Here is a 115,343-nt window from a genome sequence, read left to right on the forward strand (position 1 = left end):
CGGGACGCGACCGAGTCGCTGACCCAGGACGGACCCGGGGCCGCCGGCCCGGACGGGCCTGCCCTGGACCACGCGGCGGCGGTCGGTCCCGACGGCCCGGACGCCCTGGGAGAACCGGTTCGCCCGGCGCCTCTGGACACCGGGGACGGCCCCGGGGAGGCGGCCGGAGGCGGTGAGTCCTTCCGGGAACTGCGCCCGCCGCGCCGGCTGCGCATCTGGCAGCTCGCGCCGATCGTGGGCCTGGCCATCCTCGGCTCGCTGATGTTCGCCTTCCCGCTGGCCTTCGAGTTCGGCGGCGACGGCGGCGCGGTGATCTCCATGCTCGGTCTGCTGCTCTTCGGCTGCGCCGCGGGCTGGGGCATGATGGCCGCCCGCCGGGTCGGCCACACCTGGCCGGGTCTGCCCGCCCGCGGCTCCGGTCGCCGCCCGGACTGGCGCGTCGTCCTGGCGTACGCCGCGGTCGTGGCCGTCCTGGCCCTGCTCGCCGTGTGGCGCGTCGCCCGGTTGCACTGATCGCAGCACGCCGGGGCCGGAGGCGGCACCGAGCACAGGACACGCCTGGGGCGGCGTCGGGACATCCGCCGGGGCCGGAGCCGGAACATCCGTCGGCCGGGGCGGGGCCACCGACTGTCACTGCCGCGCCGTACGATGCAGGCATGACCAACGCACAGGGGACCGCAGAGGCCACGGAGGCCGCAGTGAGCGCCGCCACGACCGCCGCGGGCGGCCCCGGCCGGGGCATCGCCTTCCTCAAGGGGCACGGCACGGAGAACGACTTCGTGATCGTCCCCGACCCGGACGGCGTCCTGGAGCTGTCCGCCGGCGCCGTCGCCCGGATCTGTGACCGCCGGGCCGGTATCGGCGGCGACGGCCTGCTGCGCGTGGTGCGCTCCGCCGCCGATCCCGCGGCCCGCGCCATGGCCGGCGAGGCCGAGTGGTTCATGGACTACCGCAACGGCGACGGCTCCGTCGCCGAGATGTGCGGCAACGGCGTCCGCGTCTTCGCCCGCTACCTCCAGCACGCCGGTCTGGCCGGCGAGGGCGAGCTGGCCATCGCCACCCGCGCCGGTGTGCGTACGGCACGCCTGACCGCGACCGGCGAGGTCACGGTCTCCATGGGCCGTGCCGAGCTGCTCCCGGACGGCGTGACGGTCACCGTGGGCGACCGTAGCTGGCCCGCCCGCAACGTCAGCATGGGCAACCCGCACGCCGTCGCCTTCGTCGAGGACCTCGGCCACGCCGGTGATCTGCGCGAGATCCCGCCGTTCAGCCCAGCCGCCGTCTACCCGGACGGTGTGAACATCGAGTTCGTCGCCGACCGCGGCCCGCGTCATGTGGCGATGCGCGTCCACGAGCGCGGCGCCAGCGAGACCCGCTCCTGCGGCACGGGCGCCTGCGCCGTCGCCGTCGCCACCGCCCGCCGGGACGGCGTCGACCCCGCGGTCACCGGCAGCCCCGTCACCTACACGGTCGACGTGCTGGGCGGCAGCCTGACGATCACCGAGCTGCCGGACGGCACGGTCGAGATGACCGGCCCCGCGGTCATCGTCGGCGAGGGAGCACTGGACCCCGCCTGGCTGGTCACGGCCCTGGGCTGAGCCGTGGGCCCGGGGCGTGACCCCGGCCGGGCGCCCGCCCGGGGCACGACCCAGGGTGCTTACCTCGAATGGGTGATCCGGTTCACGCTGGGCGAGAGCGGGACAGCGCTGCGTGATGGGCTCGGTAGCATCAAGCACCGGCCCGGGCGACTGACTGCGGACGCCCAACCGCCGGTCGACGCCGCCGGAGGTGCCCATGAGCGCAGAGGCCACGAACCCTGGTAACCCCGTCGCGCCTGCCCAGGCCGGTCCGTCCGCTGCCCAGGCCGGTCCGTCCGACCTGGGGGAAGCCTCCCATCGCAGACGCGGCCGCCCCCGCCTGGAACTGCGCGGTCTGCGGCGCATCGGCCGGGCCGCGCTGCTCGGGCCGGCCCCCCGCGACGGCCTGCCGGACGCCCTGGAGCACGTCGCGAAGGTCCACCGGGCCCACCATCCGGACGCCGACCTGGACACCCTGAGCCGGGCCTACGCGCTCGCGGAGTCCTCGCACCGCGGGCAGATGCGCAAGAGCGGTGAGCCGTACATCACCCACCCGCTCGCGGTGACCCTGATCCTGGCCGAACTGGGCGCCGAGACCACGACCTTGACCGCCTCCCTCCTCCACGACACCGTCGAGGACACGGAAGTGACGCTCGATCAGGTGAGCCGGGAGTTCGGCAAGGAGGTCTGCTACCTGGTCGACGGCGTGACCAAGCTGGAGAAGGTCGACTACGGTGCCGCCGCCGAGCCCGAGACCTTCCGCAAGATGCTGGTCGCCACCGGCAACGACGTCCGCGTGATGTCCATCAAGCTGGCCGACCGGCTGCACAACATGCGCACCCTCGGCGTGATGCGCCCCGAGAAGCAGACCAGGATCGCCAAGGTGACGCGGGACGTGCTGATCCCGCTCGCCGAACGGCTGGGCGTGCAGGCGCTCAAGAGTGAGCTGGAGGACCTGGTCTTCGCGATCCTGCACCCGGAGGAGTACGCCACCACCCGGGCTCTCGTCCTCGGCCACGCCGGCCGCCCGGGCCCGCTCGACACCATCGCGGAGCGGGTGCGCACCGTCCTGGACGAGGCCGACATCGACGCCGAAGTCCTCATCCGGCCAAGGCACTTCGTCTCCGTGCACCGGGTGCGCCTGGCACGCGGCGCGGTCACCGGCGCGGACCTCGGCCGGCTGCTCGTGCTCGTCGCCGAGGACGCCGACTGCTACGCGGTCCTCGGTGAGCTGCACACCTGCTTCACCCCGGTGGTCTCGGAGTTCAAGGACTTCATCGCCGTACCGAAGTTCAACCTCTACCAGTCGCTGCACACCGCCGTCTCGGACGAGGACGGCGCCATTGCCGAAACGCTCATCCGGACCCACCGGATGCACCGGGTGGCGGAAGCCGGGGTGATCGCGCTGGGCAACCCGTACGCCCCCGCGGACGGCTCCGACCCGTCCGGGGCGGCGGGCGGCGCGGCGGGAGGGCCGTCGGCCGAGGACGGCGAGCGCGTCGACCCGACCCAGCCCGGATGGCTGTGCCGCCTCCTGGAGTGGCAGCGCGCCACCCCCGACCCGGACACGTTCTGGACCTCGCTGCGCGACGATCTCGCGCAGGACCGGGAAATCACGGTCTTCTGCGCGGAGGGCGGCTTCGACGACGGGAGCGGCACGGTCGTGACGGACCGCGCGGGCACCGGCACCGTCGGCCTGCCCGCCGGTGCGAGCTGCGTGGACGCCGCGTACGCGCTGTACGGCGAGGGGGCACACCACTGCATCGGCGCGCGCGTCAACGGCCGCCTGGCGACACTGTCCACGGTCCTGTGCGACGGCGACAGCCTGCACCTGCTCATGGCCCCCGACTCCGCCGCCGGACCCTCCCCGGACTGGCTCGACCACACCCGTACCCCGGCGGCCCGGCTCGCCATCTCGCGCTGGCTGGCCGCTCATCCCGGCGCGGAGGCGGGGGAGGGCCCGGTGGGGGCGGGCGCACCGAGCGGAACCGGCGAGACGCGGGGCCCCGGGGCCGCCGCGGCGTCCGGGCGTCACGGCGGTGACACCGCCGGGCTGTCCACCGATCTGCCCGGCGCGACCGTACGCCTGGCGGGCTGCTGCACCCCCGTACCGCCGGACCACGTCACCGGCTTCGCCGTCCGGGGCGGCATCGTCACCGTGCACCGGGCGCTGTGTCCCGTGGTGGCCCGAATGGCCGCGTCCGGCCGGCAGCCGGTCGGCGCACGCTGGCGCGGCGCGGGAAACCGCGTACAGGGCTGCCGGGTCACCCTCCTCGCGGAGGCGTTCACCAGGCCGCACCTGCTCGCCGACCTCACGGAGGCCATCGCCGCCGAAGGCGCCGCCGTGGTCGCCGCCGCCGTCGAACCGCCCCGTGAGCAGCGCGTACGGCACACCTACACCCTCCACCTCCCGGACGCGGCCAAACTTCCGTCCCTGATGCGGGCGATGCGGCAGGTGCCGGGCGTCTTCGACGTGCTGCGGGCGGGGCGGGCGCAGTCGACGGTGGCGGCGCGTTCTTGAGGTGAGGCGCGCGGTCAGGGCGCGCGGGGGCATGGCGCGCGGGGGCGTGGCGGCGCACGCCGGAGCGGCCCCGGGCGCGCGGGGGCCGGGGCGCCACATGGCCCGGTATCCGAGGCGGCCGGGAGACCCAGGTGGTCCGTGGCTCCTGTGACCCGGTACCCGTGCGGTCCGGTTCTCGTGCGGTCCGGTTCTCGTGCGGTCCGGTTTTCCTGCGGTCCGGTTTCCTGCGGTTCGATCGTGGTGCGGTTCGGTCTTGGCGCGGCCCGGCATCCGCACGCGCCCCTCCAGCCTCGACGGGCGCACGGATCCCCCCGTTCGGGTGCCGTACTGTCGCGTCGGCCACGGGCGGGCGCACCGCGCTGATAGCGGTTTGTCATGCCGCTTTCCTCGTCCCACCCCGCCACCGGCCCCGGCTCCGCCCCCGGCCGGGACCCCGAAGGCGCCACGCCCGGCCCGCGTCCGCGCCGCCGCTCCGGGGCCGCCGCCCGCCGCCGGAGCGTCCTCGGTCTGCTCGCCGCCGCCGCGCTGGTCGCCGCCGCTCTGCCGGACGCCACGCCGCTCGGCGTCGGCGACCGGCTCTACCCGCACCTCGGCAACCCGGGGTACGACGTCCGCGCGTACGACATCGCCCTGACGTACTCCGGCCGCAACGACCGGCCGCTGGACGCCGTCACGAAGATCACCGCCCGCGCCACCACCCGCCTGCGGCGCATCAACCTCGACTTCGCCCACGGCACCGTCCGGTCCGTCGAGGTCGACGGCCGGCCCGCGGCCCACGTCAGCCGCGGCGAGGACCTGATCGTCACGCCGCACCGCACCGTGCGGGCCGGTACCCCGGTACGGATCGTCGTCCGGCACACCAGCGACCCGCGTCCCCCCAAGGGCGGCAAGGACAAGGAGATCGGCTGGCTGCGCACGAAGGACGGGCTGGTGATGGCCAACCAGGTCGACGCCGCACACCGCGTCTTCCCGGGCAACGACCACCCCTCGGACAAGGCCCTCTACACCTTCCGCGTCACCGCGCCCGAAGGACTGACGGTCGTCGCCAACGGAACGCGCGTGGCACGCCACCCGGGCGCCCCGCCGAGGCCGGCGAGGAGCGCGATCCGTACCGGGCCGGACGTACGGCAGGAGCGGGCGGCCCCCGCCATGACCACCTGGGTCTACCGCACCGCCCACCCCATGGCCACCGAAGTGGCGCAGGTGTCCATCGGGCGCTCCGCCGTCGTCCGGCGCACCGGGCCGCGCGGCCTGCCGCTCCGCGACGTCGTACCGGCCGCCGACCGCAAGCGTCTGGAACCCTGGCTGGCCAAGACGCCCGGCCAGCTCGCCTGGATGGAGCGCAAGGTCGGCCGCTACCCCTTCGAGACGTACGGCATGCTGCTCGCCCAGGCCGAGACCGGCTTCGAGCTGGAGACCCAGACGCTGTCCCTCTTCGAGGAGCGGCTGTTCACCACGCGGCAGTACCCCCGCTGGTACGTCGAAGCGATCATGATCCACGAGCTGTCGCACCAGTGGTTCGGCAACAGCGTCACCCCGCGCACCTGGTCGGACGCCTGGCTCAACGAGTCGCACGCCACCTGGTACGAGGAGCTCTACGCGCACGAGCACTCCAAGATGTCCATGGACGAGCGGACCCGGCGCGCCTACAGCGTCTCGGACCGGATGCGCGCCGAAGGCGGCCCGCCCGGGGCACCGAAGGCCCCCACGCCCGGCAACAAGACCGGCATCTTCCGCCCGGTCATGTACGACGGCAGCGCCCTCGTGCTGTACGCGCTGCGCGCCAAGATCGGACACGCCGCCTTCGACCGGCTGGAGCGCACCTGGGTGACCCGGTACCGCGACGGCGTCGCGGGCACCGCCGACTTCGTCGCGCTGGCCTCCCGCATCTCGGGCCAGGACCTCGGCGGCTTCTTCCGCAGCTGGCTGTACGACGCGAAGACACCGCCGATGCCGGGCCACCCGGACTGGAAGAGCCACCATCGGACCCCGCAGCCCCCGGCACGGAAGCCGGGCGCGAAGCCTGCGGGCAAGCCGGGCGCGAAGCCTTCGGGGCAGGCGGCCGGGAAACCGGCGGCGAAGCCTGCGAACGGGCCTGGTGCGAAGCCTGCCGGGAAGCCTGCGGGCAGCCCGGGCGGCGCGAAGCCGCGCGGATGAGCCCGCCGCCCGGTCCGGGAAGACCCGGCCCGCCGCCCCCACGCTCCTCCCGTCCCCCTCGCCCGGAAAACCCGTGTGACGGCGACCAGCGGTCGTGCGACCATCGTCTGGCCGATGACGGGGCCGGCACCGGGAATCTCCCGGGCGGGCCGGACGTTGTCACGATCGAGAGTCCCGGGGCCACGCGGCCCCGTACGGGACGTCCCAACGACGCAAAGGATCAAATGACCTCCTCTTCTTCCCTTCCACAGGACCGACAGCGCCTCCCCGAGAGCCGCCGGGCCGACGCCCTGATGGAAGAGGACGTCGCCTGGAGTTACGAGATCGACGGGGACCGTGACGGCGCGCAGTACGACCGCACGGAGCGGGCCGCCCTGCGCCGCGTGGCCGGGCTGTCCACCGAGCTCGAAGACGTCACCGAGGTCGAGTACCGCCAGCTGCGCCTGGAGCGCGTGGTACTGGTCGGTGTCTGGACCACGGGCACGGCGCAGGACGCGGAGAACTCCCTCGCCGAGCTGGCCGCGCTGGCGGAGACCGCCGGCGCGCTGGTGCTCGACGGCGTGGTCCAGCGCCGCGACAAGCCCGATCCGGCCACCTACATCGGCTCCGGCAAGGCCCTGGAGCTGCGCGACATCGTCCTGGAGTCCGGCGCCGACACGGTGGTCTGCGACGGTGAGCTGAGCCCCGGCCAGCTGATCCACCTGGAGGACGTCGTCAAGGTCAAGGTCGTCGACCGTACGGCCCTGATCCTCGACATCTTCGCCCAGCACGCCAAGTCCCGAGAGGGCAAGGCGCAGGTCTCGCTGGCGCAGATGCAGTACATGCTGCCCAGGCTGCGCGGCTGGGGCCAGTCGCTGTCCCGGCAGATGGGTGGCGGTGGCTCCGGCTCCGCGGGCGGCGGTATGGCCACACGTGGTCCCGGTGAGACCAAGATCGAGACGGACCGTCGGCGGATCCGCGAGAAGATGGCGAAAATGCGCCGGGAGATCGCGGAGATGAAGACCGGCCGCGACATCAAGCGGCAGGAACGCCGTCGCCACAAGGTCCCCTCGGTGGCCATCGCCGGCTACACCAACGCGGGCAAGTCCTCCCTGCTCAACCGCCTGACCGGGGCCGGCGTCCTGGTGGAGAACGCGCTGTTCGCCACCCTGGACCCGACCGTGCGCCGGGCCGAGACGCCCAGCGGGCGGCTCTACACCCTCGCCGACACCGTCGGCTTCGTCCGCCACCTGCCGCACCACCTCGTCGAGGCGTTCCGTTCCACGATGGAGGAGGTCGGCGACTCCGACCTCATCCTGCACGTGGTCGACGGTTCGCACCCGGTGCCGGAGGAGCAGCTGGCCGCCGTGCGCGAGGTGATCCGTGATGTGGGCGCCACCCACGTACCGGAGATCGTCGTCGTCAACAAGGCGGACGCCGCCGACCCGCTGGTCCTCCAGCGGCTGCTGCGCAACGAGAAGCACGCGCTGCTGGTCTCGGCCCGTACGGGCCAGGGCATCGACGAGCTGCTCGCCCTGATCGACGAGGAGCTGCCGCGCCCGCAGGTCGAGATCGAGGCGCTGGTGCCGTACACCCAGGGCGCGCTGGTCTCGCGGGCACACGCCGAAGGCGAGGTGATCTCCGAGGAGCACGTCGCGGAGGGCACCGTCCTCAAGGCGCGGGTGCACGAGGAGCTGGCCGCCGAGTTCCGGCCGTACGCCCCCGCCGCGTGATCCGGCAGCCGTAGGCGCCGTGCGCGTCGCACCGCGGGCAACTGCTTACGCTGCACGCAGGTAGTACGGCGAAGGCCCGCCCCCTGAATGGATCGGGGCGGGCCTTCGCCGTGTCCGCGCCGCGGGCTCCCCGCAAGGGTGCCCGCAGACGAAGTCGTCGGGCGGTTCGCGGAGGTCTCGCGACGGCCGCGTATCCGGTACCGGTCGTACCCGGTCGTAACCGGGCGTACCTGGTCGCACGGGTACGCGGCCGTCGCGCTCGCTCACCCGGCGCGTACCGGGTGCCCGCCGCTCGGGTCGCCCGCGTCTACTTCTACTTCGACGCGAACTTCTTGCTCATCGCGTTGTAGAGGCTCTTGGCCTCCGGGCCGAGGTGCGGGCCCGCCAGCCAGCCGGCCGGACGCGGGCCGATCGAGGTGTTGGACACCAGCGCCGGCTTGCCGTCCGAGCCCTTGGCGAACCAGGGGCCGCCGGAGGAGCCGGCGGTCATCAGGCAGCCGATGCGGTACATGGTCGGCTTCTTGGCGTCCATCGAGAGCCGGCCCGGCTTGTCGGTGCACTGCTGCAGCGTCGCACCGTCGAACGGCGCCTCGGCCGGGTACCCCTGGGCGGTGATGCTGTTGATGTCCGGGATCGCCGAAGCGTTGAAGTCGACCGAGTAGGCGCCACCGGCGACCTCTTCGAGGGACTTGCTGCCCGCGCCCTTCTCCGGCGTGACGTGCATGATGGCGAAGTCGTACGGCGCCATCGGCACGCTGTTGCCCTGCGCGCCGCCCTGGCCGATCCACTGGCTGGAGGTCGACGCGCCGTCGGCCCACCACACGCCCTTGGGGAACATCTGCTCACGCGAGGCGTTCTCCAGTTGGGCCGCGCTCTTGCCGGTGTCGTTGAACGACGGGGCGAAGATCATGTTGCGGTACCAGCCACCGGTCTTGCCGGCGTGCACGCAGTGGCCCGCGGTCCACACCAGGTTCGACTTGCCCGGGTGCGCCGGGTCCTTGACCACCGCGCCGGAGCAGACCGCGTGGCCCTCGGGCGTGTCGAAGAAGATCTTGCCGAGGCCGGGCGCGTTCTGGCCGAACGGCGGCTTGACGGCCTTGGCCTGGACCGGACGCGGGTCCGGGTCGGTACGCCCCTGGTCACCCGAGATGTCCTTGGGCGTGGGCTCCTTCGGCGGCTTGGCCTTGCTCGCCCGGTCCGGGTCCCACAGCCCCTTGATGATCGGGTTGATGAACTCACTGGCCTCGCGGAGCCACTTGTCCTTGTCCCAGTTCTTCCACTCGCCGTTCTTCCACTTGTCCAGGTCGACGCCGTGTTCCTTGAGCTTGTCCTGGATGTCCCTGGGGATCGTGAAGCCACCCCCGCCCGCGCTGCCCTGTTCCGCGGACTGGCCGGGCTTGCCGTCCGCCTGGTTGCCCTCGGGCCCGCAGCCGGTGGCGGTCAGCGCCACCACGGCGGTGAGGGCGGCCGCGGCCAGGACCGGCCGACGTATGGATCGCATGGGTGAACTCCCCCTGGTCTGTTCAGGCTTGCCACAGGCCCCCGTCCGGCCCCGGGCGGCCGTACCGCGCCGTGGGTGATCGTGCCGGTCTTGCCCCGGACGTGCCCGCATCTGCTGTTTTGTCATGCACCGGAAAGCTGGGCGCAGGTCCCCACTATGCCGGTGCCGTTGGGGACGGCGGTGGGCGGGTCCCCGGTTCCGGTTCGGTGCGGATCTTTCCGCGGGGTGGGGCGGGGCGGCGTGGCTGGGGGTGCGGGATGGCGGGGGACGTCGGGCCGGGATGGCGCGGGGTGTCGGGCAGGGACGGTGCGGGGCGTCGGGCCGAGGTGGTGCGGTGCGTTGGGCCGGGACGGCGCCGGGGTGGTGCGGGAGTGCGCGCGGGGCGCTGAACGGGGCGGGGTGCGCGGGTGGTGCGGCGGTGGGTGCCCCTCGCCGTGTCGCCCGGTCGCCGCGTTGCCCGGCTGCCCCGTTATCGCGTCGCCCCGTCGCCCCGTCGCCCCGCGGCGTCCGGGTACGGCAAGGATCTTGCGGCAGGCCGTGTTCTCCCGCGTACGCCGTCGTTGATACGTACGGGGGACGGCTGAGTCGTGTCCGGCGGCAGGGAATGAGGCCCGTCCACCGGCCAGGCCCGGCGCCCGCTGACAGCGGACCAGGCCCGGTGCGCGACGGAAGCGGCCCGACGGGGCGCGGCCGGCGCGCGGCGGGGCCGCCCGCAGGGCACCCGAAGCGCCCCGCGCCGCATCCGCCGGTGCATCGCATCCGCAGTTCAACAGAAGAGTCCAGCAGCAGGAGGACCGAACCGCCGTGGCCTTGACCCAGCCTCTGCCGATGGCACCCCCTCCCGCCCACGAGGGCATCCTGCGGCGGCAGTCGCTCCGCGAGTCCGCCGCCCGTACCTACGCGCGCTCGCTCCCCATCGTCCCGGTGCGTGCCCGCGGGCTCACCATCGAAGGCGCCGACGGCCGCCGCTACCTGGACTGCCTCTCCGGAGCGGGCACCCTGGCGCTCGGCCACAACCACCCCGTCGTCCTGGAGGCGATCCGTTCCGTCCTGGACTCCGGCGCCCCGTTGCACGTCCTCGACCTGGCCACCCCGGTCAAGGACGCCTTCGTCACCGAACTTTTCGCCACCCTGCCGCCCGAACTGGCCGACCACGGCCGCATCCAGTTCTGCGGACCGGCCGGCACGGACGCCGTCGAGGCCGCCTTCAAACTGGTGCGGACCGCGACCGGCCGGAACGGACTCGCGGCCTTCACCGGCGCGTACCACGGCATGACGGCGGGGGCGCTCGCGGCGTCGGGAGGCGCGCACGACACCTCCGTGACCCGCCTCCCGTATCCGTACGCCTACCGCTGCCCCTTCGGCACCGGTGGCGAACAGGGCGCCGAACTGGCGGCGCGCTGGACCGCGAACGTGCTCGACGACGACAAGAGCGGCGTCGCCAGACCGGCCGGAATGATCCTCGAACCGGTCCAGGGCGAGGGCGGGGTGATCCCCGCCCCCGACAGTTGGATGCGCCGGATGCGCGAGATCACCGCCACGCGCGGCATCCCCCTCATCGTGGACGAGGTGCAGACCGGCGTCGGCCGCACCGGCGCGTTCTGGGCCGTCGGACACAGCGGCGTGGTGCCCGACGTCCTCGTCCTCTCCAAGGCGATCGGCGGCAGCCTGCCGCTCGCGGTCATCGTCTACCGCGAGGAACTGGACGCCTGGCGGCCCGGCGCGCACGCGGGCACCTTCCGCGGCAATCAGCTCGCGATGGCGGCCGGCGCGGCCACCCTCGCGTATGTCAGGGAGAACGACCTGGCGCGGCGCGCGGGTGAACTGGGCGCCCGTATGACGTCCCGGCTGGACGCGCTGGCCGCCGAACACGGCTGCGTCGGTGACGTACGGGGCCGGGGCCTGATGCTCGGCCTGGAACTGGTCGACCCGGACGCCGCCCCGGACCCGTCCGGAGCCCGCCCGGCCGCTCCCGCACTGGCTGCGGCCGTCCAGCGGGAGTGCCTCGACCGGGGCCTGATCGTCGAACTGGGCGGCCGCCACGGCTCGGTGGTCCGGCTCCTGCCCCCGCTCACCATCACCGACGAACAGGCGGACGCGGTCCTCGACCGCCTCGCCGACGCGCTGGCGGCTGGGTCGCGTTCCGGGGCGGGTGGGGTGTCTGCGGGGGCGTGTGCGGTGGGTGGGGTGGGGGTGTCCGGGAGCGCCGAGGTGTCCGGGGGTGCCGGGGTGTCCGGGAGCGCCGGGGCGTCTGGTTCTGTCAGGGCGCCTGGGGACGCTGGGGTGTACGGGGCTGTCGGGGCCACCGGGGTGGAAGTGAGTTCCGCGCCGGATGGACCGGACGGGGAGGATCGTGCGGCACCGCGACAGGAGTCGTCCTCCGGGATGGCCCCGTGAGCGGGGGCCCACACCGCTCCGGACGCACGAGAGCCCGGTGCTCGGCGCCCCTCCGCGCACCTGCGCCCCGCCGTGCACCTGCGCCCCGCCGTGCACCTGCGCCCCGCCGTGCACCTGCGCCCCGCCGTGCACCTGCGCCCCGCCGTGCACCTGCGCTCCGGCCCGTACGCCTCCACCGTGCCCCACCTCTGCGCGACGGCCCCTACGGGCGCACCGCTTCTCGTGAGCGCCCGGCCGCTCCCGGGCCCACGCCCGCCCCCTGCCCGACGTCCTCCCACCGCCCCATCCCCGTCCAGACCGCGCCGACCCTGCGAGGCACACCCCGATGAACGAACGCCCCGGCCCCGACGGGACTCCGGCCGACGAGCGACGTCTGCCCCGTGAACCCCTGGCCCGGCTGCGGGAACCCGCCGTGCCGCGGCAGAACCGGCGCGCCGGCGCCCACGACAGCGGCGAGAACGGTGAACACGGCGGCCACACCGGCTGTGCCGTACGGCTCGGACACCACGAGCGGCACGGCCTCGACGACTGCCACGGCCTCGGAGCCACCCGGGTCGTCACGGTGTACGAGGACGACGAGACCGACGCCGAACCGCCGGCCGAGGGCGACCGTGAGAGCCCCGACCACCAGGAAGGCGCGCAGGCCGCGGTACCGGACCTGGCCGAGGACGTCGAGGAGGTCGAGGAGGTCGAGGACCCGGAATCGGCGCGGGCCCCCGCGCAGGACCGGCTGGAGCATCAGGACCCGGCCGTCGCCGCCGACGCCGCCGGGGCCGAGAGCCTGCTCCGCTGCTGGATCCGCGAGAGCGGTACGCCCCGCCCGCCCGGCGACCGGCTGCGCATCCCTCTCGACGCCAGCGCGACGGCCCTGCACGTACCCGTCCTGTACTGGTCGGAGACCGGCTGGCACCGCCTCGGCGCACCCGTACTGGAAGGCACCCCCGCCGACGCCGCGGCACTGGACGCCGTGACCCTCGCCGCCCTGTTGCGCCGGGAGGCCGTACGCGTCGGCGGCGCGGGCGACAGCCCTGGCAGCACGGGCAACACCGGCAGCGCTCGCGGCCGTACCGACGACGTCAGCAGCGTCCGGCCCGGTACGGGCACCATCGGCACCACCCCGACCAGCACGGACGGTACCGATGCCGCATCGCTGCCCACCCCGCTGCCCGCTCCGCCCCGGAGGACCGCCCCCGATCACCCCTCCGGAGCGCCGGACAGCGAGAGCGCCGACCTCGTCGGCCGTGTCGCCGACTCCGTACGGCACACCGCGGTGTTCCTCGCCGACCGACGCGCCGCCCCGGCCGACGACCTCGGCACCTCTCGCTTTCTCGCCGCCGAACAGGCGCTGCTCTTCGGCCACCCCATGCATCCGACCCCCAAGAGCCGGGAGGGCCTGACCGACGCCGAGACGCGCGTCTACTCCCCGGAACTGCGCGGCGCGTTCCGCCTCCACTGGGCGGCCGTCCACCAGGACGTGTTCGCCGCCGCCTCGGCCTGGACCGAGCGCGGCCGGACCGTCCCCGCCGAGCAACTGGCCGCCCGCCTCGCCGAAGGAGCGCCCCAGGCGCCCGCCGGCACCCTGCCGCTGCCGATGCACCCGTGGCAGGCCCACCAGCTCGGCCACCGTCCGGACATCGCCGCACTGTACGAGACGGGCCACCTCCACGACTTGGGCCCCGGCGGCCCGGACTGGCACCCCACCTCCTCCGTACGCACCGTCTTCCGGCCCGGCTGCGACGCCATGCTCAAGCTCTCCCTGGGCGTACGCATCACCAACTCCCGCCGCGACAACCTCCGCAAGGAACTGGAACGCGGCGTCGAGGTGCACCGGCTGCTCCGCACCGGCCTGGCCGCGCAGTGGCGGGCGGCCTTCCCCGGCTCACCGGGCTTCGACATCGTCCGCGACCCGGCCTGGTTCGGCGTCACCGGAGCCGACGGCGAGCCGGTGCACGGCCTGGACGTGGTCGTCCGGCACAACCCCTTCGACGCCACCGATGACGCCGTGTGCATCGCCGCCCTCACCTCGCCCCGTCCCTGGCCCGGTCACACCGGCCTGCGGTCCCGCCTGGCCGACGTCATCGGCAGGCTCACCGCCCGCACCGGGCGGCCCGCGGGCGCCGTCGCCACCGAGTGGTTCCTGCGCTACCTCGAAGCGGTGGTGCGGCCCGTCCTCTGGCTCGACGGCACGGCGGGCGTCGCGCTCGAAGCGCACCAGCAGAACACCCTGGTCCTGCTGGACCGGGACGGCTGGCCCGTCGGCGGCCGCTACCGGGACAACCAGGGCTACTACTTCCGCGCGTCGCGCCGTACGGAGCTGGAACGGCGACTCCCCGGCATCGGCTCCACCAGCGACACCTTCGTCACCGACGAGGTCACCGACGAACGCTTCGCCTACTACCTCGGCATCAACAACGTCCTCGGCCTCATCGGCGCTTTCGGTTCCCAGCGCTTGGCCGCCGAGAAGGTGCTCCTCGCGGCCTTCCGGCGGTTCCTCACCGACGCCGCCACCGGACCGGCGGAACACCGTTCGCCGCTGCCCGGCCGACTCCTCGAAGCCCGCACCCTACGTTGCAAGGCCAACCTGCTGACCCGGCTGCGCGGCCTCGACGAACTCGTCGGCCCCGTCGACACCCAGTCCGTCTACGTCACCATTCCCAACCCCCTTCACTCCTGAACCCCAGCACTCCTGCCCCCCTCTACCCCTGGCGCCCGTCCAGTCCCAGCTTTTCCCCGGCCCCGGCCCTTGCCCCTGCTCCATGTCCCCGCTGTCCCGCTGGTCCCCCGATTCCCTGCCCGCCCACCCCGTGACCTCGTGAGGAGGCCCGGAAAGGAGAGAGCGCCATCGTGCCCCCCACCGAATCCGGCATCGACCCAGGATCCGAAGCAGCCTTCGACCACCCCCTCGAAGCCCCTCCGGACGACGCGCTCGACGACACCCTCGACCTGCACCTGCCGCCCGACATCACGGCGCTGTTCAGCGCAGCACCGCTCTCCGCCGCCACCGACCCGGCCGACAGCCCGGGCGGCGGAGTCCTGCTCGACCGCCTCGCCGAGTGGGGGCCCACGGCCACCGCCGCCGGGCCGTTCCAACTCGTGCCGGTACGCCTCGAACGCGACCTGCCGCTGATCTCCGCCTGGATGAACGACCCGGCCGTCGCGGCGTTCTGGGAACTGGCCGGGCCCCAGGCGACCACCGCCGCCCACCTGCGCGCCCAACTCGACGGTGACGGACGCAGCGTGCCCTGCCTCGGCGTACTGAGCGGTGTCCCCATGAGCTACTGGGAGGTCTACCGCGCCGACCTGGACCCGATCGCCCGCTACTACCCGGCCCGTCCGCACGACACGGGACTGCACCTGCTGATCGGGGGCGTCGCCGACCGGGGCCGCGGCATCGGGACCACACTGCTGCGGGCCGCCGCCGACCTCGTACTGGACCACCGTCCGCGATGCGGCCGGGTCATCGCCGAGCCCGACCTGCGCAACGTCCCCTCCGTCGCCGCCTTCCTCGGCGCCGGATTCCGCTACGGCGACGAGCTCGACCTGCCCGACAAACGCGCGGCCCTCATGGTCCGCGACCGTGCCCACCGCCACCTCCTGTGACCGTCCCCGACCCTCGCACCCGCCGCCGACGCCCCCACGCCGGCAGTTCCCCCCTGCCTTCACACGGCCTCTCGACCTCCGGCCGCCTGCTCTCCTTGTACGGCCTGCCGACCTGGCGCCGTCTCCCGACTTCCGGCCGTCCGCCCGTCCCGTACGGCCTACCGTCCTGGCGCCGTCGTCCGACCTCCGGCCGTTCGCTGTCCCTGTACGGTTCGCCGTCTTGGCGCCGTCTTGCGACCTCCGGCCGTCCGTTGCCCCTGTACGTCTCCCCGTCTTGGCGCCGTCTTGCGACCTCCGGCCGTTCGCTGTCCCTGTACGTCTCCCCGTCCTGGCGCCGTGCTTCGACTTCCGGCCGCTCGTTGATCCCCTACGGTCGGCCGACCCCATGCCGTCTCCCAGCCTCTCTCTCCGGCGGCAGCCCACTCGGCCGCCCCACCCACAGCCCGCACGTCCACTCGTCCCCCTTCAGTCCCTCCAACCCCTCGACTCCCTCCACCCGCACCCTTCGCACTGCCCGCGTCTCCACACCTGACCCCATTTCTCCGCGCACTGTCCGTGTCGCTCAGGTCTCGTCCCCAGGAGTCCCGCCTTGCGTCCTTCTTCCGAACCTCTCCATAGCCCCGCCTCCGGTGCCGGTGACTCCGGCAGCGACAGCCCGGACCCCCTCGACCGTGGCGCCGGCAGCCCCGAGGTCACCGCTCCCGGCGACAGCCACCTCAGCCGCCCCGGCGTAGGCGATTTCGCCCCCGCCCCCGGTCCCGCCTCCGAGCCCGCCCAAGCCTCCGGCACTCCGGACGCCGTCGACCCCACGGCTGTCGCCCTCACCGTCCCCGGCCACGCCTTCCCCGCCCCCGGAGCTCCCGAAGCGTCCGAAGTCCCCCGGGACGAGCCGCCCGGCGGCGGGACGGACAGCCACCGTGTGTGGCAGGGAGCCGCTCGCCGGCTGCTCGCCAAGATCCTGGCGGAGTTCGCGTACGAGGAGGTCATCACCCCGGAACCCGACCTGAGTGCCACCCCCGTCCCCGGACCGCGCGACGGACACGGCGATCCCGGCAGCACCCCCGGCGGTGCCCCTGACGGCACCGCCGACAGCCTCCCGGACCTCACTCCGGAAACCCTGGATCTCACTCCGGACCCTCCGGACCGCAACCCAGGCACCCCGGACCGCACCCCGGACCTCCCCCCAGGCGGCAGCCCGGACGGCGCCCCACCGGACCCACCCCGCACCGGCACCCGCACCGGCACCCGCACCGGCCCCTGTAGCGCCGACGGTTCCCCCTCCCGCCTCTACCGTCTGCGGCTGAGCGACGACGTCACCTACCGCTTCCGGGCCCGGCGCGGCGCGTACGGACACTGGCGTGTCGACCCCGACTCCATCACCCCCACAGGCGACCCCCTTCACTTCCTCTTCCACGCCCACGACAACGTCCTGGGCCTGTCCGGTGACACGACCGGCCACCTCATCCGCGAGCTGACGGCCACGCTCGCCGCCGACACCCGCCTGGACGCCACGGCCCTCAGCGCGGCGGAGCTCGCCGACCTCGACTACGCCGCCCTGGAAGGGCACCAGACCGGCCACCCCTGGCTCGTCGCCAACAAGGGGCGGCTGGGCTTCTCGGCGACCGACGCCGCCGTCTGGTCACCCGAGGCCCGCACCCCGCAGCGGCTGCCCTGGATCGCCGCGCACCGCCGGCTGGCCGTCTACCGGGGCGTCCCGGCCCTGGCCACGCCCGATCGTCTCTACGCCGATGAACTCACCCCCGCAACCCGTGCCACCTTCGCCCGCACCCTCTCCTCGCAGGGCCTCGACCCCGCCGACTATCTCTACCTCCCCGTCCACCCCTGGCAGTGGGACGAGACCGTCGCGCCCCTCTTCGCCCCCCAACTCGCCGACAAATCCATCGTCCCACTCACCACTGACAACGACCTGCGACTGCCCCAGCAGTCCATCCGCACCTTCCTCAACACCAGCCGCCCCGGAGCCCGTACGGTCAAGCTCCCGCTCTCCGTCCTCAACACCCTGGTCTGGCGCGGCCTGCCGACCGAACGCACCATCGCCGCCCCCGCCGTCACCGCCTGGGTCCAGGGCCTGCGCGACGCCGACCCGTACCTGCGCGACGAGACCCGGGTGATCCTGCTCGGCGAGACCGCGTCCGTCACCGTCGAACACCCCCTGTACGACCGGCTGCCCGGCGTCCCGTACCAGTACAAGGAACTGCTGGGCTGTATCTGGCGGGAGCCGATCAGCCGTTGTCTGGACCCGGGGGAGCGGGCCCGCACCCTGGCCGCGCTCCTGCAGACCGACCCGCACGGGCGGGCTTTAACGGCAGAGCTGGTGCACCGTTCCGGCCTGGCACCCCGCGTCTGGCTGCGCCGTCTCTTCGCCGCCCTCCTACCGCCCCTGCTGCACTTCCTCTACCAGTACGGCACGGTCTTCTCCCCGCACGGCGAGAACGCCATCGTCGTCTTCGACCAGCGGGACGTCCCCACCCGCCTCGCGGTCAAGGACTTCGTCGACGACGTCAACACCAGTGCCGAGCCGCTGCCGGAGCACGCCACCATGCCCGCCGACGTCCGCGCGGTGCTGCTCACCGAACCGCCGGAGTTCCTCACCCAGTTCCTCCATTCCGGACTCTTCGTCGGGGTCTTCCGCTACCTCGCCCCGCTGTGCGAGCAGCAACTCGCGGTCCCGGAGGCTGAGTTCTGGTCGCTCGTACGGGCGGAGATCCTGCGCCACCAGGGGCGCTTCCCACACCTGAAGAAGCGCCACGAAACCTTCGACCTGCTCACCCCCCGCATCGCCCGGCTCTGCCTGAACCGCAACCGGCTCCACCTCGACGGATACCGCGACCGTGCCCAGCGCCCGCACGCCGCCGTCCACGGCACCGTGCCGAACCCCCTCCACCACCCGTGACCGAGCAGATTGTCAGTGGGCCCGCGTAGGGTGGCAACGCTATGACGAAGCCCTCCCTCCCCGATCTGCTGCACGCCGCCGTCACCGCTGTCGGCGGCACCGAGCGCCCCGGCCAGGTCGCCATGGCCGAAGCCGTCGCCGAAGCGGTCGAAGACAGCTCCCACCTGCTCGTACAGGCCGGCACCGGCACCGGGAAGTCGCTCGGCTACCTGGTGCCGGCGCTGGCCCACGGCGATCGTGTGGTGGTGGCCACAGCCACCCTCGCGCTCCAGCGCCAGCTGGTCGAGCGCGACCTGCCGCGCACGGTCGAGGCCCTGCATCCGCAGCTGCGCCGCCGTCCGCAGTTCGCCATGCTCAAGGGCCGCTCCAACTATGTCTGCCTGCACCGTCTGCACGAGGGCGTCCCGCAGGAGGAGGAAGAGGGCCTTTTCGACCCCTTCGAGCACGCGACGCCCACCAGCAAGCTGGGGAAGGACCTGCTGCGGCTGCGCGACTGGGCGGACGAGACCGAGACCGGCGACCGCGACGACCTCACCCCCGGTGTCTCCGACCGCGCCTGGGGGCAGGTCTCGGTCTCCTCCCGGGAGTGCCTGGGCGCCTCGAAGTGCGCGTACGGCGCGGAGTGCTTCGCCGAGGCGGCCCGTGAGCGCGCCAAGCTCGCCGACGTGATCGTCACCAACCACGCCCTGCTGGCCATCGACGCCATCGAGGGCGCCCCGGTGCTGCCCCAGCACGACGTACTGATCGTCGACGAGGCCCACGAGCTGGTCTCCCGGGTCACCGGCGTGGCCACCGGGGAGCTCACCCCCGGCCAGGTCAACCGGGCCGTCAAGCGGGCCGCGAAGCTGGTCAACGAGAAGGCCGCCGACCAGCTCCAGACCGCCTCGGAGACGTTCGAGCGCCTGATGGAGCTGGCGCTGCCCGGCCGCCTGGAGGAGATCCCCGAGGATCTCGGGTACTGCCTGATGGCGCTGCGGGACGCGGCCCGTACGGTGATCTCGGCCCTCGGCTCGACCCGCGACAAGTCCGTCCAGGACGAGGACGCCGTGCGCAAGCAGGCCCTGGCCTCCGTCGAGAACGTCCACGCGGTCGCCGAGCGCATCGCCAACGGCTCCGAGTACGACGTCGTCTGGTACGAGCGCCACGACCGCTTCGGCGCCTCGCTGCGCGTCGCGCCCCTGTCGGTCTCCGGCCTGCTGCGCGAGAAGCTCTTCGCCGACCGTTCCGTCGTGCTCACGTCAGCCACCCTCAAGCTGGGCGGGGACTTCAACGGCGTCGGCGCCTCCCTGGGGCTGGCCCCGGAGGGCACGGAGGGCGAGGACGTCCCGCAGTGGAAGGGCCTGGACGTCGGCTCCCCGTTCGACTACGGCAAGCAGGGCATTCTGTACGTCGCCAAGCACCTGGCCCAGCCGGGCCGTGAGGGCAGCCGTACGGACATGCTCGACGAGCTGGCCGAACTGATCGAGGCCGCCGGCGGCCGTACGCTCGGCCTCTTCTCCTCCATGCGCGCCGCCCAGGCCGCCGCCGAGAACCTCCGCGGGCGGCTGGACATGCCGATCCTCCTCCAGGGCGAGGAGACCCTCGGCGAACTGATCCGCACCTTCGCCGCGGACGCCCGTACGTGTTTGTTCGGCACTCTCTCACTGTGGCAGGGCGTCGACGTGCCGGGCCCGAACTGCCAGCTCGTGGTCATGGACCGGGTGCCGTTCCCGCGCCCCGACGATCCCCTGATGAGCGCCCGGCAGAAGGCCGTGGAGGAGGCCGGAGGCAACGGCTTCATGGCGGTCGCGGCGACCCACGCCGCCCTGCTCATGGCCCAGGGAGCAGGCCGTCTCGTACGCGCCACGGGCGACCGCGGCGTCGTCGCCGTACTGGACCCCCGCGTCGAGCGTGCCCGTTACGGTTCGTTCCTGCGCCGGTCCATGCCCGAGTTCTGGTACACCACCGACCGCAACCAGGTCCGCCGCTCCCTGGCCGCCATCGACGCGGCAGCCAAAGCCGCAGAGGAGGCGTGAACGGCCCTGCGGCCGGCAACCGGAGCCCTAGGCTCCGGCCGCCCCACTCGGGGGCGTAGCGGCATCACAGGCGCCTCCAGCAGCCGCCTCCCGCCCCCGGCGCCGCTCCTCACGGGACCTGCGCCGGGTGCACGTCGGCCATTCCGCGTTCGGTCGGCCGCCACGCAGCTCGTACGGACGGGCAGCGGGCATTCACCGCCCCAGCGAAGCCCATTCCGGTCGCGCCGAACACACCTCGACGGAACGAGCAGCCGCCCACACCCCACGCACCTTCCGCTCCCGCCCCAGCCCACCCCCGCCCCCTCCGTGACCCCACCATCAATTGAGCAACCCCCACGAAGCCCAACCCCTCCGCGAAAGCGGCGCCGGTCTAGGCGCAAAACCAAGCCCCGGGACCGGCGCAGTGGTCCCGGGGCTCGGTCGAGGGGAGGGGTCAGACCCGCCGCAGCACCGCTACCACCTTGCCGAGGATGGTGGCCTCGTCACCGGGGATGGGCTGATAGGCGGCGTTGTGCGGGAGCAGCCAGACGTGGCCGTCCTCGCGCTTGAAGCGTTTGACCGTGGCCTCGCCGTCCAGCATGGCGGCGACGATGTCGCCGTTCTCCGCCACGGGCTGGCGACGCACGGTGACCCAGTCGCCGTCGCAGATCGCGGCCTCGATCATCGAGTCACCGACGACCTTCAGGACGAACAGTTCGCCGTCGCCGACGAGCTGCCGGGGCAGCGGGAAGACGTCCTCGACCGACTCCTCGGCGAGGATGGGACCGCCCGCGGCGATCCGGCCGACGAGCGGGACGTAGGACGCGGCGGGCTTGCCGGCCGTGTCGGTGGGCGCGCTGCTCGGCTGGTCGGAGCCGCGGACCTCGTACGCCCGGGGGCGGTGCGGGTCGCGGCGCAGGAAACCCTTGCGCTCCAGAGCCATGAGCTGGTGGGCGACGGACGAGGTGCTGGACAGCCCGACCGCCTGGCCGATCTCGCGCATGGACGGCGGGTAGCCGCGGCGCTGGACGGAATCCCGGATGACCTCGATGACCCTGCGCTGTCGGTCGGTGAGTCCCGAACTGTCGGCGCGGATGCCTGGAGGACGGCCGGGCAGTGAGCGGGCTGGCTTCTGCCCCTCGGGGTTCATGGCGTCGTCCATCGGCGGTTTCCGGGTCGGATCGAATCGGCTCTGGGAGTGGCTCTGGGCGGTGATGGTGGCGCTGTCTGCGGTGGTGGTCACGTCGGCCCCTCTCGGAATGTGCTCCCTAGTTAGCCAACGGTAGTTGCTTTCGAAAGGTTGCGCCAAACACACGTTCGAGTGAAAATTTCCGGATTAGCTGACCTGATCACGGGCTTAGGTGTATAGCCGAAAGGCAATTCGGGTCATTGCGGTACTCTTCGCCCCGATCTGACGGTCGGGAGTACGCGCCGTCCCGCCGGGTCCGATCCGGGTGCCGCGACGTACCGATTCTGTCATCCCCGCCCCGCCGGAGCCGCGCCCGGGGTCTGTCCCGTACCCTCGTCGGCGGCCCTCCGAGCGGCCCCCGACGGCCCGCCCCGCCACGACACGCTGGGGGCGCGGATGACCTCCCGACACCACATGTAGTGCTTTGATGACTACAGCCGCCCAGAAGTTGTGGTGCTGATGTCTCTCGGGGCTCCGGGGATCGCCTATGCTTGGGGTCGCTCCGAGGGGCCCGTGAGGGCGGCCCGGAGGTCATCAGCCGTACGCCGGGACCATGGGCGTACGACCGTAATTTTTCGAGGGTGAGGAGGGTGAATTCATGCATTGCCCCTTCTGCAGGCACCCCGACAGCCGGGTGGTCGACAGCCGCACCACCGATGACGGCACCTCGATCCGCCGGCGCCGTCAGTGCCCGGACTGCTCCCGCCGTTTCACCACCATCGAGACGGCGTCACTGATGGTGATCAAGCGGAGCGGGGTCACCGAGGCCTTCAGCCGTAACAAGGTGATCGCCGGCGTGCGCAAGGCGTGCCAGGGCCGGCCGGTCACCGAGGACGCCCTCGCCAAGCTGGGGCAGCGGGTCGAGGAGGCCGTGCGCGCCACCGGCAGCGCCGAGCTGTCCACTCACGACGTCGGGCTGGCCATACTGGGCCCGCTGCAGGAACTCGACCTCGTCGCGTACCTGCGCTTCGCCAGCGTGTACCGCGCCTTCGACTCGTTGGAAGACTTCGAGGCGGCCATCGCCGAGCTGCGGGAGCAGAGCGAGCGGGCGGCGCCCGCGCGGGAGTGCGGGTGCGAAGGGAGCGCCGGACAGCCGGCGGTCCCGGTGCCTGCCACCGCCGCCGACTGAGATCGGCACACCACAGACCTGACCAGGGCAAATGCAGGCGCCCTGGTGCCAGACAGACACACACCGTGCCACGGAACAAGTGCGCACATATGGGCGTTTGCCCGTACAGGGAGGCGGAATGACAGAGACGACGAGCGGCCCGGCACGAGGCTCCCGCGCCAAGGGCAGCAAGGCGAGCAAGGGTCTGCGTATCGAGCGCATCCACACCACTCCCGGCGTGCATCCGTACGACGAGGTGGCGTGGGAGCGCCGTGACGTCGTCATGACCAACTGGCGCGACGGCTCGATCAACTTCGAGCAGCGTGGCGTCGAGTTCCCCGAGTTCTGGTCGGTGAACGCGGTCAACATCGTCACGAGCAAGTACTTCCGCGGCGCGGTGGGCTCCGACACCCGGGAGTCGAGCCTCAAGCAGCTCATCGACCGGGTCGTGAAGACGTACACCAAGGCCGGCGAGGCCAACGGCTACTTCGCCTCCCCGGCGGACGCCGAGATCTTCGAGCACGAGCTGGCGTACGCCCTGCTCCACCAGGTCTTCAGCTTCAACTCCCCGGTGTGGTTCAACGTCGGCACGAAGCAGCCGCAGCAGGTCAGCGCGTGCTTCATCCTCTCCGTCGACGACTCCATGGACTCGATCCTGGACTGGTACAAGGAAGAGGGGATGATCTTCAAGGGTGGCTCCGGTGCCGGCCTGAACCTTTCCCGCATCCGCTCCTCCAAGGAGCTCCTGTCCTCCGGCGGCAACGCCTCGGGCCCGGTCTCCTTCATGCGCGGCGCCGACGCGTCCGCCGGAACGATCAAGTCGGGCGGCGCCACCCGCCGCGCGGCCAAGATGGTCGTCCTGGACGTGGACCACCCGGACGTCGAGGCCTTCATCGACACCAAGGTGAAGGAGGAGGAGAAGGTCCGCGCCCTGCGGGACGCGGGCTTCGACATGGACCTGGGCGGCGACGACATCACGTCCGTCCAGTACCAGAACGCCAACAACTCGGTCCGCGTGAACGACGAGTTCATGAAGGCCGTGGAGACCGGCTCGAAGTTCGGCCTGCGCGGCCGGATGAACGGCGAGGTCATCGAGGAGATCGACGCCAAGGGTCTGTTCCGCAAGATGGCGGAGGCCGCCTGGGCGTGCGCCGACCCCGGCATCCAGTACGACGACACGATCAACCACTGGCACACCTCGCCGGAGTCGGGCCGGATCACCGCCTCGAACCCGTGCAGCGAGTACATGCACCTGGACAACTCCTCGTGCAACCTGGCCTCGCTGAACCTGATGAAGTTCCTGCGCGACGACGACAAGGGCAACCAGTCGTTCGACGCCGAGCGCTTCGCGAAGGTCGTCGAGCTGGTCATCACCGCGATGGACATCTCCATCTGCTTCGCGGACTTCCCCACCGAGAAGATCGGTGAGACCACCCGCGCCTTCCGCCAGCTGGGCATCGGCTACGCCAACCTCGGCGCCCTGCTGATGGCCACCGGCCACGCGTACGACTCGGACGGCGGCCGCGCCCTGGCCGGTGCCATCACCTCCCTGATGACCGGCACCTCCTACAAGCGCTCCGCCGAGCTGGCCGCGGTCGTCGGCCCGTACGACGGCTACGCCCGCAACGCCGACGCCCACAAGCGCGTCATGAAGCAGCACTCGGACGCCAACGGCACCGCCAAGCGCATGGACGACCTGGACACCCCGGTCTGGGCCGCGGCCACCGAGGCGTGGCAGGACGTCATCCGCCTCGGCGAGAAGAACGGCTTCCGCAACGCGCAGGCGTCGGTGCTCGCGCCGACCGGCACCATCGGCCTGATGATGGACTGCGACACCACGGGCGTCGAGCCGGACCTGGCCCTGGTCAAGTTCAAGAAGCTGGTCGGCGGCGGCTCCATGCAGATCGTGAACAACACGGTCCCCAAGGCGCTCAAGCGGCTCGGCTACCAGCCGGAGCAGGTCGAGGCGATCGTCGCCCACATCGCCGACAACGGCAATGTGATCGACGCCCCCGGCCTAGACCCCGCCCACTACGAGGTCTTCGACTGCGCCATGGGCGAGCGCTCCATCTCGGCCATGGGCCACGTACGCATGATGGCGGCGGCCCAGCCGTTCCTGTCCGGCGCGATCTCCAAGACCGTCAACCTCCCCGAGTCGGCCACCGTCGAAGAGGTCGAGGAGGTCTACTTCGAGGGCTGGAAGCTCGGCCTGAAGGCCCTGGCGATCTACCGCGACAACTGCAAGGTCGGCCAGCCGCTCTCCGCCAAGAAGAAGGAGGAGGAGAAGAAGACCGAGGAGAAGCCGGCCGAGAAGGTCGTCGAGTACCGTCCGGTCCGCAAGCGTCTGCCCAAGGGCCGTCCCGGCATCACCACCTCCTTCACCGTCGGCGGCGCCGAGGGCTACATGACCGCCAACTCCTACCCGGACGACGGTCTGGGCGAGGTCTTCCTGAAGATGTCCAAGCAGGGCTCGACCCTCGCGGGCATGATGGACGCCTTCTCCATCGCCGTCTCGGTGGGCCTCCAGTACGGCGTGCCGCTGGAGACGTACGTCTCGAAGTTCACCAACATGCGCTTCGAGCCGGCCGGTATGACGGACGACCCGGACGTGCGGATGGCGCAGTCGATCGTCGACTACATCTTCCGCCGCCTGGCGCTGGACTTCCTGCCCTTCGAGACCCGCTCCGCGCTCGGCATCCACTCCGTCGAGGAGCGTCAGCGCCACCTGGAGACCGGTTCGTACGAGCCGGTCGACGAGGAGGAGCTCGACGTCGAGAGCCTGGCCCAGTCCGCGCCGCGCCACCTGGAGTCGGCCACGGGGCCCTCGACGGCAGAGATCGTCGAGGAGACCGCGGCCCCGGCCCCCAAGCAGGCGCACACCAACGCGGAACTGGTGGAGATGCAGCTCGGCATCAACGCCGACGCTCCGCTGTGCTTCTCCTGCGGCACCAAGATGCAGCGCGCCGGCAGCTGCTACCTGTGCGAGGGCTGCGGCTCGACCAGCGGGTGCAGCTGACATCGGCACCCTCGGGTGACTGATTGACCAGGGTGGGGAGCCGGAATGCCGGTTCCCCACCCTGCGTCTTTGTATCCGGACCATGTGGGTCCGCCCGCAGGATTCAGCGAAATGCCGACGCCTTTCCGACGCCCGACGACGTTTTCACCGATACCTCGGCGTGTGCCGTCCGTCAGCCGCCCATGACGGTGACGAACGTTTCCGGGTCGGTGTCGAAGCCCCGCACGGACGAAAGGAACCGCCACTCGCCCGACTCGTCCCGTGCGAATTCCGCTATCACCGCCGCGGTGGCTCCGGCGGTCACCGAGAAGTCGCCCGCCGCCAGTTCGTCGTATCCCTCGTTGATGCGGAAGGCGGTATTGGCTATATCCCCGAACGTCTTGTGTCCGCCGCGCTGCTGAATGGCCACGCCGACGACCACGCGTGCATAGGTGTTCGCCAGTCGGTTCAGTTCCAGCACCATGGCCTCGTCGGTGCCGAAGCCCAGGCCGGTCCGGCTGTCACGGCTGAGGACGATGGTGCCGTCGGGTGAGCGGCTGTCGAAGTGCACGAGGTAGTCGGGTGCCCCGCGCGGGTCGTCCTTGGTGTAGGTCGCGGCGATGAGGTCCAGGTCGTGGGCCGGAGTGCCCGCGGGGCTGGGGTCCCACTTGAGGGTCACTTCGACTTTGCCGATCCCTTTGTTGAGGCTGCTCACAGAGATCCCTTCCGGTGTTGCAACTCCCGGGCTGTGCAAGGCGTTCCACCAATGGTGTCACGCTCCGCAAGCCCTGCCCCGGCGGTCGGGGTGACGCCGTCCGGTCGGCAGGACTGGTACGCGTACTGCTACTCCGACGTATCGAGTAGGACTGAAGTTCCACCAGTGACCCGTACGGGATATGCGTGTTGGAGCGGGCGAAGGCTGGGGCCCTGGTCAGGGCCATTGTGCGGCGGCGCCGCGATGTTGGCGTCGAGGGCGGCGAGTTGACGCCAGGTCGAAGGTCGCGAGGCGCGGTCCGTTGGGCGCGGGCGGGAATCGCTCAGACAGCCACGTCTCCCCAGAGGCGCGCCAGGTGGCTGTCCAGCGCGTCGAGCGCTGCCTCCGGTGTGAGGTGGCCGATCAGGACGTGAGTGGTCAGGCCGTCGGTCAGGGCGAGCAGTGTGCGCGCCTCGCGTTCCGCGTCGGGTGTCGCGGTGGCTTCGGAGATGAGGCGCGTGAACAGGCTGTGCAGGCCGGTGTAGTTGTCGCGCAGGATCCCGGCCAGCGCGGGGCTGACCGCGGCCTGGGCGACGAAGGCGAGCCAGACGCGCGCCTCGGCCCGGTGCTCGGGGCGCAGCAGGGAGATCTCGGTGGTCGCGTGCCCGAGTGCCGTACGGGCCGACTGTGCGGGGGACTCGGCGAGCCGCGCCGCCACCCGGGCGGAGATCCGTGCCCCGATGTGGCCGAGCGCAAAGACCAGCATCTCCTCCTTGGTGCGGAAACAGCGCTGGACCGCGCCCATGGACACGTCGGCGCGCGCCGCCACGTCCCTGAGGGTGACGCCCTCCAGGCCGTGCTCGTCGGCGAGGCGGCAGACGGCCTCGGCGATCTGCCGGCGGCGGCTCTCGTGGTCCACCTGCTTGGGCATGGGGCGCTCCCGTAATCCGATGCGTGTGTATCGATGTCAAGGGTACGATGTGATGCACTTGCATCGGAACGCGTGTGCGGCGGCCTGCCCGTCGTGGACGTCCAAGGACGAGGGAGCGCGAAGTGGGAGCGCAGCAGGCTCTGTGGGAGCTGCCGGCCGGGGCCCAGGCGGCCGCCGTACGAAGCGGCGAGGTCACCGCTGTCGAGGTGGTCGAACACCATCTGGAACGGATCGCAGAGGTCAACCCGGCCGTCAACGCCGTCACGCAGCTCCTCGCCGACCGGGCGCGTGCGGACGCGGCCGCGGTGGACCGGCGGCGCGCCGCGGGGGAGGACCCGGGGCCGCTCGCCGGGGTGCCCTTCACGGTCAAGGAGACCACCGCGATCGAAGGGGTGCCGACCACGTACGGCGCGGAACGCTTCCGCCACAATGTCGCGCACTCCGATGCGCCCCCGGTGGCGCGGCTGCGCGCCGCGGGCGCCGTACCGATCGGGCACAGCAACATGCCCACACTCATCCTGGCGGGCGTCCACACGCGCAGCGAGCTGTACGGGGACACCGCCAACCCCTGGGCGCCCGGTGTCACGCCGGGTGGGACCAGTGGAGGCGACGCCGCCGCCGTGGCCAGCGGCATGGCCGCTATCGGGCTGGGCAACGACTCCGGCGGATCGGTGCGACTGCCGGCGTCCTTCTGCGGTGTGGCGGGCCTGAAGCCCACATACGGGCGCTTTCCCGCCGACCACCGCATCGGCGCGGAGGATCCCGCGTTCGCCACACAGGTGCTGGTGGTCGACGGGCCGCTGGCCCGTACGGTCGGCGATCTGCGCCTGGCCTACGAAGCGCTCGCGGGTACCGATCCACGGGACCCGAGGGCGGTGCCGGTGCCCCTGTACGGTGCGGAGCTCCCGCGCCCGACGAAGGTCGCGATGGTCACCGACCCGGGCGGCGCGGGGGTGCACCCCTCGGTCCGCAAGGCCGTCGAGGACGCGGCGGACGCGCTGCGCGACGCCGGGTACGAGGTGTGCGAGGTCCCGGACGTACCGCGTCTGGATGAAGCGCTTGAGGTGTACGGCCGTATGACATTGGCCGAATTCGCCCCTACCTGGCCCATGGTGCGGAACCTCCTGGGCAAGGAAGGACATCGCTACATCGAGATGTCGATGGAGGCAGCACGGGACGCCCTCCCGATGGACGTGCCGGAATACCTCCGCCTGACCGGCGCGCGGCTCGGCATCCAGAGGGCGTGGGCCGAATTCCTGGACACCTACCCGCTGTTGCTGGCGCCCGTTTTCACCGAGCCGCCCTTCGAGCCGGGGCTGGAGATGCGCGACCAGGAGGGGCATGCGCGCGTCCAGCGGGCGATGCGCCTGTGTACGGCCACGAGCTTCGTGGGCGTACCGGCGGTGGCCGTGCCGACCGGGGTGGAGGCGGGGCTCCCGTACGGCGTGCAGCTCGTCGGCCGTGCCTACCGGGAGGACCTGTGTCTGGAAGCCGCCGAGGCCGTGGAGCGGAGGCTCGGAGTGATCACTCCCATCGACCCGCGCCCGTAGGGGAGTTCGGTGTGGCGGGAGCGTGACGCGCGGTGATGCCGGGCCCCGCCGGGCCGTACGATGGCGCGGTGCTGGTCAAGTGGATTAGATGCACGGTCGTGGACCGCCGGGGGTTCGAGAGAGGGCAGCGGAAATGGGCGGGGCTGCTCGGCGAGCCGGGCTTCCGTGGGCAGGGCGGCGGGTGGAGCCGGACGCGGCCGTCGGTCGCGCATCTGGTCGCCTTCTGGGAGAGCAGGGCGTTCTACGACTCCTTCATGGCGCGCTCGCACGACCGGCTGGCGGCGGCCCAGGTGGGCACGTTCAAGGACTCCCGGGTGCGCCTGTTCGAGTACGAACTCGACGTGAAGGTGGGCTTCCGGCCGGTGTTCGCCGACGCCGACGTGCTGCGGATGGCGCACTGTCAGGTGCGCGCCGACCGGGTCGACCACTTCATGCTGATGCAGGAGAAGGTATGGAATCCGGCCATGGCCGGCTCCCCGGGGATGCTGCGCGGGTTGCTGGGGCGCGCGCCCGGGGAGGAGTTCCTGATCCTGTCGATGTGGGAGTCGGCGGCCGAGCGGGGGAAGTACCGGCCGGAACGGGTGGAGCGGCTCGGCCTCCGCGCGCAGACGGAGGCCGACGTACGTGCCGTGACCGGCGATGTCGCCGACCTCGAACCTGCGTGGACGGTGTGAGGGACGATGCCCCGATGGTGTCCGCATTCACGCTCACGACGGTGCGGACGTCCCCTCACACGGCGACGTGAGCATTCTTACCCGCGTGGATGCGGGCAGTCGTTTCACGGCTGGGCGGACGCTCGGCTCACGGCTGCGTGTGCGTGCCGGTCTCCTTCGCCCCGCTGGCTGAGGCGACGCGCTCCTCGTCCCTCGCCGGGGTGAAAACTCCGGCGTGCGCGGCTGCCACCGCCGCCGCGGCAGCCTGGTCGGCGGTGCGCTCGTCGACCGGTTCGCGGGTGATGAAGAGGCGGAAGAAGAGCGGTGCGCATGCGGCGCGCGATAGCGCTCCGGCGTCGATACCGCCCTCCCGGGCGGCCGGGAGTTCGCCGCGTTCGACCGCGCGCTGCACCAAGGGCTCGCAGCGCTTGAAGCGTTCCTCGTAGTAGGCGCTCAGTGCGTCGGCGGCCTGCCGCGACTGGAAGGCGGCTGCGATGATCGCGGAGCCGGAGACCGACGTGACCGGATCGGTGAACGACGCCACCACTTCGCGGGCGAGCGCCCGCAGATCACCTTCCAGCGACCCGGTGTCGGGCGGCGTCCAGTTGTCTTCGCCGGCCAGGTCGAGGGCGTCGGCCAGCAGCCCTTCGAGACTGCCCCAGCGGCGGTAGAGCGTCGTCTTGTGCACGCCCGAATGCTCCGCGACGTACTCGACGGTCAGGCCGGGGTAGCCGTGTTCGACCAGGCCGGCCAGTACGGCGTCGCGGACGGCGGCGCGGGTGCGGGCGGTGCGCCCGCCCGGGCGGCGGGTGCCGGGGCCGGGGGCGGGAGACTCCGGGGCTTCGGGCAACTGCAACTCCTGTTGTGTTAGCGCGGCGACTGTGCCATCATCGACGTAATGCTACAAGCGTAGCGTTTGAGTTCGTGGTGCAGTGCGCACCGACGAGTCGGGGGGGGCGCATGACCACACAGATCTCGCTTCACGAGGTGAGCAAGTCCTACGGCGACCGGCTTCTGCTGGACGGCGTCTCCCTCTCGGTGCGCCCCGGAGACCGGGTCGGCATCGTGGGGGAGAACGGTGCGGGCAAGTCGACCTTGCTGCGGATCGTGGCCGGCCTGGAGCGGCCGGACGAAGGCCGGGTCGTACTGACCGCCGACGGCGGTACGGGCTGTCTCGGTCAGGTCCCCGACCTGCCGGCGCACTGCACGGTCGGTCAGGCGGTGGATGCGGCCCTGGCGGAGTTCCGCGACATGGAAAGCCGGCTGCGGGCGCTGGAGGCGCGCCTGGGCGCCGGGAGACCGGAAGACCTGGAGGAATACGGCCGACTGCTGGGCATCTTCGAACTGCGCGGTGGTTACGAGGCCGACGCGCGGGTCGACAAGGCGCTCCACGGCCTCGGCGTCGGGCACGTGGAGCGGGACCGGCCGTTCGGCAGTCTCTCCGGCGGCGAACAGGCCAGGCTGGGCATCGCCTGCCTGATCGCCGCGTCACCCGAGGTGATGCTGCTCGACGAGCCGACCAACCACCTCGACGCGGAGGCGCTGGACTGGCTGGAGGGCGCGCTGACGGCCCACCGCGGCACGGTCCTCGCCGTCTCGCACGACCGTCTCTTCCTGCAGCGCGTGGCGGACACGATCGTCGAGGTGGACGCGGACCGCCGCACCGTCGTCCGGTACGGCGGCGGATACGGCACCTTCACCGCCGCCAAGGCCGCGGCCCGCCGCCGCTGGGAGCAGGAGTACGAGCAGTGGCGCGCCGAGACCGCGCGGCTGGCGGAGTTCGCGGCGGGCGCCGCGCACGACGTCGCCCAGGGGCGGGCGATCAAGGACAACAACAAGATGGCGTACGACCGGGCCGGCGGACGGGTCCAGGCATCGGTGGCCGGACGGGTGCGTAACGCTCAGGAACGGCTCCGCCGGCTGCACGCGGCTCCGGTCCCCAAGCCGCCGGAGCCCCTCCGCTTCCGTGCGGCACCGGCGACCGGAGACACCGAGGGCGCGCTGGTCGAGCTGGACGGCGTACGGGTGGGAAACAGGCTGACGGTGGACACGCTGACCGTCGCTGCTGGGGAGCGGCTGCTGATCCGCGGGGCCAACGGGGCGGGGAAGAGCACGCTGCTGCGGGTGTTGGCGGGGGTGCAGCAGCCCGATGCGGGCACCGTCGCGCGGCGGGGGCGTATCGGCTACCTGGCACAGGAAATACCGGTGGCCCGGCCGCGGGAGCGGCTGCTGTCCGCCTTCGGCCACGGCCTTTCCGGTGACCCGGAAGAGCTCGCCGAACTTCTTCTGTCGTTCGGCCTTTTCCGGAAGGGCGATCTGCAGGTGCCGGTGGGGGCTCTCTCGGCGGGGCAGCGGCGCCGGCTGGCCTTGGCGCGTCTGCTGGCTCGCCCCGCAGACCTCCTGCTTCTGGACGAGCCGACCAACCATCTCGCGCTCGGTCTGGTGGAGGAGCTGGACGCGGCGCTCGCCGTCTGGCCGGGTGCCTTGGTCGTCGTCTCGCACGACCGGCTGCTCGGCCGCCGATTCGGCGGCCGCCGGTGCGAGATACGGGCCGGGCGGGTGGTGTGCGGCGACCGGTGACCGAAGGGGAGGGCGGGTGAACGGATGGCGACGGTGCGGCTGGCCCGGCGACAGCGGGGTACCGGGGCATGAGGCATGTACAGAGCAACCGTTTTAGGGTGGCGGCATGGCACGGCCCCGACGCATCGTCCTCATCCGCCACGGAGAATCGGAGGGGAACACCGACGACACGGTCTACGAACGGGAGCCCGACCACGCGCTGAGCCTGACGAAGGACGGGCTGCGGCAGGCCGAGGAGGCCGGCGGCCCGCTGCGTGCGATGTTCGGCGACGAGGGGGTCTCCGCGTACGTGTCGCCGTACCGCCGCACGCACCAGACCTTCCAGGCGCTCGGCCTCGACATGGACCGGGTCCGGGTCCGCGAGGAGCCGCGGCTGCGCGAGCAGGACTGGGGGAACTGGCAGGACCGCGAGGACGTACGCCTGCAGAAGGTCTACCGCGACGCCTACGGCCACTTCTTCTACCGCTTCGCGCAGGGGGAGTCCGGCGCCGATGTGTACGACCGCGTGGGCGCGTTCCTGGAGAGTCTGTGGCGCAGCTTCGAGCAACCGGACCATCCGCCCAACGTCCTGATCGTCACGCACGGGCTGACCATGCGGCTCTTCTGCATGCGGTGGTTCCACTGGACCGTGGCGGAGTTCGAATCCCTGTCCAATCCGGGGAACGCGGAGTGGCGCTCACTGCTCCTGGGCCCGAACGGCCGGTACACGCTGGACCGACCGTTCGAGCGCTGGTGTGAACCGGAGTCGTACGGCATCACCGGTTAGAGTGCACACCGATGAGCGCCGACCACCGTGACGCAGACCGCTTCGAGCGGGCCCTCAGCAGCCTGCGCGGACTTTCCCTGGGCGATGCCCTCGGCTCCCAGTTCTTCGTTCCCGCCAACTACCCCAACCTCAAACGCCGTGAGCTGCCGCCGTCCCCGTGGCAGTGGACCGACGACACGGAGATGGCCTGTTCGGTCGTCGCCGTGCTCGCGGACCACGGTCGTATCGACCAGGACGCCCTCGCCCGGTCCTTCGCCGACCACCACGACTTCGACCGCGGTTACGGCCCGGCCGTGAACCGCATGCTCCGGCTGATCCGGGAGGGCGGCGACTGGCGCGAGCTGGCCTCGGCGCTCTTCAACGGCCAGGGCTCCTGGGGCAACGGCGCGGCCATGCGCATCGCCCCGCTCGGTGCCTGGTACGCGGACGACCCCGAGCAGGCGACGCACCAGGCCGAGATCTCCGCGTACACCACCCACCAGCACCGGGAAGCGGTGGTCGGCGCGATGGCGGTGGCCGCCGCGGCCGCGCTGGCCGCGGCCCCCGGCCGTACACCCGCCCCCGAGGCACTGCTGGACGGCGTCCTGGCGCTGATCCCGCGCAGCGCCGTACAGGCCGGTCTGCGGCGGGCCCGGGACATGCTCGACTACGGCAACGCCGGCACGGTCGCCGCGGTGCTGGGCTGTGGGCGCCGGACCAGCGCCCACGACACCGTTCCGTTCACGCTGTGGGCCGCCGCGCGCCACCTCGGCGACTTCGAGCAGGCGCTGTGGGCCACCGCACAGGCGGGGGGAGACGTGGACACGACCTGCGCCATCGTGGGCGGGATCGTCGCGGCGGGTGGTGCCGCACCGCCCCAGGACTGGACGGACCGCACGGAACCGCTGCCGAGCTGGATGCCGACGCTTTCCGGCTGATCTGCGGCTCTCCGGCGGAGCCGTGACGGGGGAGGCCCGGGCGTCGGCCGGGCCGTGGCTCTCCGACTGGGCCCGTGGCCCGGGAGGCCGGGGGCGAAGCCGCGGCCGGAGAGCAAGGATGCCCGTCAGACGCATAGTTGATCAACTTTCCCGCCGGGCGGGCCGCCCATGTACCGAGGTGCTGCCTCCCGGCCGGGCCTGATCGAAAAGTCGCTGGTCAGCCCCCGCGCCACCGTCTCCCGGGGTTGTCACCGATGATCGGCAGCGGAAGCGGGGCGGTCAGGTGGCACCCGGTGCGCACGGCCGCCACGATTAGGCGTACGCTTGCTGGCGCCATGCCGTACGAGCCCCCAACCCACACCGTCGAGCGATCGCTTCGCGCCACCACGGGCGCCAAGATCATCGCTGGGGTGGACGAAGTCGGGCGCGGCGCCTGGGCCGGCCCGGTCAGCGTCTGCGCAGCCGTCACCGGACTGCGCCGCCCGCCGGACGGACTCACCGATTCCAAGCTGCTGACACCCAAGCGACGCAACGAACTCGCGGAAGTGCTCGACGGCTGGGTCACGGCGCACGCCCTGGGCCACGCCTCCCCGGAGGAGATCGACGACCTGGGCATGACCGCGGCACTGCGGCTCGCGGCCGTCCGCGCCCTCGAAGCGCTGCCGGTCCGTCCGGACGCGGTCATCCTCGACGGCAAGCACGACTACCTCGGCGGCCCCTGGCAGGTCCGGACGGTCATCAAGGGTGACCAGTCCTGCATCGCGGTGGCTGCGGCCTCCGTGCTCGCCAAGGTCCGTCGCGACACGATGATGGGTGAACTGGTGGGCGTACACGCCGCCTTCGCCTTCGCGGACAACGCCGGCTACCCGTCGCCGGCGCACCGTGCGGCGTTGGAGGAGTACGGCCCCACGGCCCACCACCGGGTGTCGTGGTCCTACATGGACGCCCTGCCCCGCTGGCGCCACCTGAAGAAGGTGCGCAGCACCCCCGAAGCAGCCGCTCTGGAGGCCGGTGGCCAACTCGGCTTCGACTTCTGAGCGGTGCGGGCATGAATTCGGTACCCGATGACATGTTCCGCACCTACGTTTGATAGACATCCTTTTATGCCTCTCATCCCCGAGGAGCCTCAGATTCACGAGAGTGTCCCGGGTCCCCGCGCAACTCCGGCCGCCGGCCGCACCGCGTCGACCCCCCGTCCTGTTCCTGGTCCCGGCCCCCGCCCCGCGCCTCCGCGCGGCGCCCCCGCGGCCAGCGCCCGCCCCGGCAAGCCCGGACCCGCCACGCCGTCCCGCGGGCCGGCCGGCGCCCCTCCGGCGCAGCGCCCGGGCCCCAAGCAGCCCACTGCGACCGCCGGTGCCGCCGGCGCCGCTTCCGGAGCGCAGATCCAGCTCATCCCGGCCCCGGAGAACGGCGCGCTCGACGCCGCCGAAGAGGCCGTCGATCTGCTGCTGGACTCCGGACGTGCGCCGAGCGACATCCTGGTGCTCACCACCGGTGAGCCGCACCCGTGGGCCGCGCACGAACTGTCCTTCGGCGAAGCGGCCTACTGGGCGCAGCAGGATGCCGCGGACGACGTGTTCTACGCGGACGCCACCGCCGAGCGTGCGACCGGACGGCCCGTCGTGGTCGTCGCGGTCAACGGTGGCGCCGAGCAGACCGTCGCCCGGGCTCTGCCCGCCGCGATGTCCCGGGCCGGAGCGCTCCTGGTCGTCTGCGGCGACCCGGAGCGGATCAACGCCCTCCTGGGCGTGCACGCCTGACCGGCGCTGTCAGGGGGAAGCCCGGCGGCCACGAGCCGTCCGGGCGTCTCGTGCCGGGTGCGCGCGGGCCGTCAGCGGGCCGCGGCGCGCCGTCTCGCCTCCAGTGCGCCGGCCGTGCCGCGTCGTGGCGTGCGCCGTCCGTCGTTGTGCGGCGGTTCCGCAGGGGGCCGCGGTTCTCCGGCGTGCGGCTGCGGCCCTGGCGTGCGCGTCCGTTCCGCGGAACGGGACCGCTCCACCGGAGCGCTTCGTTCCGGTGAACCGGGCGGCGACGGTGGTCCGGACCGCCGTGTTCCGCCGGTGCGTCCGGACGCTTCCGGCAGCGCGGCGCTTCCGGCCTGCTCCGAACCTTCCGGCGGGTCCTGTTCCGGCATCGTGCGCCGCTCGGCCGGACCGTGCGATTCGGCTACGTTCGGATGCTGCGGCTGCCCCGCACCGCGCAGGTGGGCGGGGCGTGTGACGGAGCGCGGTCGCCGGCCGCCGCGCCCTTCGCCCAGTACTTGCCAGCCGCCGCGGGTCAGCGTGATGTACGCGCCGCAGCGAAGTCCGTGCAACGTGCACGCGTCGCGCAGTCCCCACATCCAGGCACCGTCCGCCTCCGTCCAACGCGGGTCGCCCTCCCGGCAGTAGAGCAGGACGGCCGTACGGACCGGCGCCCGTAACCGCAGGTCGTGCGGGACGACCTGGCGCAGCTGGGCCAGCAGCGCGTTGCGGAACTCCCAGCCGTCCGGGGCCGCGGCGTGCTGGACGAACGACGCGCTGGCGACGACACGTTCCTCAGGCCCGAGCACCGCCACGACGGCCGTCGAAAGGCCCGGCAGATGCCGGTCGTGCAAGCCGGTGACGACCTCACGCGGGTTGCGCAGTAAGGGAATTCCGGCCGACGCCCACTCGGACGGCTCCAGCATGCGGCTCAGCCGGGCGGCGGAATCGGCGGACGTGGGCAGGGAAACATCCGGGGGCTGGGCGAAGCCGAAAGTCACGGTCCTCCCTTCGTCTACGCGTCCGCACACCGGGCGGCGGCGAGCCGTGCGGGCACGGCTGCGGACCGCCGTACCGGGCCGCGGACGGCGGGTACGGGGAAGCGGGTCCAATTCTTACGTTCGTACAGACATGCGGCAATGAACTCGTCGCGCGCAGGGCCGGAATCGGGCGCCGCGTCTGCTCCATTCATGCCCGCCGCACGGGCCTCTGACGCCCGACGCCCCCCTTCACCTCACCCTTGCACGGCAAGGACCAGCGGAAACACTCCGGCGGCTCCCGCCTGGCGCAACAGGCGAGCGCCCACGGCCAAGGTCCAGCCGGTGTCCGCGTAGTCGTCCACCAGCAGCACCGGGCCGCCCGCCGACGCCAGGGCCTGCGCCAACTCGGGCGGGACACTCAACGATCCGTGCAGCGCCCGCAGTCGCTGCGCGCTGTTGCTGCGCGGAATCCGGGTGTCCGGTCCGTCCTCTCCGTACACCACCGTCCCCAGGAACGGCATCCGCCCGACGGCGGCGATGCGCTCCCCGAGGGAACGCACCAGCTGCGGCCTGGTACGGGAGTCGAGCGTCACGACCCCCACCGGTCGCGCCGGGGCGTCCGGGGCCCCCGAGGCCCAGCCTCCGGGGCCCTTCGCCCAGTCGGCGAGCACCGTCACCACCGCGGACGCCACATCGTCCGGAATCGGTCCGTCGGGGGCCTGCGCCGCGAGCATCGGCCGCAGCCGGTTGCCCCACCCGATGTCGGAGAGCCGGCCCAGCGCACGCCCGGTGGCACTCTGCTCACCTGCCGGAATGCGTCCCTTGAGGTCGACACCGACGGCGGGCAGCCCGGTCGGCCACATCCGCCGCGGCTCGACCTCGGCCCCCGGCCGCCCCAGCTCGCCACGTGCCGCGTCCAGCGAGGCGGCGGACACCTCGGCGGTGAAGCGGGCTCCCGCGCAGTTGTCGCAGCGGCCGCACGGCACCGCGGCCTCGTCGTCCAGCTGCCGCCGCAGGAACTCCATCCGGCAGCCCGTGGTCGTGGCGTAGTCCCGCATGGCCTGCTGCTCGGCCTCACGCTGCCGCGCCACCCAGGCGTAGCGTTCGGCGTCGTACGTCCACGGGCGGCCGGTCGCGGTCCAGCCGCCCTTGACCCGGTGGACCGCGCCGTCCACGTCGAGCACCTTCAGCATGGTCTCCAGACGTGAGCGGCGCAGCTCCACCAGCGGTTCCAGGGCCGGCAGCGACAGCGGACGGTCCGATCCCGCCAGGACGTCCAGCGTCCGGCGCACCTGCTCCTCGGGAGGAAACGCCAGCGAAGCGAAGTACTTCCAGATCGCCTCGTCCTCGCGGCCGGGCAGCAGCAGCACCTCGGCGTGCTCGACACCGCGCCCGGCACGCCCGACCTGCTGGTAGTAGGCGATGGGGGAGGACGGCGAACCGAGGTGCACCACGAACCCGAGGTCGGGCTTGTCGAAGCCCATGCCCAGCGCGGAGGTGGCGACCAGGGCCTTGACACGGTTGCCGAGCAGGTCGTCCTCGGCCTGCTGGCGGTCCGCGTTCTCCGTCTTGCCCGTGTACGGGGCGACCGTGTGGCCGCGCTGCCGCAGGAAGGCGGTGACCTCCTCGGCCGCGGCGACCGTGAGGGTGTAGATGATCCCCGAGCCCGGCAGCTCGTGCAGATGATCGGCGAGCCAGGCCAGCCGGTGCGCGGCGTCCGGCAGCGGGAGCACTCCCAGACTCAGGCTCTCCCGGTCCAGCGGGCCCCGCAGGACGAGCGCCTCGGCCGCCCCCTCGCCGGTGCCCAGTTGCTCGGCCACGTCGGCGGTGACCCGTGCGTTGGCCGTCGCCGTGGTGGCGAGCACGGGCACACCGGGCGGGAGGTCGGCGAGCATCGTACGCAGCCGCCGGTAGTCGGGCCGGAAGTCGTGGCCCCAGTCGGAGATGCAGTGCGCCTCGTCGACCACCAGCAGGCCGGTGGCGGCGGCCAGCTTGGGGAGCACCTGGTCGCGGAAGTCGGGGTTGTTGAGGCGCTCGGGCGACACGAGCAGAACGTCGACCTCGCCCGCCGCCACCTCGGCCTGGATCGTGTCCCAGTCCTCGGTGTTGGACGAGTTGATCGTGCGCGCGCGGATCCCGGCCCGGGCCGCCGCCTCGACCTGGTTGCGCATCAGCGCGAGCAGCGGCGAGACGATCACCGTAGGGCCGCTGCCCCGCTCGCGCAGCAGCGCGGTCGCGACGAAGTAGACCGCCGACTTGCCCCAGCCCGTCCGCTGCACCACGAGCGCGCGGCGGTGCTCGGCGACCAGCGCCTCGATCGCCCGCCACTGGTCCTCGCGCAGCCTGGCCGTACCGCCGGGATCCCCGACGAGGCGGGAGAGGACGGCATCGGCCGAGGCGCGCAGGTCTTCGTTGCTCATGGCTCCATGCAACCCGATGCCACTGACAACGCGCGAACCGCCGCCCGATGCTGTGGACAACTTCCGTCACCCGCGAGTTATCCACAGGGGTCGCGGCGGTGCGGCGGATCGCGGGACCTTCGAGCCATGAACCAGCACAGCGAATCATCCAGCCAGCCCGAGCGGTCCGAGCAGTCCGAGCAGCTCGGTCGGTACAAGCGGTCCGGCCAGCCCGAGCGTCCCGGTCAGTCCGGTCAGTCCGGTCAGCCCGCGAAGTCCGATCGACTCGGCCGCTCCGACCAGCCCCGCCCGTCCGTACCGACCCGCCCGTCCGCCTCGGCCGTCCCTTACCGGCCGACCTCGCCTTCCCACCCGGCCCTGACCGCTGCCACGACCGCCGCCGCGGCCAAGGACACCGAGGACGGCGACGAGACCGAAGAGGCCAGGGTCACCCTGCGCGGCCCGGCCGAGCTGGCCGACGCGCTGCCGTACCTCCTCGGCTTCTTCCCGGACGACAGCATCGTCCTCGTCGGCCTGCACGGTGAGCGGGGGCGGTTCGGCAGCCGGGCCCGCCTCGGCATCCCGACCGACCGGACCCAGTGGGGGTACGTGTCCGAGCAGCTCGCGGGCTCGCTCGTGACGCTCGGCGAGGAGCGTCGCTCCCGCCCCGAAGGGATCATCGTCTACCTCTGTCAGGAACCGGCGCAGGGAGAGAGCGGCTGGGACGTGAAGGAGCGCCTCAGCCCGCTCGCGCAGATGCTGCGCGTCGCCTGCGGGACGCTGGACGTCCCGGTGCTCGACGCGCTGTGCATCTCCGACGGCCGCTTCTGGTCCTACTGCTGCCCCGACTTCCGCTGCTGTCCCGCCGCAGGCACGCCGCTGACCCCCGCGGGTACGTCGGTGATGGCCGCCGCCGCTGCCTACGCGGGCATCCGAGTACGCGGGTCGCTGCGCGAGATGGAGGCCCGGCTGACCGCCTGGACCGGGCCGCGCGCGGCGGGGCAGACCAGCGCGTTGGACGCCGAGGCCCAGGCGCTCGTCCCGCGCATGATCCAAGAGGACGCGGCGGCACCCGTACGGGCGGAGACCCTGGCCCGGGCGAGCGACCTGCTCCGCCGGTTCCGTGAGGACCCGCCCACGGGCAGCCGCCGGGCCAGGGACGCCTGCGACGACGCACTCCTGACGGACGCCGAGGCCGCCCGTCTCATCCTCGGACTCCAGGACCGCGTCGCCCGGGACCGCGCGGCGGAGTGGACGGAGGGGCCCGACGCCGAACCCTCGCTGCGCCTGTGGCAGGCGCTCTCCCGCCGCTGCGTCGGCGGCTACGCCGAATACGCCGTGGCACCGCTCTCCCTGGCAGGCTGGGTCGCCTGGGCGACGGGTGACCAGCCGTCCGCCCGCGTCGCGCTCGGCCGCGCGCTGACCCTGGATCCCGAGTACCTCTTCGCCCAACTGCTGCACCGCGGCATCAACCAAGGGCTGGACCCGGAAACACTGCGCCGCTGCCTGCGGGAAGAGCGGGAAGAGCGGGACGAACGAGCCGATGGCGCACCGGCGAGCGGAGTCGCACTGGCGTCCGGGCATGACTCCGTACCGGTGCTCGTGGACGGCCCGGCGGCTGCGCCCGGCGCCTCTCCGGGGACGACCCGGCCGGACGGGAGCGGCCGCGGTGACGGAGCGGAGCGGCCCGCCGAGTCGGGCGGCCCCGGCAGGGCGGGGCGCCCCGGTGGCAGCGGACGTTGCGGTGGCTCCGACCGCCCTGGCGGCCCGCGCGGGAGCACCCGCCCCGCCGCGCGGACGAGCACCGGCCGGGGCGGGCGGCGCTCCGCCCGCAACGCCGACCGGAGCCGACCGTGAGCCCGCCGGTGCGGGAGCGCCGGCGTGACCTGGGCGCCGGCCCTGGCGTTCACCTCTGTGGCGCAGTCCGTTTGGAGCCCAGACCCCAGCAGGGAGCGCAGAGAGTGTCAGGCATGGTCCCCACCACTCAGCCGGCCCGCCGGGCACCCGGAGATCACCGTTCCGGGGTGCCCCGGCCGCCGGAACCACAGCCTGTCCACCGGACCTTGATCTGCGTGGCTCTGCCGGCGCTGGCCATCTCCTCCGAACAGGGCCAGCTCACCGGTCGGGGGACGGACGGCTTCTACCGTGCCGGGCGGCGCGTCCTGTCCCGTTGCCAGCTGAGCGCGGGCGGCGCCGAGCCCGTGATCGTGCAGGGCCGGCTGATCGCCTCCGACCGCGCACGGTTCGTCGGGACGGTCCGTACGGCCGTCGACCGCGGCCCGGACCCCGAGATGCGCGTGGAACGGCTGCGGTCCGCCGACGGGGTCGAACGCATCACGTTCCACAGCAGCGCACCGCGCCGGGTGCGGTTGCCGGTGGAACTGCGGCTGGGCACCGACCTCGCCGATCTCGGCGCGATCGCCGTCGGTGTCGCCGGACCCGAACTGCCCGCCAGCGTGCACGGGTCGGGGCTGCGCTGGTCCGCCGCGGGGGCCCACGCCGTGATCGCCGCGACCCCGGCCCCCACCGACGTCATGGCCTCGGCCGGACTGTTGTGCTGGGAGCTGGACCTGCCGCCCGGCGGCCAGCACACCATCGAGGTGCGGGTCCGGCTGGAGCACGCGACGTCGGGAGCCTTCGCCGGCCGGCCGGGGCCGCCGCTCCCGGCCTCGCGCGGCGGCGAGCAACCGCCCCGCCCGTGGTCGGCGGCACGGCTCCAGTGCGACGACCCCCGGGCCGACGCACTGCTGGCGGCCGGACTCGACGATCTCCACGGTCTGCTGATGCGAGGCCCTGGTGCACCCACGGACACGTACATCGCGGGTGGGGTTCCCTGGCGTTGCGGCCTTTCACCGGCCGAGGCCCTCTGGGCGGCGCGCATGTTGCTGCCCCTGGGCACCCGCCTCGCGGCCAACACCCTGCGCACCCTCGCGCATGTCCAACTGACCGGAGCGGGGGCGGATTCCGGCCGAATTCCTGGCGCGCTGCGGGACGCGGGCCCGTACGCCCCACCCAGCTGTACGGGCGTCGAGGCGACGCTGCTGTTCCCCGCGGTTCTCGCCGAAGCCCGCCGCTGGGGCCTGCCCGACCGCGAGACAGAGCAGCTGCTCCCGGCAGCGGAGGGCTGCCTGAGATGGCTGCGTACGGCGGTGAGCGACGAAAGCGTGCCCGGTGACGGAGCCCTGAGCGGAGGCAGCGGCTACGTCCCCGATCCGGCCCCCGGGGGACCGTACCGCTGCGCGACCCAGGCACACGCGCACCGCGCCGCGCTGCTCGGCGCCGACCTCCTCGACGCCTGCGGCAGACCGGGAGCGCCCGCGCTGCGGGAGTGGGCGGCGGGACTGCGGACCCGGTTCCGTGAGGAGTTCTGGGTGGAGAGCCGCAGCGGTGGCAGCCCGGCCGTACTGCGCACGCCGGGCGGCCGGCTGCTGCCGCACCTCGGTTCCGCGGCCGTCCACCTCCTGGACACCGGCCTGCTCGGCGGCGGACGCACAGCCGTCGGCCTGCTCGACGCGGTACGCACGGAGCGCCTCGCCCGCCTCCTGGGAAGCCCGGCCATGGACTCGGGCTGGGGACTGCGGGGGCTCGGAGCCAAGGAGAGCGGTTACAACCCCTTCGGTCACCGCAGCGGTGCCGTACGGGTCCACGAGACGGCGGTGGCCGTCGCCGGCCTGGCTGCCGCCGGCCATGAGAAGGAGGCCGCCTCCCTGGTCCGCGGGCTCCTCGACGCGGCACAGAGCTTCGGCTACCGGCTGCCGGAGATGTACGCGGGTGAGCAGCGCACCCGTGACGGCGCCCCGGTGCCGCACCCCGCTGCCTGCCGGCCGGCCGCCGTGGCCGCCGCGGGCGCGGTGCACGCCCTGACCGCTCTGGCCGGGGTGCGCCCAGACGTCCCGGCGGGGACCGTGGCGGTCCGCCCGGTCGGCAGCGCGCCGCTCGGCGCCATGCAGTTCACCGGGCTCAGCATCGCCGGGCAGCCGTTCGCCGTACGGATCAGCAGACTCGGCCTCGGTCTGGTCGAGGAGGCCGCGAATGGCTTGCAACTGGGGGCGTGAGATGCGTCAGGGCCTGATTATCGTCAGGCGGACGACTATGATCGCGCCATGTCTCCCTACGACCCGTCGGCCTTCCCCCCGTTCGCCGTTACCGTCGACCTGGTCGTGCTCACCGTGCGCAGGCACGCGCTGTGCGCGCTGGCCGTGCGGCGTGGTGAGCCGCCGTTCCAGGGGCGCTGGGCCCTGCCGGGCGGGTTCGTGCGGAGCGACGAGGACCTGGAGGGCGCCGCTGCCCGGGAGCTGGCCGAGGAGACCGGGCTGCACGCCCACTGCCCGGCGGGCCCGCCGCCGCCCTACGGCGCGCACCTGGAACAGCTCGCCACGTACGGCGATCCCAAGCGTGATCCCCGTATGCGGGTGGTCAGCGTCGCCCACCTGGTGCTCGCGCCGGACCTGCCCGCGCCGACGGCGGGCGGCGACGCCCACAGTGCGCGCTGGGCCCCGGTCGACACACTCCTCGACCAGGACGGCGGCCTGGGCCGCGAGGGCGAGCAGTCCGCACCTCTCGCTTTCGATCATGCCCGGATCCTTGCGGACGGGGTGGAGCGGGCCCGCTCGAAGATCGAGTACTCCTCGCTCGCCACCGCGTTCTGCCCGCAGGAGTTCACCGTCGGGGAGCTGCGCAGGGTGTACGAGGCGGTGTGGGGCGTGGCCCTGGACCCCCGGAACTTCCACCGCAAGGTCACCGGCACACCAGGCTTCCTCGTGCCGACCGGAGGGACGACGACCCGTCAGGGAGGCCGCCCGGCACAGCTGTTCCGAGCCGGCGGTGCGACCCTGCTCAACCCGCCGATGCTGCGTCCGGAGGTCTGAGCGACGGGGCGGGTGACGGCCGTTCGGTGGCGGGAAGGACGGGTGGCCCTGCCACGCGGCGCCGTTGGCGGCAGAACGTGACACGCGTGGGCACCAATTGGGGGGCATTACCGACAAAACGGACAGGCGGGGTTACCGTGGCCGGGTGAGTCCCCACCTCCTCCCCGCCGCTCCCGTGAGGTCCCGCACCCCGTGGGGGGCACGATGATCCAGGCCATCGGGCTGACCGGCGGCTCCCGCCAGGGGCGGCGCCCCGCCGTCGACGACCTCAGCTTCGAGGCCCCCGCCGGCCGGATCACCGTCCTGCTCGGCGACGAGGGAGCCGGCAAGACCACCGCGCTGCGCCTCATGCTCCAGTTGGAGAGCGGCCGTGGCGTCGCGCTCTTCCGCGGCCGTCCGCTGCACCGCGTGCCGAACCCGGCCCGCGAGATCGGCGTGGTCCTCGGGGACGTCCCCGGTCATCCCGGCCGTACGGCACGAGGGCACCTGCGGATGCTCAGCGCCGCCGCGGGAGTTCCGGCATCCCGGGCCGACGACGTCCTGGACGTCGTCGGCCTCAGCGGCCTGGCCGACGAAAAACTCGGCGCCTTCTCGCGGGGCATGGACCGCAGGCTCGGCCTGGCCGCCGCGCTCCTCGGCGACCCGCACACCCTCCTCCTCGACGAGCCCTCCCGAGACGTGTCCCCGCGCGAGGCGGCGTGGCTGCACGGCTTGCTGCAGGGCTATGCGGCACAGGGCGGTGCCGTACTGGTCACCTCCAGCGACGCACGGGCGGCCGCCCGGCTCGGCCACCGGGTGGTCACCGTCGAGGAGGGCAGGCTGGTCGCGGACCAGACGGTCACCGACTTCGCCCGGACCCGGCTGCGTCCGCGTGTCGTGGTCCGTTCTCCGCACGCCGACCGGCTCGCGTCACTGCTCGTCGACGAGGCGCAGCGTGCGCGCCCGGGGGCGGAGCCGCAGGCGGGCCGCGCGGTCGAAGTCGTACGGGAGAGCGGGAGCCGTATCGCCGTCTACGGCAGTAGCTGCGCCGCTGTGGGCGACACGGCGTTCCGGCACGGCATTCTCGTGCACCGGCTCGCCGACGAGGTGGGAGACACCGGACCCGTCACCCCGCTCCATCGCGCCGACGGCCGCGCCCGGAACCGCGCCGTACCGGCGGCCACGAGTCCCGCCGCAGAGAATGCGGGTGCGCAGAACCCGGCCGCGCAGCGCCCTGCCGCACAGTCTCCGGCTGCTCCTGCCGCTGCGGCCCCGGGAGGAGCAGCCCCCGATGTCGCTGAGGCGCATGGTGCCGCTGGACCTGCGGAGGCTACCGCGACTCTCAGGGCTCCCGCCGGCTCCACAGCCCCCGGGCACCCCGGGACGCGCGCGGCGCCAGCCGCATGCACCGTCGCTGCCGCCCCTGCCCCTGCCCCTGCCCCCGCCTCTGTCTCGACCTCCGCCCCCGCCCCGCCATCCGGCTCGGACGACGCGACGCCCTCCACGTACGTACTTCCGTCACCCGCCCTGCCCCACCCGAACGCCTCGCCCCTCCCCGCCTCACCACCATCTCGCACCTCTTCCACCTCAGCCTCCACCTCCACCTCCACCTTCAAACCCCTCAAACCCCTCCGCGCCTCCCTTGCCCCAGGCTCTCCCGGCCCCGCCCCGGCTTCGCCGGAAGGCGCGGCCCGGAAGCTCGTCAGCCTGCGGCTGTCGGGCCGTGGCCCGGAATGGCCGTTGCGGTACGAACTCCGCCGCGCCGCGACCGACCCCGCCGGTCCCCTGGTGATCGTGTTGGCGCTGGCGGTGGCTTTGATCTTCGCGTTGGTGCTGGCCCGTGCCGGGGACGCTTCCCGGGTGCATGTGCTCACCGGTTGGCCGCGTCAACTTCCGTTCCCTCCGGTGGCGCTCGCGGCCGGGCTGATCGGGGCGCTCTCCTTCGGCCAGGAGTTCCGCTATCCGGCGCTCGCTCCCGAACAGGGCACGGTGCCCCGCCGCCTCGGCCTGCTCGCGGCCAAGCTGCTGGTCAGCGGTGGCGCGGCGGCGTTGCTCGCGATGGGTACGCTGCTGCTCGACGGCCTGGCGGTGTACGGCCTGTTCGGTTCCGCGGGCCTGCCGCCCGGGAACGATGTGAAGGTGCTGGCCGCCAGTTGGACGGCCCTCCTGGTCGGTTGCGCCTGGGCGGGTGTGCTGGCGGCCGGTGTCTTCCGGTCCACCGCGACGGGGCTGGCCGTGGTCCTGGCCGTACCGGTGCTCGTGCTGCCGCTCGTACAGCATGCGTTGGCCGCACCGGCGGCCCGGTCCCTGGTGGGAGTCCCCGCTCGGCTGCGCTCGGCGGCGCTGGTGCAGTGGCCGTCCGGGTTCGACCAGGCCGTCGAGGTGGCGCTGCGACTGGCGGCCCAACCAGTGGGCGGAGCGCTGTCGTTGTCGCTCGCCGCGCTGGCCCTCGCTTACGCCCTGACCGCGCTGCGGAGGAGGGCCCGCTGACCTTCACGGGCCGCTTTCGTGCGCTGTTGGCGCGACAGTGGCCGGGCCGTCCCGTGGGGAGCACCTTTCTTTCCGATAAAGCGTCAATTGGGGAATGATGGGCGATCACCCTTTCGTGTGCTTTTCACCAAAGACCTCAAGGGGTCCGGGGGCGTCGCCGACAAATGATGCGTGAGTACCCTTGCGCACACCATGATGACCGCGGCTCGCCCCGCCGACGCCGGCCTCACCGGCCCGGGCGAGCTTGACCGCTACTCCTACGCCGCCGCGGGAGCACCCGGCGCCGGCGGTGTCGCCCACGCTCCGGGCGCCGAGCGGGCCGACCGCGTGCCGCCCGTCTGGGACGGGCCCGAGGCGGACATGGCCCGGGCCGGCCGCCGCGCGGCGGGCAACCGCGGACGCGGGCTGCACGGCCAACTCGTCCAGCAGCTCGGCCAGATGATCGTCTCCGGCGATCTCGGGGCGGACCGCCCGCTCGTCCCCGAGGAGATCGGCCAGCGCTTCGAGGTCTCCCGCACCGTGGTCCGTGAGTCGCTGCGCGTCCTGGAGGCCAAGGGCCTGGTCAGCGCCCGCCCGAACGTGGGCACCCGGGTGCGTCCGGTCAGCGACTGGAACCTGCTCGACCCGGACATCATCGAGTGGCGGGCGTACGGCCCGCAGCGCGACGACCAGCGTCGTGAACTGTCCGAGCTGCGCTGGACCATCGAACCCCTCGCCGCCCGGCTCGCCGCCGGCCACGGTCGCGACGACATCCAGCAGCGCCTCGCCGACATGGGCGAGATCATGGGCCACGCCGCTGCCCAGGGTGACGCGCTGACCTTCGGCCGCGCCGACGCCGAGTTCCACACCCTGCTGCTCCAGCTCGCCGGGAACCGGATGCTGGAGCACCTCTCCGGCATCGTCTCCTCCGCCCTGCACGTCTCGGGCGGCCCGTCCGGTGGCTGTGAGCGGCCCGCGGAGAAGACCGTGGGCCAGCACATGCGGATCGTCGACGCGATCGGCGCCGGTGACGCGGCGGGCGCCGAGTCCGCGATGCGCGCCCTGCTGACCACCCACGGCGAGACCGGCGGCCAGGGCGCCGGCGGTGCCGGGGATCACACCGTCCCGCCGCCCCGCGAGCACTGAGGGGCCGGCGCCGCCGAAGATCCCCGCTCACCCGGGGAGGCCCGTACCGACCGGGTAGCCCGGCCGAGAGGCGCGTACCCGTACGCGAGCGGGAGGCGCGTCCGTACGGGACGGACCGCCGGAGCGCGGGACGGCCCGCCGGGGAACGTGCGGGCCACCCGGGGCGCGAGGGGCGGACGCCAGGCGCACGGAGTGCATGGGGGCGCACAGGGCGTGCGGACGCCGGCGGAGCGCACGGACGTGGGCGTGGGACCCACGACAGCGCGCCGCCGCCAGCGAGCGGCCGGCGCGGGCCGCTGTACGTCAGGCCGCCGGGCCCGGGAGCATCATCCGGGCCCGGCGTTTGCTTGGGAGGATTGCGCACCGTAGAGGGGGGAATGTCTCGTTATGCGGTGTGACTCGGGCCACGCAGATTGGGCGTAACGCTCGCCGGGGAGGCGCGATGACTTAAGAGGTGATAGCCGAGGAGGGAATGCGAGCGGCGTTTTCGGCGCTGTTCAACTCCCCGGCTTCCCCTGCGCCGTCGGTCCATCCCCGCCGACGGTCGTCGGCTCCGATCCACCGTGGACGGGGTCGGAAGCCGTTTCCATCGTTCCGAGAGGTTGTTCGTGTCGGCCAGCACATCCCGTACGCTCCCGCCGGAGATCGCCGAGTCCGAGTCAGTGATGGCGCTCATCGAGCGGGGAAAGGCTGATGGGCAGATCGCCGGCGATGACGTGCGTCGGGCCTTCGAGGCTGACCAGATTCCGCCAACCCAGTGGAAGAACGTTCTGCGCAGCCTCAACCAGATCCTCGACGAGGAGGGTGTGACGCTGATGGTCAGTGCCGCAGAGGCGCCCAAGCGCACCCGCAAGAGCGTCGCAGCGAAGAGTCCGGCGAAGCGCACCGCCACCAAGACCGTCGCGGCCAAGACGGCCACGGCTAAGAAGGCCACCACCGCGGCCGCCCCGATGGGTGACGTGTCGTACGGCGAGGCCGAGGGCGGGCCCGAGAAGAAGGCGGTGGCCAAGAAGGCCGCCGCGAAGAAGACGGTCGCGAAGAAGACCGCCGCCAAGAAGACCGTGGCGAAGAAGACCGCCGCCAAGAAGGACGTCGACGAGCTCCTCGACGACGAGCCGATCGAGGAGGCGGCGCCGGCCGGCAAGGGCGAGGCCGCGGCCGAGGTGCCCGAGGGCGCCGAGAACGCCGGGTTCGTGCTGTCCGACGACGACGAGGACGACGCCCCCGCACAGCAGGTCGCCGCGGCCGGCGCCACCGCCGACCCGGTCAAGGACTACCTCAAGCAGATCGGCAAGGTCCCGCTGCTCAACGCCGAGCAGGAGGTCGAACTCGCCAAGCGCATCGAGGCGGGCCTGTTCGCCGAGGACAAGCTGGCCAACTCCGACAAGCTGGCGCCGAAGCTCAAGCGCGAGCTGGAGATCATCGCCGAGGACGGCCGCCGCGCCAAGAACCACCTGCTGGAGGCCAACCTCCGTCTGGTGGTCTCGCTGGCCAAGCGCTACACCGGCCGCGGCATGCTCTTCCTGGACCTGATCCAGGAGGGCAACCTCGGTCTGATCCGTGCGGTCGAGAAGTTCGACTACACGAAGGGTTACAAGTTCTCCACGTACGCGACGTGGTGGATCCGCCAGGCGATCACCCGCGCCATGGCTGACCAGGCCCGGACGATCCGTATCCCCGTCCACATGGTCGAGGTCATCAACAAGCTGGCCCGTGTGCAGCGCCAGATGCTCCAGGACCTGGGCCGCGAGCCCACCCCGGAGGAGCTGGCCAAGGAACTGGACATGACCCCCGAGAAGGTCATCGAGGTCCAGAAGTACGGCCGTGAGCCGATCTCGCTGCACACCCCGCTGGGCGAGGACGGCGACAGCGAGTTCGGTGACCTGATCGAGGACTCCGAGGCGGTCGTGCCGGCCGACGCGGTCAGCTTCACGCTGCTGCAGGAGCAGCTGCACTCGGTCCTGGACACGCTCAGCGAGCGTGAGGCGGGCGTGGTCTCCATGCGCTTCGGTCTCACCGACGGCCAGCCCAAGACGCTGGACGAGATCGGCAAGGTCTACGGCGTCACGCGTGAGCGGATCCGTCAGATCGAGTCCAAGACGATGTCGAAGCTGCGTCACCCGTCGCGCTCGCAGGTGCTCCGCGACTACCTGGACTGATCCGGAAACGGTCACTCCGGACGGCCGTACGAGTGCATTGCGGGCCCGGTCCCCCTCGGTGGGGGCCGGGCCCGCGGTGTGTCCGGGTGCGTGATGCGCCCAACTGACTCACCCTGGGTGTGCGAACACTTCCGCACAGTCAGGAGAGCGTGTATGCGTGGCTATGTCCGGGCCGCCCTCGGGGCCCTCGTCCTGGTTCTCGCCGTACCGGTCACCGCGCAGGCGGACGCGGCGGTCGTGGGCGGCCGGCAGGTGAAGGTCTCCGACAACCCGTGGATGGTCGCCATCGCTTCCCGCTCCCGGTTCGGCGCCGACCGGTCGGGGCAGTTCTGCGGCGGTGTGCTGGTCGGCCGCGCGACGGTGGTCACGGCGGCGCACTGCCTGAGCCGCGCGGTACTGGGCGTGGAGTGGCAGCAGGTCAGGGACCTGCGGATCATCGTGGGGCGCGAGGACATGCGGGGCAGGGGCGGGGAGGAGCTGGTGCCGCGGCGGGTCTGGGTAAACCCGACGTACGACAGCTACAGCAACGCCGGTGACATCGCCGTCCTCACGCTCGGAAAGCAGATGCCGAAGGGGCGGGCGCTCCCGATGGCCAAGGCCGGTGACCCCGCGTACAAGGCGGGCACGAAGGCGAACGTGTACGGCTGGGGCGACACCACCGGCAACGGCTCGTACGCGTCCACGCTCCGCTCGGCGCAGGTCCAAATGTTTTCGAACGCGGCCTGTAGCAGAGCGTATCCGGGCAATGCGGACGGTAGGTATCTGTCCGGTTCCATGCTGTGCGCGGGGGTGCCGAGCGGCGGCCGGGACGCCTGCCAGGGCGACAGCGGGGGGCCGCTGGTGGCGCGGGGGCGTCTGGTGGGGCTGGTGTCCTGGGGGACGGGCTGCGGGAAGGTGGGCAAGCCGGGCGTCTATACCCGCATCTCAGCAATGATCAAGCACGTGACCGCCCACGGGGCCGGCTGAGGGCCGTGGAGCGGGCATCCCGGCCACGGTGCCACGCGTGTGGCGGCAGGGCCTCAGGGCGCCGCGAGGGGCGCTTGACGGCGCAGCCGTCGTGGCCGCGTCGGCACTGCGGGCCGACGGCGGTCTCGGTGCGGGAGCTGACGAGTGCGGGCGGCCCCCCGGTGGTGCCGGGGGGCCGCCCGCCGCACGGCCCTAGGCCGCTGCTCGCTCGTCGTCGGATGCGATGTGTCAGCGTTCCTCATCGGAAGCAGACGCGGGAGGGGCGGTCAGCCGCTCCGTCTCGTCCTGTATTTCCGCGGCGATCTTCTTGAGTTCTGGCTCGAACTTGCGGCCATGGTGGGCGCAGAAGAGCAGTTCGCCGCCGGACATCAGGACGACGCGCAGGTATGCCTGGGCGCCGCAGCGGTCGCAGCGGTCAGCGGCCGTCAGCGGGCTCGCGGGGGTCAGAACAGTAGTCACGTCGCCTCTTCTCTAGCTCGACGAGCTGTCGTACCAGGGTCAACATCCAACCAGGCCGAAAACGTTCCCGCTCGTGCCTATTCCCTGAAAATTTTTTTCCAAGGGGGCCGGGTGTTGCCGGGTGGCGGCGAATGAGCCGTATTGCGTGGTGGTCTGATTCACGTTGGTTGCTGGGCTTTTGTCCTCCCGGCTGGCTTGCCGGTTGTTCAAGAGGACGTGCCCGGAGCCTAAATGGTTCATGCCTCGAAGGGAACGTGATGTGCGCGGCACCGCGCTCTCACTCCAACGAGGGATCGAACACCTGAACGAAAGTCTACTACCATGGACACCGTCACGGGTGGCGTCACATCGGCTCTACCGGGCCTCGGTACGCTCTCACCGGCGACACCGCCACGACCGGGTCCGCGGAATGCGGACCGCCAGTAATTCAGCGAGGAGCGAACCGCGTGACCGCCGAGATGTCCGTGCCGTCCACCGCCGTGCTGACCGGGGCTGACCGGGACGGGTCCAACTACACCGCGCGGCATCTGCTCGTCCTGGAGGGACTGGAGGCCGTCCGCAAGCGTCCGGGCATGTACATCGGCTCGACGGACAGCCGCGGCCTGATGCACTGCCTCTGGGAGATCATCGACAACTCCGTCGACGAGGCACTGGGCGGCTACTGCGATCGTATCGACGTCGTCCTCCACGGCGACGGCTCGGTGGAGGTCCGGGACAACGGCCGCGGCATCCCGGTCGACGTGGAGCCCAAGACCGGCCTGAGCGGCGTCGAGGTCGTGATGACCAAGCTGCACGCCGGCGGCAAGTTCGGCGGCGGCTCGTACGCGGCCTCCGGCGGTCTGCACGGCGTCGGCGCCTCGGTCGTCAACGCGCTCTCCGCCCGGCTGGACGTCGAGGTGGACCGCAACAGCAAGACCCACTCGATCAGCTTCCGCCGCGGCGTGCCCGGCATCTTCACCGAGTCCGGCCCCGACGCCCCCTTCGATCCGGCCAACGGCCTGCTCAAGGGCAAGCGCATCCCCAAGACCCGGACCGGTACGCGAGTGCGCTACTGGGCCGACCGGCAGATCTTCCTCAAGGACGCCAAGCTCTCCCTGGAGACGCTGCACGCGCGGGCGCGCCAGACGGCCTTCCTGGTGCCCGGCCTGACCCTCGTCGTACGGGACGAGCGCGGCGTCGAGAGCGAGGGCCCGACGGAGGAAACCTTCCGGTACGACGGCGGTATCAGCGAGTTCTGCGAGTACCTGGCGCAGGACAAGGCCGTCTGTGACGTGTTGCGGCTGTCCGGGCAGGGCACGTTCAAGGAGACCGTGCCGGTCCTGGACGACCGCGGCCACATGACCCCCACCGAGGTGACCCGGGAGCTGGGCGTCGATGTGGCGCTGCGCTGGGGCACCGGCTACGACGCCACCGTCCGGTCCTTCGTCAACATCATCGCCACCCCCAAGGGCGGCACGCACGTGTCCGGTTTTGAACGGTCCGTGGCCAAGACCGTCAACGAGGTGCTGCGGTCGGCCAAGCTCCTGCGCGTCGCCGAGGACGACGTCGTCAAGGACGACGCCATGGAGGGGCTCACCGCGGTCGTCACCGTACGGCTCGCGGAGCCCCAGTTCGAGGGCCAGACCAAGGAGGTGCTGGGCACCTCGGCCGCCTCCCGGATCGTCGCGCAGGTCGTCGCCAAGGAGCTCAAGGCGTTCCTGACCTCCACGAAGCGGGACGCCAAGCAGCAGGCCCGAGCCGTCCTCGACAAGATCGTCGCGGCGGCCCGTACCCGCATCGCGGCCCGCCAGCACAAGGAGGCACAGCGCCGCAAGACGGCTCTGGAGTCCTCCTCGCTGCCCGCGAAGCTGGCCGACTGCCGCAGTGACGACGTCGAGCGCAGCGAGCTGTTCATCGTCGAGGGCGACTCGGCACTGGGCACCGCCAAGCTGGCGCGCAACTCCGAGTTCCAGGCGCTGCTGCCGATCCGCGGCAAGATTCTCAATGTCCAGAAGTCGTCGGTCTCGGACATGCTCAAGAACGCCGAGTGCGGCGCGATCATCCAGGTCATAGGAGCGGGTTCCGGCCGTACCTTCGACATCGACGCGGCCCGTTACGGCAAGGTCATCTTCCTCGCGGACGCCGATGTCGACGGCGCGCACATCCGGTGCCTGCTGCTGACGCTCTTCCAGCGCTACATGCGTCCGATGGTCGAGCAGGGGCGGGTCTTCTCGGCCGTGCCGCCGCTGCACCGGGTCGAGCTGACCCAGCCCAAGAAGGGCCAGGACAAGTACATCTACACGTATTCGGACAACGAGCTGCGCCAGACCTTGCTGGAACTGCAGCGCAAGAACGTCCGTTACAAGGACAGCATCCAGCGCTACAAGGGACTGGGCGAGATGGACGCCGACCAGCTCGCGGAGACCACCATGGACCCCCGCCACCGCACCCTGCGCCGGATCAACATCAGCGACCTGGAGGCCGCCGAGAAGGCCTTCGACCTGCTCATGGGCAACGAGGTCGCCCCGCGCCGGGAATTCATCACCAGCTCCGCCGCCACGCTGGACCTCTCGCGCATCGACACGTGACGAGCCGCCGTGGGGGCGCGTGAAGCCCCTGCACGCGCCGGTACGGGCGCCTCTCCACCCACGGGTGGAGAGGCGCCCGCCGCGTTTTCCACCCGGAGCCCACCCGCACGCCGATCCGGTCGGCGGGGTCCGCTCCGTAGCGTCGGGGCGGTTGTTGTTCCCGTACCCCGGAGGCCCAGGTCATGAGCGACTTGCTCAACGTTCTCGTCATCGTCGCGGTCATCACGCTGGTGGTCGTGCGGCAGTTCAAGCCGCAGCGGCTGACGTCGGAGGGCAGGAGCTGGTGGCTGCTGCCCGCCGTCCTCGGCTTCCTGGCGGTCCGCGAACCGGGCCTGATCGACAGCGCGCACCCCACCGGATCGGCCGCCCTCCTGGCCGTCGGCGTGGTCCTCGGCCTGCTCACCGGCGCCGCCTGGGCCTGGACCACGCGGATCTGGACGGACGCGGACGGGCAGGTCTGGTCCGCCGGCCGCGTGGTCACCGCCGTGGCCTGGGTCCTCGGGGCGGGGCTGCGGTTCGGCCTGTACGGGGTCGCGGTGCTGGTGGGGGTCCACCTGGGCACTCAGGCCACGATGCTGTCCGTGGCCGCCACGCTGCTCGCCCGTACAGGCACCCTGATGTGGCGTGCCCAGCAGCTCCGGCCGACGTACCGTGTTGCTGCCGGTGGCTGAGACCGCGGTCCCGCGTCCCGGCCGTACGTGCCGGCGGCCCAGCCCCGGGAGCACCGTGCCGGAAGGATCGTTTGTGCCGCTGAGTTTCTGGACGGGCTGGCCCTCGCGGGAAGCGCTCTCCCGCCAGGCTTCGAGCCGGACCCGGGTGTGGATCGGCAGGGCCATCCGCACCGTGATCATGGCCGGTCTGCTGTGGAGCGCCCTGGCGGACCAGGCGTTCCGCGACACGGGAGCGGTGCTGGGGCTGGCCGCGGTCGCGGTCTGCCTCCTGCTCCTGTGGGGGTTCTTCCGTACGACGCTGGAGCACCGGCTGTGGCCGGCGCTCGGGCTGCTGGCGCTTCTGGAGACCGGCGCGTTCTGGTTCCACATGGAAGGCGCGAGGGTGCCGGCCACCGTGGTGTGGGGCGCGAGCGCCATCGTCTCGATGGGGCGGCTGCCGCTGGCGGCGGCGGTGCCGTGCATGGTCGCCTCCCTGGCGGCGTACGCCTCGCGCAGCCCGGACGGCTGGCTGTCGATCACGGCGACCGTCATCGGGCTCGGACTGGCCGGGTACGTCGTACGGCTGGACTCCGAGGCGCGGGGCAACGCGCAGCGGCTGCTGACCCAGGAGCGAGCCGCCCGTAAGGCCGAGGCGGAGACGGCCGCGCTGGCCGAGCGCGGACGCATCGCCCGTGAAGTCCACGACGTACTCGCGCACAGTCTGAGCGCGCAACTTGTGCACTTGGAGGCGGCGCGGCTGCTGATCCAGCGCAGCGGTGACCTGGAGGCGGACCGGCAGCAGATCCTGGAGCGGGTCGTGGCGGCGCGCGGCATGGCCAGGGAGGGCCTGGACGGCACGCGTCAGGCCCTGTCGGCGCTGCGCGGTGAGATGGCGCCGGTGGAGGACTTCCTGCGCCACCTGACCGCCGCTGAGAACGCCCGCCTGGAGGTGACGGGGGAGCGGCGAGAGCTGTCGCCCGAAGCCGGCCTCGCGCTGCGCAGGGTGGCGCAGGAGGCGCTCACGAACGTACGGAAGCACGCTCCGGGCGCGCGGGTGACCGTACGGCTCACCTATGCGGAGGCCGAAGTGGAACTGGAGGTGCGGAATTCCGCCGCGCGCAGGGAACTCCGCGGTGGCGGACCGGGGACCCTCGACGATCTCGGTTCGTCCGGTTCCGGGTACGGTCTGCTGGGGATGCGGGAGCGCGCCGAACTCCTCGGTGGAACGCTGGACTCCGGTCCCGCCGAGGAGGGTTACGTGGTGCGGTTGAGGGTGCCGGTATGACGGCGCGGGTCGTGGTCGCCGACGACCAGACGGTGGTGCGTGAGGGCATCGTGATGCTGCTGGGGCTGCTGCCGGGCATTGAAGTCGTGGGCTCGGCCGGAGACGGTGAGGAGGCGGTACGGCTCACCGCCGAACTGGCCCCGGACGTCGTGCTGATGGACCTTCGGATGCCCCGCTGCGACGGTGTCGAGGCCACCCGGAGGATCCGGACGGAGCACCCGGGCACCGAAGTCGTCGTCCTGACGACCTACGCGGACGACGACCACCTCTTCCCCGCGCTGGAGGCCGGCGCCCGGGGCTACCTGACGAAGGACGCGGACGGTGACGAGATCGTCCGGGCCGTCGAGGATGTGCTGTCGGGTGCGGCCGGGTTGTCGCCGAAGGTGCAGCGGCGGCTGCTGGAGCGGTTCGCGGAGGCCGTACGGACGGCCGTCCCGGCAGCGTCGGCCGAGCCGCCGGACGGACTGACCGCGCGTGAGACGGAGGTGCTGAGGCTGGTCGCCGAGGGACTCTCCAACCCGGAGATCGCCCGGTCGCTGCACGTCTCGAATGCGACCGTGAAGACCCACATCAACAACCTCTTCGCCAAGGCCGGGCTGCGGGACCGGGCCCAGGCGATCCACTACGCCTACCGGCACGGTCTCGCACAACCGCCCGGCTCGTCCATCACCTGATGGGGTGAAGCGAGCTTCTGGAGAACGGTGCCTGGCCGTCAGACCCAGACGTAACGGTGTTCGGGGCGGCCGGTCTCCCCGTACCGGAGACTGAGGCGGACCCGTCCGGCCCGTTCGAGAAGCTTGAGGTACCGCTGCGCGGTCTGCCGGCTCAGGCCCGCCTGCCGGGCCACTTCCTGGGCGGACAGCGGCGCGTCCGCCGTGCGCAGGACGGACCGGACGCGGTCGGCGGTGGCCGTCGAATGCCCCTTGGGCAGCTCCGCGGAACCGGCGTTCACGGAACCCAGCGCCCCGAAGAGCCGGTCGACTTCGGACTGTTCGGCCTGGCCACCGCCCTCGAAGGTGCGGTGCAGGGCCGCGTAACCCTCCAGCTTGGACCGGAGCCCGGCGAACGTGAACGGCTTGACCAGGTACTGCAGCGCCCCGTGACGCATGGCCGCCTGGACGGTAACGATGTCACGCGCCGCGGTCACCATGATCACGTCGGTCTGCAGACCGCGCTGCCGCAGCCGCGCGACGAGCTGGAGGCCGGTCCCGTCGGGCAGGTAGTGGTCCAGCAGGACGAGATCGACGGAGGCGGTCTCCAGGGCGTCCAGGGCTTCGGTGGCGGAGTGGGCGAGGCGGCTGACGCGGAAACCCGGAACCTTCGCGACATACGCGGCGTTGATCTGGGCGACCCGTATGTCGTCGTCCACGACCAGTACGTCGATCACCGCGCGCCTCCTGAGCCGCCATCGGCGCCGCTGCCCTCGGGTGTGCGGCCCTCCGGGGCTCGCGCATCCCTCTCGTCCGCTTCCACCGCGGTGCCACCGTCCGGCGCCTCCTCCGAGAGCGCGTCGGACAGCGCGTCGGGGAGCGTGACGCTGAACTCCGCGCCCCCGCCGGGACTCTCGGCCACCCTGGCGGTCCCCCCGTACCGTTCGGCCAGGCGGCGTACGAGCGGGAGGCCGATACCGCGCTGTCCGTGTGCAGGAGGTTCCTTGGTCGTCCAGCCCTCGGTGAAGATTTCCGTGCGCCGGGCCTCCGGCACTCCGGGACCGTTGTCACGGACCCGGACGACCGCGGTACGGCCCTCGGCGCGCACTTCGGCCTCGACGCATGCCCCGGGAGCTCCGGCCGTGGCGTCCAGGGCGTTGTCGATCAGGTTGCCCAGGACAGTGACCAGGCTGTGCGGGTCCACCACGCGGTCCGGCAGGTGGCTGCCGGGCGCGATGCTCAATGAGACGCCGCGTTCGGTGGCGACCGTCGCCTTGCCGACCAGAAGGGACGCCAGCAACGGATCGTGCACCCGCTCGGTGACCTGCTCGGCCGTCGCCCGGTGCACGCCCACCGCCTGGGTCACGAACTCCACGGCCTCCTCGTGCAGCCCCAGTTCGAGGAGGCCCAGCAGTGTGTGGAGGCGGTTGGCGTGCTCGTGGTCCTGGGCGCGCAGCGCGTCGATCAGCCCACGGGTGCCGTCCAGTTCACGGCCCAGCCGCTCCAGCTCGGTGCGGTCGCGCAAGGTCACCACGGCCCCTCCGTCGTCGGTCGGCATCCGGTTGGCCACCAGGACACGCTGTCCGCTGACGGTCAGCAGGTCGGCGCCGCTCACCCGGCCGGAGAGCACTTCCGCGGTACGGCCGGGTGGCAGCGCCTCCGCCAAGGGCCGACCGGTGTCCTCGGAACGCAGGTCCAGCAGGCGCTGCGCCTCGTCGTTCAGCAGGCGGATGCGACCGTGCGCGTCCAGCGCGACGAAGCCCTCCCGGATGCCGTGCAGCATCGCCTCGCGCTCCGTGAGCAGGGCGGAGATGTCGGAGAAGGCCAGGTCATGGGTACGGCGCTGGAGGCGTCGGGCGACCAGGTAGGCGGCCAGCGCGCCGACGGCGAGTGCCCCGCCCGCATAGGCGAGCAGTTGCGGCACGGTACTCAGCAGCCGCTGCTGCACGCTCTCGTACGCGATGCCGACCGAGACGGCGCCGACGATCTTTCCCTCCTCGTCCCGCAGCGGCACCTTCCCGCGCGCGGAGCGGCCCAGGGTGCCCTCGTCGATCTGCATGACCTCGCGGCCCGCCAGAACGCCACTGGGGTCGGTGGAGACATGCCGCCCGATCTCGTCCGGATCGGTGTGCGACCAGCGCACCCCGTGCGTATCCATGACCACGACGTACTCCGCCCCGGTGGCACGGCGGATGCGCTCCGCCTCGTTCTGGACGGGGCCGCGGCGGCCGGGACGGGAGCTTTCCAGCGCGTCGTCGAGACGCGATTCGGCGGCGGTGGTCTGGGCAATGGCCAAGGCCCGGCGCATCGCCTGGTCGTCGAGCTGCGCGCCGAGCGGAGCGAGGAAGAGACCGGTGGCGAGCGCCGTGACACCGGCGGCGATGGCCAACTGCATCAGCAGCACCTGCGCGAAGACGCGGCGTGGCCAGCCGACGCGCAGACGCAGCGCCGACCGCACGGTACGCAGCATCGACGGCACGACACGCAGCCCGCTGCCGGCGGGCCGGTCCGTATGCGGCTGCGCGCTGCCCTCGGCCTGTTCGCTCATACGAACGAACAGTAAGTGGGGTGGGGAGCGGATCGGTAGTCAGGTCGAGGCTGGGCGGCTGCGGGGCCTGTGGGCAAGTGAACAAGCGGCGAGGGGGGTTATCCACAGGGCTTTCGCGAGATTCCCGCGCGTGGTTATCTCAAGGAGTCACAGAGAGTTACTGCCGCCCTGCAGTGGCGGAGGGGCAGGGGCGGCCGGAAGAGGTTCAACAGATTCAAGAGGTTCGAAGGACTCACAGGATTCAGGGGGCGTCATGAGTGTCTTGAAGGCGAAGATGGCAGGTGCTGTCGGCAGGCGCCGCGGAAGATGCGATAGGTGCGGAGGAAGTGGGGGACGCGAAGGGTGCCAAGGGGGCGAAGGGCGCGGGGGACGCGGTCCAGCGGCTGGATCAGCTGAGAGGGCGTACGGAGAGTACGGCCATGCGGGCGGGCCTGCCGAGCGGAGAGCCGCAGCTGACCGGTGCGAGGGTGCCGTCGGCGCGCTGTTGGACGGTGACCAGCCAGGACCGGCCGTCGCGGTGCGCGACGGTGACGACCCAGGTGGGGGCAGGGGAGTCGTGGCGGGCGGTCGTCGGCGATGCCGGGGCCGTGGCGGTGAGGTCCCTGTCGCTACGGCTTTCCGTCGTCTCGTTCGTGCCATTCCCGCCGCCGACAGGAGGCGGCGCAGACTCACTGCGCACGATGTCGATCGCGTCCGCCCGGTCCTCGCGTATCAGCTCGCGCACGGCGAGGTCGGCGGCCTGTGCCGGGCGCTCCCAAGCCGAGCGGCCACGGCAGTGGTCCAGCAGGATCCGACCGTCCCGGGCCGACGCCACGGCCTCCTTGACCAGCGGAGCGGAAGCCCGCCCGTAGGCGTAGCCGTAGGGGAGCACGAAGAGGGTGGGGGAGAAGCGGTGACCGCCGATGTGGGTGACTTCCCACGCCTCGGCGCCGCTGTCGGCGAGTTCGGAGGCCAGCGGACGCCCGAGGAGGGCGCAACAGCGGTCACGCTTGCCGTTGGTGCAGACGAAGACCAGCGGTTCACCGTCATACGGCTCCCAGAGCCCACCGTGCTCACCCGCACCCAACCGGGCGAAGTCGAGGTGCAGCAGGGTTTCCGGGTCGGTGACGGAGGTGGTCCGGATCCAGGGGCGGCTGGGTGCGGTGTGGGCGAGGAAAGCCCTGCGGGCGGGAGTTCCGTGACAGTCCGCGTGCCGGCCCGGTCGGCGGACGAGGGCCACGCGTACACCTGTGGTGTCCGCCGCCGCTTCCAAGGCCCGGCCGATGCGGGGATCGAGGTGGCTCTCGGACAGTGCCTCGGTGCCCCAGGGGCCGGTCTGCTCGACGAGCAGCCAGGTCCGGGCGGTGGCGGAAGTGCCCGCGACAGGCTCGGCGGCATCGCGGGAAGCGGTTGCGCACGTGCTCACATAGGTAACCCTAACCTGCTGCGGCGCGACCGGAATCCCGAACCGAAACCGCAGGCATCGGGGACCGACAACGCATGGATTCAGAGGCGAATGTGGAGGGTGACGGGCCGCATTGGGGAAGGGGATGTGGGCGACTTCGCCGAGGGGGCGTCTGTGGGGACGACCGTGCGGTCGTTCGCGTTGGGCCGCCGTCGATGTTCAGGGCACGGGCGATTGGGGGCTCGGAACTTGATACTTGGGCTCGGAGGACAGGAGGACAGGAGGACAGGAGGACTGGTGGGTGCGGGGATCGGCAGTTCAGAGAGTTGGGGGATGGAGGTTCGACTGTGAGGGAGTGGGCGGCGTGACATGAGCGAGGTGACGCGAGCGGTTCGGTGAAAGCGGTGCGACGTGGTGTGAACGGTGAGGTTGGGGTGGCGCGATGAGAGCAGCGCGTGAGGTGAGTGGCGTGGGCGTGGAGCGGGTGCTGCGTGTTGGGTTGCGTAAGCGGTGCGAGAGGCGGGTGGTGCGAGTAGTGCGTAAAGCGAACGAGGCGGTGCGTAGGGCTGAGTAGTGGGTCGCGCGGGCAGTGCGTGGGGCGTGTGAAGCGTGACGTAAGCGGTGCGAATCGTGTGGTGCGTGACATGGGCGACGTGTGTGTGAGAAGTGGCGTTGCGAGCGGTGCAGGGTGCGAGTGGTGCGGAGTACGAGCGATGTGAGGTGCGAGGCGTGGTGTGGGGTGCGTGGCGTGAGGTACGTGGTGTGGGGTGCGTGGAAGGGGGGTGGTGGGGGTGCGAGTGCTGCATCACGTGTGTGGGGTGGCGCTTGGTGTGTGGTGGGGGTGGTGAGGGGCGGGAGGGGGAGGGGAGGGGAGGCCCCCGTGAGGGGTGGGGTGGTGGCCTAGGGCTAGGGGGGCGGGGGCGGCATATCTGGGGGCGGGCTTGGGGGTTGGGGTGCTGTGTTCCCGGGGGGGCGGTTTGGATCACGGTAGGGGCTGGGGTGGGCGTGGGCCGGTGTAGTGGCCACTGGGGCGCAGGCGCATGGGGGGTTCCTCGTACTCCTCCAGGGCGTGGGCGATCCAGCCGGCGGTCCGGGCCACCGCGAAGACAGTTTCGCCGGCTTCGGGGGTCATGTTGGCCGTGACGGTCAGTACGCCCAGGGCGAGGTCGACGTTGGCGTGCAGGGCGGTGTGGCGGGCGGTCGTGGCGGCCACCTCGCGTGCGGCCCGCAGCGCCGGGGCGGCCTGGGGTACGTCCTCCAGGAGGCGGAACAGGGTACGTGCGCGCGGGTCTTCGCCCTGGTAGATGCGGTGGCCGAGGCCAGGTACCCGGCGTCCGGCGCGCAGGTGGTCCGCCACCACGGCCGCCGCGCTGCCCCGTTCCAGCACCTCTTGGAGCATGCGGTGGGTGAGGCTGCTCGCGGCGCCGTGCAGCGGGCCGTCCAGGGCGCCGAAGCCGGCCGAGACGACGGTGTACGGGTGGGCCCGCGCGGAGGCGGCCACGCGTGCAGCCAACGTGGAGGCGGCGAGGTCGTGGTCGATGAGGAGGACGAGTGCCGCTGCCAGGACGCGCAGTGACGCCTCGTCGGGCCGCTGTGCGGTGAGGCGTGACCACAGGCGGCGGACGATCGGGGAGGAGGTGCGGTCCGTTCCACTTTGCAGGCGGGGCAGTGCGTCGACGAGTACGGGAATGAGGGCGCGCGCCGTGCCCAGGACGGCGTCCTTGGACAGGTCGAATCGCAGCGGGTCGGCGGAGGCAGCCGCCACCACTGCGACGCGCAGCCGGTCCATCGAGCTGCTGTGGGCGGGCAGTGCGTCGACGGCCCGCCGGGCGGCCGAGAGGGCTTCCTCCGGGGCGGTGAAGTGAACACCGGGGCGCAGTACGCCGGTCCAGAGCCACTCGGCGACCTCTTCGTAGCCGTAGCGGTCGGCCAGTTCCGTCGTGTCCACGCCGCGGAAGTAGCAGCGGTCCGCGTCGATGAGGGTGATGCCGGTACGGAGTGCCAAGTCGCCGCTGCCGGCGGACGGCTCGCGGCGCCCGCCGCGGCGGGCGAGGGCGTCCACTTCCCCGATGTCGAAGGTGCTCCCCCGGCCGCCGGGTGCGCGTCGGCTGGTCAGCTGGCCGCGGCTGACGTAGGCGTAGATCGTCTCCGGCTTCACGCCGAGCCGGTCGGCCGCTTCCCTGGTGGTCAGCCGCCGCTCGTCATCGATATCTCCGGTGCTGCCGACACCGCCATCGGGACCGTCTACGTCCCCTCCGCTGCCGAAACCACCGCCGGCTGCGCAGATACCTTTACTGGCTCCATCGGCTCCATCGGGTCCGCTGTCGCCGTTGCCACGCCCGGTGCCGGTGTCGTCGCCGAAGCCTCCGTTGTCACCGCCGACCCCGCCGACCCCGCCATCACGTGCACCGAGTTCGCGCCCGTCGCCGTCGCCGTCGGCACCGCCCCCGCCGGTCTGACCGCCATCGCCTGCACCGAGTTCGCGCCCGTCGCCGTCGCCGTCGGCACTGCCCCCGCTGGTCTGGCGGCCGCCATCGCCTGCACCCAGTTCGCGCCCGCCGTCGTCGGCATCGCCCCCGCCGACCTTGCCACCACCACCGCCGACACCGAGTTCGCCCCCGTCGCCCCCGCCGCCATGGACCCCGCCGAGATCGTCTCCGTCGATCCCGCCACCGCAGGCACCGAGATCGACCCCGCCGGTCTTGCCACTACCGCCGACATCGAGATCGCCCTCATTGGTCCGGCCGCCACCCCCGTCACCCACAACGTCCCGCCCCTCATCCGTTCCCTGGTCCGCCATGTACTCCACCATAGCGATTGATCATGGGCATGTGTTGATTCAATCAATATTGACAGCCATCCAGTCCAGAATGGACAGTCAAGTCAATGGGGAACGCCCAGGAGAGACAGGGAGGACCGTCATGCCGATTGCCGAGGCCGATGCGACGTTCGACGCGCCCCGCGGGCTTGCGGGAGTGATCGTCACCGAGACCGAGCTGGGGGACGTACGGGGCGGGGAAGGCTTTTACCACTACCGCCAGTACTCCGCCGTGGAGCTCGTGCAGAGCCGCACCTTCGAGGACGTCTGGCACCTGATGCTCCGCGGGTACCTGCCGGACGCGGAGCAGCGCGCCGCCTTCGAGGCGGAGACCGTGGCGCTGCGTCACCTGCCCGACGCCGTACGGGACGCACTGCCCGGCATCGCCCGTGCCAGCGCCCGCAGCGGCCCGCTTGCCGGACTGCGTACCGCGCTCTCCCTGCTCGGTGCGGCAGCGGACTTCCAGCCTCTCTACGACATCGACGCCCGGCAGCGTGGTGCTGACGCGCTCGCCGCATGCGCCGCGGTGCCCACCGTGCTCACCGCGCTGCACCGTATCGGCCGCGGCCTGGAACCGGTCGAGCCGCGGGACGACCTCCCGTACGCCGCCAACTACCTGTACATGCTCACCGGCGAGGAGCCCGACCCCGCGCGTACCGGTGCCATCGAGCGGTATCTGATCTCCACCGTCGACCACGGGTTCAACGCGTCGACGTTCACCGCCCGGGTCATCGCCTCCACGGGTGCGGATCTCGCGGCCTGCCTGGCGGGCGCGGTCGGCGCGCTCTCCGGGCCGCTGCACGGCGGCGCACCCAGCCGGGCGCTGGACTCTCTCGATGCCATCGGCAGTCCTGACCGTATCGACGCCTGGATCCGCGAACGGGTCCGCTCGGGGGAGCGGATCATGGGATTCGGGCACCCGGTCTACCGCACCGAGGACCCGCGTTCGCGGATGCTGCGCGAGGTCGCCCGGGGGTTCGGCGGGCCGCTCGTGGACTTCGCGGTGCAGGTGGAGGAGCGGGTCGAGGCGCTGCTCGCCGAGCTCAAGCCCGGCCGGGAACTGCACACCAACGTCGAGTTCTACGCGGGTGTGGTGATGGAGCTGTGCGGTCTGCCGCGTGAGATGTTCACTCCCACCTTCTGTGCGGCCCGGGTGGTCGGGTGGAGCGCCAATATCCTGGAGCAGGCGGACGACTCGAAGATCATCCGCCCGGCGGCCCGCTATGTCGGTCCGCCCCCGCCGCAGCCGGTGCCCGCCGCGCTGAACTGACGGCGTGCCGGACCGACGGCGCGCCGCCGCACCGATGTACGACGATGGAGGCGCCCCCTTGGCCCCGCAGGCCCCGCGACAGATCCCGGTCATCGTGCTCGCCGGATTCCTCGGTTCCGGCAAGACCACCCTGCTCAACCATCTGCTGGGCCGCAGCGGCGGCAGCCGCGTCGGAGCGGTCGTCAACGACTTCGGCAGCATCGAGATCGACGCCATGACGGTGGCCGGGCAGGTCGACTCGATGGTTTCGCTGGGCAACGGCTGTCTGTGCTGCGCCGTCGACACCAGTGAGCTGGACGAGTACCTGGAACGCCTGGCCCGGCCGTCGGCCCGTATCGACGTCATCGTCATCGAGGCGAGCGGTCTGGCCGAGCCGCAGGAACTCATCCGCATGGTCCTGGCCAGCGAGAACGACCGGATCGTCTACGGCGGGCTGGCCGAGGTCGTCGACGCGGCGGAGTTCGACGCCACCCGGGCCCGGCACCCGGAGATCGACCGGCATGTGGCCATCGCCGACCTGGTGGTCCTGAACAAGGCCGACCGGATCGGAGAGGCGGAGCAACGCTCGCTGCTGGCGACCCTCGCCGAGCTGAGCCCGGGGACACCGGTCGTGCCCGCCACGTACGGACGGATCGACCCGGAGCTGTTCTTCGACCGCAAGCCGCGGGACGCGGACGACGAGGCGGTCCGTCAGCTTTCCTTCGAGGACCTGTTCCGAGAGGAAGCGGAGGCGGAGGCGGAGGCCGAAGCGGGCGGGGAAGGGGCCTTCGAGGAGGATGCGTGCGGTGAGCACGGGCCGGGGTGCCGCGGCCACGGGCACCGGCAGCACCTGCACGCCGCGTACGAGAGTGTCGCGTTCGAGTCGGACCAGCCGATGAACCCGCGCCGGCTCATGGCCTTCCTGGACAGCAGGCCCGCAGGTCTCTACCGGATCAAGGGGTTCGTCCACTTCGACGTACCGGAGAACCGCCAGAAGTTCGCCGTGCACGCGGTCGGTGACTTTCTGCGCTTCTATCCGTCGCCGTGGCAGCCGGACGAGGAGCGTCGCACCCAGCTCGTCCTGATCGGCAGCGGGATCGACACGGCGGCGGTGCGCAAGGAGCTGACCGACTGCCGGGAGACGGGTCCGGGACGCGCCGATGTGAACAGCATGTGGGGCGTGCTCCGGTACGTACCGTCCAACGGTGAGCCCGGTCAGCCCGACGACTTCGCCGGTCCGCAGGAGTGGGAGCGACAGGAGTCGGAGCGGCTGGACCCGGAGCAGCAGGAGCCAGGTCAGCCGGGGGAGCCCGGCGACCGGTAGCCGGCCGCCCGGGCCCCTTCCGGACACCGAGCCCCTTAAACGGCCCCGACGGGCACGAGGGCCCGACGGATACAGCAACGCCCCCGGCCCGGCCGCAGCCGCCCCGGGGGCGTCGTCATCCGTCGTCACCGTTCTCGACGCGGAACCGCGCCCGTCGCTACACCGGTCCGGCCAGCGCGCTGACCGGCTTCGTCAGCGGTACGCCCGAGCCGTCCCGGCGCGGGTCCGGCTCCGGCAGGTCGACCGGGACGCCCTTGGCGTTGGCCGCCCGCACCGGCGCGGCGCCGGCCCAGGCCAGGGAGAGGCAGTCCTCGCCCTTCAGGAACCGCTGGCAGCGCACACCGCCGGTCGCCCGGCCCTTGCGCGGGTACTGGTCGAAGGGGGTGAGCTTGGCCGTGGACACCGAGTCGTCGAGCGTGCCGTGCGAGCCGGAGACGGTGAAGACCATGGCGTCGGCGGCCGGGTCGACGGCCGAGAAGAAGATGACCTTCGCGTCCGGGCCCAGCTTGACGCCTGCCATGCCGCCCGCGGGCCGCCCCTGCGGCCGTACCTGCCCCGCCGGATAGCGCAGCAGCTGTGCCTCGTCGGTGATGAAGACCAGGTCCTCCTCGCCCGTGCGCAGCTCGGCGGCGCCCACGACGCGGTCGCCCTCCTTGAGGGTGATGACCTCCAACTCCTCCTTGTGGGACGGATAGTCCGGCACCACGCGCTTGACGATGCCCTGCTGGGTGCCGAGGGCCAGGCCCGGCGAGGACTCGTCCAGCGTCATCAGGCAGATCAGTTCCTCACCGTCCTGGAGGCTGAGGAATTCCGCGACCGGCGCGCCTCCTGACAGGGTCGGTGCCGCGATCGTGTCGGGGAGCTGCGGCAGGTCGACCACCTGGAGCCGCAGCAGCCGGCCGGTGGACGTCACCGCGCCCACCTCGCCGCGCGTGGTGGCCGGCACCGCGGAGACGATGACGTCGTGCTTGACGCGCTTGGCCTCCGCGTCGAAATTGACCTCGCCGTTGGCCGTACGGGCCAGCAGGCCCGTGGAGGACAGCAGTACCCGGCACGGGTCGTCGGCGACCTCCAGCGGCATCGCGGCCACCGGGGCGCCCGCCGACTCCAGCAGGACGGTGCGCCGCTCCGTGCCGTACTTCTTGGCCACCGCGGCCAGCTCGCCGGAGACCAGCTTGCGCAGCTCGGCGTCCGATTCGAGGATCTTGGTCAGCTCCTCGATCTCCGCCTTGAGCTTGTCGCGCTCCGACTCCAGCTCGATCCGGTCGAACTTGGTCAGGCGGCGCAGCGGGGTGTCGAGGATGTACTGCGTCTGGATGTCGCTCAGCGCGAAGCGGTCCATCAGCCGCTCCTTGGCCTGTGCGCTGTTCTCGCTGGAGCGGATGAGGCGGATCACCTCGTCGATGTCGATCAAAGCCGTGAGCAGGCCCTCGACCAGATGGAGGCGGTCGCGCTTCTTGGTGCGGCGGAATTCGCTGCGCCGGCGCACCACGTCGAAGCGGTGGTCGACGTAGACCTCCAGCAGCTCCTTGAGGCCCAGCGTCAGCGGCTGGCCGTCCACCAGCGCGACGTTGTTGATGCCGAAGGACTCCTCCATGGCCGTGAGCTTGTAGAGCTGCTCCAGGACGGCTTCCGGGTTGAAGCCGTTCTTGATCTCGATGACCAGGCGCAGGCCGTGCTCGCGGTCGGTGAGGTCCTTGACGTCCGCGATGCCCTGGAGCTTCTTCGCGCCCACCAGGTCCTTGATCTTGGAGATGACCTTCTCGGGGCCGACCGCGAACGGCAGTTCGGTGACGACCAGACCCTTGCGGCGGGCGGTGACGTTCTCCACCGCTACCGTGGCGCGGATCTTGAAGGTGCCGCGTCCCGACTCGTACGCGTCGCGGATGCCGCCCAGGCCCACGATCCGGCCGCCGGTCGGCAGGTCGGGGCCCGGCACGTACTTCATCAGCGTGTCGAGGTCGGCGTTCGGGTGCTTGATGAGGTGGCGGGCGGCGGCGATGACCTCGCCGAGGTTGTGCGGCGGCATGTTCGTCGCCATGCCGACCGCGATGCCGGACGCGCCGTTGACGAGGAGGTTCGGGTAGGCGGCCGGCAGGGCGACCGGCTCCTGCTCCTGGCCGTCGTAGTTCGGTGCGAAGTCGACCGTGTCCTCGTCGATGGACTCCGTCATCAGGGAGGTCGCCGAGGCCATCTTGCACTCGGTGTACCGCATGGCGGCGGGCGGGTCGTCGTTGCCGAGCGAGCCGAAGTTGCCGTGGCCGTCCACCAGCGGCAGCCGCATGGAGAAGGGCTGCGCCATCCGCACCAGGGCGTCGTAGATGGAGGCGTCGCCGTGCGGGTGGAGCTTACCCATCACCTCGCCGACGACGCGGGCGCACTTGACGTAGCTGCGCTCGGGGCGCAGCCCCATCTCGTTCATCTGGTAGAGAATGCGGCGGTGTACGGGCTTGAGGCCGTCGCGGGCGTCCGGGAGGGCGCGGGAGTAGATGACCGAGTACGCGTACTCAAGGAAGGAGCCCTGCATCTCGTCGACGACGTCGATGTCGAGGATCCTCTCCTCGAAGTCGTCCGGCGGCGGGGTCTTCGTGCTACGGCGGGCCATCGCGGCTGCGGCTCCTTCGCTTGCGTCCTGCTGCTTGCCGATGCGGGATCAACGTTCGGGTCTTTCGCGGACCATTGTGGCCCGCCCCACTGACAACGCCGACCGCGACCCTCCCCAGGGCCCCGGACGAGGTCACCGCGAAGTCCGCTCGTACGAGGCAGCCCGGCCGGGAACTTCGCCATAGCTCGGCACGCTTGCATACAGTGACAGAACTTTCTCGCAAGCGGATCGAAGGGACGTACATGCCCATGGGTCACACGGCCACAGAACAAGCCGGCTCCGGCGGCCTGACAGCGACCGAGCACCGGCTGGCCAACGGCCTGCGTGTGGTGCTCTCCGAAGACCACCTGACCCCGGTCGCCGCGGTCTGCCTCTGGTACGACGTCGGCTCGCGCCACGAGGTCAAGGGGCGTACGGGCCTGGCCCACCTCTTCGAGCACCTCATGTTCCAGGGCTCCGCCCAGGTCTCGGGCAACGGTCACTTCGAACTGGTCCAGGGCGCCGGCGGCTCCCTCAACGGCACCACCAGCTTCGAGCGCACCAACTACTTCGAGACCATGCCCGCCCACCAGCTGGAGCTCGCGCTGTGGCTGGAGGCCGACCGCATGGGCTCCCTGCTGACGGCGCTCGACGAGGAGTCCCTGGAGAACCAGCGCGACGTCGTCAAGAACGAGCGCCGGCAGCGCTACGACAACGTCCCCTACGGCACGGCCTTCGAGAAGCTGACGGCCATGGCCTATCCGGAGGGACACCCGTACCACCACACGCCCATCGGTTCGATGGCCGACCTGGACGCCGCCTCCCTGGAGGACGCGCGGGCCTTCTTCCGTACGTACTACGCGCCCAACAACGCGGTGCTGTCGATCGTCGGCGACATCGACCCCGAGCAGACCCTCGCCTGGGTGGAGAAGTACTTCGGCTCCATCCCCGGCCACGAGGGCAAGCAGCCGCCGCGTGACGGCTCCCTCCCGGAGGTCATCGGCAAGGAGCTGCGCGAGGTCGTCGAGGAGGACGTGCCCTCCCGTGCCCTGATGGCCGCCTACCGCCTGCCGCACGACGGCACCCGTGAGGCCGACGCGGCCGACCTGGCGCTGACGGTGCTCGGCGGCGGCGAGTCCTCGCGGCTGTACAACCGCCTGGTGCGCCGTGACCGTACGGCCGTGGCGGCGGGCTTCGGCCTGCTCCGGCTGGCCGGCGCCCCCTCGCTGGGCTGGCTGGACGTGAAGACCTCCGGCGGCGTCGAGGTGCCGGAGATCGAGAGGGCCGTGGACGAGGAGCTGGCCCGCTTCGCGGACGAGGGGCCGAGCCCCGAGGAGATGGAGCGCGCGCAGGCCCAGCTGGAGCGTGAGTGGCTGGACCGCCTCGCCACGGCCGCCGGGCGCGCCGACGAACTGTGCCGGTTCGCGGTCCTGTTCGGCGACCCGCAGCTCGCCCTGACCGCCGTGCGGCGCGTCCTGGAGATCACCCCGCAGGAGGTGCAGGAGGTCGCCAAGGCCCGGCTGCGCCCCGACAACCGCGCGGTGCTCGTGTACGAGCCGACCGAGCCGACCGCCGCCGAGGACAACGACGAGGAGGCGGCCCAGTGAGTGACGCCGTCAGCAGCACGATGACCTTCCACCCGCAGCCGGCCGGCGGCGACCCCAAGCCGTGGGCCTTCCCGGCCCCCGAGCGCGGACAGCTCCCCAACGGCCTCACGGTCCTGCGCAGCCACCGCCCCGGCCAGCAGGTCGTCGCCGTCGAGGTCGACATCGTCGCGCCCCTGGAGGCCGAGCCGGCGGGCCTGGACGGCGTCGCCACGATCATGGCGCGCGCCCTGTCCGAGGGCACCGACAAACACGACGCCGAGGAGTTCGCCGCCGAGCTGGAGCGCTGCGGCGCCACTCTGGACGCGCACGCCGACCACCCCGGCGTCCGGGTGTCCCTGGAGGTCCCGGCCTCCCGGCTGGACAAGGCCCTCGGCCTGCTCGCCGACGCCCTGCGCGCCCCCGCCTTCCCGGACGGCGAGGTCGAGCGCCTGGTGCACAACCGCCTCGACGAGATCCCGCACGAGCTGGCCAACCCGGCCCGGCGCGCCGCGATGGCCCTGTCCAAGGAGCTGTTCCCGGCCGACTCCCGGATGTCGCGGCCGCGCCAGGGCACCGAGGAGACCGTCACCCGGATCGACGCGGCGGCCGTGCGCGCCTTCTACGAGGCCCATGTACGCCCCGCCACGGCCACCGCCGTCGTCGTCGGCGACTTCACCGGCGTCGACCTGGACGCGGCCCTCACGGAGACCCTCGGCGCCTGGACGGGGTCGCCCGCCGAACCGGTGAAGGCCAGCCCGATCACCGCCGACGACACCGGCCGTGTCGTGATCGTCGACCGCCCCGGCGCCGTCCAGACCCAGCTGCTGATCGGCCGGATCGGCGCCGACCGGCACGACCGCGTCTGGCCCGCGCAGGTGCTCGGCACGTACTGCCTGGGCGGCACCCTCACCTCCCGCCTGGACCGGGTGCTGCGCGAGGAGAAGGGCTACACCTACGGGGTGCGTTCCTTCGGGCAGGTGCTGCGCTCCTCGGCCGACGGCGACGGCGCCGCGATGCTCGCCATCAGCGGCTCGGTGGACACCGCCTCCACCGGTCCGGCGCTGGACGACCTCTGGAAGGTGCTGCGCACCCTCGCGGTGGAGGGCCTGACGGACGCCGAGCGCGACGTGGCCGTACAGAACCTCGTCGGGGTCGCGCCGCTGAAGTACGAGACCGCGGCGGCCGTCGCAGGCACCCTCGCGGACCAGGTCGAGCAGCAGCTTCCGGACGACTACCAGGCCCGGCTGTACGAGCGGCTGGCGCGGACCGGCACGGTCGAGGCGACCGCCGCGGCCGTCAACGCCTTCCCGGTCGACCGGCTGGTGACGGTCCTGGTGGGTGACGCCGCCGAGATCGAGGAGCCCGTCAAGGCGCTCGGCATCGGAGAGGTGACGGTCGTCAAGGGCTGAGGAGCGTCACCGGCACGTCACGCCGCACGTCACTTCGGCACGTCACGCCGACGCGTCACACCGGCACGTCTTCGGCGCGGGGCGGACAGCCTCCGTCCGGTGGTGGCCGACGGCTGCCGGTGAGGGCCGGCGGTGGCTGACGGCCCGTGACCCGGGCGTGTGACGAACGGTCACATAGGGGATCCAGTGGTGCGCAGGCGCCACTGGATCTTCTTTATGTCCCAATTGTTGGGGGTGGTTGCAGGGTGCCCGTGTGGCGTACGGCACAAAATCGGGGTTCTGTTTGCCGATTGAAAGTTGCCGCGTTTAGCGTCGATCCGGCTGTCCGCAGGATCACCGCCGCAACCGCGGCACGGACAGTCATCGCCGAGTCCCCGTACGGCGCGAGCCAGGGGAGCCGGGGACCCATGTCCCCTGGGGTGAATCGGACGCCTTCCCGGAGGTGCCCGTAGGAGACCTTCCTGCTCCGAACCCGTCAGCTAACCCGGTAGGCGAGAGGGAAGGAAAGGACACAGCCAGCCCATGGCGTTCACCCGTGCCACCGGGAAGCACCGTGGTCCGAGCCGCAGCGCGCGGACGACCCGTAACCTCGCCGGCATAGCCACGCTCGCCGCGTCCGGCGTCATCGCCTCCGTCGCCTCCCCGGCCCTGGCGGTCGGCAACCCGGACGACGCGAGCAACCACGACACCGGCCTCCACCACGCCGTCGTCCTCGGTGACGAGCTCGCCGAGCAGATCGAGGCGCAGGCCGACGCGCAGCAGGAGGCCGCCGAGGCCGCCGCCGCGCAGGCCAAGGCCGAGGCCGAGGCGCGCAAGCAGGCCGAGGAGGCCAAGCGCCAGGCCGAGGCCGAGGCCAAGAAGGAGCGCGAGGCCAAGGAGCGCGCCGCCCGCGAGGCCGAGCGCAAGCGCCTGCTCATGTACGTCGCGCCCGTCGACGGTTCCTACGTCTCCACCAGCTACAAGGCGTCCAGCGGCCTGTGGTCCTCCGGCAGCCACACCGGCATCGACTTCCACGCCTCCTCCGGCACCACCGTCCACGCCGTCGGCTCGGGCACCGTTGTCGAGGCCGGCTGGGGCGGCGCGTACGGGAACAACGTCGTCATCAAGATGAACGACGGCACCTACACCCAGTACGGCCATCTGTCGTCGATCAACGTCTCGGTCGGCCAGACCGTCACCCCGGGCCAGCAGATCGCCCTGTCGGGAAACACCGGCAACACCACCGGCGCGCACCTGCACTTCGAGGCCCGCACCTCGGCGGAGTACGGCTCGGACATGGACCCGGTCGCCTACCTGCGCTCGCACGGCGTGAACGTCTGACGGACATCCGTCCCGCTCGTCACTCCCGTCGCACCCGTCCCCCGTATGATGCCCCGGCCCTCGTGGCCGGGGCATCTGCGTTTCCGCCTGCGCGGCACCTGGCCAAAAAATATCCATGAATGTGCCATGGCCGTCGGATATCCGGTTCCTGTCGCATAGAGTCACTCGAAAGTCGCCGTCCGGCGGCAATTCCGGAAGTTCCCAGCGGATTACGGTGGAGGCGCAGGCGATGCGAGGTCCCCTTTCCGCGCACGTGGTGTGCACGGCGATCCGCGGCGACATCGTATCCGGCGTTCTCCCGCCGGGCAGCCGCCTGATCGAGGAAATGCTGGCCGGTCGTTACGGGGTCTCCCGCGTTCCCGTGCGAGAGGCGTTGCGTACGTTGCAGTCGGAGGGCTTCGTCGTCATCCGGCACCACGCGGGTGCCTGCGTGGCCGAGCCGACCGAACGGGAAGCGGCCGACGCCCTGGACATCCGGGCGCTGCTGGAGCCGCTCGGCGCCGCCCGCGCCGCCACCCGCCGCACCGCGGCCCATCTCAAGGTGCTGCGCGGCGTCGTGCGGCTGGGCCGTGAGCGGACCCGGCACGGTCACCGCGCCGAGCTGCGCCAACTCGACGGCTGGTTCCACGAGACGCTCGCCCAGGCATCCGGCAGCACGGGCCTGGCGGCGCTGCTCACCCAGGTACGACGCAAGATCGACTGGATGTACGTGGTCGACCTCCCGGCCCGCGACGAGCGCTCCTGGGAGGAGCACGGGGCGGTGCTGGACGCGGTGAGCCGCGGGGACGCCGAGCGGGCCCGCGCCCTGATGGCGGCGCACATCGAGCGCTCGCGCCCGGCGTACCGGCTGCGTCCGGTGGTCCCCGGGCCGACGGTGAGGAGTTCGAAACAGCCCGTAAACACGGCGCGCGAACGGAATTAACGGGCGGGCCGTATACAAGCGGTAGGGGATTTCGCCGGAGGAATGGCGCGGGTTTCGATGCGGCGCTGCGGGCTGCGAAAAGCGCGGGAAAGCGGGAATCCCGTCAGGCGCGGGTTGATTGCCGCGAGGAGTGCGCAGGGGGAGCGGAAGAACCCCAGAGGGATCGGGATGGCGACGCGGAGGGGGATTGCTCGGCGTATCCCTTAGTGATGGCATGCCCTGGAGCGATGGCGCGCGAATTTTCCCGGTCGCCGCCTGCCGGTCGCGGCGTACGGCACCGCACGAAAAACGGCCCCGCCCCGGCGCCGGTGACCCGGCTACCGCGGCGGAGCCGCGAACACAGTGACCCGCGAAGCGGTTCAGACGGTCTCCGGGAGCTCCTCAAGGCCCTCGGCGACCAGCTTCGCGAGGCGGTCGAGCGCGGCGTCGGCGCCCTCGGCGTCGGAGGCCAGCACGATCTCCTCGCCACCCTGGGCGCCCAGGCCCAGCACGGCCAGCATGGAGGCCGCGTTGACCGGGTTGCCGTCGGCCTTCGCGATCGTCACGGGAACCCCGGCGGCGGTGGCCGCACGGACGAAGATCGAGGCGGGGCGGGCGTGCAGACCCTCGGCCCAACCGACATTGACGCGGCGCTCAGCCATGGTGTTGCCCTTCAAGTCGTAACGGTTGTCTAGACCAGTGTCTCATGTCGCCGGGAGTGCTCCGGCAGCCCGCGGCGGCGCCGTAGGCGGCGCTTTTCGCAGGCCGGAGGCACGCTACCGGCGGGTCGTCGGCGTACGCCCGTACCGTCCGCCATCCGGGACCACGCCGTCCGGGACCTCCGGGCCCACCGTCTGGACCTGCCCACCGTCTGGACCTGCCCACCGTCCGGACCCGCCCACCGTCCGGACCCGCCGACCGGGCCCACCGCCCGGACCCGCCCGGCCCCCTCCGTCCGGGACCGACCGCCCCGGCCCAGCCTGCCCCGGCCCGCACGGGCCCGCACACCGAGCCGGTTGTCGGTGGCGGGTCGTACGCTGTCCCCCATGCAGAGCCCGTCGGACAGCGTCTACCCGGCCCACTGGGAAGCCGATGTCGTGCTGCGCGACGGCGGCACCGCGCGCATCCGTCCCATCGCCCCCGACGACGCGCAGCGCCTGGTCTCGTTCTACGAACAGGTCTCGGACGAGTCGAAGTACTACCGCTTCTTCGCGCCCTACCCGCGCCTGTCCGACCGCGACGTGCACCGCTTCACCCACCACGACTACGTCGACCGGGTGGGCCTGGCCGCCACCGTGGGCGGCGAGTTCATCGCCACGGTCCGCTACGACCGCATCGACGACCGTGGCCGCCCCGCCAAGGAACCGGGCGCCGACCAGGCCGAGGTCGCCTTCCTGGTGCAGGACGCCCACCAGGGCCGCGGGGTGGCCTCCGCCCTCCTGGAGCACATCGCCGCAGTCGCCCGGGAGCGCGGCATCCGTCGGTTCGCGGCCGAGGTGCTGCCCGCCAACACCAAAATGATCAAGGTCTTCACGGACGCCGGGTACACCCAGCAGCGCACCTTCGAAGACGGCGTGGTGCGCCTGGAGTTCGACCTGGAGCCCACCGAGCAGTCCATGGCCGTCATGCGCGGCCGCGAGCAGCGCGCCGAGGCCCGTTCCGTGCAGCGCCTGCTGGCGCCCGGCTCGGTCGCCGTCATCGGCACCGGCCGCGCCCCCGGCGGCGTCGGCCGCTCCGTCCTGCGCAATCTCCTCGACTCCGGCTATCCGGGCCGGGTGTACGCGGTCAACCACGCCTTCCCCGAGGGCGGCGCCCTCCTCGACCCCGAAGGGGTGCCGGGTCACCGCTCGGTGCCCGAGATCCCCGAGCCCGTGGATCTCGCGGTGCTCGCCGTCCCCGCCGCCCAGGTCCCCGACGTGGTCCGCGACTGCGGCGAGCACGGCGTACGCGGCCTGGTGATCCTCTCCTCCGGGTACGCCGAGTCCGGCCCCGAGGGGCGCGAGCGGCAGCGCGCCCTGCTGCGCCAGGCCCGCTCGTACGGCATGCGGCTGATCGGGCCGAACGCCTTCGGCCTGGTCAACACCGCGCCGGACGTCCGGCTGAACGCCTCGCTCGCCCCCCAGATGCCCGGCGCCGGGCGCATCGGCCTGTTCACACAGTCCGGTGCGATCGGCATCGCCCTGCTCAGCGGCCTGCACCGGCGCGGCCCCGGCGACGGCTCGATCGCCGGTATCTCCACCTTCCTGTCGGCCGGCAACCGCGCCGACCTCTCCGGCAACGACCTGCTCCAGTACTGGTACGACGACCCCGCCACCGACGTCGCGATCCTCTACCTGGAGTCCATCGGCGACCCGCGCAAATTCATGCGACTCGCCCGCCGTACGGCCGCCGTCAAGCCCGTCGTCGTCGCCAAGGGCGCCCGCCACACCGGCACCGCGCCGCTCGGCCACACCGTCCCCACGGTCCGCATCCCCGACAGCACGGTCTCCGCCCTGATGCGCCAGGCCGGCGTGATCCGGGTCGACACGGTCACCGAGCTGATCGACGCCGGGCTGCTGCTCGCCTCCCAGCCGCTGCCGGACGGCCCGCGCGTCGCCATTCTGGGCAACAGCGAGTCCCTGGCCCTGCTGACGTACGACGCCTGCCTCACCGAAGGACTGCGCCCGCTGCGTCCGCACGTCCTCGCCGCCGCGGCCACCCCCGAGGACTTCCGTACGGCGCTGTCCGCCGCCCTGGCCAACGGGCTCTGCGACGCCGTCGTCGTCACGGCCATTCCCTGGGTGGGGGAGGAGGGCGTGGCCTCCCCGGGCGAGGGCGCGGACCTCGCCGCGGCGCTGCGCGAAGCGGCCTCGTCCGCCGCGCCCGCCAAGCCGGTCACCGTCGTACACCTGGCCATGGACGCCCTCGCCGACGCGCTGGCGGCCCCGCCGCCGTCCGGCGACGCCCTGACGCCGTCCCGGAACGTCCCGCAGCCCTCCCACGACGCCTCGCCGTCTCCCGGCGGCGCCTCGACCCGCCCGCACGCCCCCGCGCCCCCCGAGGACGCCACCGAAGCCCCACTGGCCCCCGCCACGGCCCCCACCGGCACTCCGGACGGCAGCACGCCCACCGGCACCGCCCCCTCCGGCACCCCGGACGGCAGCGCGTCCCCCAGCCCTCCGACTGCTCCCCTCATCCCCGCCTTCCCCGCCGCCGAGCGCGCCGTCCGGTCGCTCGCCCAGGCGGTGCGCTACGCGAAATGGCGCCGGGACGCCGCCGACCCGGGCCGGGTGCCCGAGTACGAGGACATCGAGGAGGCCGCCGCCGGCGCCGACATCGACCGGCTGCTCGACGAACTGTCCCGGCACGCCGACATCACCCGCTCCGTCCCCCTGCCGGCCGAGGACGCCCACGCCCTGCTGGCCCGGTACGGCATCCCCGTGCGCCCGGCCCATCCGGCCCCCGACCCGGACACCGCCGTACGGGCCGCCGCCCGCCTGGGCTACCCGGTCGCCCTGAAGACCACCGCACCGCACCTGCGGCACCGCCCCGACCTCGGCGGCGTCCGCCTCGACCTGACCGGCGAGGCGGAGCTGCGCCGCGCCTACGCCGAGCTGACCGACTTCCTCGGCAAGCCCGAGGAGCTGCGCCCGGTCGTCCAGCCGATGGTGCCGCGCGGCGTCGACACGGTCGTCCGCGCCGCCATCGACCCGGCCGCCGGCGCCGTCCTGTCCTTCGGCCTGGCCGGCGCCCCTTCCCAACTGCTCGGCGACACGGCGCACCGCCTCATCCCCGCGACCGACCGCGACGTCGCCGAACAGATACGGTCCATCCGCACGGCTCCGCTGCTGTTCGGCTGGCGCGGCAGCCAGCCCGTGGACACCGCCGCCCTGGAGGACCTGCTGCTGCGGGTCTCCCGGCTGGTCGACGACCACCCCGAGGTCGTCGGCGTCGACCTGGAGCCGGTCGTCGTCGCCGCGCACGGCCTGGCCGTGCTGGACGCCACGGTCCGCCTGGCCCGCCCGCCGGCCACCACCGACCTGGGCCCGCGCCGGATGCCCGCCTACTGAGCGCCGGTACGGAAACCCCTGCCGGGGGTCCCGGGCCCGGACGCGGCCTCTCGGACCCGCCCCGGCCGGTACGCCCCGTAAGATGGCCGCATGGCTAAGACCGGTACGACGACCCAAGGGCTGCGCGCGGCGATCGAGCGCAGCGGCTATTACCCGGCCCTGGTGGCCGAGGCGGTGCAGGCCGCGGTCGGCGGCGAGCCGGTGGTGTCGTACTTGGTCCACCAGGAGACGACCTTCGACGCCAACGAGGTCCGCCGCCATGTGACGGTCCTGGTTCTGACGGGCACCCGCTTCATCGTCAGCCACACCGACGAGCAGTCCGCCGACGACACCTCCCCGTCGCCGTACGCGACGACCTCGACCGAGTCCGTGAAGCTGGGCCGGATCTCCTCCGTCGTCCTCAGCCGGGTGGTCGCCAACCCCGAGTCGTACACTCCGGGCCGGCTGCCCCGCGAGGTCGTCCTGACCATCGGCTGGGGTGCGGTCGCCCGCCTGGACCTGGAGCCTGCCACCTGCGGCGACCCCAACTGCGAAGCCGATCACGGCTACACGGGCTCGTCGACGGCCGACGACCTGTCGCTGCGGGTCAGCGAGGCCGGCGACGGCCCGGACACCGTGCGGCAGACCCTCGCCTTCGCGCAGGCCCTGTCCGAAGCCACCGCGGCCACCACCCGCTGATGGCGTACGCCGCCCCCGCCTGGCCGGAACCGGAACCCCTCGACCTGGCCGGCGCGCCGGTGCCCCGCTACGGCACCGGCTCGCTCGCCGACCTGCTGCCCACCGTCACCGCGGGCCAGGGCCTGACCCTGCCCGGTACGGGGCAGGCAGGCGCGCCGGGCATGCGGCTGGATCCCGCCGACCGCGTCTGTGTCTTCCTCGTCGACGGCCTCGGCTGGGAGCTGCTGCGCGCCCACCCGGACGAGGCGCCGTTCCTGACGTCCCTGCTGGACAGCTCGTTCAACCGCACCGGCCGTCCGATCACCGCCGGCTTCCCGGCCACCACCGCCGCCTCGCTGGCCTCCGTCGGCACCGGGCTGCCGCCGGGCGAGCACGGCCTGGCCGGCTACACCTGCCTCAACCCGGACACCGGCGAGCTGATGAACCAGCTCCGCTGGTACCCGTGGACCGACCCGTACGCCTGGCAGCCGTACCCGACCGTCTTCCGGCAGGCGCACGCCGCCGGCATCCACACCTGCCAGGTCTCCGCGCCGACCTTCGAACGCACCCCGCTCACCGAGATCGCGCTCAGCGGCGGCACGTTCCACGGCCGGCTCTCCGGCGAGGAGCGCATGGACCTGGCGGCCGAGCAGCTCGCCGCCGGTGACCGCTCGCTGGTCTACACGTACTACGCCGAGGTGGACGGCGCCGGGCACCGCTACGGCGTCGACTCCGACGCCTGGCGCGGCCAGCTGATGTACGTCGACCGCCTCGCCCAGCGCCTCGCCGAGCAACTGCCGCCGCGCAGCGCCCTGTACGTCACCGCCGACCACGGCATGATCGACATTCCGTTCGGCCCGGACCACCGCATCGATTTCGACGAGGACTGGGAACTGCGCGCCGGCGTGCGGCTGCTGGGTGGCGAGGGGCGTGCGCGGCATCTGTACGCGCACCCCGGCGCGGCCGGTGACGTGCTCGCGGTATGGCGCGAGGTGGTCGGGGAACATATGTGGGTGGCGGGCCGTGACGAGGCCGTCGCCGCCGGGTGGTTCGGCCCCCGGGTCGACGACCGGGTCCGGGCCCGCATCGGTGACGTCGTCGTCGCCGCGCACGCCGACATGGTGATCGTGGCGAGCGAGACGGAGCCGCGCGAGTCCGCGATGGTCGGGATGCACGGCTCGATGACGCCGGCCGAACAGCTCGTACCGCTCCTCGAAGTCCGCACCTGAGCCCCGTACCCGGGTCGTGCGCCTGAGCACGGCCCCGCACGCCCTGTCCTGCCCGCCCCGCCGCCCGGTGAGCCCGCCCCCACGTGCGCTCCCGACCGTCCCCACTCGCCACGAGCCCGAAAGGCCCGCGTTCTCCCATGCCCGAGCTGGTGTTCTTCTCCGGAACGATGGACTGCGGAAAGAGCACCCTCGCTCTGCAGATCGAGCACAACCGCTCGGCCCGCGGCCTGCAAGGAATGATCTACACACGCGACGACCGGGCGGGCCGCGGCAAGCTCTCCTCCCGCCTCGGGCTGGTCACCGAGGCCGTCGAGGCGACGGACGAGATGGACTTCTACGCCCACATCGTCGCCGCCCTGAGCTCCGGCGGCCGGGTGGACTACGTCATCGCCGACGAGGCGCAGTTCCTCGCCCCGGACCAGATCGACCAGCTCGCGCGCGTCGTCGACGACCTGGAACTGGACGTCTTCGCCTTCGGCATCAGCACCGACTTCCGCAGCAAGCTCTTCCCCGGCTCGCAGCGCCTGGTCGAACTGGCCGACCGCGTAGAGGTCCTCCAGGTCGAGGCCTTGTGCTGGTGCGGCGCCCGCGCCACGCACAACGCCCGCACCCTCGACGGCCAGATGGTCGTCGAGGGCGCGCAGGTCGTCATCGGCGACGTCCACAGCGCCCCGGCCGAGGTCGGCTACGAGGTGCTGTGCCGCCGCCATCACCGGCGCCGCCAGACCTCGGCCTCCGCCCACGCGGCGGCGCTGTCTCCGGACGTCCTGCCGGTGTACAGCGTCGAGTAGCCCCGGCCACGGAAGCGAAGGGCGCGCGGCGCCGGTACGGCGCCGCGCTCAGCACCGCGCGCCCGGTCGCGCGCCCTCCGGCCGCCCGCTCAGCCCGGCTGCTGGAGCACCGCGAACACGGCCCCCTCGGGATCGGCGACCGTCGCCACGCGCCCGTACGCGGTGTCCTGGGCCGCCCGCACCTCCTGGCCGCCCAGTTCCGCCACCCGCCGGACCGCCGCATCGGTGTCCGAGACGGCGAAGTACGTCACCCAGTGCGGCCCCAACTCCCGCGGCAGCGCGTCGCCGACGCCGTGCACGCCCGCCACCGGCCGCCCCTTCAGATGCAGCGTCAGGTAGTCGGGAACCGCTTCCTCCGGCCGGGTCTCGTACCCGAACACCGCTTCGTAGAAGGCGGTCACCCCCGTCTCCCGGGTCACCAGCTCGTTCCACACCGGCGCCCCGGGCACGCCGACCAGCGCCGCGCCCACCATCTCCTTGCCCTGCCACAGCCCGAAGACCGAACCCTGCGGGTCCGAGGCGATCGCCATCCGGCCCGCCTCGTCGTCCGCGTCCAGCGGCCCGACGGCGACCGTGCCGCCGCAGCCGCGGATCTGCTCGGCCGCCGCGTCCGCGTCGTCACTCGCCAGATAGGTCGTCCAGGCGACCCGCAGCTGGCGGTCGGGCGCCAGTTCCCCGATACCGGCCACCTCCCGCCCGTGGAGATACGCCCGGACGTACGGACCGAAGTGCTGCGGTCCCGGTTTGAACTCCCAGCCGAACAGCGCACTGTAGAACTGCTCCGTCGTGGCCAGGTCGTGCACCATGAGACTCACCCAGCAAGGCGCGCCGGGCGTCCGCCGAGTCGTTGCCTCGGTCGTCATCGTCACTCTCTCCTCGGACCATCGGGGTGGTGGCCGTGCGGGGACCGGGCGCGAGTGCGCCGTCCCGTGCAGATGCTCGCACCCCCTCATCCGCTGCGCGCCCCGGCCGCGCCGTCTTCGGCGCGTTCCCATGGGAGAATGCCCGATTTGATGTTTCGCACCCGTTTCGGCGACGTTGCCGTTCGGGGACGCACGAGGTGAGCCGCCGGAGAAGCCCCCGTAAGCCCCGGAGAGGCCCCGTAAACCCCCGGAGAACCTCCGTAGACCCCGGGGAAGATCCGCAGGAGCCCGGCACCTTCAGCGCCGGGCCCCTCCTGCGCGAGGATGAGCCCCATGAATGCCCTCATCACCGCCGCCGGACTGGCGGACGCTCTGGCCTCGGGGACCCCGCCGGTCCTCCTCGATGTCCGCTACCGGCTCGGCGGCCCGCCCGGCCGCCCCGAGTACGAGGCGGGGCACGTGCCCGGCGCCGTCTACGTGGACATGGACGGCGAACTCGCCGGTCCCGCGGGACCGGCCGGCCGCCATCCCCTCCCGGACCTCGACGCCTTCGCCGGGACGATGCGCCGGGCCGGGGTCTCGGCGGACCGGCCGGTCGTGGTGTACGACGGCGGGCAAGGCTGGTCAGCGGCCCGTACCTGGTGGCTGCTGCGCTACACCGGCCACCCCTCGGTGCGGGTCCTGGACGGCGGCCTGGCCGCCTGGACCGCGTCCGGGGGCGCCCTGAGCACCGAGGTGCCGTCCCCGGCGCCCGGCGACTTCACCGCGACGCCCGGCGCGCTGCCGCTGCTGACGGCGGACGAGGCCGCGGCGCTGGCCCGGCGGGGCGTCCTGCTGGACGCGCGGGCCGGGGAGCGCTACCGCGGCGAGGTGGAGCCCATCGACCGGGTCGCCGGGCACATCCCGGGCGCGCTGTCCGCGCCGACGACGGAGAACCTCGCCGCCGACGGCACGTTCCTGCCGCCCGCCGAGCTGGCCGCGCGCTTCACGGCCCTCGGGGCCACCGCCGACGCCGAGGTCGGTGTCTACTGCGGTTCGGGTGTCTCCGCGGCTCAGGAGGTGCTGGCCCTCGCGATCGCGGGGGTGCCGGCGGCGCTGTACGTGGGCTCCTGGAGCGAGTGGTCGGGCGACCCGGCGCGGCCGGTGGCCACCGGCGCGGAGGCGGGCTGACACCCGGGGCGGACTGACACCGCCTGGCCGAAAACGTTCCGTACGCCCGTTCGTGACGACGGGCGGGTGTACGGGCCGGCGGCCGAGGGGGTAACGGGCGCGGCCGAGCGTACGGGGTGACGGGCGGGCGTACGGGGTGGCCGACGACGGCGTCCTCGTCGCCGGGCCGCCGACCGTACGTCTCCCGCTACTCCGGTTTCTTGCGCCGCGTCCCGAAGACGATCTCGTCCCAGCTCGGTACGGCGGCGCGCCGCCCGGGCCGTACGCCGTCGGCCTCGGCCTGGCGGTCGGTCGTGCCCGTGAGGCGGTCCCGGTGACCGGCCACCGCCCGTGGCATGAGCACGTCGGCGTAGGCCGAGCCCGCGCCCGCGCTCGCCGCCGGAGCGGCCGGTTCCTCCAGCTCCTCGTCCTCGGCGGACTCCTCCTGAACGGGTGTCTTCACCGGCTCGGGGACGACCATGTCGCCACGGAAGCTCGGCACCGCTTCCAGGAGGCTGGTGAGGGAGTCGCGCTCCCGCTCGCCGGAAGCGCTCTCGGCCCGCGCCGGCTCGTCGTCCTCGCCGCCCGCACGGTCCCGGTCCCGGTCCTGGGACGTCTGGCGGTCCAGGGCGCGGTCCAGCGGCCGGTCGCGCGGCAGCCGCGCGATCCGCGGTACGAACGGGAAGCTGGGCTCCGGGGTGTCGTCGGTCTCGCCGATCAGCGCCCGCGCCTCGTCGTCGACGGCCTGGACCAGCCGCCGCGGCGGGTCGTAGGTCCAGCTCGCCGAGTGCGGCTCGGCCGCGACGCGGTAGACCAGCAGGACTTCCCAGGTGCCGTCGTCGCGCCGCCAGGAGTCCCACTGCACGGAGTCCTTGTCGGCGCCGCGCAGCAGCAGCCGCTCCGCGACGGCCTCGCCGAGCTGCGGGCCGGTGTTCTCCCCGGGGCGGCGTACGGGCGTCTTGCGGGCCCGCTCGGCCATGAAGGCGCGCTCGGCGAGCACCGGGCCCTCGAAGCGGCGCACCCGGTCGACCGGGATGCCGGCGAGCTGGGCGACCTCTTCGGCGGAGGCACCTGCTCTTATACGCGCCTGGATGTCCCGCGGGCGCAGGTGGCTCTCGACCTCGATCTCGATCTGGCCGAGCCGCGCGCGGTCGTTGCGGACCGCGGCGCGCAGCCGCTCGTCGATCGGAAGCGTGTACTCGGTGCTGTCCGCAGCTTTGAGCACCAGCCGTGTGCCGTCGTTGGAGACGGCCACGACACGCAGTTCGGGCATGGGGACCTCCCGGGTGGTGCCTGCCGACGTCACGTGCGTCGCTGCTTCCGCTAGTCGAGTGTGGCCTGCCCGGGTGCAGCCTGCCACAACATTGCCGAGTTACCCGGCGTGTCGAGGCTTGGCCCAGAAACGCCGTTATGACACGGTTACCAGTTCGCAACGCTCAGTGACCATGTCCTGTTCCTGCTCCCAGTCACCCGTGTCCGGTGGCGGCACCCGGGGGTGAGTGCCACCTTCCGGCCCCCTCCCGTGTATCCGGGCAGCCGGACGGGATTCCGGGGCCAGGGCTCGCCACAGTACTCCATTCGGGCCACGGAGGTGGACCGCCGCGCCGCCCAAGTTCTCGTACGCCAAGGGAGTTGGTCGCCTTGTCGATCTCTCTACACGGTGTGACGGGTGGCGAGGTTCACAGAATCCGCAGAATCGGAACTACCGGCTTCGCCCATAGGTCACTTGTCCGTGCAAGATGGATCGAAGGGGCGATCAAAGGCTGGAGATGGACAACAAAAGCGATACCGACACGAAAAACAAGGAGAAACGGCTCGACCTGAGCGTTCCTCAGGTCGCGGGCAGTGCCCTGGCGGCCGCCGTCGCCGCCTTTCTCGCCGGGAAGCTCGGCGTGTACGGGACCATCATCGGCGCGGGTGTGGTGAGTGTCGTGGCCACGACCGGTGGCTCGGTCTTCCAGCACCTCTTCCGGCGGACCGGCGAGCAGCTCAAGGAAGTCGCCACGGTCGGCACCCGGCCGAAGCCGCGCCGGTCCTCGGTCTCCCGCAGAACACCGGGCGCCGGGCCGGGCACCGGCATGGTGCTGCCCACCTTCGACCGGCAGGGCGCGGAGGACGAGATCACGTCCGTCGCGGCCAAGGACGAGGGCCGGGCCGGCGACACCGACCGTACGCAACTGCTGCCGCAGGCCGGGGACCCGGACACCGACCGTACGCGGCTGCTGCCGCAGGCCGATCCGGCGCGGGCCTCCGGGGCGGACGCCGGAGCCGCCGACAAGACGCAGCTGGTGCCGCGCCTCGACGACCGGACCATGGCGCTGGGGCAGGCCAGGCCCGGTCACCCGCCGGCCGGCGCCACCGCGGTGCCGCAGCGGGCCGACGAGGTCAGCACCGCCACGTACGGCACCCGCCTGCGCGGCTGGAAGCGGCCGGCGCTGGCCGCGCTGGCGGTCTTCGTACTGTCGATGGGGGCCGTCACCTGCGTCGAGCTGCTCACCGGGAAGGACGCGGCGGGCGGCCCGGGCACCTCGGTGGGCAACGTCTTCGGGGGCAACGGGCACAAGTCCGAGCCGAAGGCCCCGCCCGCCACGGACCGACCGTCACCCGGCACCTCCCACGGTGACGGCTCGACGGGCGGCACGCCGTCGCCCGGTCCCAGCGGCTCCACCGGCACCGGCACCGGCGACGGCGACACCGGCAGCACGGGCAAGCCGTCCACGCCGACGCCGAGCCCGGACGCGAGCCGGAGCGGCAAGCCGACGCCGCCGCCGAGCCCGCAGCCGTCGAAGTCCGGCGGCAGCACCGGGGGCGACACCGGCAAGGGCGGTGACGACTCCCCGGGCGATTCCGGCGACCGGAACAAGCAGGAGCCCGGCGGACAGCAGGCTCCCGACCCGAAATCCTCGTGAACGCGGGACGGAAATCCGCGCCCGGGCGGGACGTAATGCCGTCCCGCCCGGGGACCGAATCCCCTTAACCGGAGCGGAATTTCCGTCCGTCGCGAGGACCGAATGCCTTTCGGCGGGAGAACGGACGGGGCCGTCCCGCGCGGGCGGTGACCGAACCGGCCCGGACCCGGCAGTGCGCCGGGTCCGGGCCGTTCCGCTGCCGGGCCCGCGGGCCCTTCGGGGCGTTCATCCCTGCGGGACGTTGGGCCGAATGAGCGTTTCAGCCGTCCGGGCGGTCCGGCCGGCCCTGCCCGGCCTCACTCGCCCAGCACGCGCCGCAGGTAGGCGTTGGTGAACAGGCGCTGCGGGTCCAGCCGGTCGCGCAGGGCGGTGAACGCGCCGAATTGCGGGTAGACGCCGGAGAGGTACGCGGCGTCGCGGCTGTGCAGCTTCCCCCAGTGCGGCCGGCCGCCGTGCGCCGTCATGATCCGTTCGGCCGCCGTGAAGTACGCCCGGTACGGCGTCCCCCGGTACATGTGTACGGCGAGGTAGGCGGTGTCCCGCCCGGAGGCGGTGGACAGCGGGATGTCGTCGGCCGGCGCGGTCCGCACCTCCACCGGGAAGCTCACCCGGAAGTCCGAGCGCTCCACCAGCGCCCGCAGCTCGCGCAGCGCCTCGACGGCGGCCGCCCGCGGCAGCGCGTACTCCATCTCCACGAAGCGCACCCGGCGCGGGCTGGTGAAGACCTTGTACGGGATGTCGGTGTACGTACGGGCCGACAGCGCGCGGCTGGAGAGCCGGGCGATCCCCGGGACGGTGGCGGGCACCGCCCGGCCGACGGCGCACGCGGCGCGGAAGAGCCCGTTGGAGAGCAGTTCGTCGTCGACCCAGCCGCTGACCCGGCCGAGCGGGGCGGCGGGGCCCTGGCTGCGGTTGTTGCGCTTGGTGCTGCAGTTGCCGGTGTGCGGGAACCAGTAGAACTCGAAGTGCTCGTTCTCGGCGACGAGCTGGTCGAACTCGGCCGTCACCCGGTCGAACGCCATCGGCTCCTCGCGGGCCGACAGCCAGAACTGCGGCTCCACGGCGAAGGTGACGGCGCTCATCACGCCCAGCGCGCCCAGGCCCACCCGGGCCGCCGCGAAGACCTCCGGGTTCTCGGTGGCGGAGCACGTGAGCACCGAGCCGTCGGCGGTGACCAGTTCGAGCGCGGTGATCTGGGCGGCTATGGAGGCCGAGTCGCGGCCGGTGCCGTGGGTGCCGGTGCTCGCCGCGCCGGAGACCGTCTGCTCCATGATGTCGCCCATGTTGGCCAGCGACAGGCCGTGCGCGGCGAGGGCGCGGTTGAGCTGCTGGAGCGTGGTGCCGGCCGCCACGGTCACGGTGCCGGCGGCGCGGTCCACCGCCCGTATGCCGGTCAGGCGCTCGGGACGGACGAGCACCCCGTCGGTGGCGGCGACCGCGGTGAAGGAGTGGCCGGTGCCGGCCGCCTTGACCGTGAGCCCGTCGGCGGCCGCCGCGCGGACCGCCGCGGCCAGTTCGCCGGTGGAGGCCGGCGAGACGCTCCGGGCCGGCTCCACGGCGACGGTGCCCGCCCAGTTACGCCAGGCGGGCCGGGGCCTGGCCCCCCGTATCGCCCGGACCGTGCGGGCCGCTCCCGTCCGTACCGCTGTCATGTTCCTGCCGGTCGTCCGCTGTGCCTCGGCCATCTGCGCCCGTCCCCTCCCGCTGCGGCGCCGGCCGCAGCCGGCGGTATCCGAGGAACGCCACCGCCGCCGCGAGCGCCCCCGCCACGGCCGGCACCAGGTAGCCGCGCCCGGCTCCGGCCGCGTCCACCACCCATCCGGCGGCCGACGAGCCGAACGCCACCCCGACCGCGAGCCCGGTGCTGGTCCAGGTCATGCCCTCGGTCAGATTCGCGCGCGGTACGTGCTGCTCGACGAGGGCCATGGTGGTCACCATCGTCGGCGCGATGGACAGGCCCGCGAAGAAGAGCGCCACGGCCAGCAACGGCAGGTTCCCGACCAGTTGGAGCGGGATCATACTCACGGCCATCGCACACACGCCCACCAGCCACCGGCGGGCGGCCGGACCCTTGAAATGGATCATCCCGAAGACCACGCCGGCGGCGCACGACCCGAGCGCGTAGGACGCCAGCACCAGGCTGGCGGCGCCCTGATGGCCCTGCTCCTCGGCGAACGCCAGCGTCACCACGTCGGTCGCACCGAAGATCGCGCCGGTCGCCACGAACGTCACCACCAGCACCTGAAGGCCGCGCGAGCGCAACGCCGAGCCCTTGGCGAGGTGTTCGCGCGGATGCGGCGGCGGCTCGGTCGCCCGCTGCGCCGTCAGCCAGAAGACCCCCGCCACCAGGAAGACCGTCGCCAGCAGCGGGCCCGCCTCGGGGAACCACGAGGTGCACAGGCCGATGGAGAGGATCGGTCCGACGATGAAGCACGCCTCGTCGACGATCGACTCCCAGGAGTAGGCGGTGTGCAGCAGGCGCGGCGAGCTGTGGTGGACGGCCGCCCAGCGGGCCCGCACCATCGAGCCGACGCTCGGCACGCAGCCCGCGCAGGCCGTGAAGACGAACAGCGTCCAGTCCGGCCAGTCTTGCTGCGCGCTCACCAGCAGGCCCGCGATCGCCGCCGCCGAGATCAGGGTCACCGGACGCAGCACCCGGCGCTGGCCGTGCCGGTCCACCAGCCGGGAGACCTGCGGGCTGAGCACCGCCGAGGCCAGCGCGACGGTTGCCGCCAGGGCGCCCGCCAGGCCGTACCTGCCGGTCAGCAGGGAGACCATGGTGACGATGCCGATGCTGGTCATCGACAGCGTCATACGGCCCAGGAAACCGGCGGCCGTGAACGACTTGGTGCCGGGCGTGTCGAAGAGCGCGCGGTACGGGCTTGGCATGGGGGAGCTCCGCCGGTCAAGAGCCGATGCCCGGGAGGTCCGGGAGTCGGTAAGGCATGTCTGAGGCCGAGACAGCTTACGCGCGCTGCCCTGGTGGCCGCCTCCGGTTTTCCGCCTGTCAGTGGCTGGTGGCAGGATCGAAGACATGCCCGAACAGTGCGATCCGCCCCTTCCGACCGCCGGGGGGACCCCCGGTCCCTACGACGCCCTGCTGCTGCTGTCCTTCGGCGGCCCCGAAGGCCCGGACGACGTCGTCCCCTTCCTGGAGAACGTCACCCGTGGCCGCGGCATCCCCCGCGAGCGGCTGAAGGAGGTCGGGCAGCACTACTTCCTGTTCGGCGGCGTCAGCCCGATCAACGCGCAGAACCGTGAGCTGCTGGACGCACTGCGCAAGGACTTCGCCGAACACGGCCTGGACCTGCCGGTCTACTGGGGCAATCGCAACTGGGCCCCCTACCTGACCGACACCCTGCGCGAGATGGTCCGCGACGGTCACCGCCGTATCGCCGTCCTGGCCACGAGCGCCTACGCCTCGTACTCCGGCTGCCGGCAGTACCGCGAGAACCTCGCCGACGCGCTGGCCACCCTCCGGGCCGACGGCTTGGAGGTACCGCGGGTGGACAAGCTCCGGCACTACTTCAACCACCCCGGCTTCGTCCGCCCGATGGTCGACGGCGTGCTCGCCTCCCTCGCCGAGCTGCCCGCCGGCGTACGCGACGGCGCCCACATCGCGTTCACCACCCACTCCATCCCGACCGCGGCGGCCGACACCTCCGGCCGCCCGGAGGACCACACCGGCAACGGCGAGGGCGGCGCGTACGTCGCCCAGCACCTGGACGTGGCCCGGGTGATCGCCGACGCGGTCCGCGAGGAGACCGGCGTCGACCACCCGTGGCGGCTGGTCTACCAGTCCCGCAGCGGTGCCCCGCACATCCCCTGGCTGGAGCCGGACATCTGCGACCACCTCGAAGAGGCGCACGGCGCGGGCGTTCCCGCGGTCGTCATGGCGCCGATCGGCTTCGTCTCGGACCACATGGAGGTCAAGTACGACCTCGACACCGAAGCCACCGCCAAGGCCGCCGAACTGGGCCTGCCGGTCGCCCGCTCCGCCACCGTCGGCGCCGACCCGCGCTTCGCCGCGGCCGTCCGCGCCCTGCTCCTGGAGCGCGCCGCCGCCGAGCAGGGCCGCGCACCGGCCCGCTGCGCCCTCGGCGAGCTGGGGCCGAGCCACGACCTGTGCCCGGTCGGCTGCTGCCCGGCCCGCGCCCCGCGCCCGGCCGCCGCGGGTGCGGACTGGACGGGCCCGGTGGCGGAGGCCCGGGGGTAGCCCCCGGAGCCCGCGGGCCCAGCGGCAGGTCCCGGAGCCGAGGGCCCAGCGGCAGACCCGGAGCCGTACCGGGACGACAGACGGCGGCGCCGCGCCGCCCCGCGGGGCGGTCCCGAGCGGCCGCCCGTACGAGCAAGGAGCACCGTGTCCGATCCGCTGCAGGACGAACTTCTCGGCCTCGCCCTGGAGGCCGCCCGGCGCGCCGGTGAGCTGCTGCGCGACGGCCGCCCCGCCGACCTCGGCGTCGCCGCCACGAAGACCAGCCCCATCGACGTCGTCACCGAGATGGACATCGCCAGCGAGAAACTGATCACCGGCTTCCTCGCCGAGCACCGTCCCGACGACGGCTTCCTGGGCGAGGAGGGCGCCAGCGTCGCGGGCAGCAGCGGGGTGCGCTGGGTCATCGACCCGGTCGACGGCACGGTCAACTACCTGTACGGACTGCCCTCCTGGGCCGTGTCCATCGCCGCCGAGCGGGACGGCGAGGCCGTCGTCGGCGTCGTCGCGGCGCCGGTGCGCGGCGAGACGTACCACGCCGTCCTGGGCGGCGGCGCGTTCCGCAACGGGGAGCCGGTGCGCTGCCGTCCCGCACCGCCGCTGTCCCAGGCCCTGATCGGTACGGGCTTCGCCTACATCGGCGAGCGCCGGGCCGCCCAGGCCGAGGTGCTGCGCACCCTGCTGCCGCAGGTCCGCGACATCCGGCGCGGCGGCTCGGCCGCGATCGACCTGTGCGACGTGGCCTGCGGCCGGCTCGACGGTTACTACGAGCGCGGACTGAACCCGTGGGACATGGCGGCCGGCGCCCTGATCGCCCGCGAGGCCGGCGCACGGACCGGCGGCCGCCCCGGCGAGCCTGCCTCGAACGACCTGGTCGTGGCCGCCTCGCCGGATGTGTTCGGGACCCTCCAGCCCCTGCTGGAGGAGCTGGGCGCCTGGCACGACTGAGCCTCTGTGCCGACACCCGGCCGGACGCCCGCCGCCCGACGGGAACGCGACAGCGCCCCGGACCCTGTGCGGGTCCGGGGCGCTGCCGTCGTACGCGGCCGGGAGAGGTCAGGCGCTGGCTGCGGTGACCTGCACGCCGTGCTCGGAAGCAAGGCGCTGCAGATCCTCCAGCTCGGCCTGTTCCACCTCGACGAGGAAGTCGTCGCCCGACTCGCGGGCCCGGTCCAGGTCGGCTTCGGTGTTCCGTATGCGCTGCAGAATTCCTGCGGTGAACGCGTCCATGGTGCGCCCCCTCGTCGTGGGTCGGTGGCACGGGGGTGTGCCGACGGGCGGGGCGATCACGGCGTGGCCCCTGCGAATGGATCAGAGAGCGGCATGGCGCCGTACAGGGCGTGATCGCGGGTGTGCAGACGTCCTCCCCATGGGCAACCTCACGGAAACCTCAAGCGGCACGGGAATTCGAAAACGGCCCGGACGGCACCGTTCCGGGGCCCGTCGCGGCCCGGCCCGGCCCCTGTGGCCCACCCACCCGGCCCTTGCGGACCACCCGTCCGAGGCCCCCGGCCCGCCCGCCCGGCACCGCGCGGAACGGGGCGCAAGCCGCCATCCACCCCTCTTACTGCCGGTTTACAGCCGTTCGGGGCAGGATGGAGGGGCTCCGAGTTTGCCGTGCCCCGGAACATCCAGGGCCGTGAGGAAGGATTTGCGACGTGCGTGTTCTCGTCGTCGAGGACGAGCAGCTGCTCGCCGATGCGGTGGCCACCGGGCTGCGCCGGGAGGCCATGGCCGTCGACGTGGTGTACGACGGCGCGGCCGCCCTGGAACGCATCGAGATCAACGACTACGACGTGGTCGTGCTGGACCGGGACCTCCCGCTGGTGCACGGCGACGACGTCTGCCGCAAGATCGTCGAGCTGGGGATGCCCACCCGTGTCCTGATGCTGACCGCCTCCGGCGACGTCAGCGACCGTGTCGAGGGCCTGGAGATCGGCGCCGACGACTACCTGCCCAAACCCTTCGCCTTCACCGAGCTGACCGCCCGGGTACGGGCTCTGGGACGCCGTACGACGGTCGCCCTGCCGCCCGTCCTGGAGCGGGCCGGCATCAAGCTGGACCCGAACCGCCGCGAGGTCTTCCGCGACGGCAAGGAGGTCCAGCTCGCGCCGAAGGAGTTCGCGGTGCTGGAGGTCCTGATGCGCAGCGAGGGCACGGTCGTCTCGGCCGAGCAGTTGCTGGAGAAGGCGTGGGACGAGAACACCGACCCCTTCACCAACGTCGTGCGGGTCACGGTCATGACCCTGCGCCGCAAGCTGGGCGAGCCCGCGGTGATCGTCACGGTGCCGGGTTCCGGCTACCGGATCTGACGCCGATGCCCGCTTCGTCCAAGGCGCCCACCCCGCCGCCCGTCACCCCGCCCATGCCCACCTGGGATCCCAAACCGGTCAACGCCCGGCCCTTCCCCTGGCTGCGCCCCACCATCCGGATACGGCTCACGCTGCTGTACGGCGGCATGTTCCTGATGGCCGGCATCGTGCTGCTCACGATCATCTACATGCTGGCCGCCAACGCGCTCCAGGAAGGCAGCGAGCTGCCCGTCAAGATCCTCCGGGGCAACTTCGCCGCCACCAGCAACGTCTGCGACCTGCCCAGCCAGTCCTCCGGGGAGATCTTCACCCAGGCGATCCAGAGCTGCCTCCAGCACCAGCGGGCGCAGGCACTGAACACCCTGCTCAACCGCTCCCTGCTGGCGCTGCTGGGCCTGACCGTCGTCGCGTTCGCCTTCGGGTACGCGATGGCGGGCCGGGTCCTGTCGCCGCTGGGCCGGATCACCCGTACCGCGCAGCGGGTGGCGGGTTCGGACCTGCACCGCCGGATCGAGCTGGGCGGTCCGGACGACGAGCTCAAGGAGCTGGCGGACACCTTCGACGAGATGCTGGACCGGCTGGACCGGGCCTTCGAGTCGCAGCGCCGTTTCGTCGCCAACGCCTCGCACGAGCTGCGCACGCCGCTGGCGATCAACCGGACGCTGCTGGAGGTCCAGCTCGCCGACCCGGACGCCTCGCCGGAGCTGGCGCAGCTGGGCAAGACGCTGCTGGCGACCAACGAGCGCAGTGAGCAGCTCGTCGAGGGTCTGCTGCTGCTGGCCCGCAGCGAGAACAAGATCGTGGACAAGAAGCCGGTGGATCTGGCCGAGGTGGCCTCGCAGGCCGTCGACCAGGCCCGTGCCGAGGCGCAGGCCAAGGGTGTGGAGATCCGCGGCGTGCGCCGGCAGGCGTTCGTGCAGGGCAACGGCGTGCTGCTGGAGCGCATCGCGCTCAACCTCGTGCAGAACGCGGTGCGCTACAACATCCCCCAGGACGGATGGGTCGAGGTCACCACCGAGCCGCAGCCGGGCTGTGCGGTGCTGGTGGTCTCCAACACCGGCCCGGCCGTCCCGGCCTACGAGGTGGAGAACCTCTTCGAGCCGTTCCGGCGCCTGCGGACGGAACGCACCGGCAGCGACAAGGGCGTCGGCCTCGGCCTGTCCATCGTGCGGTCCGTGGTGCGCGCGCACGACGGCAGCATCACGGCGACGCCCCGCGAGGGCGGCGGACTGGAGATGCGGGTCGTCCTGCCGCTGTGAGGGCCGCAGGCGGGCGGGGAGCCGCGTGCGGGGTACGGGACCCGTGCCACGGCTCCCCACCCGCCAGGCTGTCCTTTTTGACCCGGGACCCCACCTCTTGGCACTCTTGGTCGCCCTCCGCACGCCGGCCACCCCGGCTTGACGTGACGGCGGGCGGCCATGGATCCTTCGCCGAGTTCGCTTTGCGCTGAATTCCTACGCTCCGCCCGACGGCCCGTCCGTGTGTGATCCCTCACAGGCGCGAGATTCGAGCCACCCACTCTCCGTGATCGGAACGGTCGGCGGAAGGCCGGGAAAATCCGGGTTTCCAGGGGCCTTGATCACGGGAAGTACACGTGATGGCGTGCGCGAGGTGCGACATTCGGACCGTGTACGGTCCTGATCGCCATCCAAACCGATCACCTCTTCAGGGGTGCGGTTGGGTGTCGATTGAGTAACAGACCTTGATGTGAGGCAAAATCTCCGCCTCAGGTCGGGCACAAGTCCGGCCTCTCACGCGTTACGTGCGCTGGAGACACCGCAGACACCCAGAGGGGGAGAGCGACATGGCTACGGATTACGACACCCCACGCAAGACAGATGACGACCTCAACGAGGACAGCATCGAAGAACTGAAGTCGCGGCGGAACGACAAGTCCGCCTCGGCCGTCGACGTCGACGAGTTCGAGCAGGCCGAGGGCCTGGAACTGCCCGGCGCCGACCTTTCCAACGAAGAACTCGCCGTCCGGGTGCTGCCCAAGCAGCAGGACGAGTTCACGTGCATGAGCTGCTTCCTGGTCCACCACCGCAGCCAGCTGGCCGCCGAGGACAAGAACGGCCAGCCGATCTGCCGCGACTGCGCGGCCTGAGGATCGGTCGACGCCGTGGCAGGCGTGAACCCGTTCCGTAAGGGACGCAAGGGCGAGAAAGGCCCGGCGGCCGGCGCACGATCACGCGACGAAAACGCGCCCGTGCCCGCCGACCCGACCGCCCTGCCCGCGGAGCGGAGGACCGGTGCAGTGGAGGAGCGAGGCCGTGCGGCCTCGCTCGCGGCGGCCGTGGGCCGCGGCACCAGGAAAGGCCGCGACGGCGCACGCAAGGGCCTGACGACGGTCGCCGAGCGCATCATCGACAACGCCCCGCGGATCCCGGTCCGTGATCTGGCGACGTTGCGCCGGCAGTTCCCCGGCCTGACCCCCGAGGAACTGGCCGACAAGCTGGTCTCCGGTGCCACACGGGGCACCGCCACCGTCGGCGCGGGGGTGGGCGCGGCGGCGATGCTGCCGGTACCGCCCGCCATGCCGGCCGAGCTGGCCGCCGAGATCGTCGGCGTGGCCTCCGTGGAGATCAAACTCATCGCCGAGCTCCACGAGGTCTACGGCCTGCGTCCCCCGGGCACCCTCAGACAGCGCGCCACCGCCTATCTGACGTCCTGGACCGAGGAACGCGGTATCGACGTCACCAAGCCCACCACGGTCAACGCGGCGCTGGGCGGCCAGATGAAGCGCGAACTGCGCCAGCAGATCATGAAGCGCACGCTGCGCAACCTGCCGAACCTGACACCGTTCATGGTCGGCGCCGCGGTCGGCGCGGTGATGAACCGGCGGGACACCAAGAAGCTCGCGGACAAGATCCGCAAGGACCTGCGCGCCAGACAGGTGCCGTGGGACGCCCTGCCGCACGCCGAGACGATGCCGGACACCACGACGCCGGCCCTGCCGCCGGAGGACGATCGCTGAGGCCCCGCCGGGAGTGTCGTACGGCCATCGTGAAGGGCCGCTGAGACCCGCCGGAGCGTCGTTCGGTCGCCGCGGAGGACTGCCGCAACCGGCTGCGAAACCACTGAAGCCCCACCGAGGCACTCCGGCCTTCATCGGGACGCGGCACCGCGCCCCCGGGAAGGCCCCTGAGCCGCCCGACGGCGCCCTGCCCGGCCCCGCAGCCCCCACGGGGTCGGTTCAGGCCCGTACGGCCGCCAGCGCGGCCACCAGGCGCTCCGGCTCACGGGTCGAGAGGTATGCGTACGGAGTCGGGTCCGCCGGGTCCGTGATCTCCACCCGCACAGCGGTGCGGATGTAGCTGCGCAGCAGCATGAAGGCGCGCGTGTCCGCCTTGTGCGTACGCCACGCCAGCGCCTCCTCCGGGTCCAGCGCCCGGGCCTCGCCCAGCGCCGCCACCGGGATCCGGGCGTCGCCCGCGATCAGCGAGTCGCCCACGACGCGGATCCGTACCGAGCCGTACGAGCTGACCGCCACTGCGGACAGCGCCGCGCCGCCGATCAGCCCGCCGAGCATCGGCAGCGTGCCCAGCGGCAGCAGCATCAGGGCGCAGGCCACGCCGATCAGGCCGGCGATCACCCACCAGGAGCGGGGCGCGGTGAGGCGTTCTTCGTACGACTGCATGGCTCCAGCTTGGCACGGCGGCGCGGGCCGGTTACGCGCGCGGGTAGGGTCTGCACTCGTGAGTGGAACCGACAAGGCCCCGACGCGGCTGACGCCACCGGCCGACGCCGTCGCCCCGGTGCGGCACCCCGACGCCCCCGCGCCCGGAGAACTCCTCGGCGCGCACTACGACCACTGCTTCGGCTGCGGCGCGGCACAGGCCCACGGCCTGCAGCTCCAGGCCCGTGCCGAGGACGGCGTACGGGTGACCGCCGAGTTCACGGTCAAGGAGGCCCACCAGGGCGCACCCGGCCTCGCGCACGGCGGGGTGCTGGCCACCGCCCTGGACGAGACGTTGGGCTCGCTGAACTGGCTGCTCCGGGTGATCGCCGTGACCGGCCGCCTGGAGACCGACTTCCTGCGGCCCGTGCCGGTCGGCACGGTGCTGCACCTGGACGCGGAGATAACCGCCGTCCACGGCCGGAAGATCTACTCGACGGCGGTGGGCCGCATCGGCGGCCCCGAAGGCCCGATCGCGGTGCGCGCCGACGCCGTCTTCGTCGAGGTCAAGGTCGACCACTTCATCGACAACGGAAGGCCGGCCGAGATCCAGGCCGCGATGGCCGATCCGGACCAGGTCAGACGAGCTCGTGCTTTTGAGGTGAACCCGTGAGTCAGGTACGCAATCCGGTGGATGTGCTGATCCGGCGTCTGGACCCGGAGGTGCCGATTCCCGCTTACGGGCATCCCGGTGACGCGGGTGCCGACCTGGTGACCACCGAGGCGGCGGAACTCGCGCCGGGGGAGCGGACGGTGCTCCCCACCGGAGTGTCCGTCGCCCTGCCCGACGGGTACGCGGCGTTCGTGCACCCCCGCTCGGGCCTGGCCGCCCGGTGCGGAGTGGCGCTGGTGAATGCCCCCGGGACGGTGGATGCCGGGTACCGTGGGGAAATCAAGGTGATCGTGGTCAATCTGGACCCGCGCGAGAGCGTGCGGTTCGAGAGGTTCGACCGGATCGCCCAACTGGTCGTCCAGCAGGTCGAGAAGGTGCGCTTCCACGAGGTGGCGGAACTTCCCGGCTCGGCGCGGGCCGAGGGGGGATTCGGTTCCACCGGCGGTCATGCGGCGGTGGACGGCTCCACGGGTGGGAATGGATACGCATCGGTCGGTGCCGACCGGGAAGGACAGTGACGTGTTCGGTCGTCGCAAGAAGAACGAGGCTCCCGCAGAGTCGGTCCCCGCAGCGGAAGCCGCCGACGAGACGGCCTCGGACGAGACCTTTGCGGACGAGGGTGCCGGGTCCGGCGAGGAGGAGCGGCGGGTGAACCTGCCCCCGGCTCCCCGTCCCGACGGCCCCTGGGACCTCTCCGAGGTCACGGACGCCGCCGAGGGCCGGGTGGACCTGGGCGGCATGTTCGTGCCCGGCGTCGAGGGCATGGAGCTGCGGGTGGAGGTCGCGGGCGACGCGATCGTCGCGGCGACCGTGGTCCTCCAGGACAGCGCCGTGCAGCTCCAGGCGTTCGCTGCGCCCAAGAAGGAGGGCATCTGGGGCGAGGTCCGCGAGGAGATCGGCGCCGGGATCACCCAGCAGGGCGGCGTCGTCGACGAGGTCGAGGGCCCGCTGGGCTGGGAACTGCGCGCGCAGGTCCCCGTACAGCTCCCGGACGGCACCAACGGCGTCCAGGTCGTGCGCTTCGTCGGCGTCGACGGCCCGCGCTGGTTCCTGCGCGGCGTCATTTCCGGCCAGGGCGCGGTCCAGCCCGAGGCGGCCGGCATCCTGGAGCACATCTTCAAGGACACCGTGGTCGTCCGCGGCGAGGCCCCCATGGCCCCCCGCGACCCGATCGTCCTCAAGCTCCCCGACGACGCCCAGATGGTCCCCGACGGCGTCCAGCAGGAGCCCGCGGAAACCTCCCGCTTCGGCGGCGGCGTCGAACGCCTCGAACGCGGCCCGGAAATCACCGAAATCCGCTGACGCGCGGCGCCGGCTGACGCTTCCGCACTTCGCTCCCGTGACCGCACCGGTCACGGGAGCGAAGTGCGTTGCAGGACCGTGGCAACTCCGCACGCGGCAGACTGCACGGCTGTGCCAGGCTTCCCCTGTTCCAGGGCGGTTCGTGCCCGCCCTCCACACCTTGAACCGGAGGAAGCGCTTCCGTGCGCGTTCTTATATCCCCGTCCTATGGGAGTTCAGCGACACGTCGCCACTGGGCCGACACCGTCGACCAGCCCGTGACCTTCACCGACGACAAGTACGTCCACGTGCTGAGTGCCGAGCAGCGCGCCCGGCTGCAGACCGTCCACCCGGACGGCATGGCCCGCTTATGGGGCGCGGTGCCCACGCATGACACGAAGATGCGTGACGTCGTGCCCGGCGACGTCGTGTTCTTCACCGGGCAGGGCCGGGTGCGGGCGGTGGCCGAGGTCGGGGTGATCTTCCGCAACGCCGAACTGGCCGATCTTCTATGGCCTCCGGAGCCGGGCGGTCCCAGCTGGCACACCGTCTACACCCTGCTGGACCTGGTCGAGGCGGATATCCCGTACTCCGAACTGAACGCCGTTCTCGGCTACCGGCCTCACCACAACTACCCGGGACAGATGGTCCTGCGCGGTGACAAGGCACAGTCGGTGCTGGACGAGTTCATGATCACTTCGGGGCTGTTCTTCAGCCGTGCCTGTGCCGAACCGGCCCGCGCGCCGGACACGGGCTCCCAGGAAGCTGTCCGCCGGGCCGCGGCGGAAGAGATGCGTACCTCGAAGACCACATACCGGCGGACCGGACGGCTCATTGTCGTCGACCGCCGGGAAGCCCGGCTCGTGGCCGCCTTCAAGGAACACCTCGCATCCTGCGGACGGGAGCCGGCCGAGCGTTTCTACTGCCTGTCGGGCGTCAGCGACCTCTACCTTGAAGACGCCGAGGGCGCCGAGCTCATAGAGGCCAAGAGCACGGCCTCGCACCACTGCGTACGCCAGGCGCTCGGCCAACTGCTGGACTACGCGCCGTACTGCCCTGCGCCGCCCGACCGCCTGAGTGCGCTGCTTCCGTCCCCGCCCGCGCGCGCAGATCTCGCCCTCCTGCACCGTTACGGAATCGACTGCGTGCACCGTGACACCTCGGGTGTCTTCGTGCGGGCCGAGGCTCCGGCGGAGCGCCGGGAGCTGATGCGGGCGGTCTGGTCCTCCTGAGGCCTGCTGCCGCCTTCGGTATCTCCCCGAGGCGCCCGGCGGCTCGATACCCGTGCACCGATGGGTCGTACTCCCTTGCGAGGGGATGCGGCCCATCGGCGTTTCCGCAGGTCAGGTCGGTAAGCGTATGAGAATCGTCAACGGGGCGCTAATGGCCGTAAGGGAGGCGTCAACGGTGGTCGGAAACGGTCATGTTGGCGGTTTGCTCTAGGTGTCCGTTCAACCGAACTTCCTAGGAGCACCCGATGGCCGACGTGGCCTTCGTCGTCACCATGCTCGCGGTCTTCGCGCTGGTGGCCCTCGTCGCCAAGGGGGTGACGAGGCTGTGACCGTCGAGAACGTCGTCGGGCTGGTCGTCGCGATCGCCCTGCTCGGCTACCTGGTCCTCGCCCTCGTCTTCCCGGAGAGGTTCTGAGCGTCCCGATGAGCCCCATCCTGGCCGGCGTGCTCCAGCTCACCGCGCTCGTCGCGGCGCTCGCCCTGGCGTACCGTCCCCTCGGCGACCACATGGCCGCCATGTACAGCTCGCGCAAGCACCTGCGCGTCGAAAAGGTGATCTACCGCTGCATCGGAGCCGACCCGGACGCGCAGATGCGCTGGCCCGCCTACCTGCGCGGGGTCCTGGCCTTCTCGCTCGCCGGTGTGCTCTTCCTCTACCTGCTGCAGCGTCTGCAGGGCGGTCTGCCGCTGTCGCTCGGCTTCGCGTCGATCAGCCCGGACCAGGCGTTCAACACGGCGGCGTCGTTCGTCGCGAACACCAACTGGCAGTCGTACAGCGGTGAGCAGGCCATGGGCCACGTCGTGCAGACGGCCGGTCTGGCGGTGCAGAACTTCGTCTCGGCCGCGACCGGCATGGCCGTCGCGATCGCCCTCGTACGCGGCTTCGCCCGCACCCGTACCGGCGACCTGGGCAACTTCTGGGCCGATCTGGTACGCGGCACCGTGCGCATCCTGATACCGATCGCCGTCGTCGGCGCGCTCGTCCTCGTCGCGTGCGGCGCGATCCAGAACTTCTCCGGCATCCACGGGGTCGGCCAGTTCCTGGGCGGCACCCAGCAGACCAACGGCGGCGCGGTCGCCTCCCAGGAGGTCATCAAGGAGCTGGGCACCAACGGCGGCGGCTATTTCAACGCCAACTCGGCCCACCCCTTCGAGAACCCGAACGGCTTCACCAACCTCTTCGAGGTCTTCCTCATCCTGGTCATCCCGTTCGCGCTGACCCGTACCTTCGGCCGGCTCGTCGGCAACGTACGGCAGGGCTACGCGATCCTGGCCACGATGGGCGCCATCTGGCTCGGCTTCACCGCCCTGATGATGTGGACCGAGTTCGCGCACGGCGGCCCGGCGCTCCAGGCGGCGGGCGCGGCGATGGAGGGCAAGGAGAACCGCTTCGGCATCGGCGGCTCGTCGATCTTCTCGGTCGCCACCACCCTCACCTCGACCGGCGCCGTGGACGGCTTCCACGACTCCTTCACGGCCTTCGGCGGCGGCATCCAGTTGCTGGGCATGATGCTCGGCGAGATCGCGCCCGGCGGCGTCGGCTCCGGCCTGTACGGCATGCTCGTGATGGCCGTGATCGCGGTGTTCCTCGCCGGCCTGATGGTGGGCCGGACCCCCGAGTACCTCGGCAAGAAGCTCGGCACCCGCGAGATCAAGCTCGCGGCCTGCTACATCCTCGTCACCCCGACCCTGGTGCTCGGCTTCACCGCCGCCTCGATGGTGCTGCCGGACGCGCTGGGCTCGATGCTCAACACCAAGGCGCTGGGCGCCGGCCCGCACGGCTTCTCCGAGGTGCTGTACGCCTTCACCTCCGGCGCCAACAACAACGGCTCGGCCTTCGGCGGCCTGAACGCGAACACCCCCTGGTACAACACCACGATCGGACTGGCGATGCTGCTGGGCCGCTTCCTGCCGATGGTCTTCGTCCTCGCCCTGGCCGGCTCGCTCGCCGAGCAGCAGCCGGTCCCGGAGACGGCGGGCACGCTCCGTACCGAGAAGCCGCTCTTCGCGGGTCTGCTGGTCGGCACGATTCTGATCATCACCGGCCTGACGTACTTCCCGGCGCTGGCCCTCGGCCCGATCGCGGAGGGGCTGTCATGACCACCGAAGTGAACGACGTACAGCAAGAGGAGCGCCGCTCCATGTCCACCGCAACCCCGACCCGCGCGCCCCACCAGGACGTACCCGGCGGGCACCCGCCGGAGGGCGGCCGCGTCGGCGGCGGCCTCTTCGACCCCGGGCAGCTCGTTAAGTCGCTGCCGGACGCGCTGCGCAAGCTGGACCCCCGGGTGATGGTCAAGTCTCCCGTGATGTTCGTGGTCGAGGTCGGATCGGTCCTGACCACCTGCTTCGCCGTCGCGTCCCCCTCGGACTGGTTCGGCTGGGCCATCGCCGTCTGGCTCTGGCTCACCGTGATCTTCGCCAACCTGGCGGAGGCGGTCGCCGAGGGCCGCGGCAAGGCCCAGGCGGACACCCTGCGCAAGGCCAAGACGGACACCGTGGCCCGGCGGCTGAACGGCACCGCGGAGGAGCGGGTGCCCGGCACGGAGCTGCGCATCGGCGACCTCGTCGTCTGCGAGGCCGGCGACATCATCCCCGGCGACGGCGACGTGGTCGAAGGTGTCGCGTCGGTCGACGAGTCCGCCATCACGGGCGAGTCCGCCCCGGTCATCCGCGAGTCCGGCGGTGACCGGTCCGCGGTGACCGGCGGTACGAAGGTGCTCTCCGACCGCATCGTCATCAAGATCACGACGAAGCCCGGCGAGACCTTCATCGACCGGATGATCAACCTGGTCGAGGGCGCCGCCCGGCAGAAGACGCCGAACGAGATCGCGCTGAACATCCTGCTCGCCTCGCTCACCGTCGTCTTCCTGCTGGCCGTGGTGACCCTCCAGCCGTTCGCGATCTACGCGGGCGCCGAGCAGCCCATGATCGTACTGCTGGCGCTGCTGGTCTGCCTGATCCCGACGACGATCGGCGCGCTGCTGTCGGCCATCGGCATCGCGGGCATGGACCGCCTGGTCCAGCGCAACGTGCTGGCGATGTCCGGGCGCGCCGTCGAGGCCGCCGGCGACGTCTCCACCCTGCTGCTCGACAAGACCGGCACCATCACCCTGGGCAACCGCCAGGCCGCCGAGTTCGTCCCCGTCAAGGGCGTGACCGAGGCCGAGGTGGCGGACGCCGCCCAGCTGTCCTCGCTCGCCGACGAGACCCCCGAAGGCCGCTCCATCGTCGTCCTGGCCAAGGAGAAGTACGGCCTGCGCGAACGCCACCAGGGCGAACTGGCCGACGCCGAGTGGGTGCCCTTCACCGCCCAGACCCGCATGTCGGGCGTGGACGTGACCGAGCACGGCACCGTACGCAAGGTCCGCAAGGGCGCGGCCGGTTCGGTCATCGCCTGGGTGCGGGAGCAGGGCGGCACCGTCCCCGACGACGCCGACCGGCTGGCCAACGGCATCTCCGAGGCCGGCGGCACGCCGCTGCTGGTCGCCCTGGAGGACGAGCGGGGCGCCCGGGTGCTCGGCGTCATCCACCTCAAGGACGTCGTCAAGGACGGCATGCGCGAACGCTTCGTCGAGCTGCGCAAGATGGGCATCAAGACCGTCATGATCACGGGCGACAACCCGCTGACGGCCAAGGCCATCGCCGACGAGGCGGGCGTGGACGACTTCCTCGCGGAAGCCACCCCCGAGGACAAGATGGCGCTGATCAAGCGCGAGCAGGCGGGGGGCAAGCTGGTCGCCATGACCGGCGACGGCACCAACGACGCGCCGGCCCTGGCCCAGGCGGACGTCGGCGTCGCCATGAACACCGGTACCTCCGCCGCCAAGGAGGCCGGGAACATGGTGGACCTGGACTCCAACCCGACCAAGCTCATCGAGATCGTCGAGATCGGCAAGCAACTGCTGATCACCCGGGGCGCGCTGACCACCTTCTCGATCGCCAACGACGTCGCGAAGTACTTCGCGATCATCCCGGCGATGTTCGCGGTGGCCTACCCGGGCCTGGACACCCTCAACATCATGCGGCTGCACAGCTCGCAGACCGCGATCCTGTCCGCGATCGTCTTCAACGCGCTGATCATCGTCGCGCTCGTACCGCTGGCCCTCAAGGGCGTGCGCTACCGCCCGGTGAGCGCCGACCGGATGCTCCGCCGCAACCTCGGCATCTACGGACTCGGCGGCCTGATCGCCCCCTTCATCGGCATCAAACTCATCGACCTGCTCATCTCTGCGATCCCCGGGATCGGGTGACTTCCTCATGAACAACTCGGTACGCAACACCGCCCGCCTCCTCGGCGCCGGCCTGCGCGCCCTGCTCGTCCTGACCGTGGTCTGCGGCGTGCTCTACCCCCTGGTGGTCACCGGCGTCGCCCAGGCCGCCTTCCACGACCGGGCCAACGGCTCCGAGGTACGCCAGAACGGCAAGGTCGTCGGCTCCGAACTCCTCGGCCAGCGCTACGACAAGGGCACCGACGCCCACGGCAACCCCATCCCCGACCTGCGGTACTTCCAGCCCCGCCCGTCCGCCGGCCTGGGCAGCAACAAGACCAACGGCGTCAACCCCCAGTACGACCTCCAGGTCTCCGGCGCCACCAACCAGGGCGCCACCAACACCGACCTGATCGCCGCGGTCAAGGAACGCAAGAAGTGGGTCGCCGAAACCTACGGCGTACCCGAGTCCGAGGTCCCCGCCGACGCCGTCACCTCCTCCGGCTCCGGCCTCGACCCGGACATCTCCCCGGCGTACGCGGAACTCCAGGTCACCCGGGTGGCGAAGGAGAACCACCTGGACCGCGCCGAGGTCGAACGCCTGGTGAAGGAGACCGCGGAGGGGCGGGTGCTGGGGTTCATGGGGGAGCCCCGGGTGAATGTGCTGCGGTTGAACATGGGGTTGAGGGACCTCACCAAGTAGTCAGGGGCCCGGGGCCCGGCCTGCGGTACCGCGCCGGCCGGGCCCCGGGCCCGTGCGGTTCCGTCCCGTTGCAACCCTTCCAAACCGTTCCGGCCCGCTCCGTCCCCGTTCGCGCCCCCGAGAACCGCCTACCAGACGTCCCCGCTCCGCCAGTCGCAAACCAGTTGCCCCGTGAGGTCCAGCGGGACGCCGGTCCGCAGGACGTGGATGGCGCCGTCCTCCTCCTTGGTGGGGCGCAGGCCGGTGGGGGAGAGGACGGCGGACGGGCCCTGCCAGAGGTGCCAGCCGCGGGATGCGTAGAAGTCGGCGGCGCCTTCGGAGGCGCTGAGGGCGCCCAGGTCGTAGGCGGTGCGTACGACCCGCTCCAGGGCCGTCATCATGGCGGCGCCGTGGCCCCGGCCGCGCCGGTCCGCGCGGACGCCTACGCCTTCGACGTAGCCGCAGCGCAGGGGGCGGCCGGCGTGCAGCATCCGGCGCTGTACGACGGAGGCGTGGCCGATCAGTTCGTCGCCCTCCCACACCAGGGCGTGTACGCCGCCCAGCGCGTGGTCCCAGTCCTCCTCGGTCATGTCGCCCTCGAAGACGTCGTGGAGAAGAGCCTTGGCCGCGGCGCGGGTACGGGGGTCGAGTTCCGCGGTGTGGGCGAGGTGGGTGCGTGCGTCGGTCATGGCTGCAATGATCGTGGAGCTGGCGGGAGGAGAGCCAGCCAGGCCGGAAGGGCGACGGCCGTGCTGGACGGGGGCGGTGTCGGGGTGCTTTGTCATGTACGGAGCAGCCGTGGTGGGATGGCTCCGTGAGCACGCCCGCAGCCCCGCCGTACCCTCCCGCTCAGCCGTACGTCCAGCCCGGCGGCCCGCCACCGTACCTGGGGACGGACTGGGAACCGAAGCGCACGCGCTCGCGGCGCACGCTGATCCTGTGTCACATCGGGATGCTGATCCACTTCCCGGTGCACGTTGTGATGCTCCTCGCGGTGTTCGCCTTGGTGCTCGCGCTCAGCATCGTGGGGGAGTTCGTCTTCGCGGTGCTCTTCTTCCTGGAGAAGCCGGCGCTCAAGGCGGCGGACCGCGCGTTGAGCCACATCCCTTTCCGGCCCACGTGGTGGGCGACATGGAGGGAGGTACGTCATGAGGGTGAGCCCGGCTTTCCCCAGGCCCGTGTCGAGGAGGCGCTGAACGGGCGGAAGCCCAAGACCACCGATGCCCTGCTCCGGGCTCATCTCTATCGGGGCATCGGGCCGTGGGCCGCTCTGGAGATCGCCACGGCGCTCGGCTGGCAACTGGACGACAAGGCCCGGGCCCGGCCCAGAGCCGAACTGGTTCTGCGCCGCGCACCGGCGCCCGGCAGCCTGACAGCGACCGGGCCCGCCGACTGAGATGAGCGCGCCGGCTGTCTCCCGGCCCGAGGTGCGAGGCGGCTCGGGCGTCTCGTGTGCCGGCGCCTGGGGCCCGTCCGGCGGATCATGTCCGGGCAGGGGACGGTAGGTTGACCGCATGCCTTCTGCACTTGTTGTCGGTCACGACCCGCAAGCGATAGTCGGCGCCGACGGAGAAGCTCTTCGTGCGGCGCTCGACGCGGAGCTGGCCCGGTTCGGTGAGCACGGCATCGATGCGGCCATGACGTTGATCGCGTTCGACGCGTCGGCCGAGCCCGCTCTTGTCGCATCGTTGACCGAGCGGCCGTGGGACGTCGTGGTCGTCGGCGGCGGGATCCGCAAGACCGAGCCGCTGCTTCCGCTCTTCGAACAGGTCGTGAACCTGGTCCGGCGCCATGCGCCCCAGGCCGCGATCGCGTTCAACACCAGTGGCGGGGACAGTGTCGAGGCGGCACAGCGGTGGGTCTGAATCCCGGACGGACCGTCGCGTCCTGAGTCGCCGTCGGGTCACGGCAATGGAGACGGATACGGTTCCGTGAGCCGTGGAAGGCGTGGGCGCGCTTGTCGCGGGCCTAGCCGCCGTCCCCGCCGTCCGGCCCGCAGTGCGTCGCGACGCCTCGACGATCCGCTGCAGCGCCGCCGCGTGTGCCTCCAGCGCGGCCCGTCCGCCGTCGCTGAGGTTCACCCAGGTGCGGGAGCGCTTGCCGACGTACCCCTTGCGCACCTCGACGTACCCGTGCGACTCCAGCGTGCTGATCTGCTTGGACAGGGCGGAGGGGGACAGTCCCGCTGTTTCCTTTTCCCGGGCGACGGCCGTCGCGTACGGCGGCCGAGAGCAGCGCCTGTCGGCAGCGCGGTCCGAAGAGGGCCAGCGCGGCGCCGCCCGCCACGCCCAGCGCGGTCCACCAGTACGGCATGCCGAGGTGCCAGTCCGGTTGCAGCAGTGGGAGGACGGTGCCTGCCAGGAGTACGGCGAGCAGGGTGAGCAGCGCGTAGCGGCGGAAAGGCCCGGAGATGTCCTGTCGGCGGGTGCGGACGGGCTGGCCCAGCAGGGCCGAGCCGCGGCGGGTGTTGAGCAGCGCGACGTAGCCGACGGCGAGTGCCCCGAACGCCACCGAGGATCAGCCGTTCGCTGCCGCGCCGAAGAAGTCGGGGGCCGCGAAGAGCGCGGCGAACACGACGCCGGCGAGTACGTACACCCATCGGGCGTGGTCGGCCGGGCCGTGGGCCTGGTTCCGGCGCCGGCCTATGTCGTCCAGTGCGCGGGCCGCTTCGTCCGCCGAGGGATGCGGGCTGCCGGGGTCGGGGGGCGGTGATGGTGAGGGCATGGGGCCTCCAGGGGTGCCGGGATTGCTCCAGTGGAACTTGTTTCCTGTGAGGAAACCGGTTTCCTGGCGGCTGGTCCGTCAACGGGGTAGCCACCCGGTGCCCCCGGACCGGACGCCCCGCCCCCGTATCAGAGTCCCGTCAAGACCTGCCCCCCACCCGCCACCTGCGGCTTTCAGGTGGGTGCGGGGTCGGTAGGGTCGGCTCAGGTTCAGCCCGGTGGGGGCGGCCTTCACGTAAGACAATGGGGCCATGGCACGCGGCAAGCTACGGATCTATCTCGGCGCTGCACCGGGCGTCGGCAAGACGTACTCGATGCTGTCCGAGGCGCACCGGAGGGTGGAGCGCGGTACGGACGCCGTGGTGGCGTTCGTCGAGCACCACGGCCGGCCCCGTACGGAGGTCATGCTGCACGGCCTGGAGCAGACCCGGCGCGCGGAGCTGGAGTACCGGGGCTCGGTCTTCACCGAGATGGACGTGGACGCGGTGCTGCGCCGCGCGCCGGCGGTGGCCCTCGTCGACGAGCTGGCGCACACGAACGTGCCGGGCTCCCGCAACACCAAGCGCTGGCAGGACGTCGAGGAGCTGCTGGAGGCCGGGATCGATGTGATCTCGACGGTCAACATCCAGCACCTCGAATCGCTCGGCGACGTCGTCGAGTCGATAACGGGCGTGCGGCAGCGCGAGACCGTGCCGGACGAGATCGTCCGCCGGGCCGACCAGATCGAGCTGGTCGACATGTCGCCCGAGGCGATCCGGCGCCGGATGGCGCACGGCAACATCTACAAGCCGGACAAGGTGGACGCCGCCCTCTCGAACTACTTCCGGCCGGGCAATCTGACCGCTCTCCGGGAGCTCGCGTTGTTGTGGGTCGCCGACCGGGTGGACGAATATCTGCAGCAGTACCGTTCCGAGCACAGTGTTTCCAAGATCTGGGCGGGGCGGGAGCGCATCGTCGTCGGCCTCACCGGCGGCCCCGAGGGGCGTACGCTCATCCGCCGCGCCTCCCGGATGGCGGCCAAGGGCTCGGGCAGCGAGGTCCTCGCCGTCTACATCGCGCGCAGCGACGGGCTGACCTCCGCCTCGCCCAAGGAACTCGCCGTGCAGCGGACCCTCGTCGAGGACCTCGGCGGCACGTTCCACCACGTCATCGGCGACGACATACCGAACGCGCTGCTGGAGTTCGCGCGCGGGGTCAACGCCACCCAGATCGTGCTGGGCTCCAGCCGCCGCAAGACCTGGCAGTACGTCTTCGGGCCCGGCGTCGGCGTCACCGTCGCCCGGGACTCGGGGCCCGACCTCGACGTCCACATCGTCACGCACGACGAGGTCGCCAAGGGGCGCGGCCTGCCCGTGGCGCGCGGCGCCCGGCTCGGCCGGACCCGGATCATCGCCGGCTGGCTGGTCGGCGCCGTCGCGCCCGTCCTGCTGTCGCTGCTGCTCACCGCCATCGACAACGGCCCGGGCCTGGCCAACGACGTCCTGCTCTTCCTCTTCCTGACCGTCGCCGCCGCGCTGCTCGGCGGGCTGATGCCGGCGCTCGCCGCGGCCGCGGTCGGGTCCGTGCTGTTGAACTTCTACTTCACCCCGCCCACCCACTCGATCACCATCGCCGACCCCAAGAACATCGTCGCCATCCTGATCTTCTTCGCGGTCGGCGTCTCGGTGGCCTCCGTCGTCGACCTGGCCGCCCGCCGCACCCACCAGGCGGCGCGGCTGCGCGCCGAGTCGGAGATCCTCTCCTTCCTGGCGGGCAGCGTGCTGCGCGGCGAGACGACGCTGGACGCGCTGCTGGAACGGGTACGGGAGACGTTCGGCATGGAATCGGTCGCGCTGCTGGAGCGGGCCGGCGACGTCGAGCCGTGGACCTGTGCGGGCCGTGTCGGCGGCGCCGCGGAGGGCGACCCGCGGACCAGGCCGTTGATGCGGCCCGAGGACGCGGACGTGGACATGCCGGTCGGCGACCACATGGCCCTGGCCCTGACCGGCCGGGTGCTGCCCGCCGAGGACCGCCGGGTGCTCGCCGCCTTCGCCGCGCAGGCCGCCGTCGTACTGGACCGCCAGCGGCTGGTCGGCGAGGCGGAGCGGGCCCGCGAGCTGGCCGAGGGCAACCGCATCCGTACGGCGCTGCTGGCCGCCGTCAGCCACGACCTGCGGACGCCCCTGGCGAGCATCAAGGCGTCGGTGACCTCGCTGCGCTCCGACGACGTCGCCTGGTCCGAGGAGGACGAGGCGGAACTGCTGGAGGGCATCGAGGCGGGCGCCGACCGGCTGGACCACCTGGTCGGCAACCTGCTGGACATGTCCCGCCTGCAGACCGGTACGGTCACCCCGCTGATCCGCGAGATCGACCTGGACGAGGTGGTGCCGATGGCGCTGGGCGGTGTCCCGGAGGGCAGCGTCACCCTGGACATTCCCGAGGAACTGCCGATCGTCGCCGTCGACCCGGGGCTGCTGGAGCGTTCCGTCGCCAACCTGGTCGAGAACGGCGTCAAGTACAGCCCGGAGGGCGAGCGGGTGCTGGTCTCCGCGAGCGCCCTCGGCGACCGCGTCGAGCTGCGCATCGCCGACCGCGGCCCGGGTGTGCCGGACAGCGCCAAGAACCGCATCTTCGAGCCCTTCCAGCGGTACGGTGACGCCCCCCGCGGCGCGGGCGTGGGCCTGGGCCTCGCCGTCGCCCGCGGCTTCGCCGAGGCGATGGGCGGCACCCTCGCCGCCGAGGACACCCCCGGCGGCGGCATGACCATGGTCCTCACGCTGCGTGCCGCCCCCGGCGGACCGCCGGTGCAGCCCGACCTCCCGGCCCAGGCGACGACGTGAACGGGCGTCCCGCCGCCACCGGAGCGGCACCCCGCGTGCCGCCCCCCGGCCCACTGGAGCCGCCATCCAGCCGACACCCCGCGGGCACGGCCCGGCGGGTTTCCCCACCACGAGGAGAACGACAGTGAACCGGGTGCTTGTGGTCGATGACGAGCCGCAGATCGTACGGGCCCTCGTGATCAACCTGAAGGCGCGCAAGTACGAGGTGGACGCCGCCCCCGACGGGGCCACCGCCCTCAAGCTGGCCGCCGCCCGCCACCCCGACGTGATCGTCCTGGACCTCGGGCTGCCCGACATGGACGGCGTGGAGGTGATCAAGGGCCTGCGCGGCTGGACCCGGGTGCCGATCCTGGTGCTCTCCGCCCGGCAGACCTCCGACGAGAAGGTCGAGGCGCTGGACGCCGGGGCGGACGACTACGTCACCAAGCCGTTCGGGATGGACGAGCTGCTGGCCAGACTGCGGGCCGCGGTGCGCCGGGCCGAGCCGACCGGGCCCGCCGAGGACGAGGTGGTCGTGGAGACCGAGGGCTTCACCGTCGACCTGGCCGCGAAGAAGGTCAACCGGGACGGCCGGGACGTGCGCCTTACGCCGACCGAGTGGCATCTGCTGGAAGTCCTGGTCCGCAATACGGGCCGTCTCGTCAGCCAGAAGCAGCTCCTCCAGGAGGTCTGGGGGCCCTCGTACGGCACCGAGACCAACTACCTGCGGGTCTACATGGCACAGCTCCGCCGGAAACTGGAGAGCGATCCCTCGCACCCCCGGCACTTCGTCACCGAGCCCGGCATGGGCTACCGCTTCGAGCAGTGACCGCGGCACCCGGAGACCGGCCGGTACGGCGTCGTCCGCGGCCGTGATCCAGGGCCCCGCGCACCGGTACGCTGGCCTCATGAGCGCTGGGACCCGATCCGAGAAGCCGGCAGGCCGTTTCCGCCGGATGCTCGACAGGCTGTCCTCCTCCGAGGAGGAGCTGGAGTCCGCCGAGCTGCAGCAGGACGCGCAGAACACCGGCTGTACCCGCATCTGCGACTGCGACGACCGGCAGATAGTCAAGGTCACCGGCACCCTGCGGCATGTGACGCTGCGGCCGCGCGCCGGTGTGCCCGCCCTGGAGGCGGAGCTGTTCGACGGCTCCGCCGCTCTGGACGTGGTGTGGCTCGGCCGGCGTGCCATCACCGGCATAGAGCCGGGTCGCAAGCTCATCGCCTCCGGCCGGATCTCCATGAGCCACGGCCGCCGGGTGCTGTTCAATCCGAAATACGAACTCCGACCACTCGGACAGGAGTAGCCGGTGACGTCTGACGACCGACCGAACCGAACCACCGGACCGGCCGGCGGGCCGGCCCAGGAGCAGGACGCCGCCGCGGACGGGAGAGCCGTCACCGAGGCCGCCCTGTTCGAGGCTTTCGGCGGCGTGCGCGGCATGGTCGAGACCGTGCTGCCCGGCCTGCTGTTCGTCACGATCTACACGATCAACAAGGACCTGCACATCTCGGCGATCGCCGCGCTGGCGGTCTCGCTGGTGCTGGCCGTCGCCCGCCTGGTGCGCAAGGACACCGTCAAGCACGCCTTCGGCGGTGTCTTCGGGGTGGCCTTCGGCGTGGTCTTCGCGATGATGACCGGCAACGCCAAGGACTTCTACCTGCCCGGCATGCTCTACACGCTGGGCCTGGGCGTCGCCTACATCGTCACCACGCTGGCCGGCGCACCGCTGATCGGCCTGATCCTGGGGCCGGTGTTCAAGGAGAACCTCTCCTGGCGCACCCGCAACCCGGGCCGCAAGAAGGCGTACGCCAAGGCCAGCTACGCCTGGGGTGCGATCCTGCTCGCCAAGTGCGCGATCCTCTTCCCGCTGTACTGGTGGGCGGACACCACGCACCTGGGCTGGGTGCTGATCGCGCTGAAGATCCCGCCGTTCCTGCTGGCGGTCTGGCTGACCTGGCTGTTCCTGGCCAAGGCCCCGGCGCCGATCGACGTCTTCGCGGAGATGGAGGCCAAGGAGAAGGCCGAGGAGGAGGCGAAGGCGCGGCGCGAGCGCGAGGCGCGGGAGAACGGCATCCTGGACGGGGTGGCCGCGGACCTCGCCACGGACATCACGCCGCAGGCGCCGGCCGCCGAGCAGCAGGGCCGGGCGCCGCAGCACCGCGGCTGAGGCCCGCGACGCTGCCGCAGACGCGGGGCCGTACGGGAAGTCCGTACGCGACAGCTCGCATGCGACAGTCCGTACGAACGGCGAAGGGCCGGGAACCCCTGAGGTTCCCCGCCCTTCGCCGTTGCGTCCTACGGGCCGCCCGCCGTCACGCCTCCCGGCGTACCGACAGCAGGTCCTCCAACTGCTCCTCGCGCGACTGGGCCGCGACGAACAGCAGCTCGTCCCCGGCCTCCAGCGCGTCCTCCTTGTTGGGGGTGAGCACCCGGTTGCCGCGGATGATCGTGACCAGGGAGGTGTCCTCCGGCCAGTCGACGTCCCCGACGCGGGTGCCGGCCAGCGCCGCCTCCGGGGGCAGCGTCAGCTCGACGAGGTTGGCGTCGCCGTGGCTGAAGCGCAGCAGCCGTACGAGATCGCCGACGCTCACCGCCTCCTCGACCAGCGCCGACATCAGGCGCGGGGTGGAGACGGCGACGTCCACGCCCCACGCCTCGTTGAACAGCCACTCGTTCTTGGGGTTGTTGACGCGGGCCACCACCCGCGGCACGCCGTACTCGGTCTTGGCGAGCAGCGAGACGACGAGGTTGACCTTGTCGTCGCCGGTCGCCGCGATGACGACGTTGCAGCGCTGCAGCGCTGCCTCGTCCAGCGAGGTGATCTCGCAGGCGTCGGCCAGCAGCCACTCCGCCAGCGGCACCCGCTCGACCGAGATCGCCGTCGGCGCCTTGTCGATGAGCAGGATCTCGTGCCCGTTCTCCAGCAGCTCGCCCGCGATGGACCGGCCCACCGCGCCCGCGCCCGCGATCGCGACCCTCATGCGTGCGCCTCCTCGGGCCCTTCGGCGAACACCGCTTCCACCTTCTCGACCTCGTCGGTGCGCATCATCACGTGCACCAGGTCGCCTTCCTGCAGCACGGTCTGCGACGTCGGCAGCATGGCCTCACCCAGCCGGGTGAGGAAGGCGACCCGGACGCCGGTCTCCTCCTGGAGCTGACTGATCTTGCGGCCCACCCAGGCAGGCGAGGTGTGGACCTCGGCGAGCTGGACACCGCCGCTCGGGTCGCGCCACAGCGGCTCGGCCCCGGAGGGCAGCAGCCGGCGCAGCATCTGGTCGGCGGTCCAGCGCACGGTGGCGACCGTCGGGATGCCCAGGCGCTGGTAGACCTCGGCGCGGCGCGGGTCGTAGATGCGGGCCGCGACGTTCTCCACGCCGAACATCTCGCGGGCCACCCGGGCCGCGATGATGTTGGAGTTGTCGCCGCTGCTGACGGCGGCGAAGGCGCCCGCCTCCTCGATCCCGGCTTCGCGCAGGGTGTCCTGGTCGAAACCGACCCCGGTGACCCGGCGGCCGCCGAAGCCGGAGCCCAGACGGCGGAAGGCGGTCGGGTCCTGGTCGACCACCGCGATCGTATGACCCTGGCTCTCCAGGGTCTGTGCGAGCGCGGAACCCACCCGCCCGCACCCCATGATGACGATGTGCATCGGCCCCTACCTCGCACCTTTCCCTGTGCTGTGACGCCGGCTGCTTCGACCTGGCGTGTTCGGCGACCACGCTACCTGGCGTGGGAGCCGCTGCATCCACGCAGTTCGCCCGCACGGCCCTCTCGGGCGTTAAGAACGCGACAAGAGAACATAAGGGGAGGGTAAGTTTCCTTGCGGTACGGCCGGGAATCTGGTCAGCGATCATGGGGCGGGGTTCTCGTGGCAGGCGCGCCCGGAAGGTCCGGACCGGCCCGCTGCGCCCCGGCCGGGGCCCGCGGCCGGCGCGATCATGTGCGCCGGGACCGCTCCGTGAGGCACGCTGAGCGGCGTGTCCACCGTGCCTCAGCAGCCCCAACAGGGCGCACCCGCCCCGCATATGGTCGTCTGCGGCGACGACGCCCTCGCGCGCCGCCTCGCCGCCGAACTCAAGGACGTCTACCGGGAGCGGGTGACGCTCGTCGTCCCCTCCGCCAGAGAACCGCACCGGCCCCGCATCCCGCCGCCCGCCGGAGCCCTGGGGCGGGCCCAGGCCCTGCTGGGGCGGGTCTCGGCCGCCATGGTGCGCACGCAGACCGGCTCGCCCGGCACTCCCGGCGGCGAGGCCGGAAGCACCGGGGCCACCGGAGCCACCGGGGGCGCCGAGGAACCGCCCGACGAGCCCATACGGGTCCTGGAAGCGGCGGAGGCCGACGACGACACGCTGGCCGAGGCCGGCATCGGCGCGGCCGGAGCGCTCGCACTGGTGTACGACGATGACGAGACCAACATCCATGCCGCGCTGCGGGCCCGACGGCTCAACCCCCGGCTGCGGCTGGTGATCCGGCTCTACAACCGCAAACTGGGCCAGTACCTGGAACAGTTGCTGGACCAGGCCGCGGCCGTCGGCGCCCTGGACACCGAGGGGGCCGACGCGTCCACCACGGTCCTGTCCGACGCCGACACCGTGGCCCCGGCGCTGGCGGCCACCGCCGTCGCGGGCACCAGCAAGGTCATCGAGGCCGACGGCCTGCTGCTGCGCGCCGTGGAACGCAGCCCCGCCCGGCAGAACCCGGCCGCGGCCTCCGGACTGTGCCCGCTCGCCGTCCTGACGGCGACGGCGGACGTGGCCGCCGACCCGGCGGACCCCTCGGTCCCTCCGGGCGCGTCGGGCGGGGACGAGCCGTCCGCCGACGACGGCCCCGAGCTGCTGCCCGACGACGTCACCGCGGCGGCCGCCGCCGGGCGCGGCACCGTCGTCCTGGAAACCGTCACCTACCAGGGCCGCCAGCCGCGCCCCGGCAGCCGGAACGGCCGGGCACGCAGGCAGCGGCGTGACGGCGCGGGCACCCGGTGGGGGCCGGGCAGCCTGTGCGGCCGGGGCGTACCGCTGGGCTCCTTCTTCTCCCGCCGGCTGCGCTGGTCGCTGGCCGGCGTCGTCGGCGCCGTCCTCGCCCTGGCCGTCGCCTCCTCCCTGACCACCGGCGACTCCCCGCTGCACGCCACCTACCTCTCGCTCCTCGATCTCTTCGCCATCAACGAACCGGCCATCGGCGAGCCGGTCTCCCGCAAGGTGCTGCAACTCCTGTCCGGACTCACCGGATTGCTGCTGCTGCCCGTCCTGGTGGCCGCCGCGCTGGAAGGCCTCGGCACCTTCCGCAACGCCACCGCGCTGCGCCGCCCGCCGCGCGGACTGTCCGGGCACGTGGTGCTGCTGGGCCTCGGAAAGGTCGGTACGCGGGTGCTGGCCCAGCTCCACGAGCTGGGCACCCCCGTGGTGTGTGTGGAGGCGGACCCCGAAGCGCGCGGCATCGCGCTGGCCCGCCGGCTGCGGGTGCCGACGGTGGTGGGAGATGTGACGCACGAAGGCGTACTGGAAGCCGCGAAGATCCAGCGCGCGCACGCCCTGCTCGCTCTGACCAGCGACGACACCACCAATCTGGAGGCGGCCCTCTACGCCCGCTCCGTCAAGCCGCAGTTGCGCGTGACGCTGCGTCTGTTCGACGACCGCTTCGCCACCGCCGTCTACCGCACACTGCGCGCCGCCCACCCGCGGGCGCGCACCCGCAGCCGCAGCGTCAGCTTCCTGGCCGCGCCCGCCTTCGCCGGCGCGATGATGGGCCGCCAGATCATCGGCGCGATTCCCGTCGAGCGACGGGTGCTGCTCGTCGCCCGGGTCGAGGTGCGCGGCCACGCCGCCCTGGAGGGCCGCACGATCGCCGACGTGTTCCGGCCCGGCCTGCTGCGCGTCCTGGCCGTGGACACCTCCGCCCCGGAAGACCCGTCGGACCCGGCGCCCGGCGCCGCCCAGGAGACGCCGGAGCGCGGCCACGCCCGGCTCGTACGGGAGCTGGGGGACGGCTACGCGCTCCGGCCGCAGGACCGCGTCCTGCTCGTCGCCACCCGCCAGGGGCTGGGCGAGCTGATCTCCCGGCATCCGCGCGCGGCGGGGGCGGTACGGCAGGAGGCGTGAGGAGCCTGCCCCGGGACCAGGTCGGACGCTCGCGCTCCGTCCGGCAGGATGGAGGGGGCTCCGAAGGGCGGGGCGGTGCACGGCGCGGCGGCAGGGAGTGCGGACGGTGAAGGACGGCGGGATGTCCCCGGAGTACCTGGAGGGCTACACCACCCTCCTCGCCGAGGTGTCCGACACCGGGCGGCTGCCCCGGCGCGCGGAGCTGGACGCGCTGCGGGACCTGGGGGAGCGGGCCGCCGAGTCGGGCCACGGGCTGCGTGAACTGGTCGGGCTCTTCCTGGGGGAGACACGGCGGGTCTGGGGCGCGCTGCCCGGGGTGGCGCGGGCGGCCGGCGCGGCGGAGCGGGCCCGTACCGGCGACGCCGTGCTGGGCGCGGTGGACGCCGCCATCGCCGCGTTCGGCGAAGGCCACGAGCGTGCGCAGCGGCTCGCCGTCCGCCAGGAGGAGGCCGCGCGGCGCGAGTTCGTCGACGACCTGCTGTACGGGCGCAGCGACCTGGGACGGCTGGCCGAGCGCGCCGAGCGGTTCGGGCTGCGCCTGGCCCACGAGCACGCCGTCGCGGTGGCCGAGGGCGACGAGCCCTTCGACGACATCCACCCGGTGGCCCGCCGGGTGGAGCGCGAACTGCTCGGCCGGTTCGGTGACCGGGACGTGCTG

Annotated in this window: 87 protein-coding genes, 2 pseudogenes and 1 riboswitch (2 of these 90 cut by a window edge); of the genes and pseudogenes, 64 read left to right on the top strand and 25 right to left on the bottom strand. The window is 72.3% G+C overall.

Going from position 1 to position 115,343, the window contains the following annotated elements:
• The 5 genes from AB0A97_RS30175 to hflX form a co-directional block, all read left to right on the top strand.
• On the top strand, nucleotides 1–513 hold the 3' portion of the coding sequence (locus tag AB0A97_RS30175) for a hypothetical protein (RefSeq protein ID WP_031008147.1). The gene continues 57 nt to the left of window position 1, outside the view; the window shows 513 of its 570 coding nt (coding positions 58–570); its start codon lies beyond the left edge, outside the window; it ends in the stop codon at nucleotides 511–513.
• 143 nt (nucleotides 514–656) lie between these two features.
• Nucleotides 657–1,598 carry a diaminopimelate epimerase gene (gene dapF / locus AB0A97_RS30180; RefSeq protein ID WP_361155708.1) on the top strand — a complete coding sequence of 314 codons (942 nt, stop codon included), beginning with the start codon at nucleotides 657–659 and terminating at the stop codon, nucleotides 1,596–1,598.
• Nucleotides 1,599–1,794: 196 nt separating this feature from the next.
• The gene (locus tag AB0A97_RS30185) at nucleotides 1,795–4,098 is read left to right on the top strand and encodes an HD domain-containing protein (protein ID WP_361155709.1); all 2,304 of its coding nucleotides are present in this window, start codon (nucleotides 1,795–1,797) and stop codon (nucleotides 4,096–4,098) included.
• Nucleotides 4,099–4,473: 375 nt separating this feature from the next.
• Entirely contained in the window at nucleotides 4,474–6,255 is a 1,782-nt protein-coding gene (locus AB0A97_RS30190; protein WP_361155711.1) for a M1 family metallopeptidase, read from the top strand.
• Between the two features lie 224 nt (nucleotides 6,256–6,479).
• Nucleotides 6,480–7,967, top strand: coding sequence for a GTPase HflX (gene hflX, locus AB0A97_RS30195; RefSeq protein WP_361155713.1), 1,488 nt, complete (start codon nucleotides 6,480–6,482; stop codon nucleotides 7,965–7,967).
• A 313-nt stretch (nucleotides 7,968–8,280) separates the two neighbouring features.
• On the opposite strand, the gene AB0A97_RS30200 is transcribed toward hflX, so the two are convergent.
• Nucleotides 8,281–9,468: a hypothetical protein gene (locus AB0A97_RS30200; RefSeq protein WP_361155715.1), complete on the bottom strand. Its 1,188-nt coding sequence runs from the start codon at nucleotides 9,466–9,468 to the stop codon at nucleotides 8,281–8,283.
• A gap of 828 nt (nucleotides 9,469–10,296) precedes the next feature.
• Between AB0A97_RS30200 and AB0A97_RS30205 the strand changes: the two genes are divergently transcribed.
• From AB0A97_RS30205 to AB0A97_RS30225, 5 genes are all read left to right on the top strand, one after another.
• Nucleotides 10,297–11,865, top strand: coding sequence for a diaminobutyrate--2-oxoglutarate transaminase family protein (locus AB0A97_RS30205; protein ID WP_361155717.1), 1,569 nt, complete (start codon nucleotides 10,297–10,299; stop codon nucleotides 11,863–11,865).
• A 325-nt stretch (nucleotides 11,866–12,190) separates the two neighbouring features.
• Nucleotides 12,191–14,539, top strand: a complete 2,349-nt coding sequence (locus AB0A97_RS30210) for an IucA/IucC family protein (protein WP_361155719.1) — start codon at nucleotides 12,191–12,193, stop codon at nucleotides 14,537–14,539.
• 170 nt (nucleotides 14,540–14,709) lie between these two features.
• Nucleotides 14,710–15,465 (top strand): GNAT family N-acetyltransferase, encoded by a 756-nt coding sequence (locus AB0A97_RS30215; RefSeq protein WP_361155720.1) that lies wholly within the window; start codon nucleotides 14,710–14,712, stop codon nucleotides 15,463–15,465.
• A gap of 1,117 nt (nucleotides 15,466–16,582) precedes the next feature.
• Nucleotides 16,583–18,379: an IucA/IucC family protein gene (locus AB0A97_RS30220; protein WP_361155887.1), complete on the top strand. Its 1,797-nt coding sequence runs from the start codon at nucleotides 16,583–16,585 to the stop codon at nucleotides 18,377–18,379.
• A 41-nt stretch (nucleotides 18,380–18,420) separates the two neighbouring features.
• Nucleotides 18,421–20,394: an ATP-dependent DNA helicase gene (locus tag AB0A97_RS30225; protein ID WP_358974970.1), complete on the top strand. Its 1,974-nt coding sequence runs from the start codon at nucleotides 18,421–18,423 to the stop codon at nucleotides 20,392–20,394.
• Between the two features lie 433 nt (nucleotides 20,395–20,827).
• Here the strand turns inward: AB0A97_RS30225 and lexA are convergent, their stop codons facing one another.
• The gene (gene lexA, locus AB0A97_RS30230; RefSeq protein ID WP_030020363.1) at nucleotides 20,828–21,616 is read right to left on the bottom strand and encodes a transcriptional repressor LexA; all 789 of its coding nucleotides are present in this window, start codon (nucleotides 21,614–21,616) and stop codon (nucleotides 20,828–20,830) included.
• 544 nt (nucleotides 21,617–22,160) lie between these two features.
• Between lexA and nrdR the strand changes: the two genes are divergently transcribed.
• Together nrdR and AB0A97_RS30240 are read left to right on the top strand one after the other, a co-directional pair.
• Complete coding sequence (gene nrdR, locus AB0A97_RS30235) at nucleotides 22,161–22,691, top strand: transcriptional regulator NrdR (RefSeq protein WP_361155723.1); 531 nt, start codon at nucleotides 22,161–22,163, stop codon at nucleotides 22,689–22,691.
• A 118-nt stretch (nucleotides 22,692–22,809) separates the two neighbouring features.
• A complete protein-coding gene (locus AB0A97_RS30240; RefSeq protein ID WP_361155725.1) occupies nucleotides 22,810–25,686 on the top strand; it encodes a vitamin B12-dependent ribonucleotide reductase in 2,877 nt (958 codons plus the stop codon).
• Nucleotides 25,687–25,858: 172 nt separating this feature from the next.
• Here AB0A97_RS30240 and AB0A97_RS30245 read toward each other — a convergent pair whose 3' ends face one another.
• Together AB0A97_RS30245 and AB0A97_RS30250 are read right to left on the bottom strand one after the other, a co-directional pair.
• On the bottom strand, nucleotides 25,859–26,380 hold the full coding sequence (locus tag AB0A97_RS30245) for a TerD family protein (protein ID WP_361155727.1): 522 nt from the start codon (nucleotides 26,378–26,380) through the stop codon (nucleotides 25,859–25,861).
• Nucleotides 26,381–26,702: 322 nt separating this feature from the next.
• Nucleotides 26,703–27,290, bottom strand: a complete 588-nt coding sequence (locus tag AB0A97_RS30250; RefSeq protein ID WP_361155729.1) for a TetR/AcrR family transcriptional regulator — start codon at nucleotides 27,288–27,290, stop codon at nucleotides 26,703–26,705.
• A 122-nt stretch (nucleotides 27,291–27,412) separates the two neighbouring features.
• Here AB0A97_RS30250 and AB0A97_RS30255 point away from each other — a divergent pair, with 122 nt between their 5' ends.
• A complete protein-coding gene (locus tag AB0A97_RS30255) occupies nucleotides 27,413–28,840 on the top strand; it encodes an amidase (RefSeq protein WP_361155732.1) in 1,428 nt (475 codons plus the stop codon).
• Nucleotides 28,841–28,908: 68 nt separating this feature from the next.
• On the top strand, nucleotides 28,909–29,514 hold the full coding sequence (locus AB0A97_RS30260) for a YdbC family protein (protein WP_361155734.1): 606 nt from the start codon (nucleotides 28,909–28,911) through the stop codon (nucleotides 29,512–29,514).
• 127 nt (nucleotides 29,515–29,641) lie between these two features.
• Here the strand turns inward: AB0A97_RS30260 and AB0A97_RS30265 are convergent, their stop codons facing one another.
• The gene (locus tag AB0A97_RS30265; RefSeq protein ID WP_361155736.1) at nucleotides 29,642–30,343 is read right to left on the bottom strand and encodes a TetR/AcrR family transcriptional regulator; all 702 of its coding nucleotides are present in this window, start codon (nucleotides 30,341–30,343) and stop codon (nucleotides 29,642–29,644) included.
• Between the two features lie 110 nt (nucleotides 30,344–30,453).
• On the opposite strand from AB0A97_RS30265, the gene abc-f reads away from it, so the two are divergent.
• The 5 genes from abc-f (at nucleotide 30,454) to AB0A97_RS30290 (ending at nucleotide 35,516) form a co-directional block, all read left to right on the top strand.
• Nucleotides 30,454–32,073, top strand: a complete 1,620-nt coding sequence (gene abc-f / locus AB0A97_RS30270; protein ID WP_361155737.1) for a ribosomal protection-like ABC-F family protein — start codon at nucleotides 30,454–30,456, stop codon at nucleotides 32,071–32,073.
• A 106-nt stretch (nucleotides 32,074–32,179) separates the two neighbouring features.
• Entirely contained in the window at nucleotides 32,180–32,839 is a 660-nt protein-coding gene (locus tag AB0A97_RS30275) for a histidine phosphatase family protein (RefSeq protein WP_361155739.1), read from the top strand.
• Nucleotides 32,840–32,850: 11 nt separating this feature from the next.
• The gene (locus AB0A97_RS30280; protein WP_361155740.1) at nucleotides 32,851–33,756 is read left to right on the top strand and encodes an ADP-ribosylglycohydrolase family protein; all 906 of its coding nucleotides are present in this window, start codon (nucleotides 32,851–32,853) and stop codon (nucleotides 33,754–33,756) included.
• 335 nt (nucleotides 33,757–34,091) lie between these two features.
• Entirely contained in the window at nucleotides 34,092–34,793 is a 702-nt protein-coding gene (locus tag AB0A97_RS30285) for a ribonuclease HII (RefSeq protein ID WP_361155742.1), read from the top strand.
• Between the two features lie 66 nt (nucleotides 34,794–34,859).
• A complete protein-coding gene (locus AB0A97_RS30290) occupies nucleotides 34,860–35,516 on the top strand; it encodes a hypothetical protein (protein WP_361155743.1) in 657 nt (218 codons plus the stop codon).
• A 464-nt stretch (nucleotides 35,517–35,980) separates the two neighbouring features.
• On the opposite strand, the pseudogene AB0A97_RS30295 reads toward AB0A97_RS30290, so the two are convergent.
• Both AB0A97_RS30295 and AB0A97_RS30300 read right to left on the bottom strand, forming a co-directional pair.
• Nucleotides 35,981–36,496 (bottom strand): annotated as a pseudogene (locus AB0A97_RS30295) (hypothetical protein); the annotation flags it as partial.
• 233 nt (nucleotides 36,497–36,729) lie between these two features.
• Nucleotides 36,730–38,895: a RecQ family ATP-dependent DNA helicase gene (locus tag AB0A97_RS30300; protein ID WP_361155745.1), complete on the bottom strand. Its 2,166-nt coding sequence runs from the start codon at nucleotides 38,893–38,895 to the stop codon at nucleotides 36,730–36,732.
• Between the two features lie 126 nt (nucleotides 38,896–39,021).
• Here AB0A97_RS30300 and AB0A97_RS30305 point away from each other — a divergent pair, with 126 nt between their 5' ends.
• The 7 genes from AB0A97_RS30305 (at nucleotide 39,022) to AB0A97_RS30335 (ending at nucleotide 50,461) form a co-directional block, all read left to right on the top strand.
• Complete coding sequence (locus tag AB0A97_RS30305; protein WP_361155746.1) at nucleotides 39,022–40,731, top strand: DUF4192 domain-containing protein; 1,710 nt, start codon at nucleotides 39,022–39,024, stop codon at nucleotides 40,729–40,731.
• A 215-nt stretch (nucleotides 40,732–40,946) separates the two neighbouring features.
• Complete coding sequence (locus AB0A97_RS30310) at nucleotides 40,947–42,929, top strand: glycogen debranching N-terminal domain-containing protein (protein ID WP_361155748.1); 1,983 nt, start codon at nucleotides 40,947–40,949, stop codon at nucleotides 42,927–42,929.
• 48 nt (nucleotides 42,930–42,977) lie between these two features.
• On the top strand, nucleotides 42,978–43,742 hold the full coding sequence (locus AB0A97_RS30315) for an NUDIX domain-containing protein (RefSeq protein WP_361155750.1): 765 nt from the start codon (nucleotides 42,978–42,980) through the stop codon (nucleotides 43,740–43,742).
• A 204-nt stretch (nucleotides 43,743–43,946) separates the two neighbouring features.
• Nucleotides 43,947–46,211 (top strand): ATP-binding cassette domain-containing protein, encoded by a 2,265-nt coding sequence (locus tag AB0A97_RS30320; protein WP_361155890.1) that lies wholly within the window; start codon nucleotides 43,947–43,949, stop codon nucleotides 46,209–46,211.
• A gap of 192 nt (nucleotides 46,212–46,403) precedes the next feature.
• Nucleotides 46,404–47,336: an FCD domain-containing protein gene (locus tag AB0A97_RS30325; protein WP_361155892.1), complete on the top strand. Its 933-nt coding sequence runs from the start codon at nucleotides 46,404–46,406 to the stop codon at nucleotides 47,334–47,336.
• A 602-nt stretch (nucleotides 47,337–47,938) separates the two neighbouring features.
• Nucleotides 47,939–49,495: an RNA polymerase sigma factor gene (locus AB0A97_RS30330; RefSeq protein WP_361155752.1), complete on the top strand. Its 1,557-nt coding sequence runs from the start codon at nucleotides 47,939–47,941 to the stop codon at nucleotides 49,493–49,495.
• Between the two features lie 153 nt (nucleotides 49,496–49,648).
• Nucleotides 49,649–50,461 carry a serine protease gene (locus AB0A97_RS30335; RefSeq protein WP_361155753.1) on the top strand — a complete coding sequence of 271 codons (813 nt, stop codon included), beginning with the start codon at nucleotides 49,649–49,651 and terminating at the stop codon, nucleotides 50,459–50,461.
• 228 nt (nucleotides 50,462–50,689) lie between these two features.
• On the opposite strand, the gene AB0A97_RS30340 is transcribed toward AB0A97_RS30335, so the two are convergent.
• Nucleotides 50,690–50,920, bottom strand: a complete 231-nt coding sequence (locus AB0A97_RS30340; RefSeq protein WP_033267354.1) for a hypothetical protein — start codon at nucleotides 50,918–50,920, stop codon at nucleotides 50,690–50,692.
• 446 nt (nucleotides 50,921–51,366) lie between these two features.
• Here AB0A97_RS30340 and AB0A97_RS30345 point away from each other — a divergent pair, with 446 nt between their 5' ends.
• The 4 genes from AB0A97_RS30345 (at nucleotide 51,367) to AB0A97_RS30360 (ending at nucleotide 56,096) form a co-directional block, all read left to right on the top strand.
• Complete coding sequence (locus tag AB0A97_RS30345) at nucleotides 51,367–53,487, top strand: DNA topoisomerase IV subunit B (protein WP_361155756.1); 2,121 nt, start codon at nucleotides 51,367–51,369, stop codon at nucleotides 53,485–53,487.
• Between the two features lie 182 nt (nucleotides 53,488–53,669).
• On the top strand, nucleotides 53,670–54,158 hold the full coding sequence (locus tag AB0A97_RS30350) for a DUF1453 domain-containing protein (protein ID WP_361155757.1): 489 nt from the start codon (nucleotides 53,670–53,672) through the stop codon (nucleotides 54,156–54,158).
• Nucleotides 54,159–54,231: 73 nt separating this feature from the next.
• Complete coding sequence (locus tag AB0A97_RS30355; protein ID WP_361155758.1) at nucleotides 54,232–55,422, top strand: histidine kinase; 1,191 nt, start codon at nucleotides 54,232–54,234, stop codon at nucleotides 55,420–55,422.
• Nucleotides 55,419–56,096, top strand: coding sequence for a response regulator transcription factor (locus AB0A97_RS30360; RefSeq protein WP_361155759.1), 678 nt, complete (start codon nucleotides 55,419–55,421; stop codon nucleotides 56,094–56,096). The genes AB0A97_RS30355 and AB0A97_RS30360 overlap by 4 nt, the downstream gene beginning before the upstream one ends.
• Before the next feature lie 38 nt (nucleotides 56,097–56,134).
• Here AB0A97_RS30360 and AB0A97_RS30365 read toward each other — a convergent pair whose 3' ends face one another.
• The 4 genes from AB0A97_RS30365 to AB0A97_RS30380 form a co-directional block, all read right to left on the bottom strand.
• Entirely contained in the window at nucleotides 56,135–56,809 is a 675-nt protein-coding gene (locus AB0A97_RS30365; protein ID WP_361155760.1) for a response regulator, read from the bottom strand.
• Nucleotides 56,806–58,467, bottom strand: a complete 1,662-nt coding sequence (locus AB0A97_RS30370; RefSeq protein ID WP_361155895.1) for a sensor histidine kinase — start codon at nucleotides 58,465–58,467, stop codon at nucleotides 56,806–56,808. The genes AB0A97_RS30365 and AB0A97_RS30370 overlap by 4 nt, the downstream gene beginning before the upstream one ends.
• Before the next feature lie 541 nt (nucleotides 58,468–59,008).
• Entirely contained in the window at nucleotides 59,009–60,025 is a 1,017-nt protein-coding gene (locus tag AB0A97_RS30375; protein ID WP_361155762.1) for a sucrase ferredoxin, read from the bottom strand.
• A gap of 961 nt (nucleotides 60,026–60,986) precedes the next feature.
• Nucleotides 60,987–62,213, bottom strand: coding sequence for a citrate synthase (locus tag AB0A97_RS30380; RefSeq protein WP_361155897.1), 1,227 nt, complete (start codon nucleotides 62,211–62,213; stop codon nucleotides 60,987–60,989).
• Between the two features lie 712 nt (nucleotides 62,214–62,925).
• Here AB0A97_RS30380 and AB0A97_RS30385 point away from each other — a divergent pair.
• Together AB0A97_RS30385 and AB0A97_RS30390 are read left to right on the top strand one after the other, a co-directional pair.
• Nucleotides 62,926–64,092, top strand: a complete 1,167-nt coding sequence (locus tag AB0A97_RS30385) for a citrate synthase/methylcitrate synthase (protein ID WP_361155764.1) — start codon at nucleotides 62,926–62,928, stop codon at nucleotides 64,090–64,092.
• 58 nt (nucleotides 64,093–64,150) lie between these two features.
• The gene (locus AB0A97_RS30390; protein ID WP_361155765.1) at nucleotides 64,151–65,395 is read left to right on the top strand and encodes a CobW family GTP-binding protein; all 1,245 of its coding nucleotides are present in this window, start codon (nucleotides 64,151–64,153) and stop codon (nucleotides 65,393–65,395) included.
• A 157-nt stretch (nucleotides 65,396–65,552) separates the two neighbouring features.
• On the opposite strand, the gene AB0A97_RS30395 is transcribed toward AB0A97_RS30390, so the two are convergent.
• On the bottom strand, nucleotides 65,553–68,000 hold the full coding sequence (locus AB0A97_RS30395; RefSeq protein ID WP_361155767.1) for a DNA topoisomerase IV subunit A: 2,448 nt from the start codon (nucleotides 67,998–68,000) through the stop codon (nucleotides 65,553–65,555).
• Between the two features lie 248 nt (nucleotides 68,001–68,248).
• Between AB0A97_RS30395 and AB0A97_RS30400 the strand changes: the two genes are divergently transcribed.
• From AB0A97_RS30400 to AB0A97_RS30415, 4 genes are all read left to right on the top strand, one after another.
• Nucleotides 68,249–69,586 (top strand): pitrilysin family protein, encoded by a 1,338-nt coding sequence (locus AB0A97_RS30400; RefSeq protein WP_361155901.1) that lies wholly within the window; start codon nucleotides 68,249–68,251, stop codon nucleotides 69,584–69,586.
• Nucleotides 69,587–69,606: 20 nt separating this feature from the next.
• Nucleotides 69,607–70,974, top strand: a complete 1,368-nt coding sequence (locus AB0A97_RS30405; RefSeq protein ID WP_361155904.1) for a pitrilysin family protein — start codon at nucleotides 69,607–69,609, stop codon at nucleotides 70,972–70,974.
• Between the two features lie 354 nt (nucleotides 70,975–71,328).
• Nucleotides 71,329–71,483, top strand: a riboswitch (cyclic di-AMP (ydaO/yuaA leader).
• Between the two features lie 13 nt (nucleotides 71,484–71,496).
• Nucleotides 71,497–72,294 carry a peptidoglycan DD-metalloendopeptidase family protein gene (locus AB0A97_RS30410; RefSeq protein WP_361155769.1) on the top strand — a complete coding sequence of 266 codons (798 nt, stop codon included), beginning with the start codon at nucleotides 71,497–71,499 and terminating at the stop codon, nucleotides 72,292–72,294.
• A 229-nt stretch (nucleotides 72,295–72,523) separates the two neighbouring features.
• A complete protein-coding gene (locus AB0A97_RS30415; RefSeq protein WP_361155771.1) occupies nucleotides 72,524–73,216 on the top strand; it encodes a GntR family transcriptional regulator in 693 nt (230 codons plus the stop codon).
• A 359-nt stretch (nucleotides 73,217–73,575) separates the two neighbouring features.
• Here AB0A97_RS30415 and AB0A97_RS30420 read toward each other — a convergent pair whose 3' ends face one another.
• Nucleotides 73,576–73,857: an HPr family phosphocarrier protein gene (locus tag AB0A97_RS30420; RefSeq protein ID WP_030021209.1), complete on the bottom strand. Its 282-nt coding sequence runs from the start codon at nucleotides 73,855–73,857 to the stop codon at nucleotides 73,576–73,578.
• Between the two features lie 384 nt (nucleotides 73,858–74,241).
• Between AB0A97_RS30420 and AB0A97_RS30425 the strand changes: the two genes are divergently transcribed.
• The 4 genes from AB0A97_RS30425 (at nucleotide 74,242) to AB0A97_RS30440 (ending at nucleotide 79,921) form a co-directional block, all read left to right on the top strand.
• On the top strand, nucleotides 74,242–77,244 hold the full coding sequence (locus AB0A97_RS30425) for a GNAT family N-acetyltransferase (RefSeq protein WP_361155772.1): 3,003 nt from the start codon (nucleotides 74,242–74,244) through the stop codon (nucleotides 77,242–77,244).
• A 90-nt stretch (nucleotides 77,245–77,334) separates the two neighbouring features.
• Nucleotides 77,335–77,922: a DUF5998 family protein gene (locus tag AB0A97_RS30430; RefSeq protein WP_003981824.1), complete on the top strand. Its 588-nt coding sequence runs from the start codon at nucleotides 77,335–77,337 to the stop codon at nucleotides 77,920–77,922.
• Complete coding sequence (locus AB0A97_RS30435) at nucleotides 77,922–79,130, top strand: nucleotide pyrophosphatase/phosphodiesterase family protein (RefSeq protein ID WP_361155774.1); 1,209 nt, start codon at nucleotides 77,922–77,924, stop codon at nucleotides 79,128–79,130. Before AB0A97_RS30430 ends, AB0A97_RS30435 begins: the two co-directional genes overlap by 1 nt.
• A gap of 137 nt (nucleotides 79,131–79,267) precedes the next feature.
• Nucleotides 79,268–79,921, top strand: a complete 654-nt coding sequence (locus tag AB0A97_RS30440; RefSeq protein ID WP_361155776.1) for a thymidine kinase — start codon at nucleotides 79,268–79,270, stop codon at nucleotides 79,919–79,921.
• Between the two features lie 89 nt (nucleotides 79,922–80,010).
• On the opposite strand, the gene AB0A97_RS30445 is transcribed toward AB0A97_RS30440, so the two are convergent.
• Nucleotides 80,011–80,784 carry a VOC family protein gene (locus AB0A97_RS30445; protein ID WP_361155778.1) on the bottom strand — a complete coding sequence of 258 codons (774 nt, stop codon included), beginning with the start codon at nucleotides 80,782–80,784 and terminating at the stop codon, nucleotides 80,011–80,013.
• Between the two features lie 333 nt (nucleotides 80,785–81,117).
• On the opposite strand from AB0A97_RS30445, the gene AB0A97_RS30450 reads away from it, so the two are divergent.
• On the top strand, nucleotides 81,118–81,954 hold the full coding sequence (locus tag AB0A97_RS30450; RefSeq protein ID WP_361155780.1) for a sulfurtransferase: 837 nt from the start codon (nucleotides 81,118–81,120) through the stop codon (nucleotides 81,952–81,954).
• 187 nt (nucleotides 81,955–82,141) lie between these two features.
• Here the strand turns inward: AB0A97_RS30450 and sepH are convergent, their stop codons facing one another.
• Nucleotides 82,142–83,206, bottom strand: coding sequence for a septation protein SepH (gene sepH / locus AB0A97_RS30455; RefSeq protein WP_361155781.1), 1,065 nt, complete (start codon nucleotides 83,204–83,206; stop codon nucleotides 82,142–82,144).
• Nucleotides 83,207–83,702: 496 nt separating this feature from the next.
• Between sepH and AB0A97_RS30460 the strand changes: the two genes are divergently transcribed.
• A complete protein-coding gene (locus AB0A97_RS30460; RefSeq protein ID WP_361155782.1) occupies nucleotides 83,703–84,842 on the top strand; it encodes a hypothetical protein in 1,140 nt (379 codons plus the stop codon).
• A gap of 296 nt (nucleotides 84,843–85,138) precedes the next feature.
• Here AB0A97_RS30460 and AB0A97_RS30465 read toward each other — a convergent pair whose 3' ends face one another.
• Together AB0A97_RS30465 and AB0A97_RS30470 are read right to left on the bottom strand one after the other, a co-directional pair.
• A complete protein-coding gene (locus tag AB0A97_RS30465) occupies nucleotides 85,139–86,494 on the bottom strand; it encodes a D-arabinono-1,4-lactone oxidase (protein ID WP_361155783.1) in 1,356 nt (451 codons plus the stop codon).
• Nucleotides 86,418–87,731 (bottom strand): MFS transporter, encoded by a 1,314-nt coding sequence (locus AB0A97_RS30470; protein ID WP_361155785.1) that lies wholly within the window; start codon nucleotides 87,729–87,731, stop codon nucleotides 86,418–86,420. The genes AB0A97_RS30465 and AB0A97_RS30470 overlap by 77 nt, the downstream gene beginning before the upstream one ends.
• 145 nt (nucleotides 87,732–87,876) lie before the next feature.
• On the opposite strand from AB0A97_RS30470, the gene AB0A97_RS30475 reads away from it, so the two are divergent.
• Nucleotides 87,877–89,058 (top strand): ferrochelatase, encoded by a 1,182-nt coding sequence (locus tag AB0A97_RS30475; RefSeq protein ID WP_361155787.1) that lies wholly within the window; start codon nucleotides 87,877–87,879, stop codon nucleotides 89,056–89,058.
• Nucleotides 89,059–89,202: 144 nt separating this feature from the next.
• Entirely contained in the window at nucleotides 89,203–90,003 is an 801-nt protein-coding gene (locus AB0A97_RS30480; RefSeq protein ID WP_361155789.1) for an inositol monophosphatase family protein, read from the top strand.
• Between the two features lie 108 nt (nucleotides 90,004–90,111).
• Here the strand turns inward: AB0A97_RS30480 and AB0A97_RS30485 are convergent, their stop codons facing one another.
• A complete protein-coding gene (locus tag AB0A97_RS30485) occupies nucleotides 90,112–90,285 on the bottom strand; it encodes a hypothetical protein (protein WP_167515092.1) in 174 nt (57 codons plus the stop codon).
• A gap of 428 nt (nucleotides 90,286–90,713) precedes the next feature.
• On the opposite strand from AB0A97_RS30485, the gene AB0A97_RS30490 reads away from it, so the two are divergent.
• The 4 genes from AB0A97_RS30490 (at nucleotide 90,714) to AB0A97_RS30505 (ending at nucleotide 94,344) form a co-directional block, all read left to right on the top strand.
• Nucleotides 90,714–91,367, top strand: coding sequence for a response regulator transcription factor (locus AB0A97_RS30490; RefSeq protein WP_030021221.1), 654 nt, complete (start codon nucleotides 90,714–90,716; stop codon nucleotides 91,365–91,367).
• Nucleotides 91,368–91,372: 5 nt separating this feature from the next.
• A complete protein-coding gene (locus tag AB0A97_RS30495) occupies nucleotides 91,373–92,626 on the top strand; it encodes a HAMP domain-containing sensor histidine kinase (protein ID WP_361155792.1) in 1,254 nt (417 codons plus the stop codon).
• Between the two features lie 545 nt (nucleotides 92,627–93,171).
• Complete coding sequence (locus AB0A97_RS30500; protein WP_003982531.1) at nucleotides 93,172–93,474, top strand: DUF4193 domain-containing protein; 303 nt, start codon at nucleotides 93,172–93,174, stop codon at nucleotides 93,472–93,474.
• A gap of 102 nt (nucleotides 93,475–93,576) precedes the next feature.
• Nucleotides 93,577–94,344: a hypothetical protein gene (locus AB0A97_RS30505; protein ID WP_361155906.1), complete on the top strand. Its 768-nt coding sequence runs from the start codon at nucleotides 93,577–93,579 to the stop codon at nucleotides 94,342–94,344.
• A gap of 219 nt (nucleotides 94,345–94,563) precedes the next feature.
• Here AB0A97_RS30505 and AB0A97_RS30510 read toward each other — a convergent pair whose 3' ends face one another.
• Complete coding sequence (locus tag AB0A97_RS30510; protein ID WP_361155794.1) at nucleotides 94,564–95,007, bottom strand: DUF3093 domain-containing protein; 444 nt, start codon at nucleotides 95,005–95,007, stop codon at nucleotides 94,564–94,566.
• Nucleotides 95,008–95,065: 58 nt separating this feature from the next.
• Here AB0A97_RS30510 and AB0A97_RS30515 point away from each other — a divergent pair, with 58 nt between their 5' ends.
• From AB0A97_RS30515 to kdpC, 8 genes are all read left to right on the top strand, one after another.
• A complete protein-coding gene (locus AB0A97_RS30515) occupies nucleotides 95,066–95,659 on the top strand; it encodes a PaaI family thioesterase (protein WP_361155796.1) in 594 nt (197 codons plus the stop codon).
• Nucleotides 95,656–96,177, top strand: a complete 522-nt coding sequence (dut, locus tag AB0A97_RS30520; RefSeq protein WP_031012935.1) for a dUTP diphosphatase — start codon at nucleotides 95,656–95,658, stop codon at nucleotides 96,175–96,177. The genes AB0A97_RS30515 and dut overlap by 4 nt, the downstream gene beginning before the upstream one ends.
• 1 nt (nucleotide 96,178) lies before the next feature.
• Nucleotides 96,179–96,961, top strand: a complete 783-nt coding sequence (locus AB0A97_RS30525; RefSeq protein WP_361155798.1) for a DUF3710 domain-containing protein — start codon at nucleotides 96,179–96,181, stop codon at nucleotides 96,959–96,961.
• 257 nt (nucleotides 96,962–97,218) lie between these two features.
• On the top strand, nucleotides 97,219–98,172 hold the full coding sequence (locus AB0A97_RS30530) for a hypothetical protein (RefSeq protein ID WP_361155800.1): 954 nt from the start codon (nucleotides 97,219–97,221) through the stop codon (nucleotides 98,170–98,172).
• A gap of 325 nt (nucleotides 98,173–98,497) precedes the next feature.
• Nucleotides 98,498–98,587, top strand: a complete 90-nt coding sequence (gene kdpF, locus AB0A97_RS30535) for a K(+)-transporting ATPase subunit F (RefSeq protein WP_032928585.1) — start codon at nucleotides 98,498–98,500, stop codon at nucleotides 98,585–98,587.
• An 8-nt stretch (nucleotides 98,588–98,595) separates the two neighbouring features.
• On the top strand, nucleotides 98,596–100,272 hold the full coding sequence (gene kdpA, locus AB0A97_RS30540) for a potassium-transporting ATPase subunit KdpA (protein WP_361155801.1): 1,677 nt from the start codon (nucleotides 98,596–98,598) through the stop codon (nucleotides 100,270–100,272).
• The gene (gene kdpB / locus AB0A97_RS30545) at nucleotides 100,269–102,425 is read left to right on the top strand and encodes a potassium-transporting ATPase subunit KdpB (RefSeq protein WP_361155802.1); all 2,157 of its coding nucleotides are present in this window, start codon (nucleotides 100,269–100,271) and stop codon (nucleotides 102,423–102,425) included. Before kdpA ends, kdpB begins: the two co-directional genes overlap by 4 nt.
• Before the next feature lie 7 nt (nucleotides 102,426–102,432).
• Nucleotides 102,433–103,086, top strand: coding sequence for a potassium-transporting ATPase subunit KdpC (kdpC, locus tag AB0A97_RS30550; RefSeq protein WP_361155804.1), 654 nt, complete (start codon nucleotides 102,433–102,435; stop codon nucleotides 103,084–103,086).
• A 128-nt stretch (nucleotides 103,087–103,214) separates the two neighbouring features.
• On the opposite strand, the gene AB0A97_RS30555 is transcribed toward kdpC, so the two are convergent.
• On the bottom strand, nucleotides 103,215–103,754 hold the full coding sequence (locus tag AB0A97_RS30555) for a GNAT family N-acetyltransferase (RefSeq protein ID WP_361155805.1): 540 nt from the start codon (nucleotides 103,752–103,754) through the stop codon (nucleotides 103,215–103,217).
• 125 nt (nucleotides 103,755–103,879) lie between these two features.
• Here AB0A97_RS30555 and AB0A97_RS30560 point away from each other — a divergent pair, with 125 nt between their 5' ends.
• Nucleotides 103,880–104,461 carry a hypothetical protein gene (locus AB0A97_RS30560; RefSeq protein ID WP_361155806.1) on the top strand — a complete coding sequence of 194 codons (582 nt, stop codon included), beginning with the start codon at nucleotides 103,880–103,882 and terminating at the stop codon, nucleotides 104,459–104,461.
• Nucleotides 104,462–104,579: 118 nt separating this feature from the next.
• Nucleotides 104,580–104,930 (top strand): hypothetical protein, encoded by a 351-nt coding sequence (locus AB0A97_RS30565; RefSeq protein ID WP_361155808.1) that lies wholly within the window; start codon nucleotides 104,580–104,582, stop codon nucleotides 104,928–104,930.
• 162 nt (nucleotides 104,931–105,092) lie between these two features.
• Here the strand turns inward: AB0A97_RS30565 and AB0A97_RS30570 are convergent.
• Together AB0A97_RS30570 and AB0A97_RS30575 are read right to left on the bottom strand one after the other, a co-directional pair.
• Nucleotides 105,093–105,248 (bottom strand): annotated as a pseudogene (locus AB0A97_RS30570) (transcriptional regulator); the annotation flags it as partial.
• A 334-nt stretch (nucleotides 105,249–105,582) separates the two neighbouring features.
• Nucleotides 105,583–105,789 (bottom strand): hypothetical protein, encoded by a 207-nt coding sequence (locus tag AB0A97_RS30575; protein WP_361155809.1) that lies wholly within the window; start codon nucleotides 105,787–105,789, stop codon nucleotides 105,583–105,585.
• A 250-nt stretch (nucleotides 105,790–106,039) separates the two neighbouring features.
• Here AB0A97_RS30575 and AB0A97_RS30580 point away from each other — a divergent pair, with 250 nt between their 5' ends.
• The 4 genes from AB0A97_RS30580 (at nucleotide 106,040) to AB0A97_RS30595 (ending at nucleotide 110,757) form a co-directional block, all read left to right on the top strand.
• Nucleotides 106,040–108,607 (top strand): sensor histidine kinase KdpD, encoded by a 2,568-nt coding sequence (locus AB0A97_RS30580; protein WP_361155810.1) that lies wholly within the window; start codon nucleotides 106,040–106,042, stop codon nucleotides 108,605–108,607.
• Nucleotides 108,608–108,731: 124 nt separating this feature from the next.
• On the top strand, nucleotides 108,732–109,415 hold the full coding sequence (locus AB0A97_RS30585) for a response regulator (protein WP_030021237.1): 684 nt from the start codon (nucleotides 108,732–108,734) through the stop codon (nucleotides 109,413–109,415).
• A 79-nt stretch (nucleotides 109,416–109,494) separates the two neighbouring features.
• The gene (locus AB0A97_RS30590) at nucleotides 109,495–109,893 is read left to right on the top strand and encodes an OB-fold nucleic acid binding domain-containing protein (RefSeq protein ID WP_073760467.1); all 399 of its coding nucleotides are present in this window, start codon (nucleotides 109,495–109,497) and stop codon (nucleotides 109,891–109,893) included.
• Between the two features lie 3 nt (nucleotides 109,894–109,896).
• Complete coding sequence (locus AB0A97_RS30595) at nucleotides 109,897–110,757, top strand: DUF3159 domain-containing protein (RefSeq protein ID WP_361155812.1); 861 nt, start codon at nucleotides 109,897–109,899, stop codon at nucleotides 110,755–110,757.
• Between the two features lie 145 nt (nucleotides 110,758–110,902).
• On the opposite strand, the gene AB0A97_RS30600 is transcribed toward AB0A97_RS30595, so the two are convergent.
• Complete coding sequence (locus tag AB0A97_RS30600) at nucleotides 110,903–111,571, bottom strand: TrkA family potassium uptake protein (protein WP_361155813.1); 669 nt, start codon at nucleotides 111,569–111,571, stop codon at nucleotides 110,903–110,905.
• Complete coding sequence (locus AB0A97_RS30605) at nucleotides 111,568–112,236, bottom strand: TrkA family potassium uptake protein (protein WP_031011502.1); 669 nt, start codon at nucleotides 112,234–112,236, stop codon at nucleotides 111,568–111,570. The genes AB0A97_RS30600 and AB0A97_RS30605 overlap by 4 nt, the downstream gene beginning before the upstream one ends.
• A 376-nt stretch (nucleotides 112,237–112,612) precedes the next feature.
• Between AB0A97_RS30605 and AB0A97_RS30610 the strand changes: the two genes are divergently transcribed.
• On the top strand, nucleotides 112,613–114,685 hold the full coding sequence (locus tag AB0A97_RS30610) for an NAD-binding protein (protein WP_361155908.1): 2,073 nt from the start codon (nucleotides 112,613–112,615) through the stop codon (nucleotides 114,683–114,685).
• 121 nt (nucleotides 114,686–114,806) lie between these two features.
• A protein-coding gene (locus tag AB0A97_RS30615; protein ID WP_361155815.1) for a helix-turn-helix domain-containing protein crosses the window boundary here: on the top strand, nucleotides 114,807–115,343 show its 5' portion. 555 nt of this gene lie beyond the right edge of the window; only the first 537 of its 1,092 coding nucleotides appear in the window; its start codon is at nucleotides 114,807–114,809; the stop codon falls past the right edge of the window.

The sequence above is a fragment of the Streptomyces sp. NPDC045470 genome (genome assembly GCF_040646595.1).
In the GTDB taxonomy this organism is placed as follows: Bacteria; Actinomycetota; Actinomycetes; order Streptomycetales; family Streptomycetaceae; genus Streptomyces.

Coding starts and splice junctions, on each gene's coding strand:
- dapF (WP_361155708.1), top strand. CDS start 657: ATGACCAACGCACAGGGGACCGCAGAGGCCACGGAGGCCGCAGTGAGC.
- AB0A97_RS30185 (WP_361155709.1), top strand. CDS start 1,795: ATGAGCGCAGAGGCCACGAACCCTGGTAACCCCGTCGCGCCTGCCCAG.
- AB0A97_RS30190 (WP_361155711.1), top strand. CDS start 4,474: ATGCCGCTTTCCTCGTCCCACCCCGCCACCGGCCCCGGCTCCGCCCCC.
- hflX (WP_361155713.1), top strand. CDS start 6,480: ATGACCTCCTCTTCTTCCCTTCCACAGGACCGACAGCGCCTCCCCGAG.
- AB0A97_RS30200 (WP_361155715.1), bottom strand. CDS start 9,468: ATGCGATCCATACGTCGGCCGGTCCTGGCCGCGGCCGCCCTCACCGCC.
- AB0A97_RS30205 (WP_361155717.1), top strand. CDS start 10,297: ATGGCACCCCCTCCCGCCCACGAGGGCATCCTGCGGCGGCAGTCGCTC.
- AB0A97_RS30210 (WP_361155719.1), top strand. CDS start 12,191: ATGAACGAACGCCCCGGCCCCGACGGGACTCCGGCCGACGAGCGACGT.
- AB0A97_RS30225 (WP_358974970.1), top strand. CDS start 18,421: ATGACGAAGCCCTCCCTCCCCGATCTGCTGCACGCCGCCGTCACCGCT.
- nrdR (WP_361155723.1), top strand. CDS start 22,161: ATGCATTGCCCCTTCTGCAGGCACCCCGACAGCCGGGTGGTCGACAGC.
- AB0A97_RS30240 (WP_361155725.1), top strand. CDS start 22,810: ATGACAGAGACGACGAGCGGCCCGGCACGAGGCTCCCGCGCCAAGGGC.
- AB0A97_RS30250 (WP_361155729.1), bottom strand. CDS start 27,290: ATGCCCAAGCAGGTGGACCACGAGAGCCGCCGCCGGCAGATCGCCGAG.
- abc-f (WP_361155737.1), top strand. CDS start 30,454: ATGACCACACAGATCTCGCTTCACGAGGTGAGCAAGTCCTACGGCGAC.
- AB0A97_RS30275 (WP_361155739.1), top strand. CDS start 32,180: ATGGCACGGCCCCGACGCATCGTCCTCATCCGCCACGGAGAATCGGAG.
- AB0A97_RS30280 (WP_361155740.1), top strand. CDS start 32,851: ATGAGCGCCGACCACCGTGACGCAGACCGCTTCGAGCGGGCCCTCAGC.
- AB0A97_RS30285 (WP_361155742.1), top strand. CDS start 34,092: ATGCCGTACGAGCCCCCAACCCACACCGTCGAGCGATCGCTTCGCGCC.
- AB0A97_RS30290 (WP_361155743.1), top strand. CDS start 34,860: ATGCCTCTCATCCCCGAGGAGCCTCAGATTCACGAGAGTGTCCCGGGT.
- AB0A97_RS30300 (WP_361155745.1), bottom strand. CDS start 38,895: ATGAGCAACGAAGACCTGCGCGCCTCGGCCGATGCCGTCCTCTCCCGC.
- AB0A97_RS30305 (WP_361155746.1), top strand. CDS start 39,022: ATGAACCAGCACAGCGAATCATCCAGCCAGCCCGAGCGGTCCGAGCAG.
- AB0A97_RS30315 (WP_361155750.1), top strand. CDS start 42,978: ATGTCTCCCTACGACCCGTCGGCCTTCCCCCCGTTCGCCGTTACCGTC.
- AB0A97_RS30320 (WP_361155890.1), top strand. CDS start 43,947: ATGATCCAGGCCATCGGGCTGACCGGCGGCTCCCGCCAGGGGCGGCGC.
- AB0A97_RS30325 (WP_361155892.1), top strand. CDS start 46,404: ATGATGACCGCGGCTCGCCCCGCCGACGCCGGCCTCACCGGCCCGGGC.
- AB0A97_RS30335 (WP_361155753.1), top strand. CDS start 49,649: ATGCGTGGCTATGTCCGGGCCGCCCTCGGGGCCCTCGTCCTGGTTCTC.
- AB0A97_RS30350 (WP_361155757.1), top strand. CDS start 53,670: ATGAGCGACTTGCTCAACGTTCTCGTCATCGTCGCGGTCATCACGCTG.
- AB0A97_RS30360 (WP_361155759.1), top strand. CDS start 55,419: ATGACGGCGCGGGTCGTGGTCGCCGACGACCAGACGGTGGTGCGTGAG.
- AB0A97_RS30370 (WP_361155895.1), bottom strand. CDS start 58,467: ATGCAGTTGGCCATCGCCGCCGGTGTCACGGCGCTCGCCACCGGTCTC.
- AB0A97_RS30385 (WP_361155764.1), top strand. CDS start 62,926: ATGCCGATTGCCGAGGCCGATGCGACGTTCGACGCGCCCCGCGGGCTT.
- AB0A97_RS30395 (WP_361155767.1), bottom strand. CDS start 68,000: ATGGCCCGCCGTAGCACGAAGACCCCGCCGCCGGACGACTTCGAGGAG.
- AB0A97_RS30400 (WP_361155901.1), top strand. CDS start 68,249: ATGGGTCACACGGCCACAGAACAAGCCGGCTCCGGCGGCCTGACAGCG.
- AB0A97_RS30405 (WP_361155904.1), top strand. CDS start 69,607: ATGACCTTCCACCCGCAGCCGGCCGGCGGCGACCCCAAGCCGTGGGCC.
- AB0A97_RS30410 (WP_361155769.1), top strand. CDS start 71,497: ATGGCGTTCACCCGTGCCACCGGGAAGCACCGTGGTCCGAGCCGCAGC.
- AB0A97_RS30415 (WP_361155771.1), top strand. CDS start 72,524: ATGCGAGGTCCCCTTTCCGCGCACGTGGTGTGCACGGCGATCCGCGGC.
- AB0A97_RS30420 (WP_030021209.1), bottom strand. CDS start 73,857: ATGGCTGAGCGCCGCGTCAATGTCGGTTGGGCCGAGGGTCTGCACGCC.
- AB0A97_RS30425 (WP_361155772.1), top strand. CDS start 74,242: ATGCAGAGCCCGTCGGACAGCGTCTACCCGGCCCACTGGGAAGCCGAT.
- AB0A97_RS30430 (WP_003981824.1), top strand. CDS start 77,335: ATGGCTAAGACCGGTACGACGACCCAAGGGCTGCGCGCGGCGATCGAG.
- AB0A97_RS30435 (WP_361155774.1), top strand. CDS start 77,922: ATGGCGTACGCCGCCCCCGCCTGGCCGGAACCGGAACCCCTCGACCTG.
- AB0A97_RS30440 (WP_361155776.1), top strand. CDS start 79,268: ATGCCCGAGCTGGTGTTCTTCTCCGGAACGATGGACTGCGGAAAGAGC.
- AB0A97_RS30445 (WP_361155778.1), bottom strand. CDS start 80,784: ATGACGACCGAGGCAACGACTCGGCGGACGCCCGGCGCGCCTTGCTGG.
- AB0A97_RS30450 (WP_361155780.1), top strand. CDS start 81,118: ATGAATGCCCTCATCACCGCCGCCGGACTGGCGGACGCTCTGGCCTCG.
- sepH (WP_361155781.1), bottom strand. CDS start 83,206: ATGCCCGAACTGCGTGTCGTGGCCGTCTCCAACGACGGCACACGGCTG.
- AB0A97_RS30460 (WP_361155782.1), top strand. CDS start 83,703: ATGGACAACAAAAGCGATACCGACACGAAAAACAAGGAGAAACGGCTC.
- AB0A97_RS30465 (WP_361155783.1), bottom strand. CDS start 86,494: ATGACAGCGGTACGGACGGGAGCGGCCCGCACGGTCCGGGCGATACGG.
- AB0A97_RS30470 (WP_361155785.1), bottom strand. CDS start 87,731: ATGCCAAGCCCGTACCGCGCGCTCTTCGACACGCCCGGCACCAAGTCG.
- AB0A97_RS30475 (WP_361155787.1), top strand. CDS start 87,877: ATGCCCGAACAGTGCGATCCGCCCCTTCCGACCGCCGGGGGGACCCCC.
- AB0A97_RS30485 (WP_167515092.1), bottom strand. CDS start 90,285: ATGGACGCGTTCACCGCAGGAATTCTGCAGCGCATACGGAACACCGAA.
- AB0A97_RS30495 (WP_361155792.1), top strand. CDS start 91,373: ATGCCCGCTTCGTCCAAGGCGCCCACCCCGCCGCCCGTCACCCCGCCC.
- AB0A97_RS30500 (WP_003982531.1), top strand. CDS start 93,172: ATGGCTACGGATTACGACACCCCACGCAAGACAGATGACGACCTCAAC.
- AB0A97_RS30510 (WP_361155794.1), bottom strand. CDS start 95,007: ATGCAGTCGTACGAAGAACGCCTCACCGCGCCCCGCTCCTGGTGGGTG.
- kdpA (WP_361155801.1), top strand. CDS start 98,596: ATGAGCCCCATCCTGGCCGGCGTGCTCCAGCTCACCGCGCTCGTCGCG.
- kdpB (WP_361155802.1), top strand. CDS start 100,269: ATGACCACCGAAGTGAACGACGTACAGCAAGAGGAGCGCCGCTCCATG.
- kdpC (WP_361155804.1), top strand. CDS start 102,433: ATGAACAACTCGGTACGCAACACCGCCCGCCTCCTCGGCGCCGGCCTG.
- AB0A97_RS30555 (WP_361155805.1), bottom strand. CDS start 103,754: ATGACCGACGCACGCACCCACCTCGCCCACACCGCGGAACTCGACCCC.
- AB0A97_RS30565 (WP_361155808.1), top strand. CDS start 104,580: ATGCCTTCTGCACTTGTTGTCGGTCACGACCCGCAAGCGATAGTCGGC.
- AB0A97_RS30575 (WP_361155809.1), bottom strand. CDS start 105,789: ATGCCCTCACCATCACCGCCCCCCGACCCCGGCAGCCCGCATCCCTCG.
- AB0A97_RS30580 (WP_361155810.1), top strand. CDS start 106,040: ATGGCACGCGGCAAGCTACGGATCTATCTCGGCGCTGCACCGGGCGTC.
- AB0A97_RS30590 (WP_073760467.1), top strand. CDS start 109,495: ATGAGCGCTGGGACCCGATCCGAGAAGCCGGCAGGCCGTTTCCGCCGG.
- AB0A97_RS30600 (WP_361155813.1), bottom strand. CDS start 111,571: ATGAGGGTCGCGATCGCGGGCGCGGGCGCGGTGGGCCGGTCCATCGCG.
- AB0A97_RS30605 (WP_031011502.1), bottom strand. CDS start 112,236: ATGCACATCGTCATCATGGGGTGCGGGCGGGTGGGTTCCGCGCTCGCA.
- AB0A97_RS30610 (WP_361155908.1), top strand. CDS start 112,613: ATGGTCGTCTGCGGCGACGACGCCCTCGCGCGCCGCCTCGCCGCCGAA.